The sequence below is a fragment of the Chloroflexota bacterium genome (genome assembly GCA_020161265.1).
Taxonomy (GTDB): Bacteria; Chloroflexota; Chloroflexia; order Chloroflexales; family Herpetosiphonaceae; genus Herpetosiphon.
Genome location: JAIUOC010000003.1, coordinates 173,015 through 288,357, shown reverse-complemented (window position 1 = coordinate 288,357; position 115,343 = coordinate 173,015). Strand labels below are relative to the sequence as shown.

Below are 115,343 nucleotides of genomic sequence, written 5' to 3'. Positions count from 1 at the left end.
ATCCGAGCGTGAAGTTTTGCTCAAGTGCAAGGCATTTTCGCGCAAGTCGGAGTTGGTGCCTTGGCCCGTGGCAGGGATTTTGACCATGCCATCGAAAACGGCATAGGCTTCATCATCGACCACGGTTTTGAAGTTGATTTGGCCTTCGGTATTCAAGCCAATGTGATTGAGCTTGGGCGCAACCAGCAAGTTTTGCTTGCCATTACCATACAACAAGCCATTCCAATTGACGCTTGATCCGTTACCGCTCAAATTGGCTTCCAAGGTGACGTGCTGCACAGCGCTACCAACCACCACGTTTAGCCATTCGGCTTGGGCATCGCGGTTGATGCGAATTTGTTGACTGCCTAACACATAGACATTGCTGTTCAAGGTTTGCACGCTGCTGAAGCCAACTTGGCCACCATCGCCAACCTCAATTTCAGCACCCGTCAAGACCACTGCGCTGCCAGCAAAATCAGCTGAGCTAATTTCTTCGATCACGTTGATCGAGCTATGGCGTTCAGTGACGATTAATGTGCGGGGTGCGACAACCGTGCCAGGATTGCTGAGGTGATAGCGAATTCGCACCAATTCTTCAACCGCAACATCTTTGGCAACGTGGATGAAAATCCCGCCGTTGACCAAAGCATTATTGAGCGCTGAAAATGGATCGCGGCTGGTTTGGACGGCGCTACCAAGCACTCGTTGCACCAATTCGGCATGGCTTTGAATCGCTTCGGCTAAAGGCAGAATCGTCACGCCTTCCGCGCCAGCAAAATCAACTGAAACTTCGGCCTCAGCCAGCGTGTAATCGGCGATATTGAAGCCCTTCAAATTGGTTCGTCGCCAATCTGGTTGCTCAGCGGTTTCGAATGCTTCCCAAGCTTCGCGACGGCGGCTGGTCAGCCAGCTTGGCTCGTTGCGGCTGGCCAGCAAAGCCTCAAATTGTGCCAGATCAAAGGTAGATTGCAAATTAGCTGGCATTGCCGAACACTTCCTCTCGAATGAAATCGTAACCTTTTTCTTCGAGTTCTAAGGCCATGTCGGGGCCGCCTTCGCGCACAATTTGGCCGTTCATCAAAACATGCACATAATCGGGCTTGATGTAGTTGAGCAAGCGTTGGTAGTGGGTAATTACCAACACGCCTAATTCAGGCTTTTCAGCTTTAACTTTGTTGACCCCTTCGGCCACAATCTTCAAAGCGTCGATATCAAGGCCTGAGTCGGTTTCGTCCATGATCGAGATTGAAGGCTGCAACATGGCCATTTGCAAAATTTCAAGGCGTTTCTTTTCACCGCCCGAGAAACCTTCGTTCAAATAGCGGCGGGCAAAGTCAGGAGCCATTTCCAGCATATCCATGCGGGCTTTGATCACTTTGCGATATTCAGCCATTGGAATGGCGGTTGATTTGGGATCAACGCCTTCTTGAGCGCGATGGGCGTTCAAGGCTGCCCGCAAGAAGTTGGCAACAGTTACACCAGCAACCGCCACTGGATATTGGAAGGCCAAGAATAAGCCCAATTTTGAACGATCATTTGGTTCGAGATCAAGCACATCTTGGCCTTTGTACCAAACTTCGCCTTCGGTCACTTCATAGCGTGGGTGACCAGCGAGGGTGTATGCCAAGGTTGACTTGCCTGAGCCATTTGGCCCCATGATGGCGTGAATTTTGCCTTCTTCGATGGTGAGATTAATGCCTTTAAGAATTTCTTTGCCATCGACCGCAACGTGCAAGTTGCGAATGACCAAATTGTTGGCGCTCATGACACTCCTATTCAAGATTGCTATTCAACACAACAGCGTGGCATGCCCCCTGCATCGCCAGCCGCCAAAGAACTTAGTTATGCTTCTCGATCCCAATCTCATCGGCTTTGATCACAAAGTGACAGCCATTATGACCTTCGACCATACGTCGTTGAATTTCAACTTCATGGCCGAGCGCAGTTTCCATCATTTGGCGTTCCATGCTGCACAGGCTATCGTGAGTTTGGGCCACCTCAAAATAAGGGCAGGCATACTCACTCACCACCCATCCACCGCCAGGCGATTCGGCCACATTGATCGACATCCCTTTGCGGTTCATCGTGTAGACGAATTGCATCAAACGCTCACGCAAAGCCACATTGGCGGGATGATCGCCCGTGTAGAGCGTAGCCAAGCGTGTGCCCACCCGACTGAGCAACTGAGCCATACCTTCTGGGCCTTCGGTCGCCAAAATTTCTTCCAGCAACACATTCAAAAGCACATCGTAGCCCTTGGGAAAGAGCGATTGAGCCTTAGCAGTCAGAGTATAGCGGTAGGAAGGGCGGCCTGGTCCTTGGCGAATTTTGGTTGGTGCAATAAGACCTTGATTGGTGAGATGGGTTAGTTGCTCGCGCACCGCAGTTGTGCTCACAGCCAGCGCATCTTCCAATTCCTTGACAGTCGCTGAACCTTTACGCTGAATGTAGCTCAAAATATCGCCGGCGGGCGTTCCTTCTCGGATACCAAACACGGTCATAGATACCTCGCATTATGCCTTTGACCATACCGTCGCATGGTTATTGAGAATGATTATAAATCGATAATCATTTTCTGTCAATAAAATCGGAAAAAACCGCGTTTATTCTAGTATAGTACGATTTTGCGGTAAAAAGCGGCTATTTTAGGCGAATTTTCAAGCCATGCCAATTAAGCCAAGGCCTTTTTTAGCCTAAGCTCGCAGGAAATGCCAAAATGAGCAGTTGATTAAGCGGCTAATAATTCTTGATGCAGGCGTTGTAATTGCGCCAAAGTCCGTTGAGTGCGGGGGTGTTGTTCGCCAAAACGGGCGAGATCGCCTTGCAAACGAACTTCAACCGTTTGGAGATTGCGGCGGCGATTGAGCCAGCGTTGGTAATGGGCTGTGGCTTGGCGATACACCGCTTGAGCTTGGGCCAAAATCGCGTTGCCATACATCGCGCCCAGCAAGCACCACAAATGTTTATCGCTGGCCAAAGGGCGGGCATTGGCTGGATTGGTACGCCAGGCCTTGAGCAAACGAGTATTGGCATTGACCGCACTCCGAATTTGCTCAGCCTCGCTTGATGAATAGCGTTCAGCAAACCATTGCAATACTGCTTCAATTCCAGTTATTGGATGCATCGCAGACCTCCTAGCCAATGTTGGATTTGAGCATAGCAGCAAGTTGTGACAACAACTGTCACAAACTTTTGTCACAATCTCCATTCAGGGGTATAGTTGCGCTCAATCGAAGGTCACTGTTGAAAGGATTATGCTCATGGTTTGGTTGAGGGTCGCCCTAGTTGGGCTGTTGGTAGCGATCGTGCTGGGAAGCATACCCCAAGCCCAAGCTGCTGATCAAGGCTCTACAGAACATATTTTTGGTGAAGGTGAGGGTGATCCAGCAGGTGCATTTCAGGTTCTGCGGCTGCATCCTATCCCAACCTCAATGAATTTTGGCGATGCGGTGCGTGGGGTCGCCAGCGGCGATAGTTGGTTAGTTGGGGTTGGCCAAAAAACCTTTTTTTCGCTTGATGCAGGCAATCATTGGCAGCAACTCGATCCATTGACGCTGTTTCCTACGGCAGCAGGCGGCCTGTGTTGCCAACAAGCCTTTGCCTATGATTATGGCCGTGATCTCTTTATTTGGTTGTTGCAGTATGCACCCGATGCCCAGCGTGGGCTTGTGCGCATTGCCTACACCGATAGTGCTGGCTTGGCCGAACAAGCCTGGGAATGGTACGATGTGCCCGCCACCCAAGGTTTTACTTGGGTTGATCCCCAACTTGAACTCAGCGCTAATCAAATTTGGCTGGCAATGGAACGGCAGCCAATCGGCGGGGCCATTGATAGCACATGGGTCAGCCAGATTCAAACTGATACACTTGAAGACGATTTACCCTTTATTCGAAGTTACTCCTCAAGCACTGAGCGGGCTTGGCACTTGGTGCGGGGTGCTAAAGATATGATGTATTTTGCAACCCACATCAATCAAACTAGCCTGCGGGTTTACGCTTGGGATGAGAACCAGCCAATTCCAACCAGTAGCGATCTCAATGTTGCTGAGTGGACAGCTGGCGCACGCATTTGCCCAACCCCAGATCAGCGCAATTGGTGTAGTGATGATGATGGGCGAATCCGCGCAGGTTGGGTGGCCAAAGGCACTGTTGGTTTTATGTGGAATGCAGTTTCCAGCAATACGATTACCTTTCCCTATATTGATGCGGTGCGAATGTATGAACGTGATCTAAGTTTATTACCATTCAGTTTAGCGCGGCCATTTATTTTCAATGCCCAAAACGGCTTCTCGCTGCCGAGTGTGGCGGTCAATGGGCGTGATGATGTAGCGGTAAGCTTTTATCACAGCAGTACCAAACAATATCCGACGCTTTCGAGCAGCATTTTTGATGATTTTACTGCGCCACCGCCGGGCTGGGCTTATTACAACGTACAAGGGAGCAGCACCACACCAAGTCAACAGCACTGGGTTGGTCAACTCGACACCCAAGTATTCAGCCCAACGAACCTTGGCTGGAGCGTCACTGGTGCGCGTTTGAACGGCTGTGATGAGGCCCGTTGTTTACAACCATTCATTGCGATTTTCAGCCGCGAGCGGGATCGGCCAGCGATTGAGCGCTGGCTCAGCCCGGTGAGCTATGAACTTTTCACCCCATTTGTTCAAATGAACTAAACAACAAAAACCACTGGTTTTTCAACCAGTGGTTTGATTTGGTGCCACCTTCCGGGCTCGAACCGGAGACCCTACAATTTTCAGTCGTATGCTCTACCAACTGAGCTAAAGTGGCATTGGTGGGTGATGAGGGACTCGGCTACAATCCCTCATCTAGAGGAGATAAAACCTACCAGGCAGCAGGCATTTGTGCTACAGCAACCCGTAGCACATCTGGCTCGACCAAGAGATAGCGTTGGGTGGTTTCAATACTACGGTGGCCCATAAGTTCTTGGATATACCGTAAATTTGCACCACTCCGCATTAATTCAGTCGCAAACGTGTGACGCAGCTGGTGAGCACTCAACTCGACACCACGTTCCTTCAACCAGCGCCGAAACATCTTATCGTGATCGCGGGATACTGGAGCACCATCGCTCCGACCAGCAACCGCATACTCTGGATCTTTTATAGCAACACGACTAAGCTCTTTTGCCAATGCTGCATGAATGGGTAGCGAACGTGCTCGCCCGCCCTTTCCATCACGCACAACCAAGACGCGATTATCAAGATCGACATCGCGCCAGCGTAGGTCAATCACTTCCGACATACGCAACCCAGCAAATAACATCAATAAAATAACCCGTCTATTTCGCCGCCATTGCCATCGCTCATGAGTAGCCAAGTCAATCGGCTCTTCTAGGGCTGTCATCAAACGGCGAAGCTGTTGACGCGTCAATGCTTTTGGGGCTGTTTCTGGTAGCTTGGGCCATCGCATTCGCGCAGTCGGATCGTCTGCAATGTACTCTTCCTCGATAGCCCAAAGGCAAAACGAGCGAAGGGCCGTCAACGCACCATGGACGGTGCGAAGGGCCACTTCCTCACAACGGACTTCTTGAAACCTGCGAATGTCGCGTGGCTTCAGATCAACGATATCAAAATCATTCCCAGCGTGAACGAGGAAGCTGCGGAGATGGGCGATATAGCGTTGGATACCCCTTGGGCGTTGCCCACGTGAGCGCATAGAACGCTCATATGCAGGAAGTAGAGAGTGAATCGTAGGCATTAAACGCTCCTCACAAAATGTACACACCCTATATAAGGTGCAACCAATTTTCTCTTTTTGGAGCGCTAGATTACAGGACGATGACAACAACCCGCTACACACGGTAGCAGAAAGGTTGCAACTGTTATGCAATCTCACACTTTATCACCGGAACAACAACAGGATCTGGACGACCTAGTCTTTACCTTACAAATAGCCGAGCGCTCGTTACCAATGAATGCGAATAGCGTCCACGTGGAACGACTGCGCCGCATTCAATTGATGCTGGAATGTCACTTTCTCAATCCCCCCCCACCAGCACCACAACGAGAACCTATCAGCCTTTCCTCTCTCCTTGCGTGAGAGGTTGTTTTTGAGGGATGTATGACAACACAACCTACCTTTTTAGCAGCCCGCATTGCAATCAACGCATTGTTGCAATCAACAATCCCTGGTCAACAGGATTATGGTGAATGGGAAGCTGTTATTCAGAGTCTGATGCAGGCATTCGAAGCTGGTGGTGCAGACGGCGTTCGTGCGGCGCTGGAGACGGCAATCCGCGCCGATCATCGGATTGCTTCGCTCTTAATCGAGAGTGAGCCAACACCGGCGCTCCGCACCATGCCGCCGCTGCCGAACGAACTGACAAAGGTCATTCGACAGCAGGGCAAATGTGGCACATGGCTTGACACCTTCATTGACTATGCCAGCCAAGCTAGTCCAGTCACACCACCTATTTTTCACGAAGCCGCAGGTCTTTTCCTAGCAGCAACTGCGATCGCGCGACGGCTGTATCTCCAAATTGGTGAGACCTTCTACTATCCCAATGTCTATGCTTTGTTCGTTGCACCCCCTGGTCGCTATGCCAAATCGACGGCCATGAAAGTCGTCGAGCGGGTACTGCGGCGTGCGGGCCTTGGCCATTTGCTCTTACCCGACAAGAGCACGCCTCAGTCGCTGCTCCAGCAGTTTTCGACCGTCATTCCTGATAAGCTGGACAGCTACAGTGATTATGACCGTGAACAGTGGCTGCTCGCCCGCGCCCAAGCGGCCCAACGGGCATGGCTGCTCGATGAAGCCGGGTTCTTATTCAGTGACATGAAAAAAGAGTATATGGCCGAGCTGCTCTCGCTCTTACTCAAGCTATTTGATAACCCTGAATACTTGGCCCACGAAACGATCACCCATGGCCGAACAACGATTCGTGATGCCAGTCTCTCGTTCCTTGGCGCAACCACACCAAAGAATATTGAAGATCACCTCCGCAGCGAGAAACTGTGGGATGAAGGCCTATGGAGTCGCTTCGCCATTCTGATGCCAGATGCACCACCTCGTTATGCCGAGTTTCCCGACGAATTGGTGATGCCTGATGACCTCCTTGATGGTCTCAAGGATCTGGATACCCTGTTTCCCAAGCCCGAGGCCGAACTGGTAGACGATGTGCCTGAGGAAAATATCAAGCGCTTTGTGCGGATCTATAACGAACATCCCCCGAGTGCGATCCGACTCGCACCTGGTGTGATGGGATTGTGGAAACGCTATGACAAGGTGCTGCGGTTCGATCTCCCCAACAGCGGACTACCCGACACACTCTATGCCAGTTATGCCCGTTTCCCAGGGCATGCATTGCGCGTGGCCATGATTTTGGCCGCGATGGATTGCCCTGAATTGCCAGTAATCATGCAGCTCGATCACCTCAAACGCGCGATCGCGATTGTCGAGCGCTGGCGCAGCGATTTGCACCGTATTTGGAGCGATGGGATTCAGAGTGAAGAAACTAAGTTGGGCGATAAACTGCTGGACATTCTGAAAGATACCCTTTCAGGGTTGACGGTGCGTGATCTTTGCCGCAGAACCCACCAATCCAAAAAAGAGATTACCGAGGTCTTAGAGGTGTTACGACTTGCAGGCCAGGTTGATGTGCTGGATAGCAAAGCAGCCAATGGCCGATCAATTCAGGTATGGAGGTTCAGCGCATGAGAAGCGACACAACGTCACCGAACTGTCACCGATGGATTGTGACGCTAAAAAGCGCCTCTGAGAGCGGCTTTCTTAAGAAGAGTCACAGAGTCACAGGGGGACATGTCCAATTTAATATGAAACATGCACGCGATCATTAACCAGAGTCCTCAATAACGAGAATCATGTGACACTTGTGACATTGCGACGATTATCAGTTTTATCCCTTTGGAAAGACATAAATCACTACTTTAGACAGCATGACACTTCGGTGACGCTAGTGACGTTTCTTGTGGGAGGTTTCAATGATTGACCATCTTTCCGGCGATGATTTTCTTGCCTTGGTTGGCCAGCGTACTACCCTGCGCAAAGTAGCCGCAACCAATGGTGGTGAATGGGCCGGAGCCTGCCCCTTGTGTGGTGGCAAGGATCGGTTTCGTGTTCAACCACATGGCGATAGCGGTGGCCGCTGGTGGTGTCGTGGTTGTCGCATGGGCCAGCCATGGGCATCGGATATTGATTTTATTTTCCTGCGCGACCATGGCTTCATTCCAACCAAAGATCACCCTGATTGGCCTGTTTTGATTAAAGCGGCTTTTGAAGCACTCGGATTAACCATTACGCGATCAGCTAAGGAATCACGATCGGTTCCTGACCCTGAGCCACCGAGCGCCTGTGAGCCACCAGGCACACAATGGCAACAAATGGGCCTGAGTTTTCTCGGCTATTGCGTGGATATGTTGTGGAAAGATGCCGCTGCTGATTCAACGCCGCTGACCTATCTTCGCCAACGTGGCCTAAGTGATCATACAATCCGCACCGCAGCAATTGGCTATAACCCGAAACCGCTCAACCGTCCATTACACCGGTGGGGACTTGATGACCCGGATAAAGATGGCGTGTGGTTGCCTGCAGGGTATGTTATTCCTTGGTTTTGTGATGGGCAGCTCTGGAAGCTCTCAATTCGCCAAACCAATCCTCGTGATGAAGGCTTTAAGTATGTGACGGTAGCCGGAAGCAGTAATGTTCCCTATGGCATCGATACGCTGCGACCTGGGCAGCCAAGCATCTTTGTTGAAGGACCGATCGATGCCCTTGTGGCCCAACAAGCACTTGGCCAATTTGAACGACGAGGAACTCCACTCGCTGGGGTCGTGGCAGTTGGGACAACCCAAGGCCGTGCATTTCGATGGCTCGTGCAATACAGCTTGTGCCAACCACTCTTTATCGCGACTGATGCCGATGCCGCTGGAGATAAATCAGCTGCATTTTGGCTTGATATCTTCAAAGGCAAAGAAGTCTATCGCATGCGCCCTGACCCACACGATTTTGGAACCATGGTTGCACAGTGTGGCATAGATTTACGCGCGTGGATTGCTACCCATCTTGATCAATGGTGGATGGGTATTACACGAACCGATCTTCAATCAGCAGCATCATAAGGGGGGTTATGAACAAGCCTATTATTGTTCAGATCCGTATCATCGCCGATTCTCAAGAAGATGCCCAAACGGCGGTAACGCAGCTCCAGCAATCAGGCGTTGCTATCCAGTCTGCACGGCAAGGTCGTAAAGGGCAATGGTTAGCCTACGGAACAATTACCTTCCAGCCCAATCACTCTGCACCCCTTAAATTACCAATCGCTGACCAATCACAACAATAAAAAAGCCACCAGTATCTGCAATCAATGCATACACCAGCGGCCTGTGGGAAACCTTACTTAGGAGCATTATATGTCAATTACCGTTCATGGAGCAAATATCGGCCATGGCTTTGTTAAGTACACAATCAATGAGAATGGCGAAGAGCAGACAACTATTTTTCCAGCAATTGTTGCTCCAGCAGCAAGCAATGCAGAGGGAAGTCTCCACGATATTCCAACGGTAGAAGTTCATGGAACACTCTGGTGGACGGGTGAGCACGCATTATTAGCACCCTCGCCCCTCTCTCTTCGCTCACAACAACGACTCTACGACCGCCACATTATTCCAGCGCTTGTTAAAGGAGCACTTCAACGGCTTGGCCAACCAACTGGCGGCGCTTGTGTAACCGGGTTACCAGCAGCTTGGATAGGTGAGCGTGATCTCGCAGTTGCGCTTGCTGGGCGTTTACGTGACGCTGTGCCAAGTGGGTTCTTTCACGGTGCAACCCTCAAAACAGGAATTCGTGTGATTAGCGAGCCACTTGGGGCATTGTATGGCGTGTTACTCGATGAAACAGGGCGCATTCTCAATCTTGGATACGAGACAGGCCGCATTGGAGTCATTGATCTTGGTCATAACACCGTGGATGCCTGCATTGTCCAAGCCTTAAATGTTATTCCCGATAGTGCGATTAGCTTCGAGCTTGGGAGTGCTAATCCACTCCAGCAACTCCAAACGCGAATTAGCGGGCGTTATAACATCGATCTCACACTTCACGATGTTGATCAAGCAGTGCGCAAGGGCTATGTACGGGTAGCCGGCGAAGAACTCGATCTACCAACAGGTTGGGAACGCCCTTGGGAAGCAAATGGTCAGCAAGTTGCCGATGCGATGGTGCGTGCCTGGGGAAGTGGCGGAAAGCTCGATGCCATCATTATCGCAGGCGGTGGAGCTGAGTTGCCAATCCTTGTTCGTGCGCTCCAACAACGCTTTCGACAGGCTATTGTTGCCCCAAATCCACAAACAGCGATCGCACGCGGATACGCCCGCCGTGCGCGGCGCTATGAGGAGCTTGGCCAATGAGTTTTGAAGAACGCCTAACTACGCGAAGTTCCACCTTGCTAAGCAAAACCGTTAGGAGCCTTGGTAATGAATCCGCAGTGCTCCGCGCCCTCATCATTATTGGACTGCATGCCAGTGGCAAAGATATTCGTTTATTCGCTGCCGATATTATGGCAAGCCTTGCCCGAATCAATGATGAAGCAATTCGCAGCAAATTAATGGAATTACTTACTGGAAACGTTGAACAAGCGTTAGCCAATTGTTCAACTTCTGTTGAACAAAACCAGAGCACGCCAGACCCTATAACTGACGACCCCTACCTTGAATATGATGTATGAGGTTTTATGGGATCACCAAATACCGCCAAACAACGAATTGAAGTTATTCGACGGGTGCTAAACGATGTAGCCCAAGGATTAGAAGGAAATCGATTCACGTGGGGATCAGGGCAGCGGGAGCATTGGATTCCCCTTCTTGAACGAGTTGGGATGACCTTGCGCACCAAAACCCAAATTACAAAGATGGGTTATCGGCTTAAACGAGGAGCACAGCCTGTTGGCCGAGCTTACTATGACGCACCATTGCAGCGCTATGCCGATCTTTATCTCATCGAATACCAGTGTGTGACAGTTCAGTCAAACTCTGCCGCTGATGCACAAACAGAATCTCCACCGGATATCAATGAAACCAATACTTAATTAATAAGGATAAAGTGCCGCCGATGCACCACCATCGGCGGCGTGCATCACAGGAGAACACCAAAGTGATGCAGCGCTAGTATACCAAAGGAGAACACGATGACTACCGATGTGTTATTCGATCTACGCCGCCTCGACCCCAGTCGCAAACTCGTAAAGGGGATCGCCTGCACAATTGGTTGGGGCAATAGTATTGTGACCACCGTCTCAACAATGAGCGATTTTCAATATTGGCTCTGGGGCCAACGCGATCTCCGAGGAATCTTTGCAGGGCTTGGGCTAGCCTTCTTTCTCTTTGTGGGACAAATGTACACCTTACGGCGTTCAGGGTGGGGCTACGTAAGCTTTCTGGCTCCCGATGCCATTATTACCGCCTACAAATGGTGTGATTGGCTGTTTTATCAAATCGCATACAAGCTGAGCACAGGCATAACCGCACGATTGATAGCATGGGCGCTAGGATTAGCAATTGGAATTGTCTCTGCTCGGTGGCCCGAGTATTTGGCGTTTGGAGCTACATCAAAGGAGGAGCACGATGGATATTAACTCCCCTTGGCTTTATCCAACAATATTTCTTTTTGCCTGTAGTTTTGTAGGTACATTTCTCTGGTGGCATGCACGAACTCCTCCAGCAAAACGACGACCAGCACTCTCGATACCAGGTCAATCGAGTGGGCAAACAAAACCTGTGACAGTAACACCAATCGCAAAATCATCAACCAAAGGTGTTGTTGCTTCATCTATCGACGATCAGCCATCAATCTATATGTGGCCTGCACTGCTGGAGCTGCTCGGGAAGCGACCACATATTGGGATTGCCGGACCATCACGACAAGGAAAATCGATACTTAGTATGGCTTTGACCTACTTACGTTCGATTGATGGACACCAGCTGGTGATTCTCAACTCGCATGCCCGACCAAATGACTATGGTGGGTTGTCACAAGTTCAGGCGTATGGCGAGATTAACCATGTCATGAAGATACTTCTTGAGGAACTCCAAGCACGCAAGGAAGCTGCTTCAAAAGGGGTAATTGAGTTTGATCCTATTACGATCGTACTCGAAGAAGCACCTGATGTGATGAGTAAGGTGCATGGCGAAGATGGATCATCGGCAAAACCCAAAGTACCAATTGCTCGGCGCTTTGTTGGTGAAATGCTTCGCCAAGCTGCCAAATACCGAATGCATCTTATCGTCGTAACCCAAACCACATTGGTCAATCCGTTAGGAATTGAGGGTGATAGTGAAGCACTCGATAATCTCTTATGGGTAGCAATCGGCGATCGGGCTGTAGAGAAAATGAAAGCATCTTCGTCACTATCATGGCCAGCAGCCGTTGAGTGGAATAGTAAATGGTTTTGGTGTGATCGTGAGCCTGCCTATGCATTGTCACTTCAGCCAATTAATCAGAGTGTTGTATGGCAGTACCCTAGTACCCAAGAGCAAAAAGAGAACAATTCAAGCGTGGGAACCGAGGGAACCAGCGAAACTACCGCGATTGAGGGAACCAGTATCGAGGATATTGTCGCGATTACCAAATTGCTCCTTGAGCAGAAAAGTGGCAACGAAATTATTGACACTTTAGGCGGTAAACGCAAGCGCCGTCAAGAACAAATCCGCCAGATTAAACAACTGATTGAACAATCCGACATCTCATGATTATTTTCATTATCATTGAAAATAATCAAATACTATCGAATATAGGAATTCATCTATTACAAAAACGCCGTTGGCAGATGCGTTATTTGCTAATGGCGTTTCTTTTGCTCGCACCATCTTTTCCCTCGGCGTATATGTTCACATCGTGTTCAAATCGTATTCATTTCGCATTCAGACGGCCTACAAATCGCCAAGCAAAAAATAGCGCATTAGAATCGCCTAAATTGGTCATTTGGTCGTGCCGACATTCTTTAACCGGCTGCGCAGCTACCATTATGATTATGAGGAGATAGTTGTATGGTATTTTCAACACCCATTGGCTTGAATCCCATCGAAATGCAGATCCTCGTGCTCGTTGCTCGGCTTGGCCGATTACTCTCGCGTCACCTACGCACAGCCTGGGGGCATCCGTTTACCGTGACGATTCAAACGGTCAATCGCACGTTGGTCAAACTGGTTGATGCGAAATTACTGACCTACTGCGAACACTTTCAATCGCATGGCTATGATCCGCGTGGTGCAATCGGCTGGACGCGCCATGGCCGCCTATATAGTCTCACGCCGCTCGGCTGGGAGATCGTCAAACAGGCCTTACCCATGCTTGAAGAAGGCAGTGAGCGACTTGCACCCACGATGTTTAATCCGCAGCACCAGGCTGAACATCAAATTGAGTATGCCGAGGTTATCACCAGTTTGATTCAATCGCTACCATATGTGCCTGGTATTGTCGGCATGAGCAGTTATATTGAGATGGACTTAGGCCCAACCGCACGGCCACGCGCTGATGGGATTGTCGTGGTGCGCCGCTGGGCTGATGCGACGAAGCCCGATTGCGAGCGCTCGTCGTTGTATCCGTGGCTTGGGATTGGCCAACAACAGGGGCAGATCGATCAACTTTATGCGATCGAGATTGATCGGGGAACTGAGGAGCTGAGTATTATCACGGGCAAAGCCCACTCCTATGGAGAGTTGTATCGCTCGAAGTATTGGGAAGGTCGCTATCAATGGCCGCTGATTGCCTTTACCGTGCCGAGCGAACGTCGCAAACGGGCAGTGCTCGATGCATGGGAAATCGGCTGGCCCGGGAGCCAATTGCTGATCGCCACGATTGATGATGTGCGTGAGTCAGGTATTCTCACGCCGATCTGGACAGCCCAGTATACAAAACATGGCCAACGCATTCAGCAGCCGCATCGCTTTTTAAGGGCAGGGTGGTTTGAGGCAAAGATATAGAATATTTGTTTCAAAATAGCACTTGACAGGAATAAAAAATAACGCTACCATTGAAATATAGGTTTATCACCTATTCCATTTGACGGATCGTACCGCAAATATTGTGTATGATCACGTCTTTACAATTAGATTTTATATCTAATAAAGCCTGTAAAGATTTAGTGAAAATCTTTGCGGGTTTTTTTGTATCTAAAATCAGAAAAGGAGTCATTATGTAATCTATAAATTACTCACACTTGTAAATTTCGTAATCTAATAAGGAGCCGTATATGACTAGCCACGAACTAAACCTAAGTGTTTAGCTTAAATAATCATCAAAAGGAATTCATATGAAAAAACGATCGAAAAAGTACAAGCAACGGCATGAACCTAAAAGAAGAAAAAACCTTAGTGCTGCAAACACCAAGGTTTTAAAGTCGGATGGTACCACTGCGAAATTTAGTCCTGTCGCAGATCAACAAGGGATTTTCACCAAATCCAATACTACAGTATATCAGCAAAACAAACTTAAGGAGTTTGCTTTGAAGGTTAGTTATAAACTAGCATACTTGTTAATAGAAAGGCAAGTATTGAAAGAGATATCTAAAATCGATCTGCAAAAACACTGGGAAGATCTGGTGGATGTTATGTCAGATTTGATTTAAAAGAGATAGCTAAGCGTAAACGAAATTTACGCTTAGCTATTTATTAGCGTCAATGTTAAACCGTGCATAGCGACAGAATAATAGCTCTTTAGAAATTAATAACGAGGTATCTATGTGGATTCCAAAAACTGAAGCAGAATTGCAACAAGCCATTGACCAAGGTATTGAAGAGTCGGCAACCTTTGATGCGAAACAGCAAATTGCGAGCAAATCTGTAGAGATCGCCAAAGATTTTGCTGCTATGGCGAATGATGGTGGTGTGATTATTTACGGTATTGGCGAAGAGAATGGTCAATTAAAAATCCTTACTCCAATCGATTTAGACGGCGTTCCAGAAAAACTGGCTCAAATAGCAATGTACAGTCTGCAACCACCGCTCAAAATTCATATATCTGCTTTTTCCGCAGAAGCAGATCCGCTGAAGGGATATATCGTTGTGATAATTCCATCATCGCCCTTTGCGCCGCATCAGGTTACGGTTAAACAAGAGAATCGATTTTATGGACGGAGTTCGCGGGGTAACATTCCATTAAACGAAGGTGATATTGCACGTCTCTATCAGCGTCGTCTTGCTGGAGAAACAAGTGCGAGAGAGATCATTAAGGATGCTGTAAAGATACTCGACATTCCTCCTCATCCAGATTATGGAAGAATGTATATTGCTATCAAACCAACCCAAGGATTTACCCAAGTGTTTTCAGGTATTCCTCGTTTTAATGATGCAGATTGGAATAGATCTTTTTATGAACTGGTAGCCAAAGCTCATCAGGCCTACAATTTCAACATAGGTTTTAATCCATCTTTTATTGATGGAGTACAAAATGATAAACGTATCATTGAAGGCTGGAAATTTCGTGCTTATAGAGGTTCTGATCCAGCTAAAAATCATGATATATTAGCCTCTAATATATCAGTCAATGTTCATCATGATGGTTCAATATATATATGCTGTGGGAGAATTTCGGAGAAAGGAGAGGATTGGTTTTTCCTCTTCGAGGCGGGTATAGCTAAAATATTGGTTCAAACTTTATGGATAGCAAATCACTTATATCAACAAGCGGGATATATAGGGAATCTCAATATCGGTTTACGTATCGAAGGAATTCAGGGAAGTAAGGTATTTCGTGGACAAAGCTATGATTCTCCTATAATGGAAAGAGATTCATTTGAAACAATAGCCCAGCATAGTGCTTTAGTTGTACAAAGTAATATTCTTGGAATTGCAGAGGAACTCATCAAACCATTTCTTATTGAAGCAACCCAAGGAACATATAATCCTTTCGAAAAGGATATCACTTTAAAGTCCTAAATTTAAACACGACAGCTACCTTATTGATAAGATAGCTGTCGTGTTTATTTAATCGCGAATAGCAGACTTCGCCACCACCATCTCCAGCAATGGCAGCGGCTCCTCCGAAACGAGCTATACCGCCGCTATATCACAACTTATGTCATATCAAGTTCTCGAGTGCGTAGTAATGAAATCACTGATTGCAAATTTTCAATAATCAGCATTAAATTTATAAATAAACCCGCTTGTTATGAGAATGTATGACTGCTATACATTATAGGGTTTATAGCCCAAAAGATAAGTTTTCTCCTGCTGAATAAGTCTCTGCGCGTTTAAGAACCTCATGAGTTAATGGTAACCGAAGCCGTTCTCCTTGGAGAATAGATTCAACACTCACTAATTGAATTCGATCAAATGGATTACTCATATAGGGATTTTGATACGTTCCTGCGGCTTTTGCTTCATGACTCATTGGTTTTGTAGGTGGTTCAAGAGTAATCAAGATACCCGCCGCAGCATCCTCTCTTGCAATAACACCATGTAAATCGCGAACCATTGATACATTCAAGTTATGACCTGATTTAACAGAAAATACAATAGGTCTCTGATTATTCATCGATTCTTGAACAAAAGCTTTACCATCAATACCATGATCAGCTCCTTTTTTATCATTAATGACTGCTCTATTATTAGAAAATGTAAGAACTGCCCATTTCTCAAACTCTTTACGAGTGCGATCGTCTTTTTTATTCGCTAATGCCCTAGCTCCATCCATGTCTCGCGGCACACCAGAAAGCTGAATATTTGTAACGGACTGTGTTCCAAATGAGTCTTCTAAACGTCGTAAAATTAATCCTATACTTTGATATGTAATATCAATTCCAATCCATTTCCGTTCTAATCGTTGGGCAACATTAATAGTAGTACCACATCCACAATAAGCATCAAAAATACAATCACCTTCATTGCTAAATGTTCCAATAATGCGTTCCAGAAGGCGTTCAGGTTTCTGCGTAGGATATCCTAATCGCTCACTATCTCCTCTATTTAAGGTTTCAATATCTATCCACCAATCTTCAGCAATTTTCCCATCATCAAGAAAATAACGATATACTTTTCCTGATTTTTTATCAGTTTTTTCTTGATATAGTCTCCCATCAGCCGTAGAACGTACTTTCATATGACTGTTTGGTTTGCGGGGAATGATAGCACCTTGTCTATTAAATGTGTGGGTATCATCATTTGACTTTGTATAAAAAAGTATAACATCATGTTTTTCTGCAAATCGTTTGCTTGATTTCCCACCAATTGAATAACACCAAATAATCTCATTCTGAAATTCGCCACCTTGAGAAACAAATATAGTATCAAGAATAAGTTTCAGATAGTGACTTGCCGTAGGATCACAATGGAGAAAGAATGTTCCTGATGGTTTTAATACTCGATGAATTTCTGCGATACGAAGGGTCATATTTACTAAATAGGCAAGCATACTGCCTTTTCTTAGTACCTTTAGGAGTCCATTAATTAATTCTATACACTGTGATGGATATAAACCATGAGTATTATCAAAGATTTGGGCTAACCCGCTATTTGAATGATCATCCCATTTCCAAGTATCGATAAATGCTTGAGCTTGAGCCTTATCTTCTTGGCCAAAATTATTATAGATTTGATTGTAGGTTCTTTTAGAGTTGAATGGAGGATCGATATAACAGAGGTCAACCGTCTCATCGCGAATTTTTCTACGTAGTACGTCAAGATTGTCTCCATAATAAAGTGAATTACTCATAACATCCTCACTTCTTATACTATGGATTATAGTAATTTAAGTTATTATGAAATAATCTTGCATTACCGACTATCCCCTAATGGGTCTACCTATGTACTATTCAAAGATCACCTGTATTGGCATGTGGGAATACAATTAGACTCAATTCATCGAAGGTAATAATAAGACTGCGGGTGAACACCCACAGTCTTGATTTAATATAAAAAATAATCTTTGTTACTTCATACCCACCTTGGCGGTCATCATCTCCAACCATGGCAGCGGCTCCTCCGGCACGAGCTGCACTGCGCCGAGATTGAAGCCATCCACCCGCACTTCGGCCAAGACAAAACCATTCAGGCGATTGGCTACGGCGCTACTGGTGGGCAGCACATCGCGGAACAGGAGCATGTCCCCCGGTCGCGCTTCGGTTGCCGGATAGACCATGCCATCCACCGTTTCCAGCACCGCACAGATCAGGCTGGCAGCGGCTTCGCCTTTGGCCGCATCACTCAGAAACACGCTCGTCCGCTGCATGGCCACGGCGAGCGTTCCGCTGTCAACTGATAGCGCGGTGCGCCGCACCAACCCGCTATTGGCCAACGCTTGGGCATCGGTTTGGATGGGCGTGCGCTGGCGTTGGCCTTGCTCATCCTCATACACCCCATAGCCGCTCGTCCAGCGTCCATCGCTATTGCCGCCTTGGGTATAGCTGCATTGCTCGGTACTCACATACCAGACCCGCCCTGACTGGCGAGGCCGCACGAATAGCACCCCATCCTCATCAACACCCCACACCCATGGGCGATTGCTGGTATCCCCCAGCGGCACCTGCTCACTCAGGATCGTCGCCCACGGCTGATCGTCAGCTACGAGATTCGCGATATCGACGATCGGACTTTGCACTTTGCCATCGCTATTAAAGACCGCCCATGGATTGACGGCCAGTACCTCACTCAAGGCAGACTTGGCCAGTTGATCCAGCGTCACGGTTGGGGTCGTCACGGCTTTCACGCGCACGTTGGTGATGATCAACTCAATATCGCCATCATTGCCATCCCACAGTGGCTCCACCAGATCGCTGCCAAGGTGCGCATTACGAAACACGGCGGTAAAGGTTGTCGCGGTCGTGGCCGTCACCACGACTTCCTCCGGCTCCGCGCCGCCAATCGCCAACTTGGCATTGACCGCGATGCCTGCCATCGTACCGGGCGTGACCGTGCGCGTGCCTGCCGTAATTGCGGCGGTATGGAGATTGGTGGCCGCACGGGTACAAAACAGATTAAAGCCCAAGCGCGAACAGCCAACCCCGCTCAGGAAACTCAGCGTGCCGCTTTGCGTGGTGATTCCGGTCGCGCCCGTGCCAATGCCATCGAGTGTCCAGAGCGAGGAAAGAAAGGTTGTGCCATCATAACGACTCAAGCTGGCTCGCCATCCAGCAGGCGCTTTCAGGGTGTAGCTCGCCTCAATCGTTTGCCACTGCACACTGGCCGCAGCGGGCTGCACAATCGACAACATACCAATGCTGCTGGTCGTGAAGCCATTGCCGCCCGATGGTGCAATCCGCAAGCGCCGCTCGGTTTCAAAGCTGAAGCGTTCGGGCGTGCGACTGGGAATCAGGTCGCTAGTTACGTCCTGCCAATCACCATAGCGGGTGCTGCTCCACCAGCCCGTATGCGGAATATCTTCGAGCGCTTTGACGAGGCCCAAGGCCAGAATCTGGATTGAGACAGCCCCATCTGCGGTACGGGTAATTGTTACATCATCGCCAGCAGCACGGCCCCACCAGATGCGCTTCGAGCAGCGGTTGAAGACTTTGACATAGATAAACGGCAGCGTTTTGAACCAATAGGCTTCCGGCATGGTGCAGGGCATGGTGACACTGAGATCACCACAGCCCTGCTCGGTATAGCGCCACGTGGCAGCAGTCACTCGATCGGAGACATCCAGCATTTGGCTACTCGTCAGATCCTGAATCAGAATTTGGAATTGGGGATCAAGCATTATTGCCTCGCTTACTCTGGCATCCGGTAGGCCCGATAGCGGTCCAGGGTCAGCACATAATTGGTCACCGCGCTGGCCGCATCGACAATCCGCCAGTTGGTGCTATAGGTTCCAATATAGACCGCATCAAGATTGGCATCGGCTCCCGCTGCGGTTTGGGCCGGAACCTGTACGGGCAAGCGGCCACGCGCACCAACAAACTTGCCCGTAATCGCCACCCGTGGGCGATAGGTGGGTTGGAAGTCCAACACAAAGCCAGTCGGGCTGCTATTTAAGGCGAAGGGTTCAAGGATGCGCACGCCATGCTCAGGGCGGGTGGTATCGACGAGGTAGCTGGTTTCAATATCGACCGTCGCGGCGGCGCTGGCGGTCACCCGATAGCGCAAGCGGGTGCTCACGCTATTAATCGCAATCTCGCGGAAGATCACGATTTGCGGGTTGGTCGTGCTGCCACCACTCACGACCTCTTCGGGCGAAACGAGGCTTTGGCCATTCTCCAGATTGTCGAGGATGGCGGCAATCCGCACACTCACGCCAGCGGTGCGCACGGCAATCTTGGTCACCACCGTCTGCCGCCCACTGACACTAAAGCCGCCCGTATGTTGCGGCGTGGTGCTCGTCACGCCAGCACTGAGGGTTCCGCGCAAGACAAAGGTATCGCGAGCTTTTTGGGCCGACTGGTTGTTACTCGCCCACGTGGCATCAGTGCTCCAGCTACTGCCCGCTACCACCTGAATCCCGCCTTGTTTACTCACCAGCAGCGCCGAGAGCGGCATGTTCAAGAAGCCACTACTGGTTGGGGGATAGTTGCCCGCCACGGTTACGCGAGCTGGGGAAGCAATCGCATGCAGGGTTGCGCCAAAGTTCAGGTTCATCACACTACCATTGGCCACACTGGCGGAGGTGACCCGATCATAGTCACTGACCTCGCTCGGCAACCACCAGCCGCCCGACTGAAAGCTGACCGCCACCCCGTTAATCCCGGGCGGAATCGCTTGTAAATCGGTATCAATCAGTCCAGCGGGCACATCAGGCACGGTCGCATCGAGCAAACTGCGCACGAGCGGCGTGCTGCGATTACTACCAAAGGGCTGAAACAGCACCCGTGGCCGCAGGCTGTCATACTGCTCAGGAGCCGTGCGGTAATAAGTCGCAGCGGTCAGAATCCGTCCTAGTTTTTGCAGCCGACTCATGGCATCGGCTGCCGTCGTGCCGACAATATTAATCAGCCACTGGGTTTCCACTGGGCGATCATCGTGGGTGCTGGGAATGGCTCCGCCGCCGAGTACAAAGGTGGCATCGGCTCCCGCGCTGGGGTCGCCAATCGTAAAGGTATCGGTTCCGGCAATCAACGAACAGGTGCGTTGGGTCGTTGGCATCATATCCTCACTTTCGGGGACTGGCTAAACGCTGCCGGACCTGGCTTTGTTGACCCATCCCTTGGTTATTTTGGGCCAGAATCCGGCGTAAGAGCGCTTCAATTTGGGCAAGGGTCAAGCCGCCTGCCTGAATGGCCACGGTGGTTGGCCCCGCTGCGGCAGCAGGTGGGGGATAATCACGCGGGGCTGGCTGGACTAAGGGCGTAGGCGTGACGGTGGGCAGCCGATCGGCACGCGACCGAGTGACCCGTTCGGTTTCACTGAGTTTGAGCAGATAATCAATCCCGCCCGCCTTACGAATCACCTCAGAGCGGGTCGGGTCAACAATAATTTCGCGGGCATGGGCTTGCACTACCATATCGCGGGTCAACCCCATGTCACCCGTGCCAAGGGCGTAGCTGGCTTCCACTTTATCCTGCGTGGTAAACGGCGCATCTTCGCCAGGCGCGGCAGTGCCACTGGGTACTTGGCCAACAGCGCGGGAGGCCGTGCTTGCAGCGCTGGCCACGAGGCCATAGAGTGCAATCGTGGCATCAGCCCACATTTGATGCGCCTGTAATTGCTCGGTTTGTTTATCGAGAATTCCGCGCATGGTGTCGGCAAAGTCATCACGCAGCTTGACCTGTGCCTCGGTATAGTCGGCGTTCTCGCTGGCCAAGGCCTCATCGCGTTCAGCTTTCAGGCTATCGTTGGCGGTTTCCAAGTCGCTCAAGCGCTTGGCCGCAAGGTCGTCCTTAATCTGATCGGCTTTGGCTAACAGCCGTAGCTGCTCTTCCAAATCCGCGCGATCTGCAGCGGTCAAGTCGGCGGTCTCATCGGCCAACTGTTGGCGCAGCTGGCGCATGCGATCGGTGCGTTGCTGATCGGCTTCAATTTCTTCTTCCGCCGCTTTGAGATAGGCATCAGCCTCTTTGGCGCGACCTGCCTGCGCCATCGCTTGGGCTTTATCCCATGCCTCGGTTTGCTTGCGCAGCGCCTCCGCCCGATCGTCTTTGTGCATGCTGGCCACGGATTCAAGGAAATCGGCTTGATCGGCAAACTTCTGGCGATTGAACGACTGCTCCGCCGCCAAGGCTTTGCGGTGATAGTCATCCTCGATGTTGCGCACCGTAGCATAGTGCTCGCGGGTCAGGCGTTCGGCCTTCTCCTGAAAATCCTCCTTGGCTTTGGCAATCTTGGCTTCGGTCTGCTCGGCCTGTTTGATCCGCTGCTCGGCTTCGCGTTGACTGGCGGATTGGCCACGGCTGCCACTCTCACCGCCACCGCCACCACTCCGGCGGGTCGGGGTGCGAGCCGTGCGCACTTTTTCGGCATTGCGGCGATTAAAGTCTCCCGCTTGGCGTTCGGCCTCGCGTTGTCGCGCCGCTGCGCCTGCCGGATTGACCAAATCTTGTGCCCGATCGGCCACGGCATCCTTGTATTGGCGTTGATCACGCGGGTCGATGCCCTCAGCGCGGAGATCATTGCGCGAAGCGGTGGTGTTGCGCGGCAGCTGCGCGGCCCCTTCCATCAGGGCTTTATAGGCGAGTGCATCACCGGCGGTTTGGGCGGCAGCGGCGAGATCATAGAGGCTACTGGTTTCGGCAGCTAATGCGCCAATATGATCATCGGCAGCCAGTCGCGCGTTTTGGGTCAAGAGCGCGAGGGTTTCTTGCTCCATACTGGCTTCGATCGTCGCATCGATTTTGGCGTAGAGACTCTCGGTATGGGCATCGACCGCTGCGGTAAAGTCATCGGTGCTGACCGTGGCTTCGCGGGTGGCACTGGCGACGAGCAGGGTCGCCCCTTCCAAGCGGGTCAGTTCAATTTCATCTTGCACCACCTGTTGCTCAATTGCATCGAGCGCCTGCTGGTAGAGGGTCGCATCAATTGATCCGGCACTGAAGGCAAAGGTCGTGGCCTCGACCGCCCCGCGTGCCCGTTCGCTTTTGTCGGACAAGGTGTCGGCCCGCGTCGCCAGCTCGGCAATCGCGGTGCTGGAGAGTCCGGCAGCCTCAGCTTTGCGCACAAACGCATCGCCTAAGCCCCGCACCCGATCCATGGCGGCTTGCGCGTCCATGCCCGTGTTGAGGAAGGCTTCGGCCAGATGATATTGACCCTCAGTGACCATGCCCTCGGTCGCATCGAGGTCGGTCAAGATTTGGCGATAGGTCGCGAAGCTCTTGCCGGATTGAATTGCGCGGTAATCGACCTCATCGAGCCGCTGCGCAAGGGTGACGTTTTGGCTGGTCAGCCGATCGAGCACATCAATGCCTTCGGCAAAGAAGCCCACGATGTTGCCAGCCAGCACCTTCAGGCTGTTGCCAAAGTTTTGCAAATGGGCTTCGGCACGGGCGATTTTGGCCGCATTCGAATCGACATCCACGCCAACATCGTTGATCATCTGCTGGCCACTCTGCATCACCGCCTGTTGGAAGGCCAGCGCCTTCTCTTGATCGGTCAGCGCCATCACGGTTTTGCCCAGTGACGCGGCATACTCCTGATTGGCCTTGGCCACATCGACCGTGATCCCAAGGTTATCGATGATCATTTTCGAGTTTCGCGCGAGACCCGTGACCAGCGAATCAAACATGAAGTTGATATCTTCGCCGGTCGCTTTGGAGGCGGCCCGCGCAATCTCTAAGAGCTTCGGCACATCCTTGGCCAAGCGATCGCCCGCCAGCAACACCGCCTTATTGGCCCCAATCATCAGATTGGTTTCGCTGATGGTGCCTGCACTGGCCTGCTTCAGCGCTGCCAGATAGGCGGTGCTCGATGTGCCGGATTTGCGGGCAAGGTTGTCGAAGGCTTCCTCAACCCCTTCGATGGCCGCTCCTTCTTTGCCCCACTGCACCACCTTGCGCACCGCCTCCACCCCAACATAGGCTTTGGCCACGCCCATGAGTCCATCGGCAAGACCACCAAGTGAACTTTTGGAGTCAGTCATGGCAGTGTCTTCGCGGCGCATGGCATCGGCGGCACTCAGCGTGCGCTGCTCCAGTTGGCGCATACTGACGCTGGCCTTTTCGATGCTGATCACTTTGCGTTCAATCGCATCACTCGTCGATCGCGCTTGCTGCTGCAATTTGTCGAGTGAGCGCTCCAACGTGGCGATAGTCGTGGCGTTGCTATCGGCTTTGGCCCGCTCCTGCTCCAGTGCGCGGGTGGTTGCCTCGATCGTGCTTTCGAGTTTGGCTTGTTTGCCCGTGAGGTCGGTCACCGACTTGGCTACGAGGTCTTGGGATTGCCCCGCCAAGCGATATTTATCCGCCAGCGTTTGCACGGTCGCGGCGGCACGGGTCGATTGCTCGTTCAGGGACGCAAGCTGGCCACCAGCAGCGGCGAGTTTGCTGGTGGCCTCATCGCGGAGGGAGAGAATCAGTTCAAGCGTTTCTTCCGCCACGGCCCTGCTCCTCGGCTTGCCAGTCGCTTTCGGCATTGGCACGCGCGATTAATTCATCAATAAAACCAGCCGGTTGCTGGCGAATTTGGTCATAGGTCCAGCCAAAGCGCATGGCTAAGGCCACCTCGGCATCGTAGTCACCGATCCGCGTGGCCGCTGCGCCACTTAGCTGGGCGTACCAACCCCAGTAGAGCTGCTCGGCGTGGCTGAAGCTGTGCTGCTGGTGTCGCCCGTTAATGGTGCGGCCTTTGGGTAGATCACCGCCTCGGCATGGGCGACGGCCCGTTGTACCAATGGATCACGCGCATCGAGCGCCGCAATGCTAGTGCGGGTGAGCGGCATAGCATCAAACGATGGGCCTGACCAATCCTCGATTGTGGCTTCGAGCATCAGTAACTGGCGGCGATAGGTCGTGACATACTCACCCTCGATCTGCATCAAGGCATCGGCATAATCGGCGCGTTGGCCATAGGTCAAGCCCGTGCGCATGGTGATCGTGTCCTCGGCATCGGTCAGATCGACGGTGGTGGTTGGAGTAAAACGGCTCATTGGGTCATCCTTTTCACAAGTGAACATCTATCAACGTTGCGCGAAAACCGTGGCTTACACGGTGGCTTTGGTGTTTTGGCACGCGATGCGCAGATCACTGCCAATCGTGGGTTCATAGGCGTGGTCGAGGGTCAGTTTGATCGTGCGAGCGTTCTTCTGTGCGCCCCACGTCATCGCTTTGAGCACCCCATAGCCATCGACTTCGAGATAGCGATAGCTCGGATTCCCCGCCACGGTCTCGATGAACGAGCCGTTATGGCGCACCCGCACCTTACAACGCACGCCGTTGCGCCAGCGGTCGTAATCGGTCAGGTCGTCAAAATAGAGCGTGAGGATGGTTTGGGGCGAACTCACCCCCACATTGACCCGATTCCACGTGCGGTTACCACTCGGGCCACTCGCCGACTTATCCGGTTCCAGCCCTGGTTGAAACGTGTGCTCGACCTGAATCACGCGGAAGGTTGCCGGAGTCGTGCCAATCGCATCGCTCCCTTGGTCAATCCAGCACTCCAGATCACTCGGAATCACTAGATCACCAGCGGTTTGAGCAGGCAACGCAGGCGTAGTGACGGCTTCCATAAATTGAGCAAAGCCATCCAAATCAAGCTTGGTGGCCGCATTGCCCACGACATTGCTGGTCAGTTTGAGGTTGTTCAGCCCGCCAAACGCCGCGCGAAAGGTTTGGACATTGGGATCGCCAAACCACAGCGTCGCGAATTTGGTATTGGCACTGGTCATCACGCGGGTGGCTTCCCACAAGCGCCCCAGCGTTGCCCCCGCTGGAGTCGTTGGCGTGGTGAGCGCTCCGTTGTGCATCATCTGGAGCAGAAACGGGATGAGATCGAGATCAAGGCCGCCGCTGGCTTTCCACTTGGATTGGCGATTAACCACCGCCGAGCGGTAGATCTTGGCCAATGTGCCGCGTGATTCTTCCGGCTCATCGTGGGCAATCTCGGGATCGACTTGACCTTTGGCAGTGACATAGTGGGTCGGTGCACTGGCAGGCGTGCCCGCCGTGGCTTCCCGTGCCATCGCGAAATATTCAAAGGCAATTTGTTGGGCAATGGTCATGCAGCACCTCCTCGGCGGCGCACACTGGTCGCCGTCGGCGTTGGCTCAGGATCAATCGGTGGCTCGGGTTCAGGGTCAGCGGGTGGCTCAGGGTCAGCAGGTGGCTCTGGGTCGCTCGGAATTTCCGGTACTGGCTCGGGTTCGGGTTCGGGCAAGCGTTCCGCCAGATACGCCACACCCGCAGGCGTTGGCTGGTACATGGCCACTGCGGCCACACTGCGCAGCTGCCAATCGGCCATCTGCATACAGTGGGTCGCGGTCAGGTCAGCCAAGGGAATGCCCGGCAAAAAGCCGTCATCGGGCGTGGCCACATAGGTAAAATAGATCATTGCAGGGTAATCCTCGTATACAGATCGAGCGCTCGGTACAGGTTCTTGCCGCCAATCGCCACCCACACCGCTTCCGCCCGTTCGACCGTGGCAATCCCCCGCCGCAAGACAATCCAGTTGCCTAAGCGCCGCCCTTCTGACGAACCGTTGATCGTGGCAGGCAGGTCAAAGACATAGGGCATCACGGCGGCTTCACAGCGATCGCTGCCTGCATCGGCGACCACGAGGCGCGAGAGAATCACGACCTCGCTGATCGCCACGGGCGTGCTGGGGGCATAGGTGACGTGCTCGAGCAAACTGTAGAGCGTCGGGCATTGGCTGATCGTCTTGGGTTCTTCGGCCAACACAGCGACATTCTGGCCACTGGCATTCAGCCGTACCAAGCTCGGTAGCAGGGCGAAACGTCGGTGTAGCTGGTCAATAATGGCCTGATAGGTGATCGTCATGGGCGACCTCGTAACTCGCTCATTAAGTCAGCAGCGGCCAGCTTCAGCAGTAAGGACAGACTGGGCCGTGCCTCGGTCAGGCCGCGCCGCATGAACGGGTTGGCGCGTGTGCCCGGGTGGCGAACCATCCGCGTGCGCACCCAACGGCCACCAATCTGGAACGCCAGCAGCGCCGCACCGCCGCCGATCGTGCGAGCGGCTTCGCGCGAGGTGAATTTGGGCAGAATCACATGCGGCTTCGTGCCGTCGTGAACAAACACGGCATAGGGCGTGCGGTTGTAAATCCGGCCTTTTGCGCCTGTGGTCAGAATCTCATGGCGCGTATTGGCCTTGAGGTGGCCATCCTTGATCGGGGTCGCCTGCTCGATCGCGCTTTTGACCGTCAGCACCACCCGTTGCAGCACCTCGGCCCGCCATGGGGCAGGCACACCGCGTTGGAGCGCCATCGCCACGGTTCTTAGGCTCGCCATGGCGCAACCACACTCTCCAGAATCGCCAGCTGCTGCTTGGTCAGGCCTGCCACCACCCGCGTCGTGCCCTGCCCATGCACGCCAACGCTATCGATCATGCCGCCTGTGGTGCGCGAGCGATAGAGATTAATCGTCAGCTGCAGCGCCACATCGACGACCGCAGGCGGCACGGCCCCATAGCCCCAGATGGCCGTAATCCGATAGAGCGCATGATCCGTCCAGCTCGTGGCCCAATAGCCATCCCACACCGCGTCCGCATGCAGCACCCCGCGTGCATCTTCGAGCCACGCCGTCGCCGCCAGCGGTTCCCATGCGCCGTGCAGCCGTTGCTCAATCAGGCTAATACTGCCAATCGCATGGGCTTCGAGTGTCAAGGTCGGCAGCGGCAATCCGGTGACCACGCGCATCGTGGCCACCGGATTGGGCACAAACTCAAAGGATGGATCACGCAGCAGCACCCGTAAGGCCGAGCGCACAATATCCGAGGCCCGCACCACATAGGGTTCAATGAGGTCAGGATCGGCGGGTGCATCATCTAATTGCGCTTGAACTTCAGCACTACTCACATACAGCATGGCGGCCTATCCTTACTTTGTGGAAGCTTTCTTGGTCTGCTTCCCATCTTCCGCAGCGGCATCATCGCTCGGCGCATCGACCACACGATAAGCTGGATCGGCGGCGAGGCGTTCCGCCAGCTCGCCATCGACTTCCCACGTCACATTGGTTTCGGTATTCAACACCCACATAGAGCACTCCTTCTGCTAGGTCACAGCCCATCCGTGCTAGCTTCGATTGGCGGTCATCACGGCAAAGGCGGTGGGCCGCACGACCTTCGCGCCATAGACATGCAAGCCCTTCACGGCATCGGCAAAGCGCTTTTCCGGGCGATAGCCTTCAACCTTGACGATTTGCTCAGCAAACGAGATCGCCATGGGGTGACCCGCCATAATCTTGTATTTGGCTCCCGCCACGTTGGGCACACTATTCGACTTCAACACGCTAAACCCCGCAGCAGAGCCAATCTGGCCATTGCGCAAGACCTGATCGCTGCTCGCTGAACCAACGCCGACGAAGCGATCATCTTTGAGCAATAAGCCGTGAAACCATGGCGGCACGATCGTCCAGCGCCCTTCCGATGGCACATTGGCCTCATCGAGCAGCGTGCCCAAATCGACCAAGTAATCGTAGGCATTGGCACTGGTGGGCGTGACAGGCGTGGTGTCGTTACCAATCACATTGCCAGCGGCCACGCCCGTATAGAGCGAGGCGATAAAGCCATCGCTGACATCGCGCAGGCCATAACTGGCTTCTTTCATCGCTTCATCCATCACACTGGGCTTTTGTTGGGCGCGATCAATATCGTCAACTTGGAAGTTGAAGTATTTGGCTTGGTTGATCAGCAAGGTCATTTGGGCATCGGTCAAGGTTTCAGGGTCGCCAATGTTGGTATTCTTGGTGTAATTGCCGATCGTGACCGGGCCAATGCTGTTGATCTTGACGGTATCGCCCGCATCGCGAATCTCACCTTCATACTCGCGATTGACCACGCCTGCTTGCCCGTACACATGGGCACGATGCAGATTCGAGAGAATCCGCGCACTCCAGACCACCGGAATGAAATTGTTCAGCGCCATATCGGTTCCTTTCTGACACGCCATGCGTGCTCATGCTTAGCCTTGGCGAGCTAAGTAGGCTTGGATTGCATCCCAATTGGTATTGATTTGTTCGGGAGTCATGCGTTCAATCGCGGCCTTGGTCAGGACTGGTGGCCGCGCCGGATTGGCCGGACTGGTTCCGATTGGCGCAGGCGCAGCCGTTCCACCAGCAGCTGGCTTGGCCAAGTAGGGATAGGTTGTGAGCAAGCTGGCAATCGCGGCATCGAGCGGCTTGGGTTGGCCCTGCTCATCAAACTCCGGCGTAACCAAGCGCCCCAGCAACCCTGCATCGAGGCCATGGGCCGCAGCGGTTTGCTCAATCAGCCGAGCGCCGCGCTCGCTGCGCAACGCCGCCCGATCGGCTTCGAGTTGGGTTTCCAACGTGGCCAACCGCGCATGCAGGTCTGGTGTATCAGCAGCGGGTGGCGGTGCGGCAGGTTGCGGCGCTGGTGAAAGCACGGGCGCTGGTGCGGGACTTGGTGGTGCAGCAGGTGGGGTGGGATCACTACCACTGCCCCCGCCATCATCAGCGTTCAGCAGGCGCTGCGGGATCAGGATTCGAATCATCAGCATCTCCTTTGGATGTCATGGGGTCATGGTCGGGCGGCGTTTCGGCCTGCCGCTGCTCGCGTTCATGGGCGGGGTCATAGCCCAGTTTGGTCAGGATCGTGGCTTCGCTTGCACCAAGCTTGCGATCAATAAGGGCAACATTCCGTTCACTCAATCCATCAGCTGGTAGCATGGAATCCCATACCGCCGTGGTGGTGGTCTCGGGAAAGCCGCCAATCATCAGCAAGCGGCGATTGAGTTCGCTCAGGAAATCGCCATAGAGCATGCGTTTTTGCACGGTCTTTTGCAGCAAGGGGCCATACAGGATTTGCAAGGCTAAGCCGCTCAGGTTGCCGAGATCTTCGACTTTGCCCGTGGCAATCTCCGGTGTTTGGGCCACTTCGTGAATACTGCTCTTGATGCGGCTGTGATGGTCAAGGCTAGCCGCTAACTCGCTTTGCATCTCAACAATGCTCAGGTCGGCATTGGGCGGAATAAAGACCGTGCGGTCGCGTCCATGCTTGAGCTGCGCGGGGTCCATCCCCTTGGCCACGGTCAGCGGCTGGGCATAGAAGCGCACAATCCGTTGTTGGTTGGATAAGGTGAAATCGCCCGCGTTGACCAGGGCAATCAGGTCGGGCGTGATATCGGCCTCACCCCAGTATTCATTCGGCGCGGCGAGGTTTTGGCTATCGACGATCGGCGGAAAGGGATAGGGCCACGGTGCTTCATGCAACGTCTCGAAGGCCTGTTTATCGGGCTGGCTCCGTTGGTCAAGAATGCGCCAGCCGGTATCAGTGCGCTCGATGCGTTGGCGAATGCTGACGAGCACTTCGTGGTTGCCTTGCCATTCATAAGCGCTGTAGTCGATCAGGTAGCATTCCACCCGATCCAGATCGTCCGCCGCCCAGCGCACGGTCACGGTCGCCGGATCGAGAATCACGATGCGCGGCAGCGGCTGCTCGGGATAGATCCGCGCGAAGATGTGGCCGCATAGGCTGCCGTTGATGCCTTGTTTGTAGAGCCACGTCATCTTTTTGGCGGCATTCCAGATGCGATCAAGATACTGGATGCGTGGATCATCGGGTGGGGCATCGGGCACGCTAAACGCCACCTGATCGCCAAACAAGAACGAGACTGAGGTCTGGACAATCAGCTTGATCAGATTGACCCGCACGTTGTCGTTGGGTCGTCCGGCTTCGATCGGCAGCGGGGGCGTATCCTGTTTGCGATAGGCTTCCCACGCCGCGCGAAACTGCTGCAAGCGCTGAAAATCATCAGCCACGCGCTGCCCATGCAGGTGCTGGCTAATGATGCTACTGGTGGCGGTTGGTGGAAACATACCCATTTCTGCTGCTTTCTTACCAAAGACTTGGGCCAAAACTGACGATCGGGGCGGGGGCATAGGCCAAATTGACCGCATCCATGCCATCGGGACTGCGCTTAATCCGTTTCTTGGTGTCGGCTTTTGGCTCGACGACCCGCCGTCCCTGACTATCTTGCTTCCACGTGGGAGCCATCGCTTGGCGACGCAGCTCGCGGCGCGTTTCCGCATCGAGCGCAACGAAGCTCAGGCGTTGCTCCATCGCCCGTTCGGCCACGCTGAACCATAATTCGCTGCGGCGATTGGGATACTTCTCGGGATCGTAGGCCGTGCGTGCCCCACTGACTCCGAGGAAGGTATAGCCGTCGGCGAGATCGACCACGCCGCCGCCGATGCCGTCATCGTCGATTTTGACCGCAATCGCGCGACCATCGACCCCACACCGCCGCCCGTATTCATTGGCCAATTGCTTCAAGCGCCCTGCGGTTTCGACCGTGCTCCAGCCATTGGCCGCTTCGTGATAGAGACTGTGGCCGCCACGGCGCACATGAATCTCGGTAAAGTCATCGCCATACCGCGCCACATCACAGCCCAGCTCGCACGGTTCATCACTGGCTGGCAACAACAGGCTTTCTGCCACCTGAAACGCGCCATCACTCCAGACATTGTTGGTCGCCTGCGATGGCCAACGGCCCAACAACCGCGCTTCGGCGATCGGTCCAGGCCGATACCAGGCATCGCGCCAGTGAATATCCGTGGCGCGTTTTGGCTCTTCGGGACTGAGTGCGCGACACCACTTTTTGAGCAAGGTATCGACACGGCTCAGGCGAATCGCCGAGGGAAACGGCGGCGGCAAGCCTTGCAATTCGGCTAGAATGTTGGGATGCTCGAGCACGCTCATCGAAATGACATGCCAGCCCCCACTCAATTCCTCAGCATAGGCTTGCGAGCTGGTGTCGGTCGGATTGAAAATCGCCAGCCATGCGCCGCCCTCGTTGAACATCGATTCGGCGGTTTCCCAAAACACACTGGCCACCCCCACCGCCTCATCAAAGATGAACAGGGTGTGCGGTGAGTGATGGCCTTGAAACGAATCGCCATCTTTGGCCGTGAAGCCATGGGCGAAATGGTCGGGTGTACTCTCCAAGCGGGGCGACTTGGGGCCAGTAAAGCCCGCGCGGCCACGCCGCTGCATGCGGACTTCCTTCCAAAGCAGGTCACGCACTTGGCGATCGGTCGGGGCGGTCGTCAGCACCAGCCCCGGATCAAAACTGTCGTACCACCAGTTGACTAAGCCGCCCCCAAGGTGGGTTTTGCCAACCTTATGACACGCTTTGACCAACGTGCGATACGGCGGCGTGAGCAACGACCGCGCGATCTGTTCCTGCTTCGTCCACCAAACTTCCCCTAACACCTCGCGCGCATAGGCCACCGGATCATGGGCATAGGGCAACACCGTGCGTTTGCCACCAACGGCAAGGCTAAGATCGGAAAACAGGGAACTCCAGAGCGTGTCGCGCTTGGAGGGTCGCGAGGATGCGTTGTTTGGTCGATTCATCAGCCTCTCCAATCGCCGTCAGCACCGCTTGTTGGAAGCGGCGCACTTCATCAACATCGACCAATAACTTGAGAATGGCCAAACTGGTTTTGATGTGTTCACGCACTTCGCGCAGCGCCGCGACATGCACGGCAATCGGCGTGCGACTGGTGTACTCGCCATCGACTTCGACAATGCCCGCGTCGAGCTTGCTCACCAGATCGAGCGCCCGTTGGTAGTTGTCGCTGAGCGCCGCACGACTATCCCAGAGCGACGAGCCAGCCCGTTCGACGACCGCCGCATGCTGCATGAGCGTTGGCGCGGTCGCCGTCGGCAGTGATTCGAAAAAGCGCTGCACGGTACTGACCGACAAGCCGAAGTCCCGCGCGATCTGGCGTTGGCTCGATCCCGCTTTGGCAGCGGCTAACAGCTGGTTGGCAAGCTCATCGGTAATCGTGCTTTTGCGTCCCATGGCAGCCTCAGGTGATGCGACAATGATTCGAAATGATTCGGTATCGATGGATTAGTGATTCGAAATGGGTGGTGCTGGCAACAAGGCGACCAACCGCACCAGCCGTTGGCGCACAGCCTGCACCTCAGTCGCTAGCGTCTCGACCTGCTGCACCACCGCTTCGAGTTGCGCTCGCGTGACCGTGGCCACCGGACGCTCACCCCGTTTCTTGAGCAACCGATGGGCTTGGTCTTTGCTCAGGCCCGCAATCCGCCCCGCTGCACTTGCATTGCCACTGGCATCGTAGGCCTGCCAAAACAGTGTGATTTGGTCAGCCGGAAGGCGACGTGGCATGCGATCTCCTTGAAAAGTTTGCGGTGGGGCGGGGGAACACAGCCATTCTGCTGCTCTAGCCCCGCCCACGGCGCAGCCGCACCGCCGCTGATCGTCGCCAAAGCGACATTATGGGTGGGTGTGCCACCACTGTTTCAGGCGTTCCACTTCGTCGGTAAACAACCATTCGATGCTGCCGTGGGGCGTAAAGCGTGCACCACTGCGCTCGAAGAGTTGATACTGATGGCCATCAGGATGGCGAAAGAAGGGAGTCAGGGCATAGCCCGGGGCAAACTGCGACGCATGCCACAGACCGCCACTGGTTTGCCATGCCACTTTGAGTTCAAGCGCCACCGGATAAGTTCCAGCTGGTTGGACCGGAGCGATCAGGGCCGCTCGCCAGTCATAGAAGCTGCGATCCGTCCAGTCGGAAGGATCAGGCTTGCGTCCCGCAGGCAAAGCCACAAAGCGATGGGTTTCAATTGCGCCGAGGACAATTGACCAATCGGCCATCAGGCGTTGGCAAAGCCATGCGAGGGCCGCGCGTTGCTCGGGAGTCCATGCCTCGCCAACCGCGTGATGGCATTCGATGCCAATCGAGCGACTATTGATCCAATCGTCCTTGGCCGCTCCCGCATGCCAGGCGCGATAGATCGGCGGCAGAATCTCGGCAATCTGGCCGCGTTGGCCAACCAAATAATGCGCACCCACCCCGCTACTGGCTTCCAAATAGTCGGCCTCGGCTTCAAAGCTGCTACCCCGATTGCCGTTGGTCGTGTGAATCACGGCAGAGCTAGGCTTGATGCCTTTCGGGCGATAATCCCAGCCCGTGCCAACCGGACGGTGATGTTTGCGCCAGCGCCGATCGATCACGAAGGTCATGACGTGGGTGCTCCAAAATGCTTCTGATATTCGGCATGCAACAGGTCAACAAGAAACTTCGGATCAAAGTGCAAGCCCAGCTCGTTCAGATAGCGACTTGCGGCCTCCACACCCTTGGCTTCGATCTGGTGACGCACCCCATCGGGCGTAATGCCATAGCTTTGGGCCACCCGCAGGCCCACCTTGATCGCGCTATAGAGGGTGTCCCGTTCTTCGCGACTGAGCAGCGCGGTGGCTTTATCTTCCAGCGCCCGGGCGATGCGGCGACCGATCCGCGCGGCGACGGCGAGCGCCAGCGGCACCAGCACGGCGAGCAGCAGCTGCACAAGGGTACTCAACAAACTGGCGGAAACAGCGGTGGTCATACGGTCTCTCCTTTTTTGCTGGGGCGTGGCCGCGTGCTCGGATTGGGACTGGGGCGCGGCTGCCGGAAAAAGCCAAACAACTCGGCTAACAACTGGGTATGGACTTCTTGCCCTTCGCGCAGGCGGCTCATTTCGTCCGACACCACCTCCAGCGTGTGCTTCAGCCCCGTCATGGCGGCGGTGTTGTCGATAAAGGCGGTCAAGACCTTGGCTTCGGCTTGGGCTTCGGCCTTGCGGCGTTGGGCCACGAGGTCAGGACGCAGGCGTTCTTTGAGCAACGGCCAGACTTCGCGGTAGAGGAACCACCCCACCAGAAAGAGGCTAGGGCCATACACTTTGAGCAAGTCTCCTTCGGTCATGAGCGGGTTCCTCCAACGGGCATAAAAAAAGCGGCCACCAACCCTCAGGTGAGGGTTGATAGCCGCGTCTCGTAACTACTGACTATCCAAATGATTCGATTGTTCCTGCTATGGCGCTCTAGGCCGCAGCGGATGGACGACGAAGGACTTTGGGCACATCGATGGGGGCAACAATGGGCGCATGATACAGGGTCAGGGCTGCTTCAGTATAGCGATGGCGACTAAAGGTCATTTCGCCTTCGATATACAATGTGCCGCTGCCGCTCAAGAATTTCAGGGCTAGCGCATCAACGCGGGATTCGAACTCATGATTGCTTTCGCCAGGGCGAATCCGATAAGTAAAGCGTGCGCCGCACAGCCGTCGCTGCGGAGATGTGCTGGGTAATGCTGCGTTCGGATCGGGCGGTGTTCCCCACACAAAGTACTTGGTGCCAAATTCCGTTGCATCCGCATCCGGATCGCCATAGATGGTGCGTAGCGTCTCTGGAAGCATATCCCCTCCTCGGTGGGGAAATAAAAAACGCCCCGATGTGTTGCACACATCGTAGGCGGTCATCCGTCCTTACGGTAGCAATACTATACCAGCACCCATGTGCGCTTGTCAAGTATTTCGAGATATAAGTTATGATTTTTCATGATATTTATATAGTGGTACACTAAGCCACATATTTTTTGTATTATATATATAACGTATCACTTCTTGAACAGATGTAGATGGACTTTTATCGTCTATGTCATTTTCTTGATGTATGATATCGCTATCATTTGTAGATGTATATCTCTCTATATATAACTTTATGGAATTACCTCCGTTTTCTTGTAAATTTATAATCATATATGGCATTGCATTTTTATCATTATTATATATAATCATTCTATATGTAATTAAAGGTAATTTATTTTTCACAAAAATATAATTAGCTCTACTATCTGTAATAATTACGTATTCTCTATTATTTAATTTAAATATATCTTCAGAAATTTCATTTGATAGGCTTTTAGCACTCACAAAATTCATATCTTTTATACCCATCCGCGATCCTTCGGAAACAGCATTTTTTAGGTTATGTATAAATTCAGCGGAAAAATCATCGAATTTCTTCTTGATCATAGATGATTTTTCGTTAAAGTCATTTTGCTGTTTCAGAATATTCTCCATTATCAGATTCATCATTTGGTACTCCTTATCCGATATGTTCAGTATATTAGCCATCGTGATTATAATTGATTCTATATTGAAAAGTCTGTTAACAATTATAGCACTCCTCCTATATTAAGCTATCGTTGTATACCATGACAATATTTGTATTTTTTATCACTACCACAAGGGCAAGGATCATTTCTACCAATTTTCTTAATGGGCGTTGTAGGCGGAGGTTTTGTTCCGGGTACAACTGCTAAATCAGCAACCCAAGGCCCTTCATGTGTGATTGGAGGAGGAATAAAAGTGTAGTTAGGAATCATTGTTCCTAAGACCTCATGTGCTATTTGGCGAATAGTAACCCGTTCGATATGAGTAACAGGTTCTTGGTTAGCATTAACAGCAATAAATAGCTGCATTGGGTTTTTTCGTGATAATTCTACATATCTTTCATCAATTGCAGGATCTACATGGGCACCACCATCTTGATCAGCCACATATAGAACAAAATCTCTTCGTGAGAAAGTAAGACCTTTCCTATTATCCATAATAATTTTTGTCCACCATTCATCAAATTTAGTCCAACGACTGCTCCTTAATTTTTGTAGACGAGCTTTATACACTATTCCACCAGGAATAAGTTGTTCAGCTGTTAATCCTTTATATATGGATAGATTACCTTTATAATCATCGGTAGATGTATCATAAAATGATATATTTTTACGACCTAGTTGATCTAATAAACTATGAGAAGTACGGGTGCTATGTAATAGGATTCTAAGTGTTATTGATATTCTTTTAGCTTCACGTTCATCACCATTATCAAAATCTTGACATGATTTTTGAAGGAAATGTAGGTGATCTTCAAGCTGAGATTCTAACTCTTGTCTTGATATGGGTATTTTTACTTGTTTAGCCATTATAAATCCTTTCATCAATTATTTTATTTATCAAATTGTGTAACAACAAATGGCACATGCAATGCATCAGCCGCAGCTTGTTTGGCTCGCTCACCCCGCCGATCGTAGCGGCTCGTGGTGTTGGCATTGCTGTGACCTGCCAGCCGGGCAACCGTCAAGACATCCGTTCCCGCATCCAGTTGATCACTAATAAAGGTTCGTCGAATATCGTGCGGGCTGAAATGCCGCACATTGGCATCCTTGCCACGTCGCTGGCACAAGATATAAATCGCCTGATCACTAAGCCGCTCATACATCTGGCCTGCCACACCACCAGCTTGTAAGCGCCAGAAGAGTGGCCCAGCTTCATCGCCACGCACTGCCAGCCACTCGTCGAGGGCATCACGCGCACCACCCCGCACATATGCCGTCCGCACCTTATTGCCCTTGCCACGAATCGTCAGCATCGCCGTTTCAGGATTGAAGTCGGCCAGATCGAGATTAACGATCTCCGCCCGACGCAAACCGCCAGCGGCATAGGCCAGTGCCAGAATCGCCGCATCACGCCGCCCAACGGGCGATGAATCAGCAGCACACGCGGCAAATAAGGCGCGGAGTTCGGCAGCGGTGAGCGATCGCCCCGCTGCGGCATCGGGTGCGTTCCCTTTGACTGTTTTGAGATCAACCGCTCGCGTGTAGTCCTCACCAGTGATCAGGCCCATGCGCCACGCCATCTTCAGCACCCCGCGTAACGCCGAGAGCATGAGGTTGGCGGTGGATGCTGATTTGCTGCTGGCGAGTTTGGCCCACAAGGCTTGGGTATGTTCAACCCGCAGCTGCGACCACGGAACCACATGCGCATCGGCAAAGCCCATCATTGTTGCCAAACTATGCAGCTGCTTCTCCATGGTGCGTTGGCTATTGGCACTTTGCAGACTAGCGATATAGGCGATAAAGGGGTTGGTGGTTGGTTGAATTGCAGCTGGCGTACTTGCAGCAAGGGTAGTTAATGCGAGTGTAAAATCATTATTCATGCTCGACTCTCCAGCGGTTTGTATAATTCATATTATCATAACCGTTTCGCGCTAAAAAAACATCCGCCAACAGCCTGATTTGGACTGCTGGCGGGTCATCCATCATCGGTCAGTTGATCGCGATAGCCATGCTATTCGTTTCGCGATTGGCTTAGGGTTTCTCAGTATGATCACACCATTCACCATCAGCATCAGTGCTGTTGCAACTCCAAAACTTGTAGGGTTTGCCGCGCCGTGTACCTTGGCGTAATTGCAAGGCGGTTCCATGAACTGGGCACGTTCGTTGGGCCACAGCGCTCGTCGATGCAACTGCCGCCGTTGGTTGGGACGAGTGCGCGGTTGGTGGTTGTGCACCGATCGATTTCAACCGATCAATCACCACCTTCAGTTGTTCCGCCGTCGCGCCCGCAACCGAGGTCGTGCATGGGAATCCATCGATGGTGAAGTGAATTTGGTGATCTACTTTGATGGTTGATGTTGTATCAGACATTGATTTGCTCCTGGGTAATTGAGGTTGAACAAACTCGACAATACCAACTACTATCACTTGGGCTAAATATTTCAGCCCATGCTTCCCTACAAACGCTGCATTTACATGGCCAACCCAATTCCATAGCACGAAGTACTTCAGGATCATAGGTTGGGGATTCAGGCGCTTGTCGTCTTCGCAGTTTGCGAGGACGGTACAGCTTTTTGCGATTCATGCTGGCTCCGCTGCCGGATGAATAACGCTTTGATGGGTTGCCCAATCGCGATGCTTGATCATACGTTTGCACACTGGGCATTGTCTGCGCGTATTCGGGTTGAGTGCTGGCAGTGGCATAAGCGGATGTGATTGAGATTTATGCAAAGCGAGCATGGCAGCCGTGTGGCAAACCGTTGGGCATTGCATACAGTAGTAGCGACCATTCATACACGATGCCCCCACTCGGTAAGTGCTTGCACCACAGGGCCAACATCGCGGAGACTTAGAACAATCCTCTGACCATCACGCCGTAGCACCATACCCCATGTGGTTGGAATAATTTGGATAGGCGTAACGATTTGATGCTCACTCCACGCCAGCTCGGCAGCCACCGTGGCATCATATTCTTGCTCGGCCAATTCATATGCGGCGTTGTCGTCGAGGCCTTCTTCTTCCGCAATGATCGTGGCAAGCTGGAGAATGTGGCTGACCCGACTCAGGCGGTCTCGACGATTGACGGTTTCGGTAGTCATCAGGTATCATCCTTTCGTGACCGAGGCAAGGAGTCCAATCAATACCTCGGTCATCGCTTTGCCCTTTGCTGCTTTGACGAGCAGTGAAGGGTTTAGTATTTAATCTGGCGAACGAGAGCGTGGCGATCGGCGGGAATAGCCGGCGGCGTTGGTGAGGTGGCCAATGCGCGAAATTGCGAGCGAACGGATTGCTCGTGGGACTCGATGCGCTCAGCATCGGCGTAGCGGCCCGCGCGGATCGCTCGTTGCCAGTTGCGACCCAAAATAGCGATGGTTCGGGCGAGGGCATCAATTGGGGTGTTGACGTAGGTAGTTTTTTCAGTGCCAGGTCCGGCAATCATTTCGAATGTTGATGCAGCTGCAACATCAGCCACAACTGTTGCTGATTCTTCAATTTCACTGTTCTCGGTGATAACTTCCCCAGCCAAAGCTACCGTAGCGTCCAAGACGACATCAGCGTCTTCGGGGGTCAAGTCGCTGATGTCAGCGTGTGAGGCACGGCGTAACAGGTCATAGACCAATTCGTTCAAGCGGCTTTCGCCTTCGCTGTAAGAGCTGGCATAGCCGATCGATTCGCCGTTCAAGTAGAGGGCGAAGTCTTTGGTGATGCAGTCGTAGCGGATTTCCTTAGTGTGTGTCATTGTTGTAGCTCCTTATCTTTATAAGCAATATATTACCTTATATGATAATAATGTCAATAGAATAGTATCATAATAAAGCTTATTGACAGATGTTATTCTATACATTAGAATCATAGCATCTCGATAGGGGGTCGCCATGATTCGTAATAATCTGGATGAGATTATGTGGAGACGGAAAATCTCAGTGAAGGATCTGTCCGAACAGACGGGTCTTACCTCCGCCAGAATTTCGAACATCAAGAACAACCCAACAATCAACATTACTACTGAGACAGTAGCAAAGTTGTGCAAAGCGTTGGGTATAACAGTTCAAGACTTGTTGGTTTTTGAAGATTCAGAAGAAGGTTCAGAGTCTAAAATAGAACTAGCCCATCTCGTAACAGTTTAGCAACCTACGAGATGGGCTAGTTCTATTTGTGGTAGTACTGGAGAGCATCGCCAAATACCAACAGTCACTACCACGCAAAGCCAGTTACCCCTTACGAGATAACGCACATTACCAATCTAAATTCCATATATACACGGCCTAATTGGGATGGGTGGTGGGTGGCCGTGTTATTTAAAGCTATTCATAACATCAGAACAAGAAGGTGTTCCTGGTTCGCGAAGTTTCTTCTCAACCAACAACAATTTATCTTGATCTGAGATGTCACCGATACGGGTATAAACATTAGTACTATCAGTTGCTTCTGGGATCATCGTCATCGTATCGCCATCAAATTTCAGAGTACTTTTGAATTGCTGGCGCAATGATGACGGTATAGTTGCTTGATTGGCAAAAGCCGTCTTGATCGTATCGCCCTCTAGTTGGTAGCACATTTCTGGGCCATTCAGGGTAATCATCGATCCATCTGTGACATATACCGTCTCACCATCGATTTGCCATTTACCCAAGATCTTTTGTTGATTCGATTGGCCACATGCTCCAAGCAAAAGAGCAACGAACCCTAATGTGAGCATTTTTCGCATTACACCTTACTCCTGCTCGCTCAAGGATCACATTTCGTCAATTTTCCCATTGTGTTAGCTGACAAGTTTGTGGGCTACCAATCTTGTAATCCCTCGGCTCAGGATCAGCACCATTTATCCAATCATCCGTACATCACTGAACCTTATCGAAAGCAGAACGCTTGGACCTCCACGAGTTCTTGCTTCATAAGAGCCAGGAAGGAATGCTCCTGTTTCAAGATAACTATTGAAGTCTTTTACTATTTGTTCTAATACTGAACGCTTAACAATGTAGTAATCGCTTTTACTAGCATCCTTGAAAGTAATGGAAATGAACATTTCTGCATCGTCACTCATAAAGGAGTCCTTTCAATGAGTAAAATCATAATCCGAGTTGAATATGTGCAACCGCTGGTTATTGATAATAAGATTGACGACAATGTTCGAGTAGCAATGGAATGCGAGTTCCAAAACGGTAATGTTTCCCATTCACTTAATGAAGTGATCAGTGGAATCCAGCAACAGTTGGGAAAAGCCAATCAAGCTCGGGTTCCACAAAATGCTATCCCAAGGGAAAACCCAGATAGTGGCCTTTAGCTTTTACCCTTACAAGTGCAACGAAGGTTCGATGATGAATAGCAATATTGATTGAAGTGAGGAAGGGTAGGCTAGGCATCAAGCGGGGATCTTGCCTCCTGAATGATGCCATCACCCCATAGAACTACTACAGCTAGTTTCTGTAGTAAAAACACAACAACCAGCGATGAAATTCATCACTGGTTGTCTAGATTTGGTGCCACCTTCCGGGCTCGAACCGGAGACCCTACAATTTTCAGTCGTATGCTCTACCAACTGAGCTAAAGTGGCATTGGTGGGTGATGAGGGACTCGAACCCCCGACCTACTCGGTGTAAACGAGACGCTCTACCAACTGAGCTAATCACCCATCTGATTGAATAACGATTTTGGTGCCCAGAGTGGGACTTGAACCCACACGAGATTGCTCCCACTACCCCCTCAAAGTAGCGCGTCTGCCAATTCCGCCACCTGGGCAGGTGGTTTGCAACATTTGGTTTGTGTTGCATTTCGTTATTCAATTGTTTAGTGCCGTGGTATTATAATCAGCTTTAGCTTTCTTGTCAAATTTTATCTTCCCTGCGCCAAATCTGCTCAATCAACGTGCAAAGCTGATTCCATTTCAGGCTTGATTATTGAAGATTTCCATCCATGGCTCGGCTGAGGCAATTGGGATAAAACCAAATTGAGCATACAAACCATGGGCATTTCTAGTTGCTAACAGCCAACGGCGTAAGCCTTGCAAATCAGGGTGAGCCAGCACGGTTTGCACCAACCACTTGCCAAGGCCATGACCACGATGTTCAGCCAAAATATAAACATCATCTAAATAGGCAAAAATCGCGTAATCGGTAATTACTCGTGCCAAGCCTACTTGCTGCTGACCGTGATAAACCCCAAAGCACAACGAATGTTTCACCGAACGAATAATTGTTGCTGGCGCTCGTTCGGCAGCCCAGTAGGTTTGATGCAGCCCGTCAACAATTGCCGCATGATCAAGCCGAGCTGAATCAGTGCTGATCGTATAGTCACCCTTTTGCCATTCCATAATCATGCTCCCAAACAAAAAAACAGCCCCAGTCATAGAACTGAGGCTGTTGCAACATCGATTTTTTAGGGGGCGCAACTTGGTTTGGCGTTCAGCCACGGACTGAAGGTTAAATTAACCCCAACCGCATCGCCGGTGCCAGCACCATTTTGCTCAGGATGATATGGGCCTGAGGCATCGCCCCACCAGTTGTTGCGGGCATCAAAGCCAACATCGCCAGTTAGACCATAGTTTTTGTGACTTTGGAAGCTATTGCCGCTAATCAGAATCCGTGAACCATCTAAGGTTGGGTCAGTTGATTTGATTTGCAGGCCATAGGCTCCGCCGCTAAAGCTATTGCACTGAAACACAGCATTCAATGATTGATTGAATTGCGCTCGAACGTTCGTGCCGCTGCTACCACGGAAACTGTTCTTCTCCAAGACAATTTCAACATCGTCGGCGGTTGCGCTCAAACTCACGCCAGTTGCGCCATCGGTGGCTGTGTTATTAATCACATTGCTGAATAAGCGCAGGCTCTTGCCGCCACGCACTTCGGCACTGATTGGAGCAAAGCCAACCACCCTGCTGCGTTGCATATCAAAGTTACCACCGCTGATATAGATGCGGCCTTTGTTCTCTTCAAAGACGCTATCTTGGATGACCGTATTGCCACCAAGGGCTGAAATCAACACGCCTTCGGAGCCACCACCGCGCATATCAACCCAATTCAAATTAGCCTGACCGCCATTATTAACCACGATTGATTTCCAGAAACTGTTGCCGCTCTTGCGGAAACGGGCCGCATTAGCAGTCAGTGTCCCATCAACTACCAACGATGTATTGGCATCGAGCAATACTTCCACGCCATCATCGATCGTCAAACTTGCACCTTTGGCGATAATCGTATCGCGGCGAATTTTGACTGGGCTTTGAGCCAATGTCCAGCGCGTATTGCCGCGAATCAGATCGTAAGGCAATGGGGTAGGCGTTGGCGTATTGGTTGGGGTCGCGGTTGGCCCTTCGGTTGGGGTGGCGGTTGGAGTTTCAAACGGCTCCTCGGTTGCACTGGGAGTTTCTTCAAATGGATCTTCGGTTGGCTTTGGATCTTCGCCCTCCTCGGTTGGGAAGGGCAATTCATCGGTTGCCACTGGGATATTGGTTGGCGCTGGAGTTGCACTATTTGAACTTGGCGTAGGATAGCCGCCCGAACTCTGGGTTGGCGCAGTCGTGCCACGATTGCCCGTGCTGCCGGTTGGGAATGGTGGAATCGTCGTGCCACCAACTGGCAAGGTTGGAAACGGGTCAACCGTCGAAGTTGGCCCTTGACCAACCGGTGGGGGATACGCACCCTCATTGGTTGGCGTTGCCCGATCAGGCGCTGGCGGCCCGACCACACCCGCCACATCGGTGGGAGTTGGGCGCGTATTGGCAACTTCGGTGCTGGTTGCCAGGGTTGGCGTAATCGAGCCATCAGCTGGGGCTAAAGTTGCCTGAGCCAAACTCGTTGGGCTAGCCGCACCAGAGGGCGATTCGATCGTCGATTGCGAATTGAGACCAAAAATTGCAGCTAAAACAAAGAACGTACCAGCCAACAAGACGGTCTGGTATTGACGAATTTTTTGCATCGCACGACTTGAACGTAGGGCGGTGAGCAACCTTGCTCGTTGAGTTGGTGGGCCACTTGGTGGCAAGTTTTGCATCTCCATAGTGCGGCATGGTAGCACAGCCTGAGCCATCGTGCAATGAAGATTCGCTGAGAAAGAGGGGGGTACTTTTGGCCTAAGTTGCCCGTTGATTATGTCTATGGTACACTCAGACCCTACAAGATTTAACCATCAGTTAAAGCAGCATTGACATGCGGTTTATCTTCTTTATGCAGCATGACATTTCAGAACTGAAGGTTCCCGCGTTGGTTAGCCGTCACAGTTGTTCTGGACGGCGTTTCTACATGAATCGTGGAGGATTCTGTGCAATTTAAGGGTTTACGACTCCTAACAGCGTTAACGATGCTGTTCACGTTGATTGGTACTTCGTTGTCCGCAACATACACCACTCCGACCAGTGCTGTATCAACCTCCCTTGTCATTAGTCAATTCCAAACCGCTGGCGGTACCGCCGATGATGAATTTATCGAAATTCATAATATCAGTGCCAATCCAGTTGATTTGAATGGGCATCGCGTCGTTTATCGTGCTGCTGCTGGTACAACTGATGTTTCAATTGCCAGTTGGACAACCTCGGTTGTGATTCCTGCTGGTGGTTTCTATCTCTTAGGCCGTGCGACCTCATATGATGGCACAGTTACCGCTGATGCAACCTTTGGTAGCGGTATTTCTGGCACAGGCGGCGGCTTCGCGATCCGTAACGGTGATTTGAATACAGGCACAATCATCGATTCAGTTGGCTTTGGTAGTGCTACCAATGCATTTGTTGAAGGCACAGTTGTGGCTGCTCCTAGCGCCAATAATAGTGCTCAACGCAATAATACAAGCTGTACTGATACCGATAATAATGCTGCTGATTTCAGTTTGTTGACCCCTTCAGCTCCGCGTAATAGCAGCAGTCCAGTTGCAACCTGTGGTGGTTCGCCAACCGATAATCCACCAACCGTTGCTAGCACTGTACCAGCCAATGCTGCTAACAATGTGGCTTTGAACGCCAACGTCACACTTACGTTCAGCGAGCCAGTCACCACAACGGGCACTTGGTACACCATCAGCTGTACCAGTGGCACTCGCACCGCCAGCGTTACTGGTGGCCCAACCAGCTATGTGCTTGATCCTAGCAGCGATTTTGCTGCCAGCGATGCTTGTACCGTAACGGTTGTTGCCAGCCAAGTAACCGATCGCGACGGTAGCGTTGATGCGATGGCCCAAGACTATAGCTTCAACTTCAATGTTTCTAGTGGTGTTGCCTGTTCAGGTGGCACGGTTACCCCAATCGGCCAAGTGCAAGGCACTGGCGAAACCACGCCTGCAAATGGTACGGTTGTGACCGTTCAAGGGACGGTGGTAGCCGATTTTGAAGGTGCTCAGCCTGCTTTGCGTGGTTTCTACCTGCAAGATGCTGGCGATAGTAACGATGCAACCTCCGATGGTATTTTTGTATTCAACGGCGGCGCTGATCAAGTTGCGCTTGGTCAAGTCGTGCGCGTAACCGGTACGGCTGGCGAAAATCAAGGCCAAACCCAATTGAGCGGGAGCTTGACGGTTGAGCTTTGTGGCCCAACCAACACGGTTACCCCAACCCAAGTTACTCTGCCATTTGCCTCAACCACCGATGCCGAGCGCTTTGAAGGTATGTTGGTTCAATTCAACCAAAAGCTGGTTGTTTCAGAACACTACTTGTTGGCTCGCTTCGGCCAAGTAACCTTATCGCTCAACGAACGCTTGGCACAACCAACCAACGTGGTTTCACCAGGCGCTCCAGCCTTGGCATTGCAAGCCCAAAATAACTTGCACAAAATCATCCTCGATGATCCATTCAACAACCAGAATGCCGATCCAATTCTGTTTGGTCGTGGTGGCACTGGTTTGAGCGCCGCCAACACCCTTCGCGCTAGCGATAGCATCACTGGCTTGCAAGGTGTGATGACCTACACGTGGGGTGGTAACAGCGCTAGCCCAAACAGTTACCGTGTGCGCGTAACCCAATCGCCAAACTTCGTAGCCGAAAACCAACGCCCAACCTCGCTTGAGCTTGATGGCTCATTACGGGTTGCGGGAATCAACGTGTTGAACTATTTCAACACCTTTGGCAATGGCAACTGTACTGGCGGGGTTGGTGGCTCAGCTACCGATTGTCGTGGTGCTGAAAATAGCGCTGAGTTCTTACGTCAAGCTGATAAAACCGTTGCCGCAATCATCATGACTCAAGCTGATGTGATTGGCTTGATGGAAATTGAAAATGATGGCTTCGGCAGCACCAGCGCAATCCAAGATTTGGTTAATCGCTTGAACACGGCTACCGCGCCAGGTACCTATGCCTTGGTGGATGTCGATACTCGCACTGGCCAAACCAATCCATTGGGGACTGATGCAATTAAGGTTGCTTTACTCTACAAGCCTGGCAAGGTTAGCTTGGCTGGTACAACCGCCGTACTCAATACTGGGGCATTCGGCGATTTCACCACCAGCAGCGGCACAACTGGCCGTAATCGCCCAGCTTTGACCCAATCGTTTACCGAAACCAGCAGCGGCGAAACCTTCACGGTAGTGGTCAACCACTTGAAGTCGAAGGGTAGCGCTTGTACCGATAACGTCAGCCCAGTGCCAAGCGACCCCGATTTGGGCGATGGTCAAGGCAACTGTAACCTGACCCGCAAAACTGCTGCCCAAGAATTAGTGGCTTGGTTGAATACCGACCCAACCAACGTTGATGATAGCGATTATCTGATCATTGGCGACTTGAACTCATACGCCATGGAAGATCCAATCACCGCTATTCGCAACGCTGGCTATGTCAATATTCCCAAAACCTTGCTTGGCGACGAAGCCTACTCATACATTTTCGATGGCCAAACTGGCTCACTCGACCACGCCTTGGCTAGCACGTCGTTGTTCAGCCAAGTTGCCGATGTTCAAGAATTGCACGTCAACGCCGACGAACCTATCGCCTTGGATTACAACACCAATTTCAAGAGCGCTGGGCAAATCGTCAGCTTGTACAATAACGATGCCTATCGTGCTTCCGACCACGATCCAATTGTGGTTGGCTTAGCCTTGGGCGCGACTCCAACCGCCAACTTCAGCACTTCAACCAAAACCGTTAGCAGCACCAGCGTCGAACAAGGTGAGGTCTTCACCTACACCTTGACGATTCGCAACACGGGTGCAGCTGAAGGCAGCTTTAGCTTGAGCGATGTTATCAACAGCAACCTGCAAATTGTCAGTGTTACTGGTGGCTTGACCATCAACGGTCAAACCGTGAGTGCCAATAGCAGCCTCGCGCCAAATAGCAACAAAACCTATACCATCGCTGTGCGCAGCGTGGGCAATTTCGTGGGTAGCGTTGGCAACACCGCTGTGCTCAACAGCAACATTAACTTGACCGCCGATAGCGTGACAGTCAATGCAACGACAACCCCAAGCTTCACTGTGTACATGCCATTAGTCACCAAAAACTAATTTGGCTGAACTCGAAGCGCCCAGCACCAGCAATTGGTGTTGGGCGCTTTTTTGGTTAATCAGCCTAAAGCCGCTAGTCAGGCTTCATTGCATTTTTATAATGAAGCAGATTGAAGTACATTGGAGCAGCAGCCAGCCATGCAGTATACAGACCGTAGCGAGGCAATCAGCGAATATCTCAATCGCTGCCCATTCCACAATACCATCACAATAACGAATCGATTAACGTCCGATGATGATCGGATTATCACAATCCTCAACAATCACACGATCGCGATCGAAATTTATTTGGCAAAATCAAATTATTGCCTCATTAATGCAGGTTTGGGATTCAATGTTGATGATATCTACTGGCCCAATTTCCCTGCAATTGCGGTGCTTGAATATTTAGTTAATGGCAATCTGGTTGAAAAACAGCGCATGCTTGGTTCAACCTGTGTTGGCGTGAGTAGTTATGTGGCAATCAACGCTGACATTATCTACAGTAATCGAACATTCTGCCTGCTTGGCGAGCTGCTGCACGTGTTTACAAAGGCAACGCGCTTCGTTCAATATCCAAAACTTGTGGATTCAAAATCAGCTATAGATCAACCGTTAGCCTAACGCTCAATATGCCAAATTGGGGCTTGCATGTGCTCATTGCAGGTTGTAAGCTAGCAGCACCACAGCGAATCAATTTGGAGAGAGATGCTTGCTTTTTGGCATACCTATCAACGGGTCAAACATGGCAGTTGGAGCTTGGTTTTGGGCTTGGCTTTGGTAGCTTGCTCAATTCCAGGCAATTACTCCTCGGATAATCCACCAACCAGCCCACCAGCCGAACTTCAAATCGCAGCAGGATTCACGATTACCCCGATTATTACGGGCCTCGATCAGCCAACTGGGCTAGCATTTGATCCTCAAGGACGTTTGTATATTGCCCAACGCTCAGGCACTGTGCTAGTCAGCGATGGAACCAACCCACCCCGCGAGTACGAAACTGATTTCAACAAACCATTGAGTTTGCATTGGTATGAGCAGGCGTTGTATGTCGTTGAGCAAGGCCAAATTCAGCGCTTGAGCGACGACAATAGCGATGGAACGGTCGATCAGCAAATGGTTTTATTGAGCGATCTGCCTGATCAAATTGAGGCGGCCACGCTGGTTTCCGATGTTCAAGGTTGGCTCTATCTCGGCGTGGGAACACGCGCCGATCATACGGCAACCGCTGGAATTCAAGAGGGTTATATTCGGCGTTTTCGCGCCGATGGCAGCGAATCGAGCGTGTATGCAACTGGTTTGCGCATGCCCTTTGGCCTAGCTTTCGACCCACAACAACAGCTTTATGCCACCGATAACGGGCGCGAAGGTCTTGGCGACGATCTCCCGCCCGATGAGGTAAATCGAATCACGGCTGGAGCCGATTATGGTTGGCCGCGCTGTTGGGGTCTGCGTCAGCCCGATGCTGATGGCGGCGGTGATGCGGCCAACTGTGCGACCACCAACGAGCCAGTTGCGCTGTTGCCTGCCCATAGCGGTGTAACCGGAATTGTGTTCTATCAGGGCACTGCGTTTCCCGCCAGATATCACGGCGATGCCTTCATTGGCTTATCAGGTTCATGGTATAGCCAAGAATTACGTGGCCATAGCATCGTCCGTATGGATGCCGAAACACAGCAGATTGAACCATTCGCCAGTGGTTTTGGCCGACCTGTTGGTTTCGCGATTAGCCCGCAAGGCCAATTGTTGGTCGCTGATTACGACCGTGGCACAATCGTGATGATTGCTGCTCAACCTTAACCATAGCAAGAAAGTAGCTGGAAGATGGCACATATTATTAGCATTGCCTGTGGCGTGACCCCATGGGCCTTCCGAATTTCAACAACAAGCGCATGGGTATGGGGCAGCCTGCTAGTGGCGGCGACGATTTGGGCCAAAGCAATGGGCTTAATGTTCTACGATTGGTTCGCTGATCGCTCGGCATGGCTTGATGGCTTTCGTTTAACTATTGGCAATCTGCTTGTTATTTGGTTGAGCTATGTCGTTTTCCGCTCACCCGACACGATTTATACCAGCTTCATCGGGATCATTCTTTTGGATTACCTCACCATGAGCTGGATTATCAAGCAACGCGCAGCCAAAGCGATTAATCGTGATCCAATCGGCCAGCTTCAAGTTATTGATCATACACCAAAGATGTATGAATCGCCAACAAAAATCGCCGTGATGATTAACTTGTTTGCGATTGCAGCGACAATTCTTGGTAGTTTACTCTTGTTCTTTGTCAGCGTATTTGTATTGAGCTAAATGAGTGCAAGGAGCAGGTATGCAGCAGCTCGTTCTGGCCTGTGGCTACAATCCATTCGGCTATATGATTTTCTTCTTCATCATGGTCATTCCATTTAGTCTGACTTTAGGTATCAAATGGTTTTTTCTGGCGCAAACGCTACGCGCATCCCACCGTTCGTTATTTCTCCATAGCTTAGGATTAACCTTTATCGTAGGATTGGTGATTGGCTTCGTTTTCATCTCTGCCTATATTTTGCCAACTTCTTTATTTATAATAGAAATCGGGGGGTTCTACTCGTATCAATTTTTTATTTGGGCAATTGTTTGCATTGTTGATACATTCTTGATCGAACGCTGGTCGCTCAAACCCAAAGCTCAAGCAATCAGCCTAACTGACGATCAGAAATTACAGGTTGAAGCAGCAGCGATTAACTATCAGCCATCCTGGGTCGCTTCCCTCCTCTCAAATACATTAATTGCGATCGTCGTTGCCTTATTTTTCCAAATGATCGATTAACTAGTAGTGAGGCCGCCATGCAGCAGATTGTAATTGCCTGTGGCTCTAATCAATTGGGTCAAATTTTTGCCTTAGTTGGGGTATTAGTTCTATTTTTCATGAATTTAGGCATCAAATGGTTTTTTCTGGCAAAAACTCGGCGTTCGGCACGCCGTTCATTGTTTATCGATAGCTTTGGGTTAATGTTTATGACAGGAGTGGTGACGGTCTTTGTTTTCATCGCTGCTTATATTCTGCCAACCTTTTTATTTGTGATCGAAATTGGATTTTTCTATTCCTATCAAATTTTCATTTGGGCAATCGTTTGCGTTGTCGATACATTCTTGATCAATCGCTGGTCGATTAAACCGAATGTCCAAGCAATCAGCCTAACTGATGATCAGCAATTACAGGTTGAAGCTGTGCCTATGAGCTATCAACCTGCGTGGGCCGTCGCGCTCCAATCGAATACATTAATTGTGATCATCGTTGCTTTGTTTTTCCAAATGATCGATTCAATGAACTAGTAATGAGGCGGCTATGCAGCAGATTTTGATTGCCTGTGGAATTAATCCAATCGGTGCACTGATTGAACTAGTATTTTGGATTATCGGAATTATCATGGCCATTTGGTTTGTGGTGGTGTTTAAAGCTTGGGCCTTTCCACGCAGTCAATGGGTCAACCAGCGAGCACCAATGCTTAAAAGTTTTATGCTGTTGATGACTGGAGCGACGGTCATCATCCTCGTTATGACAGGCATATATTTCCTTGCACCTGCGATCTTTAACTATCGCTGGGGATTTGTCCGCCAGTATCACTTAATGCTCCTGTTGGTGATTTGTATTCACGATGCGTTGGTAATGAACTATTGGCTCAATCAAAGCTATGCCCAAACCCTAAGCCTTGATCCAAATCAACAAATGCAGGTCGATCCCGCTCGCAGCCATTGGTATCAACCGTGGGTCATTGCCTTTAGTACCAACCTATTGATCTTTCTCTGTTTGATGCCAGTGTTGCGCTTAACCAATTGAGTATCCAGCAGATTGCTTACGAATTAACCAACCATGCCTCGCCTTGCCCAAGCAAACTGATATCTTGCTGATATTGCTGAGAGTTGCTTGAAAAAGGGAACACAATTGGCCTGCTATCCGTTATGATAGGAACAGCCGAATCGATTTTAGTGTGTGGAGCATGGTATGCGCTGGATACGCTGGTGTTGGCTGCTGTTGCTGATAGCCCTACCGATCAGTGCAGCATCGAGCCAAGAGCAATCAAATGGGCTAGTTTGGCAGGTTGAGCCAGTTTTTGGCACGGTTTATCGCGCTGGTGAGTGGATGGCGTTGCGAGTCAAGGTCAGCAATACTGGCGTTGATCGCATGGTCGAAATTCACATTGGCAACTACAATGTTGAGCTTGATGTGCCAGGTGGCTCACAAAAAGAAACCTTGGTCTATGGCCAATTTGATCAGGCCTTTCGGGTGCCAATGGCCATGTATTTAAATGGTGAGAAGCGCGAAACCGCTACGCTGCAATTACGTTCCACCGACCGCCCAATGGTCGCAACCTTATTAGAACAGCCACTACCCCAATTAACCAAAGTGGTATTAGTTGCCACTGATAGCCAACAATTGCCCGATGTGCAGATTGGCCTTGATATGCTGAGTGGGATCGTGCTCAATCAGCGTTCATGGGGTGAACTAACTCCTGAACAACAGCAAGCGATCAAGCAATGGGTTAATAATGGCGGGGTGTTGGTCGCCGAGCCAAATCTGCTCGAAGATTTACCAGCCGAACTCCAGCCAGCCCAAGCTACTGGCCAGCAAACGATTGCGACCACAACTCTAAGTCAAGTGTTTGGCCAGCCATTTAATCTGCAAAGCTTGGAAGTTGCCCTACTTCAGCCCAACCAACAAGCAGCGACCAGCCTCAAACAAGAGCAAACGCCGCTGCTAGTTAAGCGCTCGGTTGGCCGTGGCTTCGTGATTGCCAGCGCCTTTAATCTTGATCAAGCTGAATTTACGGCGTGGCGGGGCTATGAAAACCTACTGGCCTCGCTCTTTCCTCAGCAACAAGATCTAGGCTGGATGGGTGCTGGTAGCAGTGAAAGTATGTTACGTGATAGTGCTGCACCTGCGTTGCTGAACAATTTGCCAGCGCTCGATTTGCCGCCGCTGCAAACCCTGTTAATTCTTTTGGGAATTTATATTGTTTTGGCGGGGCCAGTTACCTATCTTGTGCTACGGCGGCTTGATCGCATGGCCCTGGCTTGGCTGACGATTCCGGCATTAACCTTAGTTTTTGCCGTGCTAGCCTATGGAATTGGCTCGAAACAACGGGGCACTGATATTTTGGTTCACGATGTGGCCTTGATTTACCCCGATGATCAAGCTAACGCCACAGTTTTGGGCTATGCGGGCATTTTCTCGCCAATACGCGAAGACTATCAAGTCACAATCAACCATGGCGCGTACCCTCGCCCATTGTTGGTTAGCCCCAATATGGGCACTAATGGTGGCATTAACGCCACTAGAGCGCTCTACAGTCATCAGCCAGGCGATGTGCGGAACCTCACGATCAATCAATGGTCGATGGAAATGTTTGCCTATGAACGCGATATCAGCGATGCGCCGCATGTGCAAATTGAAATCAGTATGCAAGGTAAAAAGCTGATTGGTAAAGTCAAAAATACCAGTACCTATACCTTGAGTGATGCGGCCTTTATTATGTTAGGTAACGCTCAAAAGTTTGGCACAATCGAGCCAGGTGTGGAAAAATCGATCGAATTGCAAATTGACAACAATCCCTCGATGTCGGGGGCAAGCTATTTGTTGTTCCAAAAAGAGCTTGATGCAGGCTACCAAACTGAATTTGGCCCGCCGCGCGAGCTTTTGGCCAAAACTCAAGCACTCGATATCGCCCTACCCAATAGCTATGGCAGTGTTGATCGAAATGCTGTGTTTGTAGCGTTTGTCGATTTCAATCAAGCGGTAATCGACTTGCCGGAAAAACGCTTTGCTGCCACCCAACGCAGTCTGCTGATTCAATATCCGCAACTACGCTATAGCCAAAATACGGTCGAACTGACCAATAATTGGTTTAGCTATAGCTTAGAAGACGATCTAGGTATGGGAATGAGTTCGACCTGTACCACCACTGCCCGTGGCGCGGGCACCAGCATCTCGCAAAAAACTGGTATTATCGAACTCAGCCTACCCACGGCATTTAGCTCAATCGAAGCTCAATCGCTACGGCTCTTACCAACGATTGATGGTGGCATGGTCACGCCCAATAAATTAACGTACGAATTGTATAACTGGACAACCAGTCAATGGGATGTCGTTGAATTCAAAAATGGAGCGATTGATCTGACCACCAGCCCCAGCACCTATTTGCAGCAAGGCAACCTGCGCACCCGCTATACCCTCGATCCAACGGTTGATACCACGGCAGGGTTGTGGGGTTGCTTCTCGGTTGGGCCAGTGCTTTCGGGAGTTGTCAAATGAGCGAATTAGCCATCCAAACTGTTGATCTGTTGCGGCGTTATGGCAAATACACTGCTGTCAACAAGCTTAATTTAAATATCACACCTGGCAGCATTTTTGGGTTTCTCGGCCCCAATGGGGCAGGCAAAACCACAACCTTGCGCATGCTAGCAGGCTTGCTTGAGCCCAGCAGCGGTCAGGTGTTTTTGCATGGCCAGCTAATTCAAAAAACCAGCACAGCAGCGGCAATCGTCGGCTATATGCCCGATTTCTTTGGGGTTTACGATGATCTGCGGGTCTGGGAATATCTCGATTTTTATGCCCGCTGCCATGGCATTGAGCCAGCCAAGCGCAAAAGCACGGTCGATGGCCTGCTCGATTTGGTTGATCTCAGCGAAAAGCGCAATGCGTTTGTGCAACATCTGAGCCGTGGCATGCAACAACGTTTATGTTTGGCCCATGCCTTGGTGCACGACCCCAAAATTTTATTGCTCGACGAACCGGCCAGCGGCCTCGACCCTCAAGCGCGGGTTGAGTTGCGCGAATTGCTGCGCACCCTGCGCGATATGGGCAAGACAATCATTCTTAGTTCGCATATTTTGAATGAGCTTGAAGATATTTGTACCGATTTTGGCATTATGGCCCGTGGGCAGTTGCTGGCGCAAGGGTCGCTTGAAACCTTACGGCAACGTAGCCGTCCGGCCCTGCAAATTAAAATGCTCGACGATCTTGAGCGGGCGATGCGCTTGATTGCTGCGCAATCGGGCGTTTTGCGGGTGCTCGAACCAGCCGAAGCCACGCCAATGCTGATCGAAGTGGAATTTGATGGTGACGAGCAGCAAGCGTCACAATTATTGCTCAATCTAGCGCGGGCCGAGCTACCAATTGCCGATTTTCATCGTGAAGACGATTCGCTGGAACGGCTGTTTTTGCAGCTTGTCAACAACCATGGTCTGGAGGAACGAGTATGAGCAATCGTGCAATCAGCCGTCGTTGGAGCTTACAACCCAACCCTATCGTGGTCAAAGAGTTGCGTTCGCGCATGCGCGGTGGCCGAGCGTTTATCTTGCTCACCGGCTTTTTGATGGGCTTAGGCTTGGTTGGCTATGGCTTGTTTTTGCGGGCAACCAGCGGCCAAGCAACGGGCATGCCGATCTTCAGCGCCCAAATTGGCCAAACCTTGTTTGCAGGTTTAGCCTTTATGTTGCTGTTTTTGGTCATTTTAATTGCCCCAGCAGTCACAGTTGGAGCCATCAGCAGCGAGCGCGAACGCCTAACCTATGAAATGTTGATCGCCACAAATCTGCCATCACATCGCTTGCTGTGGGGCAAATTGATCTCAGCGCTTTCGTATATTGCGCTCTTGTTGCTGGCGGCAATTCCACTGGGCAGTATCGTCTTTTTATTTGGTGGAATTACGCTGCGCCATGTGTTACAAGCAGCAGCGATTATTGTGTTAAGCGCGATCACCAGCGCCATGCTTGGCATTTGGGCCTCGGCCATGACTGGTAAAACCGGACGCGCAGCAGTGGTAAGTTACGTGATTATTGGCTTGGTGTTAGGTGGATTTTTGTCCGGAGCTGAAATCTGGACCAATCGCACCAGCGATCCTGTGCCAACTGGCCTCTTAGCCCCCAACCCAATCAGCGCCTTGGCCTCAAGCATTGGCACCTTGTCGGGGCCAAGCAATGGCGGGATGATTACCACCATGCGAGCATTTGAAGCTGTACCAATGGCGGCTGGTGGCGGCGGTTGGTGGCCTGGAATGAATTCGTTTAGTGGTGGCTTAAATTTCCCAGGCTGGCAAACTTTTTCGATTGGAATTTACCCGGTAGCTGATCAATTTGGGCCTGATGGCATGCCAATTATTGCCGAACCACGTTCGGTTTGGCGCACAACATTAATTATTTTGATTATGGCATGTTTGGTGTTCTTCTGGATGGCGCTGCATGCGGTCAAACCACGCCGCCGTTGGTGGCCAACTTGGGGCGATTTGGCGATGCTTTCGGTAACCTCGTTGAGTTTGCTTGGCCTTGGTGCTTGGATTGGCTGGTGGTTTTAGCTAATTAATTATCCAACCACGGTGCAAGCTGGGTTGGCTCGCACCGTGGTTTTTTCATTTAATCAAGCTGAATTTGTAAATGCAAATGCTCATCGGTTGCGAGGCTCAGGGTGGCTACCCGCTGGGCTGAATCATAGTTTGCGCCAGCAAGCGTAGCAGCACTGGCGGCGCTGATGCCATGAATCCGCAGCTGGATATTACGCGGGGCAGGCGTGAAATCACCCTCACGCCAAGAACTACGAATCGTCAGCGTTTGGTGCTCGCGGCTAATTTGATAATTAATCACCGCCGATTGGCCTTGTTGATAAGCGAAACTTAAGCCATCGTCTTCGTATAGGCTAAACGAACCATTGCCAGGATAGCATTCTAAGCTTAGGCTCTCGGCGACTTGGCCCGTGTGTTGACTGCTGGCCGAGCCAAGCGGCAAGATTGTGCCAGCCCGAACGTATAATGGCATGCGCTCAAGCGGTGCTTGCGCCAAGACATGCGTTGGGCCTTCGATCAGTTCGTTCGTCCACCAATCGTACCACTGGCCAGCTGGCAAATAGACATGGCGTTGGGTTTTACCAGGCTGATAGATCGGAGCTGCCAAGAGCGCCGAACCAAGCATTACCTGATCATGCAATTGATAGGTAGCAGGATCATTGGGAAACTCATAGAATAATGGCCGCAGAATTGGCGCACCATCCTGCGAACTTTGCCAAAAGAGCGTGTACAAATAGGGCAATAATTGATAGCGCAACTGCAAATAGTTGCGACAAATTGCCTCGACTTCAGCACCGAATTGCCAGGGCTCATGCGGCGCGGTGTCAGTGTGCGAGTGGCCGCGACAGAAGGGCATCAAAATGCCAAATTGCATCCAGCGAGCAAATAATTCAGGGCTGGCGTTATCAAAAAAGCCGCCAACATCGGTGCCAACAAATGGCACACCCGAAAGTCCCATATTAACTAATTGCGAAATTGCCAGCTCCAAATGTTCCCAGCGCGAGGCATTATCGCCCATCCAGCAAGCGCTCCAGCGTTGAATTCCGGCATAGCCCGAGCGAGTGAGTACAAATGGGCGTTGGTCTGTAACCTCGCGAATGCCAGCATAGGCTGCTTGAGCCATGCCCAAAGCATACAGATTATGCATTTCGGCGTGGGTTGTACGCTCGGCGGCTGGGCCTTGAATTGCCTCAAGCTCAATTGGCTGAGGCGTGCTGCCACCTTGGCTAAATGGCATGGTAAAGACCGTCGGCTCGTTCATATCATTCCAAATGCCACTGATACCAATGTCGATTAGGCGGCGTTGCATAGTTGCCCACCAAGCGCGTACCTCAGGGCGGCTAAAATCAGGGAAGACTGAATCATCGGGCCAAACATAGCCATGAAAAATCTCGCCATTGGCCCGCCGAATAAAACTGTCGTGCTCTAACCCCGATTGATAAACTGCATACTCAGGGTCGATTTTAACGCCAGGATCGACGATATTGACCAAACGAAGCTGTTGTTCAGCTAAATCCTGCACCATTGCCGCCGGATCAGCGAAACGCTCAGGATTCCAGGTAAAATCGCGATAGCCATCCATATGGTCAATATCAAGGTGAATGACATCGCAGGGGAGTTGGCGTTGGCGAAATGCTTGGGCAATTTGGCGAATTTGCTCAGCCGAGTTGTAGCCCCAACGGCTTTGATGGTAGCCTAGCGCCCAGCGTGGTGGCAAGGGAGTTGTGCCAAGCAAACGCCCAAAGCTCTGTAAAACTTCGGCGGGAGTTGGTCCAAAACAAAGGTAATAATCCAACTCGCCGCCATCAACCGTCATGCTCCAAGTTGCAGGGTCTTCTACCCCAAGATCAAAACGGCTATGCCACGTATTATTCAAAAATACCCCATAGGTTAAGCCTTGGCGCAACGCCAGAAAACTAGGAATTGCAATATACAAGGGATCGGTACCAGGCCCATAACGATGCTGATCGGTCGTCCAGTTGGTGCGGGTTAGACCACGCTGGTTGAGCTGGCCTGAGCGTTCGCCAAAACCATAGAAATATTCTTGGGGGTGCAATTGCTTACGGCAAGTGATTGAACTATGTTGTGACGACCAGCTGAATCCTTCAGCATCGCCACCAAACGGCTGATCGGCGCTGCTATAAAAAGCAATGCGACCTGTATTGCGCTCAATTTTCAGCATCAACTTGGCAGTGCGCAGCACCAAACCATGCTCGGTTTCGCTGAGCGTGGTATCAACCGGAGTAAAAGCGTGATCGGGCGTAACCACCGCCCACGAACGGCGCTTGGCAAAACGACCATCAGGAGCCAATCGCACCCGAATAATCGTTTCAGTCAGCATGCTGATGGCGACTTTTGCGCCACCATAATCAAGTATCAAGCTTTGCGCACCGTGATCATACGATTGCAACACACTTAACGATTGCGAAAAAATAGGCATATCACTGTGCTCCTCAAAGGGTTGGCAAGGCCAATTGTTCTCAAAAATAGGACAGGAAATGGAGCATTGCCCCACTTCCTGTAATGGAAGTTTGCTACATTGCTCAAATTGAGCCTACCAGCCACGATTGCCTGTACCTTTGGTGAGGGTGAATTGCCCAGGCAATGGGTTGGAAATCAGCCCAGTTTGGCCTGGATTGACCACCGTTACATTGCTAAACTCGGCATGCCCTTGAGCACTGGTGCTCAACAAAATTCCAGCAGTAGCAGGATTAGTGATGGTAATATTGTGCAGGGTGATCGCCTGAAGTTTGGCCGAACCCTGCAAATGAATGCCAGCATAGGTTGGGCTATCAATCAGCAAATCATTGACGACGACACCTTGCACTACACCCTCAGCAGCGTGCAGTTTGAATGCGCCATGCTCTTGATTCCACATCGATCCACCAGCCCGAATTAATGAATTACGTTCGATTTGGATTGTGCCTGAAAATGGATGCGACTTGAATTGCTGGGCAATCAAAATCCCAGGGTAGGTCACCACATCGGCACAAAGGTTATCTTCGATTTGAATATCTTTACCACCATAGACTGCCAAACAATTAGCTCGCCATGGCAGTTGAATGGTGTTGAAACGAAAAATGTTGTTGGTATTGAGGCCGCCTTCGAAGGCTGGCGACCACGAGGCCAAGGCATCGTCGCCAGTATTGCGAAAATGTGAGTTCTCAACCACTGAGTTGCTGCTGCCGTTGCATAGGTTGACCCCATCGGCAAAGAGGTTGCGAAAACGACTGTTGCGAATCACCAACCCATCGGTAACGTTTTTGTCGCCCTCGCCAACCCACCAGCCAACTTTGGTATGCTCAACCCACACGTTTTCCAACAGCGAATCTTTGCCCGCACCACCGTTGAAGGCATTTTCAGGGTTGGAATCTTGGCGGGTTTGGGTTTCACCAATAATCGCCAAATCGTGAAAGCGACAACGATCACCAGTGCAATAAAACCTAGCCCATGGCCCACGCAACTGCGAATACCACATGCCAGCCCCGCGAATCGTTAGATCGGCGACGGGCATGCCCATGCGCTGGCTGGCTGGCGAAAGCAAATCAAAATTTCCAGCAGGAATCCATAGCCCTTGGCCAGCAGCTTGAGCTTGACCAATACAGGCCTCGAAGGCAGCGCGATCATCACGTTGATCATCGGCAATCGCGCCACAATCGTCGGTTAGCGAGATAAAACTAGCTGGTTGCTTAAGCGCAGGGCCAACCAACTCAAGATCAATCAGATCGATCACATAAAAATCGGCCTGGTCATCAGGATCTTTTTGTAATTTCAAGCGTGAACCAGCGGGAATTTCGCCAACCAAAGCCCGTACTTCATCGAAAAAGGCATGCCCACCACCCGATTCGGGATGATTATCGGTGGCAGTCGCTCCGCCATACACCCACGCAAAGCGCGATGTCAACGGCAATTTTTGGCGAAATACATCATCAATGTACAAACTCAACGTAGCACTAATGCCGCCGCCTTGGGGCGCATCGGGAATTGCGTAGCGCATCACGATTGAATTTGCCGCTGCGGTCGTGGTAATTTGAATATACTGACCAGTTTGTTTCAGTTCAACGCTTTGCCGACCCGATGATTCTGCTGCCAAACTACCAAACTCACGGCTGGGGCCAAGGATTGTGGCCTTGCCTGTGCCATGTTCAGCCTCATATTCTTGCCATGGCACGTTAGCTCCACGTTGGGGTGGCGTAACGCTGGTCGCAGTAATCAGCTGATTGGTTGGGGCTGGCACACCTGCAGTGCTGACTGCGAGGGGCGATTGATCGCCGATGACAGGCCATGATCGCGTGATCAGCACACCAATGATCCCAAGGAGTAGGAGCATCAGCAGGAGCTTTTGTTGGCGCAACCTCGTAAGGATGCTCACATGCGTTCCTCCTCGAACACAGAATCGAGCTTCTTAGAAGCATTACTCAATTGGAAACGCTGACGGGGTTGTTGGATCAATTCTATCCCGCAGCTGTTCAGGAAGATTATGGCTTGACTGTGAGTATAGACAGGCGCTTGGAGATTAGCGTTCAAAGAGCGTTCAAAGATAGAACAACGATAGAGCACAGAACATAGAACATAGAGCATAAAACCAATGGTTTCAACTACGAAAAGCATAAATGTTGATTTTCAGGGTATGGGCTGAAGACTTTTGGCTATCGGGGATGCGTTGGAGCATCAAAAGCCTATAACCTCAGCTTCGTATCCTTTGTGTCCTTCGCGGTTAAAAACTTCCCTATCCCCGACATCCAAACATTAATATTGACAACTCTTTCAGCGATGTGCTATGCTTGAAACGGTTCAATACAGCGACTGCTTACGGCTCGGTTTTGGGCTAGAGTTTGGTGAATTTGCAGTAAAAAGCCGCCAATATCACTACATAAGCCTTATAAAGCCAGCTTAATCAATCAATTATTGAACATTCTGATAGGGGTTATTGAATCGGTTCAAATCCAGCGTTGATGCAGCATCAGGAATGGTTATGGCAGACACGACTTGATGCCTGTGGCTTGGAAAGCCCACTATCAGAAGGACAATGTAGTCTATGAAACTTCGATCATTTCGCGTGTTGTTTGTGTTCAACCTGTTGATCGCGTTGATCTTGACGGCTTGTGGTGGTGAAGCAACCCCTACAACCAGCCCAACCGATGCGCCTGCTGCTGCACCAACCGCAACCACAGCCGCTGAAACTTTAGCTACCGCCACACCTGAAGCGGCTGCCGCTGCAACCGCAACTACCGCAGAAAGCCAACCAACGACTGCTCCTGCTGCTAACACTGCCAGCTTGCCCGCAGTAATCGCCATGCCTGAGCAAATTGCTGGCGGTCGGCCAGTTGAAATCACCGTCGTTGGTATGCCGCCCGAATCGCAGCCAACCACCTTGGCAACCTGGAAAGAGCAAGTTGCTCGATTCCAACAGGTCTACCCAAATGTGACGATTATTGGCAGCGATTATGCCTATGCCCCCGATACCTTCGCTGCCTTGGTTGCTGGCAATCAAGTGCCAACCCTATTTGAAGTCTATTTGACCGATGTGACCAAAGTTGTGGAACAAGAAATTGCCAGTGATTTGACTAGCGTCTTCAGTGCGAGCAAACTTGATGCGTTGTTCAACCCCAATATTTTGGCAATCGCCTCAAAAGATGGCAAAATTTATGGGATTCCACGCTTTGCCTATGCGATGGGTTTGGGCTATAACATCGATATGCTCAAAGCTGCTGGCTTCGATGCCCCGCCAACCAGTTGGGAAGAATTGGCAACCATGGCCAAAACCTTGACCAATCGCGATACCAACGTAGCTGGTTTCTCGTTTATCACTGATGGCGGTAACGCCACTGGCTGGCAAGTAACTACCATGGCCTATACCTTCGGCGCAAAACAGGCCGATTTGGTCAAAACCAACAGTGATGGCACCTACAGTGCCGGCTTTGCTACCGGCGCTCCGGTCGATACCCTGAACTACATCAAAGAATTGCGCTGGAATTACGATGTGTTGCCACGCGAAAACCTCGACTGGGCACGCAATGGCGAAGCTTTGGCAACCGACCGCGCTGCCTTGGTAGTGATGGCAGGCGACCAATTTAATTGGATGCGTACTACCTTCCCTGATGTTGATCTGAATAAATTTGGCTTTGCTCCGTTGCCAGTTGGCCCCAATGCCAAGAGCGTTTCGCTGGTTGGTGGCAACATCGCCATGGTCAACGCAACTGCCGATGACGATCAAAAAGAAGCTGCGGCCTATTTCCGCCTCTGGACGCAATTCGACCCCGCCGAAATTCAAATTGGCTACGATTTGAGCGCCAAAGATCCACAATATGTGATTGGCGCACCAGTCTTGCCTTTGTATGTTGGCGATTATCAAACGGCGCTTGATACGCTACAAGCCAAATATGCCAACCTACCCGTCGAAAACTATCAACTCTTCCGCGATGCCGTAACCTCAGGCAAGGTTGCCTTGGAGCTTGAGCCAGCGATTGCCGGCCAAGAATACTATGGCGCAATGGGCGCGGTTGTCAGCAGCATTCTGACTGATCAAGCAATTGATCCGGCGGCCAATGTGACTGAAGCAGCAACCGTCTTCCAACAAAACGTACTTGATCAACTGAAATAATCAGCTTGCCATGCCTCGCTCTCGGTGCATTGAGAGCGAGGCGTGGTTGCAGCATCGTGAAGGAGTTTTCAATGAAGGTTGCCCAATCAAAGCTGATTGCAGCCAAAAGCACTGGGCGGTTAAGGCCACGCATTCAGTGGCGCAATCAATTTTATGCCTATCTTTTTCTCTTGCCTGCGCTGCTGATTTTCCTCTACTTTACGTGGTATCCAATGGTTACGGCGGTGATGTATAGCTTCCAAAAAGTTAAGCTCAACGGCAATTCAACCTGGATCGGCTTTGATAACTACCAGCGGATGTTTAGCAATCCGCTGTTTTATACTGCTTGGCGCAATGTGTTTCACTTTACAATCTTGAGTTTGTTAATGGGCTTTGTGGTGCCAATTATCATCGCCCTGATGATCAACGAACTACGCCGTTTGGGTGGTTTGTATAGTGTTTTGGCCTATCTACCAACCCTAATTCCAGCCACAGTTGGTTTGCTGGTTTGGCGGCAGCTATACGCGCCAGAGGGTGGTTTTCTCAATAATATCCTCGCCAAATTTGGCATCGCGCCGCAACTCTGGCTGCAAAATCCCGATCTGGTTAAGCCTGCCATGATTGTAATTATGACCTGGGCTGGGGTTGGTGGCACAATCTTGATCTACCTTGCGGCGTTACGTGAAATTCCTCAAGAACTCTATGAGGCGGCACAGCTTGATGGTTTTTCGCTATTTGATCGAATTATGTACATCGCTTTGCCCTTGATTTCCTCGCGCATGTTGATGTTGCTGATGCTACAAGTGATTGCGGTGGTACAGGTTTTCTCCGAGCCATTTTTATTAACCGAAGGAGGCCCTGCCAATAGCACGGTTACGCCTGTGCTTGAAAGCTACCGCATCGCCTTTGCCCGCAACGATTTTGGCCTCGCCTCGGCTTGGAGCGTTTCGCTGTTGGTCGTGCTTTCGCTCTTTTCGGTGGTGTATGTTTGGCTCTCGATGCGTCAACCAACACATGCCGATTAATCAAACCTAGCCAACAAGGAGCATCCTATGAGTTCAAGCATGGGCATTATGTCCGAGGTCGAGTCGCGTTCGCGGCGCGGCACTATCATTCGGGTTGTTTTAGGGATTATGCTGGCGCTATTTAGCTGTGGCTTGCTCTTCCCATTTATTTTTACCTTCACCGCTGGATTGAAAACCAGCAGCGAAATTTACCAGCCAGGCCTGAATTTGTGGCCTGATGTGGCCCACTGGGAGAATTATCGCGAGGCATGGACTCGTTTCAATATGCCGCGCATGTTTCTCAACACCTTTGCCGTGACCTTGGGTGGAGTGGTTGGTCAACTGACAGTCTGCTCGATGGCGGCCTATAGCCTTTCACGGCTCAAGCCAATTGGCCAAAAAGTGATCATGACAATGTTGTTTGTGAGTATGGCGATTCCAGCGATTGCCTATATCATTCCGTTGTATACCACCTTGGTCAAATTGCCCTTGCTCAATATCAGTTTGTTGAACAGCTACTGGGGTTTGTGGTTGCCTTATGCCGCCAATGCCTTCACGATTATCGTGCTCAAAAACTTCTTCGAGCAAATTCCCCAAGATATTTATGATGCGGCGATGGTCGATGGCGCTTCACCAATTAGGATTTTTTGGAGCATTACCTTGCCACTGGCCCGACCAATTCTGCTGACCTTGGCAGTGTTGACCTTCATTAGCCTCTGGAAAGATTTCTTGTTACCATTGTTGGTGTTACGCGATGCCAAATTGCAACCAGTGACGGTACGCCTGTTCGCCTTGGTCAAGGATTTTCCCAAGAATTTGCAAATGGCGGCCTCGTTCACCGCGATGGTACCACCGTTGATCGCGGCGCTGTTGCTGCAACGCTTTATCAAAGGTGGCTTGACAATTGGCGGTAGCAAAGGCTAGTGCTAGAAAGCGTTTATGTCGAATCTTAAACAACTTGCCGAAATAACTGAACTGCCGATGTTAACGGTCTATCAGGCGCTCGATGGAGTGGCTCACATCACGCCAGCAGTCCGTGAACAAGTGTATGCGGCGGCGGCCAAGCTCAACTATAGCCTCAACATTACGATTCGCGATGTTGCGGCGCTGGCGGGGGTTTCGATTGGAACGGTTTCCCATGTGCTCAATGGCAGTACCCGCACCAAATCAACCACCCGCCAACGGGTTATGCAAGCAATCACCGAGCTGAATTATCGACCCAACAGCATTGCGCGTGGCCTGAAATCCAACCATACACGCTTGATTGGCTATGGTTGGCATAAAACCGAAGATCCCAGCCGCCCCAATGCCCTGCTTGATCGCTTTTTATATGAGATGGCGCAGGCTGCTGAGGCATGGGGCTACCATATTTTGACCTTTGCCCAGCCGCACCCTGCCAGCACCAAACCCTATGCCGAGCTGATGCAAATTGGGCGAATCGATGGCTTGGTGCTGAGCGACATTAGCTATAACGATCCACGAATTAACTATCTGCTCAAAACCGATTTGCCGTTTGTGAGCTTTGGCCGCGCCAACAGCGATTGGAATTTTCCAGCGGTCGATGTTGATAGCAAACTCGGCATGAAATTGGCGGTTGAGCACTTAATTGCTCGGGGCCATGAGCAAATTGGCTTATTGTGCTGGCCCGAAGGCATGCGCATCGGCGATGAGCGCTTACAAGGCTATTATGCAGCCTTCGAGGCAGCTGGATTAACCATCGATCACCGCAGCATTCGGCATATTCCCAATGCGGTCGATGCAGCCTTTGCGGCCACCCAAGAACTGCTCAATCAACAGCCACGCATCACGGCTCTGGCTTGCGCCAACGATGTGATGGCCTTTGGAGCCAAGCGCTATCTTGATTTGGCAGGCTTGCAAGTTGGGGTAGATTTAGCCTTGACAGGCTATGATGATTCGCCGATTGCTGAACTGCTGGAACTAACCTCGGTGCGCCAGCCAATTGATATGGTCGCAGCCAAAGTGATTGAGCTATTAATTGGTGAGATTGAAGCTACGCCGATCGCCCGCCAACAGATTGTGCTTGAGCCAACCCTAATTGTACGAGCCAGCAGCCGCAAACAGCGTTAAACACCAACCCCGCGCCAAAAGGCACGGGGTTGGTGCATTTAAGAAAAGACCAAGGTTAAGGAGTTGGGGTTGGTTGTTGCAAGGTGGGCGAAATGCCCGAAGTTGCGGTAGCCAACGGTGCGTTGGTAATTGGCGCTAAAGTTGTGGTTGGTTGGGTTGTTGGCATCATCGACGGAACCGCCACCACAATTTGATTGGGTGTTGCCGTCGTATCGGGGAATAACAAACTGACTGGGGGCAATTTAAAAATATACAGCACCCCAACCAAAGCCGCTAAAACCACCAACGAACCTAAAATACCCCAACCTGATAAACCACCACTTGCTGGTTTGGCCACAGTTGGCGCAGGCCGAGCAGGGCTAGCATGAGCCGCCGCCATTGTCGGATTCAAACGACCCGAAGCAGTAATTGGTACATGCTGTTGGGTTTCGTCATCGCGCATGCCAGCCACAGGCATTGGCGCAGTGCCGGTTGGCCCAACTGGCAATTCAAATTCCTCAGTGATTGGGTCGGCGCTGCGTAATGGCCCAGTCAACGGCTGATTCAATAATGTTTCCAGTAATGGATCATTATCGGCAATCACCTCAAGTTCATCGACTTGCACCAACAACGCGGTGATATTATCGTAACCACCGACTCCATTCGCCAGATCGATCAAGCGGGGCACAATTTGCTCAAATGGCAGCGTATTGATGGTTTTTAAGATGGTTGCTTCATCGACGAAGCCATGCAGACCATCGGACGAGATCAAAAAGCGATCGCCAGCCTGAACTGGCTCCCGAAACACATCAACTTGGACCTCGCGTTGATGCCCAACCGCGCGGGTGATGATGTTTTTGATCTTCGATTGTGATGCTTGTTCGCGAGTCATCAAGCCAGCCCGAACTTGCTCCTCAACAAACGAGTGATCCACGGTTATTTGGCGCATTGCATTATTGCGAATCAAGTATGCGCGGCTATCGCCAACATTCGCCAGAAACGCCACATTTTTGAAGATCAGCAAGGCCACCGAAGTGGTTCCCATATTGCCACGGCCACGATCGAAGACAGCCTGATTGGCACTCACGATAGCAGTAGTGAGGGCTTTGGGAATATCGCTTTGAACAACGTTCGGAAATGTTGCCAACATGGTTTGCACAGCCGTTTGACTGGCAACTTCGCCAGCTAAATGACCGCCCATGCCATCGCAAACAACAAAAAGTTGGATTCCGTTTGGTAGCGGGTCGCCCACGCCATAGGCATCTTGGTTAACTTCGCGTGAACGCCCAATGTCGGTTTGTGCGCTGTGGCGTAGCTTCATCGATACTCCTGTCAATCCCGGGACGATTTACATCGTGAGTGTATCGGCGCGAGTATAGCATAGGCCGTACTATGCAGCAACAATACAATCGGCTGTTAGCTCAATTTTGGCTTATTTTTGTTATTGTATTGATCATCTGGGTGAATGTCTATAGGCAGAAAGCCCAAAATGCCCTGTGCTATAATTGCCCAATTAAAAGATCCGCATGAAAGGTATTGGTTTTTCCTATGGCATTTGCAATCGGGATTGATCTCGGGGGCACGCATTTACGTGCGGCCTTAGTTGACCGAGATGGTGAAATTCTTGCTCATGAACGGATTCGCACCGAAGCGCATGAAGGTGCTGAAGCAGTTGTTGGTCGGATTACTCAATTAATTAACGCCATGATCGCTGCGGCGAATGGTGCACCAATTGTCGGCGCTGGCATCGCCGCACCTGGCCCACTCAACCCCTTTACTGGTACGGTTATTACCATGCCCAACTTGCCAGGTTGGGAGAACTTCCCCATCCGCGATCGGATCGCCGCCCAAGTTCCGTTTCCAGTCGTGCTCGGCAATGATGCCAATTTGGCTGCTGTCGGCGAGTGGTTGTTCGGCGGTGGCCGTGGCATGCAAAATATGATTTACGTCACAATCAGCACAGGTGTTGGTGGTGGAGTGATTTGCGATGGTCGGTTGCTGCTTGGTCACAATGGCTTTGCCGCCGAAGTTGGCCACATGGTGCTCGACCCACACGGCTTTGCCCCTGCCACCGCAACCCCAGCTGGCTCGTGGGAAGCCCTCGCATCAGGCACATTTTTGGCCTACCACGCTGCCGAAGCGATGCGAGCAGGCACTGCCACCGTGCTTAATCAATTAACCACCCCCAATGCCGTCACCACCCATCATTTAGATCTGGCGGCGCAACAAGGCGATGAGTTGGCAATTCGCTTAATCGAAAATGCTGGCTTTTGGTGTGGGATTGCTTTCGTTAATTTGCTGCATATGTTCAGCCCTGAGGCGATTTTCGTGGGCGGCGGGGTTTCTAACTTAGGCGATCGGTTGCTCAACCCAGCTCGCGCCGAAATTACCAAACGTGCCTTGCCTGGCTATCGCAATGTGCCAATTCATCAAACCAAGATGGGCGATAACCTAGGGGTGCTTGGCGCTGCTGCCTATGCATTTAGCTCAATCGAACAAGCCTAATTTTAGCATCAAGCCGCTCAGTTCCAAAGCCTCCTGACAACGCGCCTTTGGGTCTTGGCGGCTTGCCGTTTTTAGCACAAAGGATGCCTGCATGTCGTCAAGGATTCGCCGCAGTGAAATGACCTGCCCTGCCCATAGCCTCGCCATGATCACCAAAGCCGCCGCCTCTGAGGCCGATGAAGTGATTATCGATTTAGAAGATGCTTGCGCCGTTTCGCAGAAAGTTGCCGCCCGCGCTACGGTCATTCAAGCCTTGCAAAGCTTAGATTTTGGCCAGAAAATTGTGGCAGTTCGCCCAAATGCGGTGCAAACTCATTATCACTATCGCGATGTCGTTGAAATTGTCGAGGCGGCTGGCGCTAAAATTGATGTTTTGGTGATTCCCAAAATTGAAAGTGCCGACGATGTGCGCTTCGTTGATCGGTTGCTCAGCCAAATCGAGGCCAATATTGGCTTGCAGGTTGGCACAATTAAGCTCGAAGTATTAATTGAAGGCACTCGCGCCTTGCAAGCGGTTGAGCAGATTGCCAACGCCTCGCCCCGTTTGGAAAGCTTGATTTTTGGTTTGGCGGATTATGCAGGTGATTTGGGAGCACGCTCGACAGATGATCAATGGAGCATGTTCGCTTACCCCAAACACAAAATGTTGGTAGCGGCCAAAGCGGCTGGCTTAGAGGCGATCGATAATGTGACCTTTGCCTTCCGCGATGCCGAGGCCTGCCAACGCGATGCAGAACGCGCCGCTGCCATGGGTTTCGATGGCAAATGGGCGATTCATCCGGCGCAAGTGCCGATCATCAACCAAGCCTTTTTGCCCAGCCCTGCCGAAATTGCCGAAGCTCAACGCCTGATCAACGCCTACCAAGCTGCTGATCAACAGGCAGGCTTAGGGGCAATTGCGATTGATGATCAGATGATCGATGCAGCAAGCTTGCGGGTTCATGCCAAAAAATTAGCTATGGCGCAACGGGCAGGGTTAATCGCCATTCAGCCTTAGCTCAATCAATTTCGTGCCTCATGATATACTGTCAACAGATTGACATTGCAAGCCCTCACACAATAGGACATAAAGGACACAATGGCTGAACAGACGCACATTCGCAACTTTAGCATTATCGCCCACGTCGATCATGGCAAAACCACGCTTTCGGATCGCTTGTTGGAAGTGACCCAAACGCTTTCTTCACGCGAGATGCGGGCACAAACCCTCGATGCCATGGATTTGGAACGCGAAAAGGGCATCACAATTAAGATGCACCCCGTCCGGCTAGAATATACCGCCAAGGATGGTCAACAATATGCCTTGCATATGATCGACTGCCCAGGCCACGTTGACTTTAGCTACGAAGTTTCACGCTCGTTGCAAGCCTGTGAAGGCGCATTGTTGATCGTTGATGCTTCCCAAGGGATCGAGGCCCAAACCTTGGCCAACGTCTACTTGGCACTCGAAAACAACCTCGAAATTATTCCAATCTTAAATAAAATCGACTTGCCTGGCGCTGAAGTCGAGCGGGTTTCCGAAGAAGTCGAGCATGTGCTGGGCTTGCCACGCGAAGAGATTATTTTGGCTTCGGGAAAGGAAGGCACAGGCGTGCCCGAAATTCTTGAAGCAATTGTTGCCCGTATTCCACCACCCAAAGGTACCAACGAAGCGCCTGCTCGCGCCTTGATTTTCGATTCGCAATACAACGCCTACAAAGGCGTAATTGCCTATATTCGGGTCGTCGATGGTACGATTCGCGCTGGCGATAAATTGCGCTTGATGGGGACCGAAGTGCTGACCGAGGCCATGGAAATTGGCTTCTTCCGACCAGGCATGGTTGCAGGCCAATCACTCAGCGCTGGCGAAGTCGGTTATATCGCAACTGGCTTGAAATCGGTGCGCGATTGCCAAGTTGGCGATACGATTACCTTGGTCGAGAATCCGGCGGCTGCACCGCTTGCGCCTTACGAGCCAGCCAAACCAATGGTGTTTGCTGGTTTGTATCCCGTCGATTCAGGCGATTACACCTTGCTGCGCGATGCACTCGAAAAATTGCGTTTGAATGATGCGGCGCTTTCGTTTGAGCCAGAAACTTCGGCTGCGTTAGGTTTTGGCTTCCGCGCGGGCTTCTTAGGCTTGTTGCACATGGAAATTGTCCAAGAGCGGCTCGAACGTGAATACAACATCGATCTGTTGGTCACAGCGCCAAGCGTGGAATACCAAGTGCTGACCAATGCTGGCGAAATTTTGATCATCGATAATCCCTCGGAATTGCCCGATGTTGGCCAAATCAGCCAGATCGAAGAGCCGATGATGTCGATTAGCATTATCGTGCCAACTCGCTACATTGGCGTGGTTATGGAGCTAGTTACAGGCAAACGCGGTATTTTCCAAAGCATGGATTATCTCGATAAAGAGCGGGTCGTGCTGAAATACGAAATTCCACTTTCAGAAATTGTGGTCGATTTCTATGATTCGCTGAAATCGCGTACCCAAGGCTATGCTTCGTTGGATTATCATCTGAGCAGCTATCGCGCCTCGGATTTGGTCAAGCTTGACGTGTTGGTCAATGGCACAGCAGTTGATGCACTTTCGATGATCACCCACCGCGACAATGCCTATCGCCAAGGCCGCCAATTGGTCGAAAAGCTGCAAAAGCTGATTCCACGCCAAATGTTTGAAGTACCAATTCAGGCAGCGGTTGGCTCACGGGTCATCGCTCGCGAAACCATTCGGGCCATGCGCAAAGACGTGTTGTCGAAATGTTATGGTGGCGACATCACCCGTAAGCGCAAGCTCTTGGAAAAACAAAAAGAGGGCAAGAAGCGCATGAAGATGGTTGGTAACGTCGAGATTCCACAAGATGCCTTTATGGCGGTCTTGAAGCTCGACAGCTAAAGTCGTTCCCTTATGACCTTTTCCTTGCAAGGGTAGGTTTTTAGCTAAATATTGGACATATTCATTCCTGATCACCACCCTTCCGTCCCGCCTCAAGGCGGGAGACGCAGGGGGCTTTAATCCCCCTGCACCCCCTCAAGGGCAATTAGTGATGGGCAGAAACCCACTGATGAACCATAGGATCATTGGTTTGTAATAGAACGGGATGAATAAAAAGCCTCTCGCCCATTGCGGTGGACGAGGGGCTTTGCTTTTAACGAACTCCAGCCATGGCAAAGGGTAAAAAGCTAAAATACTGGGTTTGGGCAATCATGCCAGCCTCAAATGCCCCAATATCGCAACGCACGGTTTGATCGTTATTGCCATCGACAGGCCGTGGATAGAGCCGTTGATCAACTAAGCCACATTCGGCAGGCCCAGCATCAAGCGCCGGACTAGCAGCGGTCAAATTAAAACTGCGTGAACTGCCACCATGCAGCGCAAACTCACCAAGCAAGGGGTCAAGATTAAGCAGATCGCTGGCTTGCGGATTGAGCAATTGACATTGGCTGGTTGGTTGTTCCAATAAATTGTGGCCATGGCTAGTCAGGTTACCAAGACAATCATTGGCAGTTTGGCTGGGTGTGTGCCAATTATTGGCGATCATGCTATTGCTCAATGCCAATGTGCCGCTGATTGAAACGCCAGCCCCACCAATACCCCCAATAAAACGATTGGTATTTGAAACCACGGTCGAATTAGTCAACGTTAAGACCGAGGTAACTCCACGCTGATCCAAGGCTCCGCCCAAACCACGGCTATCGTTGAAGGCCAGCGTGCTGGTATCGAGTAGCATTGTTCCGGCTTGTTGGCTAATCGCTGCCCCTGAGGCATGGCAGGTTTCACGCAGCCGATTGACTCCATTACTACGATTGGCGCTAAACTCGCTGCGATAAATTTCGCTATTGCCGTGGCTTTGCAGCAATGCGCCGCCTTGATCGGCATAATTTTCAATAAAACGTGAATCGCTGATCAACACGCGCCCAGCATTAGCGACTGCGCCACCACTAGCGCAATAAAAATTACCAACCCCACCATTTTGTCCAAACAGGCTGTTGATAATTTCGGCCTCAGCCCCTTGATTAATTTTGACCGCGCGTGGCTGATTTTGCTGAAATTCGCTAGCTTCGATCAGGGTCATGCCTTTGATTGTATCGACTGCCGCGCCTTGCTCACCTTGACCAATTGCCAAACGAATCTGGCTCTGGCTGAGGGTTAAATTGCCGCCATCGTTAGCTATCGCCATACCTGTGCCCGCCGTATCGGCCTCAAAAATTGTATGAGCAATGTTGACAGTGCTTTGTTTGATGTAGAGACCGCCGCCAATGCCAACCCCACCCATAAAAATGGTGCGCACCTCGTTATCGTTGAAAAAGCTGTTTTGAATGTTGAGCGTGCCCGCCAAACTGGCCACCCCACCACCATAATTGGCGAGACCATATAAAATTGGCGAGGTAATAATGCCATTGTGAATCACACGAACATGATTGAGGGTTAAATTACCATCGCGTTGAAAAATACCATGCCCATAGTAGGTTGCTGTATCATCATTATTCAAAATATAGCCATTGCGAACTTCCACATGCTCTAAGGTCAATCGGCCTTCGTGCAGATCCAACACGCGATCAGTCACGTTGCCATCGATGATTGTGGTCGCTGAACTCACTCCCGTAATTTGTACCGATCCGCGCAGATCCAAATCGCCAGTTAGGCCTTGATCGTCGTCACGGCCAGTTTGGGTTAACCGATAGACTCCAGCGGGCAGCAAAATCTGATCAGCGCCATCGCCAGCAGTACAGGCATCCACCGCTTGATCGCTGGTCGCCGCTAAAATTGCCTCGCGTAGTGAACAGGTTTGGTTGCTGGGGTTAGTATCATCAACCGTCGTGGTAACTTGAATCTGATTGGTTGGAATAAGACTGCTTGTGTGAGCTTGGGCAGAATACCAACCACTGCCTACTAGAAATGCTAGTAAACTCCAACGAAAAGACCTCATTGTGGTTCCTCCAGGTGCAACAACACTATCTGGCTATTGTAAAAGTCCACCTGAGGCTGTCAAGCATGCTAGTGTGCAGGTGATGTTAGGTCAGAAATTATTAAATGCCGAATTTCTAAGCCTTGATTTTGATGATTAAGTATACCATTATGAACAATTCCACGGGGCGAAACTTGGGCATATTGGTTATCGAGCCATAGAATCAAACCCAAATCGCTGGTTGGCGCGTTGGCGGTTTGGAGCACTAATTGCTGATCAAGCCAAAATTCCACCCGATCAGCGTACCAGTCGATTTGATACTGCTGCCACGTATTCCAACTGAGTTTGATTGGCTGGCTGCGCACGCCCAAGGCCAGTTGCAACAATGGCAAGCAACAGCGTTGGCGTAACCACGTGTTTTGGCTCAGCACCAAGGCCAAGGGAGCGAGCGTTAACAAGCTCAAACACCAGCCCAAGCGCGGTACAAAGCTCATTGCTAGCCAACCATTGCTCACGCCGTTGGCAGTTAATTCAAGTTGGCTGGCGGCGCTCGCATAAAAAAACCACAAGGCTTGGGGTAGGCGCAAACGCCGCAGGCCTGTGCCAGCCGGATCATTCCACCAACCAAAGCCTGCCGTACCCACAAAATCCTGAGGATCGCCTAAAAATCGCGCTTCGAGCTGCAAACGTACTGGAGCATGCCAGCCCAAACCGTTTTCAACATAATCATCCAATTGCGCATCGCTATAAACCATGCGATCATGCTGATGCAGGGTGAGCCGCACGCCAGCCTCAATCGGCTGAATTTCGGCCCGATTGGGTGTCCAGGCATGCCAGCGCCGCCCCCAGAACGAGCGAAAAGCCATTAGGAGACTCCTATGTCGCAAGCCTTGTTAATTTTTGATGGAACCTGCGATTTTTGCACACGCGCCGCCCGTTGGATCAAACACCTCGATCGTCAACAACGAATTCGGATTGAGCCATTTCAAAAACCTGGCGTGCCCGAATCGGTTGGCTTGACCTACGCTCAATGTGAGCAGGCGGCATGGCTGCAAACCAGCGATGGTAAATTATGGCGTGGGGCAGGTGCGGTTAATGCAGCCCTGAGCATCGCCACGGGCAAGCGTTTGGCCTTAGGCTTTTATCAACTTTGGGGTATTCGCCACATTCAGGATAGCGTCTACAAGTTGGTGGTCAAATATCGCCATCGCATCCCAGGCGATACACCCCATTGCCAACAATTTCCTGCCGATTGCCCGAAATTAGGCTGAGCCAAGTTGTTCGAGCAGCCATTCGAGCGCCCGTTTAGCCGAAGCTTGTTTGTTGCCCAAACGATCGTAGGGCCAAATATGCTGCTCGACCAAGCCTTGATTGGGCAAGTACAAACCCAAATAGACTAAGCCGACTGGCTTTTCAGGGCTACCGCCGCCTGGGCCAGCAATGCCAGTCGTGCTTAGTCCAACCGTCGCGCCGAGTGCTTGAGCCGTTCCTTGCGCCATGGCCAAGGCAGTTTCAGCACTCACCGCGCCAACGGTCGCCAAAGTTGATGTTGGCACCTGCAGCAACGTTTCCTTCGCGCTATTGGCATAGGCAATAATGCCGCCCAAATAGACAACTGAGCTACCAGCAATATTGGTCAGCCAATCGCCCACCAAGCCGCCAGTACACGATTCAGCGGTCGCCAGCGTCCATTGGCGTTGCGCAAGGGCGGAAATCACAGCTTGGGCTAAGGCTTGCGACATCGCTTTATCCTGCCCGCTGTTTGCCGAGTAACCGAAATGCCGTAAAGCCCAAATAAATAATGAAGCCAATAATTAAGAGCTTGAAAAGACCCTTAAACAGCATGCCAACAAACAACAAGGCCAGAATAGCCAAAATAATTTGCACCAGTGTACGATTCATCGTTAGTTCCTTCTATGATAAGCCAATATCCCACGTGGCGGCGATTTCTTCTTTGGTAAACGAGCGAAAAGCCAAAACGGTTGAGGTGCGCACAATGCCTTTGAGGCTGCCAATTTGGTCGGGCACAGTTTTGGCGAGCTGATCATAATCGGCCAAGCGCACAATCGCGATAATATCCCATTCGCCAGTGACCGAATAGACTTCAGCCACACCTTCAATCGCGGTTAATCCCGCCGCTACGCCGTTGGCAGCGCTTGGTTCAGTTTGAATATGCACAAATGCGGTGATCATCGCTAGTTCCTCGCCATAGCATGCAAAAAATTCAGTTTATTTTAACACACTCGCTAAGCAACTTAGGGCAGCAGGCGTAGGCGCTGAATCGTGACGGTTTGCTGCTCAGCACCCGCCACAACCGGATCAAGCCGCAGCATGCCGATTGGGCCTTGCCAAGTTGGGATTTGGCTAAGATCAAGGGTGTAGGTATGCAGCGCTCCATCACCAATCACATCCCATGAGATCGAATGATCTTCGGTTGCACCCTCGCCTGGAGCCATCCAATACAGTTGGCCATGTTGATTTGGCAAGGTGCTGGCCATAGTAATTTCTAGGCTACGCCATTGACTGCTCGCCAGATTAATCCGTGGGCTAAGCAAATGTGGGTCTTGCTGTGGGATAAATGTCCAGCCAGCGCCCCAAGTGCTAGCAGTAATAAAATTCTCGCGCCAGCCCAAACTCCAATTCTGCCAGTGCCAATCAGGCAAGCCTTGAGGAATCGGGTCGAGCTTAAGATAACGCGCATGGGTCAGGGTAATTGGCTGGGATTGGGCTAAAAATGGGGCAAAACATGCGGCAACTGCTGATTGCTCTAGCCCATAGCGTTCGAGCAAAATTGGGCTAGGCTCGACTGCCTGTTGATCAAGCCAAACCGTATAGCCAGCACTGGTGGTATCGACGATTTTAGCGCTAATTTCCAAGCAACCATGCTGCCAATCGCCAGGGCTAACGCTGAGTGGTAAGCTGTTTGGGCGCTCAAATTCATATTCGGCATACAAAGCTTGCAAGCCATTCGGCACGAAATAAAAATCGTTGGACGTACCAGTTTTGGCCAATTCAGTAACAATTTGGCGATCTTGATCGTTGGCCGCAGCGCCATTGGCATAAATTTGCCAGCCATTGCTAAGACTCATTCCAACTAAGGCCAAACTTAGGGCGGGCTGCCACCAACGGCGCTGCGGCAGCTTGATCGTATGTAAACTAAGCGTGATCAATAAAGCCCACGGCGGCAAGCAAGCAATCCAAAATTCAATATTATCTGGCTCCCACCAGCCAAAAAAGAGGCTATAGGTAATGAGCCAAGTTGCGGCCAACACCACTAACATTCGTGATTGTCGCCACATCAAACGCCAACGCCAAGCGATCAGGCCAAGGCTGGCCAGTAACACCGCGCCACCTAACCAACCATGGATGGTATGTTGCCAGCCATTAAGCAAATTGGCAAACGTATTGGCATTGGTTGTGCCCCACAAACCAGTATTGGCATATTCAAACAGCCACTGTTGCACTTGTGGCCATGTGCGGAAGCCACTCAAGCCAAACATCACGATGGCATAGCTGCCACCAACCACCAGCAGCCCAACCATGGCATACTGCAAAAATGCCTGCCAGCGTTGTTGCCAAGCGGTAGTGCCCCACGCAGCGCTCAGCCAAACCGCCAGCACCGGCACAAGCCAAAGGACATTGGTTTGATGAAAAAGGATTGCCGCGCTATGGGCTAGCCCAAGCCAGCGCCAATTGCTCAGTGTTTTGGGAGCTTCGGCGAGTCGAATCAATAAACCAGTGGCAATAATTAAAAACAAACCCGCCAAGGTATAGACCTCGACTTCAACTGCGTAATACCACCAAGCGTAGGCTCCGCCAACCAGCACACTGCCGCTGGTTGCCAGCCAAGGCTGGTTGGTCAAACGCTGAAGCAAACGCCACCAAATGATCACGCCGCTGGCTCCAGCTAATACATTCAACATTTGCAACGGCCCAAACGCCATACCTCGATAGCCTAAACCTTGGCTGAGCCAATAAACAATCTCACCAAGCGGCCCATACAACAAATGATGGGGATGAAACGATTCACGCCATGGCTTGGCTTGCACCGCCGTCGCGTAGGAGTAGGCATCGAAGGTATGAATTTGGGTGAGCGTCAGGCTATAAAGCCCAATTAAGCTCAGCCACGCTAAACCAAGCTTTAATCGAGAATGTTGCTGCATGTGGCTTCCAAAAAGCGAGCTAAAACAATGACACAGCCTGTTGTACAGACTGTGTCATAGTACCATTGAATAGGTGATAGGTTATTTAGTTGTCCACGGCAGATAGGTTTTTTGCTGTGGTGGCGTTACCACAACTATGCCTTGCATACTGCCATGCAAGCTACAAACATAGCTGAAGGTACCAACTTGATCGAAGGTTACTGCATAATCTTGGTTCTGGCTGAGGTTGTCTGAATCCCAAATGAACGGTGTTTGGCTACGAGTCGTGGTGTGGGTTGAAGCATCAAGGTTACGCCACAAGACGCTCGTTCCCAAGGTAACCGTAATTGGGCTAGGGCTAAACCGGAAGTTTTGAATATTGACGGTTTGAGTGGTCGCGAAATCAAAATCTTGGATGACGGTCTGATTGAGAACCACCGTGACCGTTGCCACTTGGGTTTCCAAGGCCATAAATTCGCTAGAAATCGTATAGGTTCCCGGGGCTAAGGCTAAGTTATAATCGCCGTTAGCGTTGGTTTCGGTGGTGAAGTTACCGGGGTTGGCGGTAATGCTAACACCAGCGCGAGCAGTGCCATTGAGCGTTGCATGACCGCTAACAGTACCAGTCACATCGCCAAATTCAAAGTTTTCGGTGGCAACTTGGCCTTTGACAATTGTTACTTGGCGAGTAATCGGTGTTTCATTTGGCACAGTGACGGTTGCGCTGTAAAGGCCTGCTGGCAAGCTAGTGCTATAGACACCAGTGGTTTTGCCAAATTCAACCACGCCAACGCTATTTTCCAAGCGAATTGTCGCTGAGGTTGCTGCCGTGCCATTAACCGTGATGCTGCCTTGCAAGGTTGGAGCAATCGCATTCAGGGCATTGACATAGCCATGACCAAAGGTATTGTTTGGAATGCTTGTGCCAGCAACGCCACCACAAGTTTGGGTTGAAGGCGCAGCAGTAGCGGTTTCTTGCAAGATCGCGCGAGTCAGATCAACTTGGCCCTGCAGTTCTGGGCGAGCCGACCACAACAAGGCTACAACCCCAACCACATGCGGGCTAGCCATACTCGTGCCCGAACTTGAACCATAGTCACTATCACTGCCATTGATGGCCGAACGCACAGATGAGCCAGGCGCAGCAATATCAGGGCCAATCCGGCTGGCACCATTATTGGTAGCTGGGCCACGGCTGCTAAACCCAGAAATTGCCCCAGTTGAGGTATGTGAGCCAACCACAAAGCTTTCAGGATAGATCGCGACTGGCGTGGTGATAGTGGCACAACTGCTACCATCGTTCCCTGCCGAGGCGACAAACATAATCCCTGCATTGGTCACATTTTGAACTGAGGTTTGAATGCCATCAGAAGGAGTATTGGTACAGCCTTCTGATGCTAGACAGCCCCATGAGTTGTTGATAACGTGGGGTGCTTTGCTGGGGTCACCTTGAGCACTCGTACCAGCAGCAGGGAATGGAGCCAGCATCCAGTCGATACAGCGAATGTAGGTTGCAGGCGTACCGTTGCCAGCATCCATATTACGGCAGGCGATCCATTTTGCGCCAGGCGCAACCCCAATTTGTTCACCTGTGCCGTTATCGCCAACCACCGTACCAACCGTGTGAGTTCCGTGCGAGTGATCATCACAAGGTGCGTTAATCGCAATCCCACAGGGGTTAGTTCCGCCTAATGAGGTACGAATACCGTCGTACCAGTTGTAATCGTGGCTGGCAGTTGTACCATCCCAACCGCGATACTTATTTTTCAAAGCAGCGTGAGTCCAGCGCACCCCAGTATCTTCGCCAGCAATCACAATCCCTTGGCCAGTAATGCCTTTAGCCCACACTTCGGGCGCTTTGACATAGTTAACCCCCCAGGTCGTGGTATTGACTGCTTGGGGTGCTGGATTGGTTTCGGCAGCTGGTTTTTCGACCGTGACCACAATTGAATCTTCGATCAATTGCTTGACGCTGGCTTGTTCGGCCAGCCATTGGGCACTGGCTAAATCAAGCGTCGCATACAAGGCGTTAACCGAGAGAAAACCCTCGGATTGAATCCCGCGGTTGCTGAGTTCAGCGAGCAACGGGGTTTGATCGCGTTGGGCTTGTTGGCGAAGAGCAGCAACGACCGCAGCGCCTTTGGCCTCTTTGCTTGCCAAACGATCAGCAAAGTTGGTATCAACTTGGGCTTGCAAAAGCACCAGCGTTGGTACTTGTTGGCCAGCATTCAGCTTTGCCAGCAGGGCTGAATCGGCTTTGCTTGCGAGACGGTCGGGAGTGTTGGCGGAGGCGCTTGGCAGACAAAAGCCTGCTAACACCATTAGGAGGATGAATGGTTTGATCAGACGCATAGGCTCCCCACACAGGTAAAAGATATTAAGGTTGAAGGCAAGTATAGCAAACTTTTGGGCATGGTAAAATAGCATGATGCTGATAGATTGCCCAATACGCTGAATGGAAGTTTATGGAAGATTTTTTGCGCCGAGCAGCGGCGGATTTACATATTGGGGTTGAACAAACCAGCCCAACCACTTGGACACTAACTATTCCTGGTAGTTTGGCGCGAGTTTTTGGTAAAGAAACGGTTTTGGTAACAACCGATAAGCAGGTGGCGGCGCTCGACCCTGATCTTCAATTACTTTCGCCCAACTCATCGTTGACCTTGCGTTTAGCCGAACAACTGCGCTCACGTGGGCGGCCAACTCATCGCGCTCGCTTGGAATGGTATCCCGATCAAGCGGCATTGCTGGCCGATGTGCAGGAAGCTCAATTAATTCAAGGCCCAAACTTGCAACTGAGCGGGTTGCAACAGCACATTGTGTTGCGAATTACCTTTCGTATTCGCTTTGAACGCGAGGTGATTGAGGAAAAAATGGTGGCCTGTTGTGTCGATTATGAAACTGGCCAGGTTTGGCCAACCATCACCGACATTACCAATTTACGCGATCAGCTCACGCCGTTGCCCTCGACTGGCTTGACCGATGAGCATGTGAATGTGGCCTTGCACCATGCCCGCCGCTGGCTTGAGCGCTTGCTCTACCCCCAAAAAGCCCTGCACGAAGCCCAACTGGCCCAATTGCTAGCAGTTGAAAAAGCGCGGATCAATGCCTTCTACGATGCGCTCGAAGAAGATTCGGGCCTAGCGCTCGGAGCCAAAGAGGGCGAATCGAACAAGCAATATGCCCTCGAAGAAGAGCGTAAACGCCTACTCGACGAGCAAGAATATCGCTATGCCTTGTCGTTGGCTGCCGAAACTGTCAGCGTAGCCACAATTCAAACGCCAGTGCTGCATATTGGCAGCAAACACCAACCGCATTTGATTGCGATCTCGCCCTTATTTGAGCCAATGATTCAATTGCCCCATTGCCAAACCTGTGGCCGCCAAGCCAGTTTGGTGGCGCATAAAGAACAACTGGTTTGCAATGTTTGCCACCAGGTGCTGGCCCAATAAGTTTTTCACAGCCCCAACCCCTCTCTGACATGCGAAGAGAGGGGCCACCCATGCCCAATTGCTTAATAAAGGTTAATCAAGAATAGGACTTAAGGCGCTTGCAAGGGCTTACAAACAAAACTATGATACTAGCCAAGCATAGATCCTTTGGTTCTCAGCCTTCTACCCCTTCTATGCAAATCAGTTGTTGTAGCCAACCAGATTGGCATGGTACTGAGCGTTGCAGAAGTAAAGGGGAAGTATGCGTTACACCCAGCCCTATCTTGAATCATTGCGCCCAATTGGCGACCCTGCTGCCGATAACTTGATTGAACAATTGGCAATTAATGGCGATTTAGTGCGGGTCAGCCAAGTGTTACGTCAAATCACCAAAAACGATCAGCCCTTGCCTCGCGATTTACCCCCCATTCTGTTCGATTGGCTCGAACACCATTGCAGCCCCCCTGGTTCAATCGATTGGCAACGGATCAATAATGGCGCAGCATTTTTTGCTCGCTATGGCATGGCGATCACGGTCGTACTCTCAACGGCAGCTTTGGTTGGTTGTTATGCAGCTCAAAAAGGGGTCAAAGTGCTGACCCAAACCCAACGCTTGCAGGCCGAACCCTATCGCCGAGTTACTGAATCGGGCCATTTTGTGATGACGGTGTTACAACCGCAGGCGCTCCAAAGCAATGGGGCTGGCTTGCAGGTAATTCAAAAAGTGCGCCTAATGCACGCCGCTGTGCGTTATCAAATTGCTCACGCTGGCCAATGGCAGAGCGCCGAGCTTGGTGTACCGATTTGCCAAGAAGATATGCTGGGCACGCTGATGGTGTTTTCGTATGGCGTTATTTGGGGCTTGGAGCAACTGGGCTATCGCCTAGCCGCACAAGCTGCCGAAGATTTTTTGTATACTTGGTGTGTGATTGGCGAATTGATTGGGGTTGATCCGGCCAGCTTACCACGCTCGATGGCTGAAGCCGAAGATCTGGCCTATAGCATCTCCAATCGTCAGCATGGCCCGTCTGATGAGGGGCGCGAATTGACCCAAGCGCTGCTAGCAATGCACACTGGGCTTTTACCAGGCCGCTTTTTCGATGGCATGGTTCCAGCATTAATTCATCATCTCGCAGGTGATGAGGTTGCTCGCTGGATGGGCGTGCCGCAAACCCGTTGGAAATATGCGGTACGCTATCTCAAAACCCTCAATAGTGCCATGCGTAGCATCACCCAACGCTTTCCAGCTATCGATGAGCAATTTGATCGACTGACCTTCTTGCTGCTCCAACGTTGGACTGGCGCAATCCATCGTGGCGAACTTAGCGAAACTCTCAGCGAACGCGTGGCCTAATTTTCAACCAAGCCCCAGCCAATGCTACACTGAGACCGATCTGGCTTCGCCACGATTGGTCTTTTTTCGTCCTTGACACAATTCAGTTTACAGTGTAAATTTATTTATAGATTTACACTGTAAATCTATAGAGGTTTTGAAATGGCGCGGACTCGTAATCAAGCACTCAACGATGAAACGATCGTTCAAATTAAGCAAGCAGCCCGCCAACTGATGGCGCAACATGGCACAGCTGGCTTATCAATTCGTGGGATTGCCAAAGTTCTATCGGTTAGCCCACCAGCCCTGTACCACTATTTTGCTAATTTGGAAGACCTGATTACAACCTTGATTGCCGATAGTTTTAATAGTTTGGCCGATACCTTGGATGCTGTTGGGCTTAAATCGCGTACAAAAACCAAGGCTGGGCGTTTGTTGACAGTATTTGAGGCCTATCGCCAATGGGCCTTTGACCATCCGATCGACTTCCAATTGATCTATGGCAATCCAATTCCTGGCTATAACGCGCCGCGCGAAATTACGGTGCCAGCGGTGGTTCGCACCTTTATCACGCCAGTTCGCTTGGCCGATCTCGCGATCAAAGCCGGTGAATCAAGCCTCAACGATTTTCGGATTCCAGCATTTTGTGCTGAGCATATGAACGCCATGATTGCCGAACATGGCTATCCTGTGTCGTTAGAGTCGATGTACCTGATTATGACCCTTTGGACACAAATTCATGGCCTAATTATGTTGGAATTGTATGGACACCTTAGCTCGAATGTTGGCAATGCCGACGCTTTCTATCGCCATCGTGTGATCGAAATGCTGCATACGTTTGGTTTTGACGATCTAACTTAATTCAATTTGGCCAGCACAATCAATAAGCCTTGGCAACGAGGCTTAGGTTGCTGTTGCCAAAATTTAGCAAGGAAGCATTATGACAAGTGAATTACACGTTATTTTTGGCACAGGCCCAATCGGTAAGGCAACCGCTCGCTGTTTGGTCAGTGCCGGCAAACAGGTGCGGATGATCAATCGTTCAGGCAAGGCCAGCCATCTGCCAGAGAGCGTTGAAGTCTTAGCTGGCGATATATATGATCAACACTTTGTAGCCCAACAAGCGCAGGCCGCCACCAGCGTTTACCAATGTGCCCAACCAGCCTACTACGAATGGACCAGCAAATTTCCGGCGATGCAAGCAGCGGTGATCGAGGGGGTGGCCCAAAGCAAGGCCAAATTGGTGGTGATGGAAAATTTATATGGCTATGGGCGTAGCAACGGCCAACCAATGACTGAAACCACACCATTTGCCGCCCATACCCGCAAGGGCAAATTACGAGCGCAATTGAGCGAGCAACTATTTGCCGCCCATCGGGAGGGCAAAATTCGCGCAACCAGCGTGCGGGCCTCCAATTTCTATGGCCCCGAATATCAATTAATGGGCGATCAGGTGGTTAAGCCAGCCTTGCAAGGCAAAAAAGTTAATTTGCTGGGCAAAGCCGATGTTCTGCACAGCTTTAGTTATGTCAATGATATTGGGGCAAGCTTGGCAATCCTTGGCACTGATGAGCGTGGTTTAGGCCGACCGTGGCATGCCCCCAGCCCTGCCGCATTAACTCAACAGGAGTTTGTAGCAATTTTGGCCAAAGTTTTGGGCAAACCTGTTGGCTATCGCACCGTCAATACCGCCATGGTTTGGCTGCTTGGGCGCTTTATCAAAGAATTGGCCGAAACCGTTGAGATGCTGTACGAGTGGCAAGCACCCTTCGTTATGGATAGCAGCGCATTTACCAAAACCTTTGGGCTTGAAGCAACCCCAATCGAACAGGGAATCAAAGCCATGGCCGATTGGTTTCGCAATTAACGTTCAGCAGGCAGCGCAATCAGATCAAAAGGTTGCGCTGCATTGCAAAGCCTTGGCCAATAATTGCTTATATTCAGTTCGCGGAATTTCATAGGCTCCAAAGGTTGCTAGATGCGGCGTGATAAATTGGGTGTCAAGGAGTTGAAAACCACCAGCCCGCAAGCGTTCGACCAAGGCCACCAAAGCCACTTTACTGGCATCGCGGGCTTTGCTCCACATACTTTCACCAGCAAATAAGCCCGCCAAACCCACCCCATACAACCCACCAACCATTTCGCCATCCTGCCAAGCCTCGACACTATGGGCCAAACCACCAGCATGCAATTGACTATAGATCTCAATAAATTCTTGGCTGATCCAAGTTTCATCGCGTTCAGCACAGGCCTGCATCGTTTCGCGAAAGGCGGTATCAAAACGAATTTCAAAGGTTTGGCGGCGAATTGTGCGCTGCAAGGAATTGGCTACATGAAAACGTTCGTCAATTGGAATGATCGCCCGTGGATCAGGATCATACCAATAGATCTGCCCATCCTCATCCATCGGAAAGATCCCTTGGGCATAGCCATAAATTAATAATTGTGGTGAGAGTCGCTTGGTCATGCTATCATGTCTCCAAAAAGTGAGGTCAACCAACCAATGAATACACGACGGGATGTCGCAACCGCCGAACCACAAACAACAACTGATGTCGAGCTAGATTTTATCACGCTCAGCGATGAGGAACTGGAAAAGCCCTATCGGGTTATTTTGCAAAACGATGATATCACGCCCATGGAAGTGGTCGTGTGGGTTTTGGAAAAAGTCTTTGAACAATCGTTTGAACAAGCCAAAAGGATAATGATCGAAGCCCATGTCAAAGGCCATGCCTTGGTCACAATTTTGCCCTTCAAAGAGGCTAGTGCCCGCGTTTACAGCGCCCAAAGCCGCGCCCGCGATATGGGATTTCCGCTGGTGCTTTTTTTGGAGCCAGATTTTTAACCAAGGGGTCAGGGGTCAGGGATTAGGTGATTGGAAGCAACTCTGACTATTTGATGAGGTTTCAATCAACTTACCTCTGACCCCTAATCGCTGGCAACTCCCATTCATCCTTCATAATTCATCCCTCATCCTTGTTTTAAATGTCATAGCATTTGTCACGGCCACGGTGTATGCTAGCCTTAGCATCGCAGTGGAGGACACCATGATTATTCCTTGGATCTATTACGTTCAGGCCGATGAGCAATTATTGGTTGAGAGTCTTAGTCGCCGCTGGACGGTCAACGGGCCACGCCGTTACACTGCCCGACCGTTCGAGCGCATCACGCGGCGCAGTGGGTTGGTGCTTGGGCCAACCGAATATGTCTATGTCACTGATTCGCTGACAGGCCAAGAACGCCTTGAGCGCGGTCCCCAACTGTTCTTTCCAACTGCCTACGAAGAAATCGGCACAACCCAACAAGCACTCCCGCTCAAGAAAAATCAATATGTACGAATTTTAGATCGCAGCACGGGGCAGTTGCGAGTTGAGCGCGGCGAACAAAGCATTTATCTCCAGCCCAACGAAAGCCAAATTGGCAATATCGAGGCTGGCTATAATATCGATGAACATCACGCGGTATTAGTCCGTAGCACCACCGACGGCCAATTAAACCTGATTACCACGCCCCAAGTGTTTATCCCCACTGCCGAACAAGAGGTGATTGAGCATCGTCAACGAATTTTGCTCGAAAATCATGAAGTTGTGGTGATTAAGGATCGTGATGGGCGCTATCAGTTTCGGCGTGGTAGCCAACGCGATCGTTCATTCTTCCTCGAACCCTACACCGATTTGGTAACCTTTCGCTGGTCGTCGGGCTTGCACAAAGATAAACGTAATTTGATCATTACTCATTTAGATATTCGGCCAAAATTTATGTGGTATGCCTTCGAGGCCCGCACCCAAGATAATGTCGAAATTATGATCGATATTACATTTTTCTGGCAGTTGGCCGATGTTGAGGCCATGATTGTCAGCACCGATGATGCACCAGGCGATATTTGCGCTCATGCTCGTAGTGCAATTATCCAAGCAGTTTCACAAACTAGTCTTGAACGCTTTTTGGCCAATTTCAACAGCATCGTGCGTGATGCGGTGATTGTGCCCGAAGATGGTTTTTATGCTGAACGTGGCGTGAAATTACATTCAGTCGAAGTGCGCTCAATTACCTGCAAAGATGCCAACACCCAGCGCGTACTCCAAGAAATTATTCAAGAAACCACCAATCGGCTCAATCGCTTGCAAAAACAAGAGAGCGAAAACGAAATCAAGGTCAAACAGCTCGAAGGCGAAATCGTCGCTCAAGAAACTCGTAGCCGTTTGCTTGAATTGCAACGCCGCATCGCCCAAGCCGAAGCTGAAACCCAAGGTCTAGCCGAAGCCGAACGGGTTCATGCCTTTATCCAAGGGCTGGGAGCCGAATTGCCAATCAGCGAAAAACTAGCAATTTTCAATATTTTGCGTCGCCAAGAAGCGATTGCCAGCCTAAGCCAAGGCAAAGCGCAGTTGTATCTCACGCCTGCTGATATCAATCTAAACCTAGAACATAGAAGTTGAGGCGTTAATACAGAAACATAGAGCATTTGTAGGATTCAGGGGCCTGCGATCAGGGGTCAGGTCATGGTTGGGCGAGATCATACACAGATGATCCCTAGCCCCTGAATCCTGCCCCCTTGCCCTTCGTGTCCTTCGCGTTCTTCGTGGTTTCATTCCGCATGCACTTCGTGGCTCAAAAATCCTGCCAACATCCATTACACTATAGCCATTGTTTTGAGCAAGGAGGCTTGAACGCTATGATGAAGGCAGGATTTTTTCGCCAACACGGTGGGCTAGAAGTTTTAGAATATGGTGAGCTAGCAGAGCCAGTAGCTGGGCCAGATGAAGTTTTGGTGCGAATACGCGCCGCTGCCCTAAACCACCTTGATCTGTTTGTGCGCGAGGGCTTGCCTGGCCTAACCTTGAGCATGCCGCATATCGGTGGCTGCGATATTGCTGGCGAAATTGCGGCAATCGGCGAGGGCGTAACTGGTTGGAGCGAAGGCCAGCACGTGGTCGTCAATCCCAATATTTGGTGTGGCACATGCGAATATTGCATTGCTGGCGAAGAAACCTTATGCGATCGCTATGGGGTAATCGGCGAGCACCAAACTGGTGGCTTGGCTCAATATATCGTTGTGCCAGCCCGCAATCTCTATGCCATTCCTGATGATTATTCGTTTGAGCAAGCTGCCGCTGTGCCATTGGTTTGGATGACCGCTTGGCGAGCATTGATTGGGCAAGCTCAGTTACGGGCAGGCCAAAGTGTGCTGATTTTGGGGGCTGGTGGCGGCGTGGCTAGTGCTGCAATTCAAATTGCCCGTTATGCCGGAGCAACGGTCTATGCTGCCTCGCGTTCGCCCGAAAAACTAGCGCGGGCCAAAACATTAGGGGCCGATTACGTGGTACGATCAGATGGCGATTGGGGCCGCGATATTTGGAAACAAACCAACAAACGTGGAGTTGACGTAGTATTGGAGAATGTGGGTGCAGCTACATGGGAAAGCTCGTTGCGCAGTGTCGCCAAAGGTGGCACAGTGGTAACCTATGGCGCAACTACAGGCCCAATCGTCAATATCGATATTCGTAAACTTTTTTGGCGACAATTTAACCTGATTGGTTCGACCATGGCCAATAATCGTGAATTTAACACGATTATGCGCTTAGTATTTTGGGAACGTCGTTTTCAACCATTAATTGACAAGGTGTTTCCACTGAGCGAAATTCAAGCAGCCCAACGCTATCTTGAATCAGCCGAGCAATTTGGCAAAGTCGTGATCGCAATACCCTAGAATACAGCCAAACCCAAGCAAACGAGCAAGGGGTCAAGGCTTGGAGCAATTAATTCATGGCAATCACAATCGAACATGTTCGCGTTTTAGAAGGCCCAAACATCTATTACCCTCAAGCTGGGGTTGCTGCAACCTTGCAAGTTAGCCACGATCTGCGCGATGAAATCGGGCGGCAGATCAAAACCTGGGCCCAAGCAGTTGGTTTGATCATCGGCTATTTACGCATGAAAATCGAGCCAGTTGATGATCAATGGCAATTAAGTTTGAGTTTTACCTGCAATCATCCCCAGCTTGGCGCAGCCATTTTGCAGCATGCCGTCGAAGATATCCTAGCCGCCGAACGCCAAGACGAAGATTGGAATCACGACGATGCCTTGTTTGATCTGCGTCGCCAACGCATGCGGATCGATCCGGTGCTGCCGTTGTTGCAATTACGGGCCGAAGCTCAAGGGCGGGTGCTACCAGTGATCGCGGTTGGCGATGGTATGTTGCAAATCGGCACAGGCAGCGGTGGTTGGCAGTTCGACCCTGCTCAACTCAGCCTTGGCTTTGCTATTAACCCGCCATGGGAGCAGATTCGCAGTGTGCCATTAATTGCGATTGGGGGAGTTGGAGCCGAAGTAGCAGCAGCCCAGATTGCCCAAGGGTTAACTGCGGCTGGCTGGCAACAGGTAGTGCATATTGCCAAAGGCGATTTTGCTAGCGTGCGCCAAGCATTTCTCCAGCCCAACGCCGAGTTGTTTGTGGTTGCCTTGGATCATCTTGATGCGGTCGAACGTGGTTTAGCCTTTAATCGCTGTAGTATTGGGGTGGTGCTGGGCATTAACAATTTGCCTGAAGCCCAAGCCTTGGCAGCGGGGTTGCCAGCCCTAACCGCCGACGAATTGGGCAACACCGTTTTACTTGCCGACGATCAACGTACTGCTGGATTGGCGCGGCGCACGGCGGCCCCAGTTGTGCAACTACAACGCACCCACGAACCAGCTAGCATTCAACAACCCTTATTGGCCTTAGTCGTCAATCAATTGCAACAATTGCTCGACGCTGGAGCATTTGATTAACGCGATTAAGCTAGGTTCAGTAGCAATAGGCTATGGGCTATGGGCTATTGGAATGTTGTTTTTGATCCACGAAGGGCACGAAGCTCACGAAGCTGAGGCTCTTGGCTATTGACGTTTGGCTAGCGGAACCAATGTTAGGATTTTAACCACGCTCCGCTAGCCTATAGCCTCACCCTTTGCTCCGCCGCGTTAAATTTCATCCCTCATCCCTCATCCCTCATCCCTCATCCCTCATCCCTCATCCCTCATCCCTCATCCCTCATCCCTCATCCCTCATCCCTCATCCCTCATCCCTCATCCCTCATCCCTCATCCCTTATATGTTCTATGCTCTATGTTCTATGCTCTATGGTATGATGGCGCAAATCGATAGCTGAGAGCCAGCCCCCGTTTTGGAGTGCAAGGAGGCATTGCAATGCTACGTGGCCTGATGATGGACTATCCGCTGACCGTTGATCGGTTGCTCGACCACGCTTATAAGCTCTACCCCCACAAACGCGTGACAACTAAGCAACCTGATGGCTCACTCCACCGCTATTCGTTCGCTGATCTCTACCACCGTGTGAAGCGCTTAGGCAATGTGCTACACAAACTTGGCATCAACCAAGGTGATCGCGTTGGCACGTTTGCTTGGAACAATTACCAACATCTTGAGCTTTACTATGCAATTCCTTGTGCTGGTGCGGTCTGCCATACCTTGAATATTCGGCTTTCAACTGAGCAACTGGCCTATATCATCAATCATGCCGAAGATAAGGTGATTTTTGTTGATGCAACCTTGCTGCCGTTGTTCTCCAAGCTTGCCGATAATATTCCTGCCGTCGAAACCATCGTTTTGATCAATGCCCAACCTGGGATCGAAACACCCTTCCCGAATGTGTTGCATTACGAAGATTTGATGGCCCAAGTCGAGGCTGAATTCGACTGGCCGGTAACTGACGAGCGCCAAGCCATGGGCTTGTGCTATACCAGCGGCACAACCGGCAATCCCAAAGGCGTGTTATATAGCCATCGTTCGCTCTATTTGCACACGATGGGCGAAAATCAAGCCACGGCCTTGGCCTTTACTCCCGATGATATTGTGATGCCGGTTGTGCCTCAGTTTCATGCGATGGCGTGGGGCTTGCCCTACTCGGCCATGTTCGCTGGCGCAGATTTGGTAATGCCTGGCTTGCACTTGAATCCAGTGGCCTTGGCCGATTTGATTGCTGACGAAAAAATTACCTTCCCTGCTGGTGTGCCGACCATTTGGACGGCGATGTATCAAGAATTACGGGCCAATCCTCGTGATTTTTCGCATGTGCGCTGTTTGGCCGTTGGCGGTGCAGCCATGCCACGCGGCTTGATCGAAGCCTACGAACGCGATTTCGGCGTACCAGTGCTGCATGCTTGGGGCATGACCGAGCTTTCGCCCTTGGGCACAATTTCCAGCCTACAACCGCAACATCGCCAACTAAGCGACCATGAACGCTGGGATTTACGCGCCAAACAGGGTTATCCAATCGGCGGAGTCGAATTGCGGATCGTCAATGATGCTGGTGAGGAATTGCCGTGGGATGGTACAACGGTCGGCGAGTTGCAGGCGCGTGGCCCATGGGTTACCGCTGGTTATTACAAAGTTGAGCCGACCGCTGAGCATTTTACCGCCGATGGTTGGTTTCGCACGGGCGACGTAGCCACGATCAACCACGAAGGCTATTTGGGCATTACCGATCGCACCAAAGATTTGGTCAAGAGCGGCGGCGAATGGATCTCATCGGTTGAGCTGGAAAACACCTTGATGGGCCATGCCAAAGTGACTGAAGCGGCGGTGATTGCGATTCCCGATGAGCGTTGGAGCGAGCGCCCGTTGGCCTGTGTGGTGCTGACCAAAGATGCAGGCGAGGTTGAACCAAGCGAACTCTTGGAGTACCTTGAGCCGTTGGTGGCTAAATTCTGGCTACCTGAACGAGTTGTATTTCTGAGCGAAATTCCTAAAACCAGTGTGGGTAAATTTGATAAAAAAGTGCTGCGAGCACGTTATGCCAACGGCGAATTAGGCTAATTAAACAAAAACAGGGCGGATGCAACATCCGCCCTGTTGATCTATTGGTTGGGGTTTAACAGACTGTTTCCCCAAAACATGCTTCGAGGAGGCTACGAACTTGGGTTTGATGTTGCTGCCACCAGCCACGCCCACCCAGCACTTCGACAACCGTAATAACCTCGTTTAGTTGATAACAGGTAGCCTCAATTCCATCCGAGCGCACAATCGAGATGCTATGCTCATCGGTATTAGGCGAAATTTTGATTGTATATGTTTGAGTTTCAATTACCATGCTCATTTGTTTACTACTACCCTTTCGTGAGTGCTATTCACCTTTACTCCCCTGATGGTTGGAAACGTTTTCTCAACCAGAAGGACTATGGTTTTAGAGTACAATTTCAAGTTAACCAACTAATTTACCCAATGTGCTTTCGTTGTAAGTAGAACGTTTTGATAATGGCCAACGTTCCTAGAAAATATGCTTTATGCTACTTTTTAACATTGCGCTAACAGTAGTTACTGGTTGGTCTAGGCTAACGTCAACCATTCCAAGGATAAATCTATGCCGCACTTTCCCAATTATTTTCTTGGGGCAGATCAACCACTGCCTCGCACATTGCAGGCACTTGGCACAATGTTGGCAACGGTGAGAGCTTTCGGTATGAGATTGCCAACACGCTAGCGACGATTTGCCCCCAAGCATAATGGTTAGCTTGCCAACGATCGCTATCACCTCGATCAAAGCAAGCAAATATCGATCCATGGCTATGTATATATGAGTAGGAATTTTAGGCTACTAATGAGGGGGATTTAGGGTGAGGAGCCAAATTTGATCCACCAAGGGCACAAAGAGGCACGAAGGTAAGGTTAGGGGCTAAGGGTCAGGGGTCAGAGATCATCATTAACACAGAGGATCAGAGCACGTTGGCTATAGGCTATCGGATCATTTGCAATTTCAACCAATCTTCCAATAGCCCATAGCCTATAGCCATATCCTCTTCGCGGTTAATAATGTATGTTCTATGCTCTATGCTCTATGTTCTGTTTATTGCCCCAAAATCAAAGCAAACATCAATGGTGCAACAATTGAAGCATCGGATTCGACAATAAATTTAGGCGTGGTTGGTTCTAATTTGCCCCAGGTGATTTTTTCGTTGGGCACTGCGCCTGAATAAGAGCCGTAGCTGGTCGTTGAGTCACTGATTTGGCAAAAATAGCCCCACACTGGCACGTTGCCCATTTGCATATCTTGGTGCAACATTGGCACAACACAAATTGGGAAGTCGCCAGCAATGCCGCCGCCAATTTGATAGAAGCCAATTGAATGAGTTTTGCTGATTTCGATATACCATTCGGCCAAATAGGCCATATATTCGATCCCAGTCCGCACAGTGTGAATATTCTTGATTTCGCCTTGGATACAGTGAGCTGCATACATATTGCCAGTCGTTGAATCTTCCCAGCCTGGCACGATGATTGGCAGGTTTTTCTCCATCGCGGCGTACATCCACGAATCTTTAATATCGATTTGGAAATATTCTTCTAAAACGCCTTTGCGCAAAATTCGATAGAGAAATTCGTGGGGGAAATAGCGCTCGCCTGCTGCATCAGCCGCTGTCCATTCATCGACCAAGGCGCGTTCCAAGCGGCGCATGGCTTCTTCTTCGGGAATACAGGTGTCGGTGACCCGATTCATATGGCGAGCCAACAGTGCAGCTTCATCATCGGGCGTTAAATCGCGATAATGCGGCACCCGTTCGTAGTAATCGTGAGCCACTAAGTTGAATAAATCTTCTTCGAGGTTGGCTCCGGTACACGAAATAATTTGCACTTTATCTTGGCGAATCATTTCGGCCAACGAGATTCCCAATTCGGCGGTGCTCATCGCGCCAGCAAGGGTAATCATCATTTTGCCGTTGTTTTCAAGGTGGCGCACATAGGCATCGCTGGCATCGATCATGGCTGCCGCGTTGAAGTGGCGAAAGTTATGGCGCAAAAAATCGCTAATAGGAGTCGTGCTCACAAGCTACCTCTTTTGTTGATAAAGCAAATCTTAAGGCGCTAGATCAAGCCAGCGCCGCCGTCTATTGTACCGCAGGCTGAGGCTTATTGCGCTAAAACTAAGGCAATCCGTTTGCGATCTGGGTCGATTGATTGAATGCTAACATCAACAATATCGCCAACACTCAGACTCAGGCCACGGGGAATTTGCGAACGGTGCAATAAGCCATCGTGCTTAACCCCCAAATCGATAAATGCGCCCCAATCGACGACATTGCGCACCGTGCCTTTGAGCTGCATGCCTGGCTGCAAATCTTCAAACGCCAGCACATCGCTGCGCAAAATTGGTGCTGGCACATCCTCGCGTGGGTCGCGGCCTGGCCGTAGCAGTTGATCAATAATATCGCTCAGGGTTGGTACGCCTGTGCCCAATTCCGCCGCAAGGCTATGCAATGGCTGATTTTTCAAATCTTCCAAGCGTTTGATCCGTTCGTTGCGGCCTGTTTTGGCGTTAATATTCAGCTTGGCCAGCAAATTACGGGTAACCGTATAACTTTCGGGGTGAATCGCACTGGCATCCAAAGCTTCATCGCCATCGCGAATCCGCAAAAATCCAGCGGCTTGTTCAAAGGCTTTTGGCCCAAGCCCTTTGACCTTTTTGAGTGCTTGGCGTGAACGAAATGGGCCATTTTCCTCGCGATGGCTGACAATTTGAGCCGAAAGTTTGGGGCCAATCCCCGCAACATAGCGTAAAAGTGCAGGCGAGGCGGTGTTGACATCAACCCCAACATTATTAACTGCGCTCTCAACCACCCCATCAAGCGCATTGCCCAAGGCCGATTGATCAACATCATGTTGATACATGCCCACGCCAATTGCTTTTGGCTCGATTTTGACCAACTCGGCCAAAGGGTCTTGCACCCGCCGCGCAATCGAAACCGCGCCGCGCAAGCTGACATCGAGATCAGGCAATTCGCTACGGGCAAGGCTGCTGGCGCTATAAACACTGGCTCCAGCTTCGCTGACAATCAAATAGTGCAAGCCAGTTTGGTGGCGAATCACATCGGCGACTAATTGCTCAGTTTCGCGCGAGGCTGTGCCATTGCCAATCGCAATCAAACTAACGGTATAGCGTTTGATCAACGTTTGCAATTCTTGAAAAGCCCGTTCACGCGCTGCCGCGCCGCTATGGGGATAAATTGTGGCAGTCGTGAGCACATTGCCAGTTTGGCCGATAATCGCTACTTTGCAACCAGTGCGGTAGCCTGGATCAAGCCCGAGCACCACATTGTTGGCGATTGGTGCTTGCAACAACAACGAATGCACATTCTTGGCAAAGACGGTGATCGCATGGCTTTCGGCTTGCTCAGTCAGGGCGCGGCGCACATCGCGCTCGATGGCTGGCAAGAGCAAACGCTCAGCACCATCGTGAATTGCCAAACGCAGTTGCTCGGCCCAGGCTGAACGCTGATCAAGCGGAAAATATTTGGCAACTACATCAAACCAATCACGTTGATCCATCTGAATTTTGAAGCGCAAAATATGTTCGGTTTCGCCGCGATTGAGCGCAAGCACTTGGTAGGGCTTGAGGCGGCTGGCCGTGCTCTCAAATTGATAGTAGGTTTGATATACGCCCTTGCTATCCTCGGCATCGGCGATTAACTCGCTGCGAACTACGCCCCAACGCAAAGCCCGTTCGCGAGTTTGACGGCGCACCTCAGGATGATCGCTGATCTGCTCGGCCACAATATCGCGTGCTCCCGCCAAGGCCTCTTCAATGCTGGTAACCTGTTCGTTGAGAAACTGGCGAGCGGTGGCATCAATCGGGTCATTCGGCTGCATTTGGATAATGTCAGCCAAGCCTTCGAGGCCACGTTCGCGGGCAATGCTGGCGCGGGTACGCCGTTTGGGCTTGAAAGGCGCATACAAATCTTCGAGGGTGGTTTTATCAGTAGCGGCGGCCAAGGCTTGAGCTAATTCATCGCTCAAATTGCCTTGCTCGCGCAGAGCACTCAAAATTGCCTCGCGCCGTTCATCAAGCTCGCGTAAACGGGCAATTTGGCTTTGGATGCTGCGTAATTGTTCCTCATCCAAGCCACCAGTTTGCTCTTTGCGATAGCGGGCGACGAACGGCAAAGTATTGCCTGCATCGAATAATTGAATCGCAGCGGTAACTTGCTCGGCACGCACCGTCAAGCTTTTGGCAATTAAATAGGCATAATCCATGGAAATTCTCAATCTAGCTAAACTAAACGAATGTTTTAACCACGAAGAGCACGAAGAACACGAAGTGGGGATTGATCGTTCTATTCGATTTTAGTGGCAATTCAAACATTCAACGATTTTAATTCGTGTACTTGGGATTCCTTGTGGTTAAATTTCATCCCTCATCCCTCATCCTTCATCCTTCTCCCGATCCCCAACCCCCAACAACCGATCCCCAATTAATCCTATTCAGGGTTGAGTTGTGGGCGAACGAAGGGATTGCTGAATGTTACGCCCCAAATATTGCTGAGCGCTTGGCCTTCGACCGTAATCTGCACCTGTTGCACACTGCTGAACGAAGTTAATGCCAATACTAAGGCATCAACTGCCGCACGCGGATTGCTGGTTTGGCTGAATTCAGCGCTAAGATCAAGCTGGGCAACCCCATCAACAATCACCAAACGTCGCACTTGGCTGGTGCTCGGAATGGCACTACTAACAACATGACTATAGCGGCCAGCGCCGCGAATAAGTTCATCAACGGTAGCACGGGCCTCAGTTTTGGTGCTTGGCACAAGCCGCATCACCCGCACCCAACGGCCACTACTTTGCTGAAAATATAACGGCAAGAACGAAGTTGTGTTAAACTGACCACTTAAACCCTGCGGATTATCGGGGTTGACATTGGGACGATAGCGCAAGCCACCCAAATTCTGGCCTTGGACTTGAATTTGCACCTGCGTAATCTCTGGTTGCTCAGTCAAGGCCAACACAATTGAACGCAAGCCTAAATCTTCTAGGCTTGAATTGCCAAACGTCGGGATACGGTTAAAATTAGCGCTAGCAATACCGTTGTTCAAGCGTAGCCCAAGTAATTGAGTATCGCTGGGCAACAAACTACGCAAATCGCTACGTGCACCTTGAATTAACTGTTGGATTGCGGCAGTCCGTGGCTGACGAGTTGCGGCAATCTGGCGCGAGACTGGCACTAACACTTGGCCAGTGCTATCGGCAAAAAACAAGGTTAATTGATTAACCTCGCGACCGCCAGTTTCCTCCGTCGGCTGAGCAGTTGGCTCAGGGATCGGTTCAGGCGTTGGCTCGACAGTCGGCTCAACTGTCGGTTCGACGGTTGGCTCAATGGTTGGTTCAACGGTTGGCTCAACTGTCGGTTCGACGGTTGGCTCAATGGTTGGCACGGCAGTTGTGGCAATTGGCGATAAGGTTGGCTCGAAGGTTGGCAGATCGGTGGCAAACGGAATGCTAGGAGTAGCAGAGGCTACAATCACATCTTCAGTTGGCGGTACAATAATAAAGGTTGGCGATGCAAGAATCACCTGAGTGGTTGCAGAAGCCGATGGCGTAGCAGAGACCGAGGGAGTAACGGTAGTGGTTTGAGCAATAACTTCGGCTGTTTGAGTTTGACGAACCGCTGCTGTGGCAAAGGCATTTGGCGATGGTGAGACCGTTAATGTTGGGCTATCGGATGTTGGCTGAAGCACTTGCGAGGTAGCGCTAGGGATGGCTGGAGTATCGGGGTTGCTAAATAAAACAACGCCGCTAATCGCATAGGCCACAATAATTAAGCCAAGTAGGCCCACCAAGGTGGCATAAATGCGGCGATCGCGGGTTGATAAACCAGCCAGCCAGCCGCGCCAACCACCCACCGCAACTGGCGTAGGCGTGCTGACAACCTGCGCAATCGGCAGATCTTCACCTGCATATAATGGGCAACGCACATGGTTGCTGCTTAGGCAAAACGAGGCTTGGGGCACTGGGATGTCGTGAGCCTCTCCGGTCATGTAGCAGCGGTGCTCCGGCGTAGGACTCGCGAAACGAATCGCACGATTTTGTTTAAGGCCCACATATGGGCAGTGATGCACTGGTTCCACGACGTTCCTCGTTCAAGCTCAACAAAGGCTTCTGACCGCCATTATACTCTACCAACCCTTGCCACAGAAACAGCGCTTGATTGCAGAAAGGTAACACATGCGGGTTCTGGTTCTTGCTGATATTCATGCTAACTTAGCCGCACTGGAAGCTGTTCTTGGAGCAGCAGGCGAGGTCGATTCGGTTTGGTGTTTGGGTGATACGGTTGGTTATGGGCCTCAACCAAATGAATGTGTTGCGCTCATGCGTGAACGCCAGCAAGCGATGTTGGTCGGCAATCACGACCTTGGTTGCCTTGGCACTATTCCCTTGACCAATTTTAATCGTGATGCGCGGATTGCCAACGAATGGAATGGCTTGCAATTAACCGAGGAGCATCGCGAGTTTTTGCTGAGCCTCAGCCCGATGCAACAGGTTAATGATATGGTTACCTTGGCACACGGTAGCCCACGCGACCCGGTTTGGGAATATTTACTCGATACCGTGGGAGCAACCTATTCGTTTGATCATTTTAGCACACCGATTTGCTTTGTGGGCCATACTCATCAGCCAGTAATTTTTACTGCTGATATGCTTGGCGATCATTGCACTGCGACGATTCCGACTGATCAATTGGTGCTCAAGCTGCAACCCGATAAACGCTATATCATCAATGCTGGTGGGGTTGGTCAACCCCGCGATGGCGATGCTCGCTCTGGTTGGGCAATTTATGACGATGAGCAACAAACGGTCAGCTTCCATCGCACAACTTACAATATTCGGCGTACCCAAACCTTGATGCTTGAACATGGCTTGCCCAATATTTTGGCAGCCCGTTTGAGTTTTGGCATGTAGCTATTTGCCCACACTTGGCAAAAAGATATTGGTAATCGGAGTCCAACTGCGGGTTTCAGCGAGCGCATTCGTGCCATTCCAGCCACCAATGCTATAAATATCCCGAGCGTTTGAAAGCACGAGGTGTTCGCTGACAGCATGGCCGGTGCGCAAATCGGTTGCATTCCAGATATTGTTTTGCAATACCAAAATAGCTTGGTCGCCCTCAGCTCCACCCACCAAATAGATCTGATTGGTGATATAAACCGCGCCAGCGTCAATCCGTGGGGCTGGCAGATCGGTTAATTTTTGCCATGTGCCAGTTTGCAAACGCCAGGTTCCAAGGCTGGGGCCAGTTGAGGTTTGGCCGCCGATCAATACAACATCGCCGCCACTTTGGGCGATAGCTGCATCACGCAAGGCCAATGGTATGGCTGGGCCTTGGCTCCAGCTTTGGGTATCAGGGCTATAAATAAAGCTGGTATCGGCGATGATCCCCTCGTTCTCGCCGCCAAACACATAAACTTTGCCATCGATCGCGGCAATCATGGCATTGGCGCGTGGGGCAGGCATGGCTGGGCCTGTTTGCCAACGATTTTGGGCTAGGTCAAAAATCTCTAAAATATTGCTAGCAGCACCATTTTTATCGCGGCCACCTGCTACATAAATTTGGCCAGCAATCTGCACTGCACCACTAGAGGCCACCGCCGTTGGTTTGGTCGCCAACTCACGCCACGCCCCCGTCGCCAAATTCAATTGACGAGTATGCGCCACCACGCCAGTATCAGTGTTGCCGCCAATTACAATCAAACTATCGGCTAGAAAAACCCCGGCATGTTGGTAGGTTGGCTCTGGCAGCGCGGTCAGTGGTTGCCACACATTGCTCACAAGCGTTGTCGCAGGCTGGGTAGTTGGCGTGATGTTGCCGCGCACGACAAACCAGCCAATTGCCACAACCGCTACAATCAGCCCAAATAGCACACCCAAAATCGCCAAAGCATAGGCTCGGGGAATTGTAATTTGATTGGTTGGTTGGGTGATCACTGGGGTAATCGGATCGGGCACTGAGGTTGTGATCGGCTGCGTTGTGCTGGGAAGCTGCATTGGTTCAGGCGCGATTGGCTCATCAATTGGAATACTGACGAGCGGCTCGCTCTCAGGAATGCTCTCAGGCTCAGGCACTGGATTTGGGGTATTCAAAACCTCGATCAGGCCGCGCCGTACAGCCTCAAGTGTCGCCTCAGCCCGTGATAACACCCCCAGCTTGGCGTAGATATTGCGAATATGCACTTTGACTGTATTGGGGCTGATGACCAGCGTATTGGCAATTTCGTTATTGCTTGCCCCCAGCGCGAGCTGGCGCAAGACCTCGATTTCACGCTCGCTGAGTGGTGATTGATCAGACATATTCCTCAATTCCTGAGCCAATTCTCCATCCATTGCATGGTAGCTGAACGCCGCAGCAAAGTCAAAGGTTTAATCAACAATCAGGGGTGGAATGCGGCCTAGGCTCATTCCTACCCCTGATTAAATGACGTGCCAGCGTTATTTGGTTGGCTGTTGGTCTGAATCGGTTAGCGCTTCGGTTTGATCATCATCAGGTTGCTCAGCGTCATCAAATTCATCATCAACTTGATCATCATCAGCCTGATCGTCGTCAAATTCATCACTATCATCGTCATCAGTATCTTCATCATCGTCATCGTCATCAGCTCCGCCCAAACCAAGCGATTGTTTGGTCATCAGCAAGGCGGTGCGGCCACGCAGCATCAAATCGTCAAACTTCGATGGTTCTTTTTCTTCGCGTGGCAACACTGAGATAAAATGATTGAACAGGTAGCTATTTTCACGCACAAACTGATTCAGATCAGCTTCAGGATTGCGCAATTGCCAATCTTCCAAGCTAACTGCCAAGAATTCACTAAGTTTCTCTACCGTGTCGGGCGTGGTTTGAGCCGCTGCGCCAGCAATGTAGTATTCTTCGCCAACTGGCACAAGGTGGGCAAAAATCAGCTCATTTTCTTCCAAGCGCTTGGCGGCAGCATGGTCACGCAAGGTAAAGGTTTCTTTGGTCAAAACCTCTTGAATCAACGCGCCTTTGCCCTTGATAATTTCTGTAATCAGATAAGGGCGCAAGCGAATGCCAGCCCAAGTTGGTAATAAATTCAGTTCATGTTCGTCAAGCTCAAGCTCAGCTGGCGGATTAGCGGCGATCCGTTCGACCAAGGTTGAGCCATCGTCGCCACTTTGGGCATCGAAGGCCAGCCAAGTCAAAAAGCGCTCTGAGCCACGATCTTCCAGCTCATCAAGCTCGCTCATATCGGCGGCAGTGTAGCGCCCGCCCCAATATTGCTCAAACAGAGTAGGCGTGCTAGGAGCTAATTCTTCGCTTTGGGTGGCCTCGATCAATTTAGGAAACAACCGATCTTGGGCACGGCGTAATAAGCGTAACTGGTCTTCCTGGGCACGGTCAGCTGCTTCATGACATTGCTTATATTTTTTGCCACTGCCACATGGGCATGGGTCGTTGCGGCCTACTTTTGCCATGGAACTACTCCTAGATTATGCTGCTGAGGGCATGCTAAAGATAAAGGTACTGCCTTTGCCAGGCGTGCTATCAACCCAAATTCGGCCACCATGAGCCTCAATCACCTGTTTGCAATAGGCTAGGCCAACCCCGCCGATGCGTTGTTCGCCAACCTGCTTGCTGAAGCGATCAAAAATGCGGCCTGCTAGTTCAACCGGAATACTTGGGCCTTGGTCGGCGATCCGTACTTGGGCATTGCCGCCCGTGTTGCTGACTTGCACCCGCACCGTGCTATACGCTGGGCTGCGACGCAAAGCATTATCAAGCAAGTGGCTCATCACCCGCCGCATCTTATCGGCATCGAAGGCGAGGCCACCACTATCAGCGCCATACTCCAACACCAAGTTGATTGCCCGTTGTTGGGCTTGCGGTGTTGATTGGGCGATGCTGCCTTCGATCAATGGGCGCAATGGGTTAGCCAAACGATGCAGGCTGTTGGGGTCGCCATGCAAACGGCTCATTTCCATCAGGGTATTGGTTAGCTCAACCAAGCGCGAGGTTGTGCGGCGAGCGGTCGATAAAACCCGCTCATTGCCATCGCCCAAATCGCCAGCCAACAAGGTATCTTGGGCTGCCAACACCGAATTCAGCGGATCATGCATATCTTGCACGAGGAAATCGAGCAATTGCGAACGCATTTCTTCAACTTCTAATTCGGTGGTTTTATCGTGGAAAACCCCAACATAGCCCAACACACTGCCTGCGCTACTGCGAATTGGCACTTGGTTGAGACCAATCACGGGTTTGCGTGTGCCTTGTTGTTGCTCAAAAACCACGCGTTGGCGTTCGCCTTCACGTTCGTTGCTGATCACCCGCAAACGGCCTGTGTTTTCTTGGCTCCACTGGTTGAGCGCTTGGCCTTCGAGTGTGCCGCCAAACGCTTCATTCAACAATTGGCGGGCAGCAGCATTGGCCTGCAAAATGATGCCATTGCTATCGGCCAACACCACGCCATCGCTCGCTGCGCCCAGCACTGCCGCCAGCCGATCGCGCTCTTGCACCAACATTTGGGCAGCGCGTTCGACCCGCTCTTGCTCTTCGCCAAGTTGCTTGTTGAGTTGGGTGGTTGATTCATGACCGACAGTTTGCTGGCGATCGAACGCTCGGAGCGCTGCGCTACAAACCAAGGCAAAAATGCTGATCACGAGCACAAAGGCACTGAGCAAGCTCCATTGAATTAACTGGTTGGTGCTTGGTTCGGCGGCGGCAAAATAGGCGGCGGCCCATAAACTCGCTAAACTAACAACCGTAACAATAGCAGTGTGCAAGGGGCGCAAGGTCAGCGCGGCACACAAAACCGGCAGGGCAGCGCTAATAATCGCCAATTCGCGTTGTTCAGGGAAGACCATGGTTGCGCCCAAAGCAATGCTGAGCGTGCCAACGATTAAGGCCCAACCACTCAAGGGCAAGCGCCGACGCAGGCCAGCAATTAGGCCAACCAAGGCGGCCAGTGCGCCAACTCCGCCGGCAATCGCCCCGATCAGCATCGTTTGCGGGCCAAAATTAAGTCCGCTCCACGCTGCCAGCCCTGCACCAAGCGCCAACACCACCAAGGCAATTGGCAACAACAACCGACTTAAGGGCGAACGTGGGATAGTTATTGCAGCTGTTTGACTAGGCTGCTCAGTAATTGCGACGCTTTCAGTCATGAGCCAATCCTCAATCCATCTAAGCTAGGGCTGCCCAATTATACTACGGTGTGACGTTATAGCTGTAATTGGCTGCTTCGGTTGTACCTTGAGTTGTGGCATTAACCACCAAAACCGCTCGCCGATTGGCCGGAATCAGCCAACGCGCCTGGCCATTATCGGTTGGAATTGAGACAACTTCAGCAACTCCAGCTTGATCATAGAGCACCGCCGTGAGCACCCAACGCTGTGCCAATTGATTACGAACTGGCACAAAACCAGCCCCAACCCATTCAGCCGTTACCCCATCGATTGTCAGATCGCTCAAGGCTAAACCAGCAGCATTATACGCTTCATCGTTGATAACCCAAAATCGCAATTGAATTTGTTGGCCCGCCCATGGCCCAAGATCAACGCTTTCTGCTTGCCAGGTGGCTTGTTGGCCTGTCCAGCCAGCCCCAATATTTAAGCCAACCGGATTGGCTCCAGTGCTGGCTTGGGTCGCAATTGCTTGCCATGTTTGGCCGTTATCTTGCGAGAGGCTGAGATAGGCATAATCATAATCTTGCTCTAAATCAAACCACCGTTGATAGCTTAGGCTGCTGCCCGTGCTGGGCACTTGAATTGCTGTGGTGAGCGTGCTGACCCGCGCATCACCGCGACCGCTCCACCATGTGGCGCTACTTGTCACATCGGCGGCGAAAATAGGCACTGTGTTGTTGCCCTGCCATTCGAGCGTGCGTTCGCTGCTAGAGCTATCAAAGGCCAAATAATCGCTACCAAATTGCTGAATGCTCAGGTTTTGCTCACTGCCCTGAGCTGGCTCTGGCAACACAGTGCGGGGTAGATCATAGCCATAACGGCCATCAGCCATATTTGGATCATTCACCAAATTGGCAACCGCCCATGCCGCAAACAGCTGATCAAAGCTGGTTAAATCAGGGTAGCGGGTAGCCATCAAACTGGTAATGCTGGTCAAATTATCGCCAGCATCAGCTGCCGCCAAGGTTCCCATCGGCAAGCCGTCGAGTTGCTGATCAAGGTAACCGAGGAACAGCTGAGCCGCGCCATAATGTTTGAGCGCGGTGCCAGGGCTGCTGGCCCATGCATTGAGTTGGGTATCCGGTGAGGCCAGAAAATCGAGTGCCAAGCTATCGTTGCCATAGCCTGAACGATCTTCGCTCAACATCGAAGCGCCTTCGTTGAGCCAAGTGGCGGGGTGGCTTAGCACATTCCGATGTAACAGATGCTGCATTTCGTGAATTAACGTGGCGACATAGCCAAAATCGCTGGGTGGCATGGCCGCAGCGTTAATCACCAACATTTCGCGTTCGTTGGAATATGGATTGATCGCTTGGGGCAATTCGTTATCGCTGGCGTAATAGCCGCCCGCCCCACTGACCGCAGCATTCAAGACCGTTACGGGCACTTGGGGCCAAGCTTGTTGGGGATACCATTTGGCTAGTAAGGGCCAACCAACCTGTTCGAATTGCTGAGCAGCATTAATCAGCGCTTGTTGCTCAACCGGCAAATCATCGGCGACATAAATTAATAAGTGGGTGGTGCTGAGTTGAAGGGTGGCACTGATATTGCGCTGTTGATTGCTGGTTAAATCGGTAACCCAAAAGCTGCGGCGCTCGTATGGTGGGGGCATTTCCAAACGCAATGGTTGAGGTTTTTCGCTAATCAAGCGCCAATCAACGGCAAGTTGGGCTAAATCGCGCTCAAGCCCTTGTTGGCTGGCTCGTTCCACCGCCGCTTCGTCGGCAATTATTGGGATGCTTGTGGCCAATGCTTGAGTCGGGCTGAGAGTTTGAGCTGGAGTTGGCAAGCTTGGTTGAATTGGAATTTGGGTGCTGGTTGCCGGTGCGGTTGCGCTACAACCCACCAACATCCAGAGCAAAAGGCAGATTCGCCAGCGACACATACCATTATCCTTATCGCAATTTTGCTATCAGGATAGCACAGAACCTTGGTAGACATGGCATATATTGCCATCTATAATCGCAGTATCCTCCGTTAGCCAGTTTATTGAAGGAGCGAAGCCCATGAAACAGTGGATGAGTCGGATGTTGTTGGGCGTATTAGCAATTGCCTTGAGCGGTTGTGTTGCCTCACAAGTCGAAACCACAATCAGCGGTGATGGCAGTGGCACGAATACGTTTAAAGTAGGTATGGATGCCGAAACAATGGCCATGATGTCAAGCATGGGTGGCACCGAGGGCGAAGATCCCTTTAAAAAAACTAAAGATGATGTTTCAGGTTATCCAGCTGAGTGGAGTGCAACCACCAGCGATTGGAAAGAAAAACTTGGTGAAACTGAGTTCCAAGGCGTACAGGTCAACATGAAATTTGCTAATCTTGCAACCTTGAACGAGCAGTTGAACCAATTTTTGACTGACTCAGGTAGCAGCGATAGCCCAACTGGTCAAGCACTATCGAATCTTAAAGTAACCGATGATGGCGAAACCTTCACCGTATCAGGCAATGCAGTGGCCACCGATTTGGCTGCTGCTGCCGAGAGCGAAAGCTCTGGCATGCCTGGCATGGGCGATTCGTTGAAAAAGGCCGTGATCGTTTGGCAAGTAACTTTGCCTGGTGAAGTGAGCAGCGTTGAGCCAGCCGAAATTGCAACCGTCAATGGCAGCACGGTTACTTGGAAAATTCCGGTTGATAAAACTGCCACCTATACCCTCAAAGCAGTTTCAACCAAGAGTGGCGGCGGTGCTGGCGGCAGTAATTTGCCATTGATCCTTGGTGGCGTTGGCTTGTTGGTAGTCTTGGCTGGCGTAGGATTCTTCGTGATGAGCCGCCGCAAAGCTGCTCCAGTTGCCGCTGGCTATCAACAATATGGCGGTCAAACCTACGACCCCAATGCCCAACAAAATCAACAACAAGGTTATTACGATCCAAACAACGACCCTAACCGCAAACAATAATTCAATTTGAAACCTTTTGAGCCAACACTCCGTCTTTACGGCGGAGTGTTGGCGTTTTAGCTAGCAAAATTGCGGTACGATGATAGTGAGCGATTTTTGATCAACGGAGGCTACTGTATGCGTTATTGGTTGTTGCTTCTCGGGCTAGTGTTGTTGAGTGGTTGTGTGAGTCAGCAACAACAAACTGAATTTAATGCCGATGCCAGTGGTGTTTATGAAATCCGACTAGGGTTTTCGCAACAATTTCTCGATTTTGCCGAAATGGGCGGGAGTGGCTCAAGCACCGATGTGCTCGATGATGCGCTCAGCGAATTAGGCTCGATCGCCGATTTGTTGCCTGCTGAATGGCAAGCCAGCAACGAAAATTGGACCAGTGAAGATGGTCAATATCGGGGCACATTAATTCGCATGCAATTTCGCGATCTGGCGATGCTCAAAGATCAATTGACCAGCAGCGAATTAAACGAACTTTATAGTTTGGTGCGATTTGAGGATGTGGCAATCGAGCAAAATGGCAATGAAGTTTTGCTCAAGGCAACGGTCAAAAATGGTGAAAATTCAATGTTGGGCAGCCAAGAATCAGGCGAGCTGTTTGGCTCAGGCTTGGTTGCTAGCCCCACCACCAGCTGGACAATTCGCTTCCCCGAATCGATTAGCAGTTGGAACGAGCGCGAAATTGCCACGCTCAACGAGCAGCAAACCAGCATCACCTATGATTTCCCCTATCCTTTGAGCCGCGATTATCAGCTTGAAATTGTGGGGACGTTGAGCGCTGGCGTGCCGCAATGGGCTTTGTGGGGCGTTGGCGGTTTAATTGGGGTTGGGTTAATCTTGGTCGGCACCGGCTTTATTTTGAGTCGGCGCAAAACCAGCACCCAGCCTTATGATTTGGTGCCTGCTGGCCCAAGCAGCGGTTACCCAACCTACCAACCCGGCAGCCAAACCACTCCCTTAGCAACACCTAGCTATCAACCCAAGCCTGAAAACTACCAACCAAATGATCAGGTTGCCGCCTATCAGCCTAAACCTGAAAGCTACCAACCAAGCGATAGCGTTTCGCCGTATGCACCAAAACAAGCGCCAACCACCTCAGTCCAAGCCAGCAATAGCTACGAGCAGCCAACCACATTTGGTTCAGCACCGAGCGAATTTGGTGGCCGCACGCCAACTCGTTCGCTGGGAAGTTGGCAAGATCCCAACGATGAACCTCAGAGTCGATAAGGCGCATGCGGCGCTGCATTCGGTTTATTCAGCGTTTGAATTTGATTAATCGCTGCTAGCGGCCCGATAATCACCAATTGATCGCCGCTGCTCAAGCGTTCATCGCCGCGTGGGCGTAAATCTTCGCCATTGCGCCCACGCCGATAAAGCACCGAAATATCGTGCTGATTTTCAACCGTCTGGATCAAGCGTCCATCAAAAATGCCATCGCGGGCTACCGTAATTTCCACCGTCGAGAGCAACTTGCCTGCCACATACAAAGCATTGGTAATGCCACGACCCAAAGCCGCAGCGGCCAAGGTTGGGGCGGCCAGTGCCGAGGTGCTAAATGCGGTCTGAATATGAAAGGCTGAGCTAAGTTTGCTGGCCAATGAATCGTTAAAAACCCGCATCACAATATGAATATCAGGGTGTAACTCACGGGCGGTCAAGGCAATATCAAGGTTGGTCAAATCATCGCCAGTAACTACGGTAAGCGAGGTGGCATGGCGCAAGCCTGCTTCGTGGAGCAACTCTGGCTGACGAGCATCACCAATAATCACTGGCACATGTTGGCCCATGACCAATTCGTGAAACGGCCCATCGTTATGAGCATCAATCACCACTACATCGCAGCCGCTGGCCAGCAATTGCCCAACCACCCGATAGCCAATTTTGCCCAAACCACAGACGATAATATGATCACGATAGGTTGATGCTAACGCCATTTGCCAAGCCTCCCGCCGATTGCGTTTATCGAACAGCAAAATACCCATATTGAGCGCACCTCGCGCCAGCAAAATAATATTCAAGGCTGGCGCGAGATAAAACAACACTTGCAGCCACCATGGCTCTGGTAGTGGCACGGGGTTGAGCGTCATTTGGCTAAATGCTTGATACAGCGCTTGGTTAAAAGCCAAAACTGGGCGCGTGCCTGCCCAAATTGCCAGGGTAAAACCCAACCACAACAAGAGCCATAAGCCCAGCCAAATCCCCGAATCGCGAAACACAATCCAACCATCGCGCAACGAGGCCGCGATCAGTCTTCGCCAACGCGCTTTGCGACTAGGGGTTTTGGCTGGTTTCATGCTTGATACATTGCCTCGCTCGCTCCCTCACGCAGTTGTTGATCAGCCTGTTGAATTGTGCTAGCTGTGCCAATCAAGGTTAATTGATCAGCTGCTTGCAATTGGGTTTGGCCATCGGGCACAAATAAGTTGCCCGCCCGCCGAATTGCCACAATCAGGACATTACTTGGCAAATTAAGCTGCTTCAACGGCTTGCCCACAACCCGCGGATTGGATACTTCAACTTCGTAAATACTTTGGTCGGCTTGATGACTTAAGAGCATGCTCATGGCTGATGGGCCTTGAACCAATTGGGTCAAAGCATCAACCGATGCTTGTAAGGGATTCAAAACCGTAATACCAAGATCGCGCAAAACACTGCTGGTACTCTCATTTTCAGCCCGAGCCACAATTGTTGCAACCTTGAAATGCGAACGCACCACTTGACTCACCAACAGATTGAGTTTATCACTCGGGGTCAAGGCTACAACCGCTTTGGCCCGTTCAACGCCAGCTTTACGCAATACCTGCAGATCAGTCGCATCGCCAGTGATTGTGCTAATACCATGGTGGCGCACCCGATCGATCAACTGCTGATCGGTATCGATCACGACTACATCGTGATGTTGGCTATGCAGTTGGCGGGCAAACAGCTGGCCCAAATCATTCGCGCCAATAACTAAAGTGGTCATCGGTTCAACTCCTAACAAACGGGCAAACAATGGGGTGGTGAAGCTTTGCAACACAACTGTGCCAATCACGGTCATAAAGACCAAGCCAATCAACAAATTGCCCCCAGCAAATCCGGCTTCTTCCAATGAGATCGCGGCAAAAGTGGCGACCGAAGCGGCGACAACTCCGCGTGGGCAAACCGCAGCAATAAAGGCTCGTTCGCGCCAGGTTAAGGTTGAGCCAAGCGTCGAAGCAAAGACACACAGTGGCCGCACCACCACAATCATCAATACAACCGCCAACACACCCCACCAGCCAAGCGCTGCCAAATCGGCAAATTTCAAACGAGCTGCCAGCAAGATAAAAATAATCGTAATTGCCAGCATGGTTAAGTCGCCCTTGAACAGAACAACTTCTTCTTCGTGAGGAAAATCAATATTGCCAACCACAATCCCCGAAACTGCTGCTGCCGCAATGCCAGCTTCATGCGAAATCGCTTCAGCAATAATAAAGATCGCGATTGCGCCACCCAACGCGCTCAAACGCGTCGTTTCAGCATTGAGTTTCGAGCCGATAAAGCGCAATGCATAGGCCAAACCAATGCCGCCAACCAAGCCAATCAACGAGCCAATCAGCAAGCGTTCGGCCCAATCGAAGGCTCCACTAATCGTTGTGCCGCTGGTAAGCAAAACATCGAGCACGACTACCGCCAAAATTGCCCCAACCGCATCAACCAATACGCCTTCAGCCTGTAACAACACTTTTAAGCGTTCTTTGGCATTGCTACGTCGCATCAAGGGCGTGATCACGGTTGGCCCAGTCACGCTCATTAATGCTCCAAACAAGGTGGCCAGTGGCCATGATAAGCCGGCCACAAAATGCGCTACCAAGGTTGCACTGCCCCATGTCACCAAGGCTCCAACGCTCATCAACATTTGCAATGGGTAGGATAAACGGCGCAAATCGTTGATATCGAGCACCAAACCACCTTCAAACACAATAATCGCCACAAACAGCGGAATCAACACCCGCAGCCCAACCCCTAAAGCCGATGGATCAACCAAACCAAAAACTTCGGGGCCAACCAGCACTCCCACCAACAGCAACAATACAATCGATGGGATGCCAATCCGTTCGGCCAGCACGAAGGTGGCGATCCCAAAACAAATCACCATCCCCGCCATCAACAACAAACTATGTGCATCCATACAACTCCTTTCTGTGCGCCTTGCCACATTGACACAAACCTAAGCTATGGTATGCTATTATTGTTAGGTTTGTCGTTTAACTTAGTTAACAAAAGGACCCAAACCATGGCGCGGATTTACGAAAACATTACCCAACTTATCGGCAACACGCCGCTGGTGCGCTTGGGCAAGGTTAATACCACGGGGGCGACGGTATTAGCTAAGCTTGAGTTCTTCAACCCAGCCAGCAGCGTCAAAGATCGGATTGGCTTGGCGATGATCGAGGCAGCGGAGGCCGCCGGTCTGATCAATCCAAACGATACCACGATTATCGAGCCAACCAGTGGCAATACCGGAATTGGCCTAGCGTTTGTGGCTGCCGCGAAAGGCTACCGCATTGTGCTGACCATGCCTGAAACCATGAGCTTGGAACGGCGCAAATTGCTCAAAGGCTTTGGAGCCGAATTAGTTTTAACGCCAGGCTCCGAAGGCATGCCCGGGGCAATTCGCCGCGCCGAAGAATTGGCCGCCGAAAATCCAGGCAGTTTTATTCCCCAACAATTCAAAAATAAAGCAAACCCAGCAATTCACCAGCGCACTACCGCCGAAGAAATTTGGAACGATACCGATGGTGCTGTCGATATTTTGGTGGCTGGGGTTGGCACTGGTGGCACAATCACCGGGGTTGCCTCGGTGCTCAAAGAACGCAAGCCAGGCTTTAAGGCAATTGCGGTCGAGCCAACTGCCTCGCCAGTACTTTCTGGGGGCAAAATGGGGCCACACAAAATCCAAGGAATCGGCGCTGGTTTTGTGCCCGATGTGCTTGATACCAGCGTAATCGATGAAATTATTCAAGTTACCAACGAACATGCTTTTGAATGGGCACGCAAATTGGCTCACGAAGAAGGCTTGATGGTGGGAATTAGCTCAGGGGCCGCCGCATGGGCCGCCTTGCAAGTAGCAGCCCGCCCCGAAAATGCTGGCAAAACGATTGTCTTTATTGTGCCAAGCAACGGCGAACGCTACCTGAGCACGCCATTGTTTGATGCTGAATAATCCGTAGGGGTCAGGGGCTAGTTGTCAGGGGTCAGAGCGCATGAGGCTATAGGCTTTAGGCGATGGGCTATCGGAGAGTCGTTGAAATACCATAATACTTTCCCTATAGCCAACAGCCTATAGCCCAATATCTCATATCCTTTGCAGTTCCAAACTGATCCCTAGCCCCTGACAACTGATCCCTAAAAATTCAACACCCTCAGCACCGAACCATGCTGAGGGTGTTGGATTTTTAGCAATTCGTGCAACTAGGCGGCTGGCGGAGGAGCTTCGTCGCCGTCGATGCCCAATTTATCTTTGGCAGCTTCATACACATCGCTGGCTTTATCGCCGACGACTTCGGCAACATCACTAATTTTTTCGGCAGCTTGTTCGGCTAGATCGCCCGCTTTTTCAGCGGCATCGCCGATAAATTCACCAACCGACTCGGCGACATCCTTGGCTTTATCAACCAAATTTTCGAAAAACCCTGGTTCATTATCAGTCATGGGGTTTCCTCCGAAATGCCACGTGGTATCTACCACGATCGCTTGCTTAGCTCTATTGTAGTAGATTCAGGCCAACTTACAAGTAGCAATTTGGTTCCATTCTGCTCAGATCGAGCTAGCTTTGGCCTGCTGTTCGCCCAACGATGGTTGGTTTGGCACACGCGGCAAGCTCAACGAGATAACGGCTGTGATTGCGCTCAGTAAGGCCGCTGCCCATAAACAGCCCGCCAACCCATAGCTTTGATACAGCAGCCCTGAGAGAATTGTGCCAAGCAGGCGGCCCAAGGCGTTGGCCATATAGTAAAACCCCACATTCAAAGCCACATCGGCTTGGTCGGTGTAGGCTAAAATCAGGTAGGAATGGACCGCCGAATTCAGTGCAAAAATAAAGCCAAAGCCAATTAAGCCGACCACAACCACAACTGCCGATTGTTGGTTGATTTGTACAACACTGGCAATCGCGGCCATAATCAGCATCAACAAGCCAGCCAAAATTGTTGCCGCCCAGCCGTTGGGCGTGGTTTGCCAGCGGCGGGTTATCTGTGGCGCAAGCGCTTGAATCAGGCCATAGCCAATCACCCATAAGGCCAAATAACCGCCAGCCTGCCAAAACGACCAACCAAGCACTTCACTCAGAAAAACTGGCAAGCCAACCACAAACCAAACATCCCGCGCTGCAAATAAAAAACAGCGGGCCGCCGAAAGCAGATTGATCGCGCGGCTTTTGGCAAAGAGTTGCTGCCACTTCGGCTTGGCTTTGCTACGCCCCAAATCGTGTTGCAAAAAGATCCAGGTGCCAATGGCTGCCACGGCAATCAAACTCGCAAGCGCGGCGAAGGCACTGCGAAAGCCAATTGTGCTCAGCAATAGGCTGCCCAAGAAAAAGCCCACGCCTTTGAGCGCATTTTTCGAGCCAGTCAAAATGGCTACCCATTTGAATAAGGTTGATTGAGCATCTTGAGCCACCAACATTTTGATGCTGCTCTTGGCGCTCATTTTGGTCAGATCTTTGGCGATACCTGAGCCAGCTTGTGCCAACATCACATATGGCACGCTGAGCCAAGCACTGGGCACAACCATCATGCCCAAAGCGATAACTTGTAACACCAAGCCAGCATGTAAGGTGCGATTCAGGCCAAAGCGTGCGCCCAGCCAGCCACCAAACAAATTGGTAATCACCCCAAATACTTCATAGAAAATAAAGAGCGCCGCCACCGCCAAGGCACTATAGCCAAGTTGATGAAAATGAAACAGTACCAACATGCGCAACGCGCCGTCGGTCAAGGTAAACGCCCAATAGGCGGCGGTAACAATCGCATACTCTTTGAATTGTTGCTGCATGGTTGGCTCCTAGCCCGCCTGAAGTTGGGCGACCTTAGCGGCTAGCTCCAACATTCGATTCACATAGCCAATTTCGTTATCGTACCAAGCCATAATTTTCAATTGGGTTTGGTTGGTAACCGTCGTGAGCGCTGCATCAATAATCGCCGAACGTGGATCGCCCTTGTAATCAACTGAAACTAAGGGGCGTTCTTCATAGCCCAAAATGCCTTTGAGCACTCCACGACTGGCCTCAGCCAAAGCCCGATTAACCTCTTTGCTCGTGGTTGGTCGGGTCAATTCAAAGACACAATCGGTCAGCGAGGCATTCAACAAAGGTACGCGAATCGCCACGCCATCCAAACGACCCGCCAATTCTGGAAAGATCATGCCAATTGCGCTGGCTGAGCCTGTGCTGGTAGGAATCAGCGATTGGCTGGCGGCGCGGGCGCGGCGTAAATCTTTGTGCGGCGCATCGATCAAATTTTGGGTGTTGGTCATGTCGTGAATTGTGGTGATCATGCCATGCTTAATGCCAAACTGTTCATGCACAACTTTGACAATTGGCGCTAAACAATTGGTGGTGCACGAGGCGGCAGTTAATAAACGATGCTGCTGCGGATCATAAAGCTGATCATTAACGCCCATCACAATGTTGAGTGCACCCTGTTTTACGGGCGCTGCAACGATCACAGTTTTGACTCCAGCCGCAAAATAGCCTGCTAGTTGTTCGGGGCTACGAAATTTGCCTGAGCATTCCAGCACCAGATCAACCTCATGGCTAGCCCAATCGGTTGCTTCAATTGCCGCATGATTACTATAACTCAGGCGTTGTTGATCGATGATCAGGGCTTGGGCTTCGGCCTGCACAGCTTGGCTCCAGCGGCCATGAACTGAATCAAAAGCCAGCAAATGGGCAGCGGTTGCAGCATCGCCCTTAAGTTCGTTGATATGTACCCATTCAAATCCTGGGCGATTCCAACCAGCCCGTAATGCGAGCCGCCCCATGCGCCCAAAGCCATTAATACCGATTCGTAAGGCCATTATTTGCTCCCTTCGCGTTGTTGACGTTCGATTGTGGTCAGCAAAAAACGAATACGGGTCATCAGTTGCTGGGCGGTGGTTTCAATTGCGGCGGCTTGAGCCAGCTCGCTGGTTTCACGCAACGGGTCGGCAAAACTCCAGTGCATGCTGGTGGGATGTCCAGCCAGCGTTGGGCATTGTTCACGCGCACGATCGCAGACCGTAATCACATAATCGAAATCTTGCTCAAGGTAGGGCTGGAGTTCCTTGGAATACAGGCCAGCACTGGCAATCTTTTTTTCGGCCAAGGTTGCCAAAACCAAAGGATGCACCTCAGCAGGTTGGGTTCCGGCGCTCACAACATCGAGCATGGAGCCGCCAAGATGGCGGGTAATTGCCTCGGCTAATTGCGAGCGAGCACTGTTGTGGGTACACAAATACAAAATCCGCACTGGTTTGCTAAGTTGATAGGCTTGGCTAGTTGATTTACCAGCAAATGGATCAAGATCAGGGTGGAGCGCTTGAGCACTCGCTTGATAGGCCGTTTGCAAGGTAGGCAAATCGAGATGGTAATAGACATCACGACCATCGGCTTCGCTACGCCGTTCGATCACCAAGGCTGCTTCACGGAGTAGTCGCAAATGATAGGAAACCACATTCATCGGCGCTTGCAAGGCCGTCACACATTCATGTACCCGATAATCGCTATGGACTAAAAGTTGTAACAAACGCCAACGCAGATCGTGCGCTAGCAATTTGAGCACAGCAGGTGGTTCAAGCCCAAGGCTTTGCATAACAATACTCCAAATCAAAATGCTTCAAATTATTTTGAAGTATATTTGAAGCGTTATAAAAAAGCAAGTTTGCATTGTGATCCACGAAGCGCACGAAGGATTGAAACCACGCAGAACGCGAAGATCGCGAAGGATTATTATTTTAGCCACGAATTGCACGGATTGCACGAATTATGCTTCTCGTCCCCAATGTGTATACTACCTTCCCTCAGCATTGGCTGGCCCTTCTTTTGCCTTTTGCCTTTTGCCTTTTGCCTTTTACTTTCTGCCTTTTGCCTTTCCTATGCTACTCTGTGGCATGCGAATTGCCGCAGCGTTTGGCGAAAAACAGCTAGCAGAGGAACTCTATGCTCGATTGGATTCAACCATATTTACCACCTGTCAATAGCATTTCTTACTATATCTTGCGGGGCACACTGACATTTTTGCTAGTGGCAGTCGCCGCCCGCGCGATTAGCATTATCATTCGACGGGCCTTTCTTTCGAATGCCCAATTGCTCCGCCATAACCTCAGCGAACGCCGCCGTAAAACTTTGCGCTCCTTGGTTTCGTCGCTGACCAATGGCTTGGCGATTTTGATCTCGCTGTTTTTGATTATGGGCATGTTTATTCAGCCAAGTGCCTTATTTACCTTTTTGGGCTTGTTTAGTGCGGGCTTGGGGTTTAGTGCGCGGCCTTATGTCAGCGATTTTCTGGGCGGAATTACGCTGCTGTTTGAAGATCAATTTGCCTTGGGCGATAAAGTGGAGATTGGCGATCGCCAAGTGGTGGGGTGTGTTGAACGAATTAGTTTGCGCATGACCTATATTCGCGGCGAGTCGGGCGAACTGTGGCTGGTGCCCAATGGCGATATTCGCACCATTCGCAATTTTACCCGTGGCAAATGGTCGCCAGCCAGCATCAAATTGACCGTGCCAACCACCAAACTTGATGAAACCATGATCGTGCTACACCAAATTATCAGCGATCCAGGTGATGATGTGATTGAAACACCCGAAATCATCAGCGAAGATGGCGAAATTGGTGCAGTCACGACCACGATTACATTAAAAGTTAAGGCGCGTTACAGTATGGCTCCGGCAGTGCGTGAGCGTTTGATCACTCAACTTCAAGCGGCGTTAACTGAGCACCATGTGTTGGCTGCGGATGAAAATCGGGAATAGCATCGCCAGTTAAGGCATCGTAGGAAACTGCATCGGCAGGCTCACGCAACAGCGATTTGACCCGTGGCCAAAAACCACGGAAAAACTCCGAGCGGCGATAGCGTTGCAAATCACGGCCTGATTCCCAAGTACTCCAGGTTGCAAAGGCGGTTGGGTCGCCAGTTTCACGTAAAAGCGATAAGGCCAAACAGCCTTCTTGATGGCGAATTGTTGGCTCACATTCAGCATAAAATGCGAGAAATTCTGCTACATGTTCGGGTGCAAATTTTAACCGAACTAAGCGCACAACCATTGGCGTAGCTCCTTATTGGGAATTGACACAAAAAGAGGTGGCCGTAACCACAACGCTATCTTAGCATGCTTAGCCCGCATCCAATGCAAAAACTGCACCATCGTAGGCGATCAAAACTTCGCCCTTAAAAATTGTGGCAACTCGTGCCAGCACCTCAGCTTCGGGGGCGGTATTGATCGGGCTGTAGTGGGTCAGAATCAGGCGTTGCACCCCAGCATTTTGGGCGGTGGTAGCGGCTTGCTCAGGCGTTGAGTGGGTATCGAAGGGCGTTGAAACAGTACATTCATGAATTAAGGTATGCGCATGATCGCTTAATTCAACCAGTGCCGTGCATGGCCCACTATCAGCGCCATAAACCAAACTGCTTTGGCCTGATTGATCGATCCGCAAGGCGAGGGTCGGGCGGCTATGGTAGGTTGGGGCTGTAGTGAGTGTCGCACCGAGATCGAACGGTAATTCAACCTTGCCACCAGCATCATCGAGGGTTTGAAATTGAGGCTTAATTGCATGAATGCCTAAATCGGCGGCTTGCACAACCGCCTCAGCTGTAGCAATCGTGCGCGAATTACCAAACACGAGCAATTCACTGTTGTGTTGCGCCAGCCACAAATGCAGCAACAAACTGGGCAAG

At 51.1% G+C, this 115,343-nt stretch carries 109 protein-coding genes and 4 tRNA genes (2 of these 113 running past the window's edge); 46 read left to right on the top strand and 67 right to left on the bottom strand.

The window, feature by feature from the left end:
* The 4 genes from sufD to LCH85_08535 all read right to left on the bottom strand — a co-directional run.
* Nucleotides 1-966, bottom strand: the 5' portion of a protein-coding gene (gene sufD, locus LCH85_08550) for a Fe-S cluster assembly protein SufD (GenBank protein ID MCA0352033.1). 225 nt of this gene lie to the left of the window's left edge; the window shows 966 of its 1,191 coding nt (coding positions 1-966); it begins with the start codon at nt 964-966; the stop codon falls past the left edge of the window.
* Nucleotides 956-1,747 carry a Fe-S cluster assembly ATPase SufC gene (gene sufC / locus LCH85_08545; protein MCA0352032.1) on the bottom strand — a complete coding sequence of 264 codons (792 nt, stop codon included), beginning with the start codon at nt 1,745-1,747 and terminating at the stop codon, nt 956-958. The genes sufD and sufC overlap by 11 nt, the downstream gene beginning before the upstream one ends.
* Nucleotides 1,748-1,820: 73 nt before the next feature.
* A complete protein-coding gene (locus tag LCH85_08540; GenBank protein ID MCA0352031.1) occupies nt 1,821-2,483 on the bottom strand; it encodes a DeoR family transcriptional regulator in 663 nt (220 codons plus the stop codon).
* 227 nt (nt 2,484-2,710) lie between these two features.
* A complete protein-coding gene (locus LCH85_08535; GenBank protein MCA0352030.1) occupies nt 2,711-3,106 on the bottom strand; it encodes a hypothetical protein in 396 nt (131 codons plus the stop codon).
* Between the two features lie 136 nt (nt 3,107-3,242).
* Between LCH85_08535 and LCH85_08530 the strand changes: the two genes are divergently transcribed.
* Nucleotides 3,243-4,655, top strand: coding sequence for a hypothetical protein (locus LCH85_08530; protein MCA0352029.1), 1,413 nt, complete (start codon nt 3,243-3,245; stop codon nt 4,653-4,655).
* 39 nt (nt 4,656-4,694) lie between these two features.
* Here LCH85_08530 and LCH85_08525 read toward each other — a convergent pair.
* Nucleotides 4,695-4,770: transfer RNA gene (locus LCH85_08525), tRNA-Phe, on the bottom strand.
* Nucleotides 4,771-4,824: 54 nt separating this feature from the next.
* A complete protein-coding gene (locus LCH85_08520; protein MCA0352028.1) occupies nt 4,825-5,700 on the bottom strand; it encodes a tyrosine-type recombinase/integrase in 876 nt (291 codons plus the stop codon).
* Nucleotides 5,701-6,063: 363 nt separating this feature from the next.
* Between LCH85_08520 and LCH85_08515 the strand changes: the two genes are divergently transcribed.
* The 11 genes from LCH85_08515 to LCH85_08465 all read left to right on the top strand — a co-directional run bounded on the left by LCH85_08515 (nt 6,064) and on the right by LCH85_08465 (nt 15,887).
* Nucleotides 6,064-7,659 carry a DUF3987 domain-containing protein gene (locus LCH85_08515; protein ID MCA0352027.1) on the top strand — a complete coding sequence of 532 codons (1,596 nt, stop codon included), beginning with the start codon at nt 6,064-6,066 and terminating at the stop codon, nt 7,657-7,659.
* A gap of 284 nt (nt 7,660-7,943) precedes the next feature.
* Nucleotides 7,944-9,080, top strand: coding sequence for a toprim domain-containing protein (locus tag LCH85_08510; protein MCA0352026.1), 1,137 nt, complete (start codon nt 7,944-7,946; stop codon nt 9,078-9,080).
* 8 nt (nt 9,081-9,088) lie between these two features.
* Nucleotides 9,089-9,301, top strand: a complete 213-nt coding sequence (locus LCH85_08505; GenBank protein ID MCA0352025.1) for a hypothetical protein — start codon at nt 9,089-9,091, stop codon at nt 9,299-9,301.
* Between the two features lie 70 nt (nt 9,302-9,371).
* Nucleotides 9,372-10,364: a ParM/StbA family protein gene (locus LCH85_08500; protein ID MCA0352024.1), complete on the top strand. Its 993-nt coding sequence runs from the start codon at nt 9,372-9,374 to the stop codon at nt 10,362-10,364.
* A complete protein-coding gene (locus tag LCH85_08495) occupies nt 10,361-10,681 on the top strand; it encodes a hypothetical protein (GenBank protein MCA0352023.1) in 321 nt (106 codons plus the stop codon). The genes LCH85_08500 and LCH85_08495 overlap by 4 nt, the downstream gene beginning before the upstream one ends.
* Nucleotides 10,682-10,687: 6 nt before the next feature.
* Nucleotides 10,688-11,041, top strand: coding sequence for a hypothetical protein (locus tag LCH85_08490; GenBank protein MCA0352022.1), 354 nt, complete (start codon nt 10,688-10,690; stop codon nt 11,039-11,041).
* 99 nt (nt 11,042-11,140) lie between these two features.
* A complete protein-coding gene (locus LCH85_08485) occupies nt 11,141-11,587 on the top strand; it encodes a hypothetical protein (protein MCA0352021.1) in 447 nt (148 codons plus the stop codon).
* A complete protein-coding gene (locus LCH85_08480; GenBank protein ID MCA0352020.1) occupies nt 11,577-12,701 on the top strand; it encodes a hypothetical protein in 1,125 nt (374 codons plus the stop codon). The genes LCH85_08485 and LCH85_08480 overlap by 11 nt, the downstream gene beginning before the upstream one ends.
* Before the next feature lie 297 nt (nt 12,702-12,998).
* The gene (locus LCH85_08475) at nt 12,999-13,934 is read left to right on the top strand and encodes a replication-relaxation family protein (protein ID MCA0352019.1); all 936 of its coding nucleotides are present in this window, start codon (nt 12,999-13,001) and stop codon (nt 13,932-13,934) included.
* Between the two features lie 329 nt (nt 13,935-14,263).
* On the top strand, nt 14,264-14,578 hold the full coding sequence (locus LCH85_08470) for a hypothetical protein (GenBank protein MCA0352018.1): 315 nt from the start codon (nt 14,264-14,266) through the stop codon (nt 14,576-14,578).
* 112 nt (nt 14,579-14,690) lie between these two features.
* Entirely contained in the window at nt 14,691-15,887 is a 1,197-nt protein-coding gene (locus LCH85_08465) for an ATP-binding protein (GenBank protein ID MCA0352017.1), read from the top strand.
* 265 nt (nt 15,888-16,152) lie between these two features.
* Here LCH85_08465 and LCH85_08460 read toward each other — a convergent pair whose 3' ends face one another.
* The 27 genes from LCH85_08460 to LCH85_08330 all read right to left on the bottom strand — a co-directional run bounded on the left by LCH85_08460 (nt 16,153) and on the right by LCH85_08330 (nt 39,658).
* Nucleotides 16,153-17,661, bottom strand: a complete 1,509-nt coding sequence (locus tag LCH85_08460) for a restriction endonuclease (protein MCA0352016.1) — start codon at nt 17,659-17,661, stop codon at nt 16,153-16,155.
* A 216-nt stretch (nt 17,662-17,877) separates the two neighbouring features.
* Nucleotides 17,878-19,644 carry a hypothetical protein gene (locus LCH85_08455; GenBank protein ID MCA0352015.1) on the bottom strand — a complete coding sequence of 589 codons (1,767 nt, stop codon included), beginning with the start codon at nt 19,642-19,644 and terminating at the stop codon, nt 17,878-17,880.
* A gap of 11 nt (nt 19,645-19,655) precedes the next feature.
* Nucleotides 19,656-21,026, bottom strand: coding sequence for a hypothetical protein (locus LCH85_08450; protein ID MCA0352014.1), 1,371 nt, complete (start codon nt 21,024-21,026; stop codon nt 19,656-19,658).
* A 4-nt stretch (nt 21,027-21,030) separates the two neighbouring features.
* Nucleotides 21,031-24,405 carry a hypothetical protein gene (locus LCH85_08445; GenBank protein MCA0352013.1) on the bottom strand — a complete coding sequence of 1,125 codons (3,375 nt, stop codon included), beginning with the start codon at nt 24,403-24,405 and terminating at the stop codon, nt 21,031-21,033.
* A gap of 165 nt (nt 24,406-24,570) precedes the next feature.
* Nucleotides 24,571-24,954, bottom strand: a complete 384-nt coding sequence (locus tag LCH85_08440) for a hypothetical protein (protein ID MCA0352012.1) — start codon at nt 24,952-24,954, stop codon at nt 24,571-24,573.
* A gap of 54 nt (nt 24,955-25,008) precedes the next feature.
* Nucleotides 25,009-26,025 (bottom strand): hypothetical protein, encoded by a 1,017-nt coding sequence (locus LCH85_08435; protein ID MCA0352011.1) that lies wholly within the window; start codon nt 26,023-26,025, stop codon nt 25,009-25,011.
* Nucleotides 26,022-26,354 carry a hypothetical protein gene (locus LCH85_08430; protein ID MCA0352010.1) on the bottom strand — a complete coding sequence of 111 codons (333 nt, stop codon included), beginning with the start codon at nt 26,352-26,354 and terminating at the stop codon, nt 26,022-26,024. The genes LCH85_08435 and LCH85_08430 overlap by 4 nt, the downstream gene beginning before the upstream one ends.
* Nucleotides 26,351-26,737, bottom strand: a complete 387-nt coding sequence (locus LCH85_08425; GenBank protein ID MCA0352009.1) for a hypothetical protein — start codon at nt 26,735-26,737, stop codon at nt 26,351-26,353. Before LCH85_08425 ends, LCH85_08430 begins: the two co-directional genes overlap by 4 nt.
* A gap of 59 nt (nt 26,738-26,796) precedes the next feature.
* Entirely contained in the window at nt 26,797-27,246 is a 450-nt protein-coding gene (locus LCH85_08420) for a hypothetical protein (protein ID MCA0352008.1), read from the bottom strand.
* A gap of 11 nt (nt 27,247-27,257) precedes the next feature.
* A complete protein-coding gene (locus tag LCH85_08415; protein ID MCA0352007.1) occupies nt 27,258-27,845 on the bottom strand; it encodes a hypothetical protein in 588 nt (195 codons plus the stop codon).
* 12 nt (nt 27,846-27,857) lie between these two features.
* Complete coding sequence (locus tag LCH85_08410) at nt 27,858-28,016, bottom strand: hypothetical protein (protein MCA0352006.1); 159 nt, start codon at nt 28,014-28,016, stop codon at nt 27,858-27,860.
* Between the two features lie 36 nt (nt 28,017-28,052).
* Nucleotides 28,053-28,904 (bottom strand): P22 coat protein - protein 5 domain protein, encoded by an 852-nt coding sequence (locus LCH85_08405; GenBank protein ID MCA0352005.1) that lies wholly within the window; start codon nt 28,902-28,904, stop codon nt 28,053-28,055.
* Nucleotides 28,905-28,940: 36 nt separating this feature from the next.
* Entirely contained in the window at nt 28,941-29,492 is a 552-nt protein-coding gene (locus LCH85_08400; protein MCA0352004.1) for a hypothetical protein, read from the bottom strand.
* Nucleotides 29,452-30,822, bottom strand: a complete 1,371-nt coding sequence (locus LCH85_08395; protein MCA0352003.1) for a phage portal protein — start codon at nt 30,820-30,822, stop codon at nt 29,452-29,454. Before LCH85_08395 ends, LCH85_08400 begins: the two co-directional genes overlap by 41 nt.
* Nucleotides 30,823-30,835: 13 nt before the next feature.
* Nucleotides 30,836-32,356 (bottom strand): hypothetical protein, encoded by a 1,521-nt coding sequence (locus LCH85_08390; GenBank protein ID MCA0352002.1) that lies wholly within the window; start codon nt 32,354-32,356, stop codon nt 30,836-30,838.
* A complete protein-coding gene (locus LCH85_08385; GenBank protein MCA0352001.1) occupies nt 32,280-32,807 on the bottom strand; it encodes a helix-turn-helix domain-containing protein in 528 nt (175 codons plus the stop codon). Before LCH85_08385 ends, LCH85_08390 begins: the two co-directional genes overlap by 77 nt.
* Nucleotides 32,808-32,858: 51 nt before the next feature.
* Entirely contained in the window at nt 32,859-33,140 is a 282-nt protein-coding gene (locus tag LCH85_08380; protein MCA0352000.1) for a hypothetical protein, read from the bottom strand.
* Nucleotides 33,141-33,248: 108 nt separating this feature from the next.
* Nucleotides 33,249-34,001, bottom strand: a complete 753-nt coding sequence (locus LCH85_08375) for an N-acetylmuramoyl-L-alanine amidase (GenBank protein ID MCA0351999.1) — start codon at nt 33,999-34,001, stop codon at nt 33,249-33,251.
* Nucleotides 33,998-34,366 (bottom strand): hypothetical protein, encoded by a 369-nt coding sequence (locus tag LCH85_08370; GenBank protein ID MCA0351998.1) that lies wholly within the window; start codon nt 34,364-34,366, stop codon nt 33,998-34,000. Before LCH85_08370 ends, LCH85_08375 begins: the two co-directional genes overlap by 4 nt.
* On the bottom strand, nt 34,363-34,725 hold the full coding sequence (locus tag LCH85_08365) for a hypothetical protein (GenBank protein MCA0351997.1): 363 nt from the start codon (nt 34,723-34,725) through the stop codon (nt 34,363-34,365). The genes LCH85_08370 and LCH85_08365 overlap by 4 nt, the downstream gene beginning before the upstream one ends.
* Nucleotides 34,726-34,843: 118 nt before the next feature.
* Complete coding sequence (locus LCH85_08360; protein MCA0351996.1) at nt 34,844-35,218, bottom strand: hypothetical protein; 375 nt, start codon at nt 35,216-35,218, stop codon at nt 34,844-34,846.
* Nucleotides 35,219-35,347: 129 nt separating this feature from the next.
* Nucleotides 35,348-35,899: a hypothetical protein gene (locus LCH85_08355; GenBank protein MCA0351995.1), complete on the bottom strand. Its 552-nt coding sequence runs from the start codon at nt 35,897-35,899 to the stop codon at nt 35,348-35,350.
* Nucleotides 35,900-36,003: 104 nt separating this feature from the next.
* Complete coding sequence (locus tag LCH85_08350) at nt 36,004-36,786, bottom strand: SEC-C domain-containing protein (protein ID MCA0351994.1); 783 nt, start codon at nt 36,784-36,786, stop codon at nt 36,004-36,006.
* Between the two features lie 23 nt (nt 36,787-36,809).
* Nucleotides 36,810-37,799 carry a tyrosine-type recombinase/integrase gene (locus LCH85_08345; GenBank protein MCA0351993.1) on the bottom strand — a complete coding sequence of 330 codons (990 nt, stop codon included), beginning with the start codon at nt 37,797-37,799 and terminating at the stop codon, nt 36,810-36,812.
* Between the two features lie 151 nt (nt 37,800-37,950).
* Nucleotides 37,951-38,289, bottom strand: a complete 339-nt coding sequence (locus tag LCH85_08340) for a hypothetical protein (protein ID MCA0351992.1) — start codon at nt 38,287-38,289, stop codon at nt 37,951-37,953.
* Nucleotides 38,290-38,708: 419 nt separating this feature from the next.
* Nucleotides 38,709-39,017 carry a hypothetical protein gene (locus tag LCH85_08335; protein ID MCA0351991.1) on the bottom strand — a complete coding sequence of 103 codons (309 nt, stop codon included), beginning with the start codon at nt 39,015-39,017 and terminating at the stop codon, nt 38,709-38,711.
* Nucleotides 39,018-39,109: 92 nt separating this feature from the next.
* On the bottom strand, nt 39,110-39,658 hold the full coding sequence (locus tag LCH85_08330) for a hypothetical protein (protein MCA0351990.1): 549 nt from the start codon (nt 39,656-39,658) through the stop codon (nt 39,110-39,112).
* Nucleotides 39,659-39,794: 136 nt separating this feature from the next.
* Between LCH85_08330 and LCH85_08325 the strand changes: the two genes are divergently transcribed.
* Nucleotides 39,795-40,046 (top strand): helix-turn-helix transcriptional regulator, encoded by a 252-nt coding sequence (locus LCH85_08325; GenBank protein ID MCA0351989.1) that lies wholly within the window; start codon nt 39,795-39,797, stop codon nt 40,044-40,046.
* Nucleotides 40,047-40,213: 167 nt separating this feature from the next.
* On the opposite strand, the gene LCH85_08320 is transcribed toward LCH85_08325, so the two are convergent.
* A complete protein-coding gene (locus tag LCH85_08320; protein ID MCA0351988.1) occupies nt 40,214-40,627 on the bottom strand; it encodes a hypothetical protein in 414 nt (137 codons plus the stop codon).
* A gap of 114 nt (nt 40,628-40,741) precedes the next feature.
* Nucleotides 40,742-40,963, bottom strand: coding sequence for a hypothetical protein (locus LCH85_08315; protein MCA0351987.1), 222 nt, complete (start codon nt 40,961-40,963; stop codon nt 40,742-40,744).
* A gap of 15 nt (nt 40,964-40,978) precedes the next feature.
* On the opposite strand from LCH85_08315, the gene LCH85_08310 reads away from it, so the two are divergent.
* Nucleotides 40,979-41,203 (top strand): hypothetical protein, encoded by a 225-nt coding sequence (locus LCH85_08310; GenBank protein MCA0351986.1) that lies wholly within the window; start codon nt 40,979-40,981, stop codon nt 41,201-41,203.
* A 194-nt stretch (nt 41,204-41,397) separates the two neighbouring features.
* Here the strand turns inward: LCH85_08310 and LCH85_08305 are convergent.
* From LCH85_08305 to LCH85_08285, 5 genes are all read right to left on the bottom strand, one after another.
* Nucleotides 41,398-41,473: transfer RNA gene (locus LCH85_08305), tRNA-Phe, on the bottom strand.
* A gap of 2 nt (nt 41,474-41,475) precedes the next feature.
* Nucleotides 41,476-41,551, bottom strand: a tRNA-Val gene (locus LCH85_08300).
* Nucleotides 41,552-41,571: 20 nt separating this feature from the next.
* Nucleotides 41,572-41,658, bottom strand: a tRNA-Leu gene (locus LCH85_08295).
* A gap of 145 nt (nt 41,659-41,803) precedes the next feature.
* Nucleotides 41,804-42,229: a GNAT family N-acetyltransferase gene (locus tag LCH85_08290; GenBank protein ID MCA0351985.1), complete on the bottom strand. Its 426-nt coding sequence runs from the start codon at nt 42,227-42,229 to the stop codon at nt 41,804-41,806.
* Between the two features lie 65 nt (nt 42,230-42,294).
* Nucleotides 42,295-43,911, bottom strand: coding sequence for a hypothetical protein (locus tag LCH85_08285; protein MCA0351984.1), 1,617 nt, complete (start codon nt 43,909-43,911; stop codon nt 42,295-42,297).
* Between the two features lie 267 nt (nt 43,912-44,178).
* Here LCH85_08285 and LCH85_08280 point away from each other — a divergent pair, with 267 nt between their 5' ends.
* The 10 genes from LCH85_08280 (at nt 44,179) to LCH85_08235 (ending at nt 55,646) form a co-directional block, all read left to right on the top strand.
* Nucleotides 44,179-47,337, top strand: coding sequence for an ExeM/NucH family extracellular endonuclease (locus tag LCH85_08280; GenBank protein ID MCA0351983.1), 3,159 nt, complete (start codon nt 44,179-44,181; stop codon nt 47,335-47,337).
* A gap of 288 nt (nt 47,338-47,625) precedes the next feature.
* Nucleotides 47,626-47,940, top strand: a complete 315-nt coding sequence (locus LCH85_08275; GenBank protein MCA0351982.1) for a hypothetical protein — start codon at nt 47,626-47,628, stop codon at nt 47,938-47,940.
* A gap of 84 nt (nt 47,941-48,024) precedes the next feature.
* Entirely contained in the window at nt 48,025-49,116 is a 1,092-nt protein-coding gene (locus tag LCH85_08270) for a PQQ-dependent sugar dehydrogenase (protein ID MCA0351981.1), read from the top strand.
* 24 nt (nt 49,117-49,140) lie between these two features.
* Nucleotides 49,141-49,623 (top strand): hypothetical protein, encoded by a 483-nt coding sequence (locus LCH85_08265; protein MCA0351980.1) that lies wholly within the window; start codon nt 49,141-49,143, stop codon nt 49,621-49,623.
* A gap of 19 nt (nt 49,624-49,642) precedes the next feature.
* The gene (locus LCH85_08260) at nt 49,643-50,122 is read left to right on the top strand and encodes a hypothetical protein (protein MCA0351979.1); all 480 of its coding nucleotides are present in this window, start codon (nt 49,643-49,645) and stop codon (nt 50,120-50,122) included.
* Nucleotides 50,123-50,139: 17 nt separating this feature from the next.
* Nucleotides 50,140-50,628, top strand: a complete 489-nt coding sequence (locus tag LCH85_08255) for a hypothetical protein (protein ID MCA0351978.1) — start codon at nt 50,140-50,142, stop codon at nt 50,626-50,628.
* Nucleotides 50,629-50,641: 13 nt separating this feature from the next.
* Nucleotides 50,642-51,133, top strand: coding sequence for a hypothetical protein (locus tag LCH85_08250; GenBank protein MCA0351977.1), 492 nt, complete (start codon nt 50,642-50,644; stop codon nt 51,131-51,133).
* A 165-nt stretch (nt 51,134-51,298) separates the two neighbouring features.
* Entirely contained in the window at nt 51,299-53,605 is a 2,307-nt protein-coding gene (locus LCH85_08245) for a hypothetical protein (protein ID MCA0351976.1), read from the top strand.
* The gene (locus LCH85_08240; GenBank protein MCA0351975.1) at nt 53,602-54,555 is read left to right on the top strand and encodes an ABC transporter ATP-binding protein; all 954 of its coding nucleotides are present in this window, start codon (nt 53,602-53,604) and stop codon (nt 54,553-54,555) included. The genes LCH85_08245 and LCH85_08240 overlap by 4 nt, the downstream gene beginning before the upstream one ends.
* A complete protein-coding gene (locus LCH85_08235) occupies nt 54,552-55,646 on the top strand; it encodes an ABC transporter permease (protein ID MCA0351974.1) in 1,095 nt (364 codons plus the stop codon). Before LCH85_08240 ends, LCH85_08235 begins: the two co-directional genes overlap by 4 nt.
* 58 nt (nt 55,647-55,704) lie before the next feature.
* Here LCH85_08235 and LCH85_08230 read toward each other — a convergent pair whose 3' ends face one another.
* A complete protein-coding gene (locus tag LCH85_08230; GenBank protein ID MCA0351973.1) occupies nt 55,705-58,071 on the bottom strand; it encodes a glycoside hydrolase family 31 protein in 2,367 nt (788 codons plus the stop codon).
* Between the two features lie 114 nt (nt 58,072-58,185).
* Nucleotides 58,186-60,003 (bottom strand): right-handed parallel beta-helix repeat-containing protein, encoded by a 1,818-nt coding sequence (locus tag LCH85_08225; GenBank protein ID MCA0351972.1) that lies wholly within the window; start codon nt 60,001-60,003, stop codon nt 58,186-58,188.
* 666 nt (nt 60,004-60,669) lie between these two features.
* On the opposite strand from LCH85_08225, the gene LCH85_08220 reads away from it, so the two are divergent.
* From LCH85_08220 to LCH85_08205, 4 genes are all read left to right on the top strand, one after another.
* On the top strand, nt 60,670-62,235 hold the full coding sequence (locus LCH85_08220; GenBank protein ID MCA0351971.1) for an extracellular solute-binding protein: 1,566 nt from the start codon (nt 60,670-60,672) through the stop codon (nt 62,233-62,235).
* A 71-nt stretch (nt 62,236-62,306) separates the two neighbouring features.
* Nucleotides 62,307-63,239 carry a sugar ABC transporter permease gene (locus LCH85_08215; GenBank protein ID MCA0351970.1) on the top strand — a complete coding sequence of 311 codons (933 nt, stop codon included), beginning with the start codon at nt 62,307-62,309 and terminating at the stop codon, nt 63,237-63,239.
* Nucleotides 63,240-63,266: 27 nt separating this feature from the next.
* Nucleotides 63,267-64,142 (top strand): carbohydrate ABC transporter permease, encoded by an 876-nt coding sequence (locus tag LCH85_08210; GenBank protein ID MCA0351969.1) that lies wholly within the window; start codon nt 63,267-63,269, stop codon nt 64,140-64,142.
* 15 nt (nt 64,143-64,157) lie between these two features.
* Nucleotides 64,158-65,306: a LacI family DNA-binding transcriptional regulator gene (locus LCH85_08205; protein MCA0351968.1), complete on the top strand. Its 1,149-nt coding sequence runs from the start codon at nt 64,158-64,160 to the stop codon at nt 65,304-65,306.
* Nucleotides 65,307-65,361: 55 nt separating this feature from the next.
* Here the strand turns inward: LCH85_08205 and LCH85_08200 are convergent, their stop codons facing one another.
* The gene (locus LCH85_08200) at nt 65,362-66,606 is read right to left on the bottom strand and encodes a Stp1/IreP family PP2C-type Ser/Thr phosphatase (GenBank protein ID MCA0351967.1); all 1,245 of its coding nucleotides are present in this window, start codon (nt 66,604-66,606) and stop codon (nt 65,362-65,364) included.
* 227 nt (nt 66,607-66,833) lie between these two features.
* Between LCH85_08200 and LCH85_08195 the strand changes: the two genes are divergently transcribed.
* The 3 genes from LCH85_08195 (at nt 66,834) to lepA (ending at nt 70,671) form a co-directional block, all read left to right on the top strand.
* Entirely contained in the window at nt 66,834-67,790 is a 957-nt protein-coding gene (locus LCH85_08195; protein ID MCA0351966.1) for an ROK family protein, read from the top strand.
* 91 nt (nt 67,791-67,881) lie between these two features.
* A complete protein-coding gene (locus LCH85_08190) occupies nt 67,882-68,787 on the top strand; it encodes a CoA ester lyase (protein ID MCA0351965.1) in 906 nt (301 codons plus the stop codon).
* Nucleotides 68,788-68,868: 81 nt separating this feature from the next.
* Complete coding sequence (gene lepA / locus LCH85_08185; GenBank protein MCA0351964.1) at nt 68,869-70,671, top strand: translation elongation factor 4; 1,803 nt, start codon at nt 68,869-68,871, stop codon at nt 70,669-70,671.
* A 253-nt stretch (nt 70,672-70,924) separates the two neighbouring features.
* On the opposite strand, the gene LCH85_08180 is transcribed toward lepA, so the two are convergent.
* Nucleotides 70,925-72,706, bottom strand: a complete 1,782-nt coding sequence (locus LCH85_08180) for a CSLREA domain-containing protein (GenBank protein ID MCA0351963.1) — start codon at nt 72,704-72,706, stop codon at nt 70,925-70,927.
* Nucleotides 72,707-72,774: 68 nt separating this feature from the next.
* Nucleotides 72,775-73,551: a hypothetical protein gene (locus LCH85_08175; protein MCA0351962.1), complete on the bottom strand. Its 777-nt coding sequence runs from the start codon at nt 73,549-73,551 to the stop codon at nt 72,775-72,777.
* Between the two features lie 12 nt (nt 73,552-73,563).
* Here LCH85_08175 and LCH85_08170 point away from each other — a divergent pair, with 12 nt between their 5' ends.
* Nucleotides 73,564-73,956 (top strand): DUF393 domain-containing protein, encoded by a 393-nt coding sequence (locus tag LCH85_08170; GenBank protein ID MCA0351961.1) that lies wholly within the window; start codon nt 73,564-73,566, stop codon nt 73,954-73,956.
* Here the strand turns inward: LCH85_08170 and LCH85_08165 are convergent.
* From LCH85_08165 to LCH85_08145, 5 genes are all read right to left on the bottom strand, one after another.
* Nucleotides 73,948-74,427 (bottom strand): CinA family protein, encoded by a 480-nt coding sequence (locus LCH85_08165; protein ID MCA0351960.1) that lies wholly within the window; start codon nt 74,425-74,427, stop codon nt 73,948-73,950. The genes LCH85_08170 and LCH85_08165 overlap by 9 nt on opposite strands.
* Nucleotides 74,428-74,431: 4 nt before the next feature.
* Nucleotides 74,432-74,587 carry a hypothetical protein gene (locus LCH85_08160; protein ID MCA0351959.1) on the bottom strand — a complete coding sequence of 52 codons (156 nt, stop codon included), beginning with the start codon at nt 74,585-74,587 and terminating at the stop codon, nt 74,432-74,434.
* 12 nt (nt 74,588-74,599) lie between these two features.
* Entirely contained in the window at nt 74,600-74,878 is a 279-nt protein-coding gene (locus LCH85_08155) for an Lrp/AsnC ligand binding domain-containing protein (GenBank protein ID MCA0351958.1), read from the bottom strand.
* 62 nt (nt 74,879-74,940) lie between these two features.
* Complete coding sequence (locus LCH85_08150; GenBank protein MCA0351957.1) at nt 74,941-76,848, bottom strand: DUF2723 domain-containing protein; 1,908 nt, start codon at nt 76,846-76,848, stop codon at nt 74,941-74,943.
* 81 nt (nt 76,849-76,929) lie between these two features.
* Nucleotides 76,930-79,179: a S8 family serine peptidase gene (locus tag LCH85_08145; GenBank protein MCA0351956.1), complete on the bottom strand. Its 2,250-nt coding sequence runs from the start codon at nt 79,177-79,179 to the stop codon at nt 76,930-76,932.
* 113 nt (nt 79,180-79,292) lie between these two features.
* On the opposite strand from LCH85_08145, the gene LCH85_08140 reads away from it, so the two are divergent.
* From LCH85_08140 to LCH85_08125, 4 genes are all read left to right on the top strand, one after another.
* Entirely contained in the window at nt 79,293-80,279 is a 987-nt protein-coding gene (locus LCH85_08140; protein MCA0351955.1) for a hypothetical protein, read from the top strand.
* Nucleotides 80,280-80,520: 241 nt separating this feature from the next.
* Entirely contained in the window at nt 80,521-81,612 is a 1,092-nt protein-coding gene (locus LCH85_08135) for a DUF2236 domain-containing protein (GenBank protein ID MCA0351954.1), read from the top strand.
* A gap of 141 nt (nt 81,613-81,753) precedes the next feature.
* Nucleotides 81,754-82,452: a TetR/AcrR family transcriptional regulator gene (locus tag LCH85_08130; GenBank protein ID MCA0351953.1), complete on the top strand. Its 699-nt coding sequence runs from the start codon at nt 81,754-81,756 to the stop codon at nt 82,450-82,452.
* 79 nt (nt 82,453-82,531) lie between these two features.
* Nucleotides 82,532-83,458 (top strand): NAD-dependent epimerase/dehydratase family protein, encoded by a 927-nt coding sequence (locus tag LCH85_08125; GenBank protein MCA0351952.1) that lies wholly within the window; start codon nt 82,532-82,534, stop codon nt 83,456-83,458.
* A 24-nt stretch (nt 83,459-83,482) separates the two neighbouring features.
* On the opposite strand, the gene aat is transcribed toward LCH85_08125, so the two are convergent.
* Complete coding sequence (gene aat / locus LCH85_08120; GenBank protein ID MCA0351951.1) at nt 83,483-84,058, bottom strand: leucyl/phenylalanyl-tRNA--protein transferase; 576 nt, start codon at nt 84,056-84,058, stop codon at nt 83,483-83,485.
* A gap of 36 nt (nt 84,059-84,094) precedes the next feature.
* Between aat and LCH85_08115 the strand changes: the two genes are divergently transcribed.
* The 5 genes from LCH85_08115 (at nt 84,095) to LCH85_08095 (ending at nt 90,405) form a co-directional block, all read left to right on the top strand.
* The gene (locus LCH85_08115; protein MCA0351950.1) at nt 84,095-84,436 is read left to right on the top strand and encodes an ATP-dependent Clp protease adaptor ClpS; all 342 of its coding nucleotides are present in this window, start codon (nt 84,095-84,097) and stop codon (nt 84,434-84,436) included.
* 202 nt (nt 84,437-84,638) lie between these two features.
* Entirely contained in the window at nt 84,639-86,030 is a 1,392-nt protein-coding gene (locus LCH85_08110; protein MCA0351949.1) for a hypothetical protein, read from the top strand.
* A 236-nt stretch (nt 86,031-86,266) separates the two neighbouring features.
* Entirely contained in the window at nt 86,267-87,301 is a 1,035-nt protein-coding gene (locus tag LCH85_08105; GenBank protein ID MCA0351948.1) for a zinc-binding dehydrogenase, read from the top strand.
* Between the two features lie 56 nt (nt 87,302-87,357).
* Nucleotides 87,358-88,362: a DUF4938 domain-containing protein gene (locus LCH85_08100; GenBank protein MCA0351947.1), complete on the top strand. Its 1,005-nt coding sequence runs from the start codon at nt 87,358-87,360 to the stop codon at nt 88,360-88,362.
* A 414-nt stretch (nt 88,363-88,776) separates the two neighbouring features.
* Nucleotides 88,777-90,405 (top strand): long-chain fatty acid--CoA ligase, encoded by a 1,629-nt coding sequence (locus LCH85_08095; protein MCA0351946.1) that lies wholly within the window; start codon nt 88,777-88,779, stop codon nt 90,403-90,405.
* 55 nt (nt 90,406-90,460) lie between these two features.
* Here LCH85_08095 and LCH85_08090 read toward each other — a convergent pair whose 3' ends face one another.
* From LCH85_08090 to LCH85_08075, 4 genes are all read right to left on the bottom strand, one after another.
* The gene (locus LCH85_08090; GenBank protein MCA0351945.1) at nt 90,461-90,685 is read right to left on the bottom strand and encodes a hypothetical protein; all 225 of its coding nucleotides are present in this window, start codon (nt 90,683-90,685) and stop codon (nt 90,461-90,463) included.
* A 747-nt stretch (nt 90,686-91,432) separates the two neighbouring features.
* Nucleotides 91,433-92,410 (bottom strand): deoxyhypusine synthase family protein, encoded by a 978-nt coding sequence (locus tag LCH85_08085; GenBank protein ID MCA0351944.1) that lies wholly within the window; start codon nt 92,408-92,410, stop codon nt 91,433-91,435.
* A gap of 83 nt (nt 92,411-92,493) precedes the next feature.
* Nucleotides 92,494-94,614 (bottom strand): RNA-binding transcriptional accessory protein, encoded by a 2,121-nt coding sequence (locus tag LCH85_08080; protein MCA0351943.1) that lies wholly within the window; start codon nt 94,612-94,614, stop codon nt 92,494-92,496.
* 224 nt (nt 94,615-94,838) lie between these two features.
* Nucleotides 94,839-96,395 (bottom strand): GerMN domain-containing protein, encoded by a 1,557-nt coding sequence (locus LCH85_08075; GenBank protein ID MCA0351942.1) that lies wholly within the window; start codon nt 96,393-96,395, stop codon nt 94,839-94,841.
* Nucleotides 96,396-96,582: 187 nt separating this feature from the next.
* On the opposite strand from LCH85_08075, the gene LCH85_08070 reads away from it, so the two are divergent.
* Nucleotides 96,583-97,317, top strand: a complete 735-nt coding sequence (locus LCH85_08070) for a metallophosphatase family protein (protein MCA0351941.1) — start codon at nt 96,583-96,585, stop codon at nt 97,315-97,317.
* Here LCH85_08070 and LCH85_08065 read toward each other — a convergent pair whose 3' ends face one another.
* From LCH85_08065 to LCH85_08050, 4 genes are all read right to left on the bottom strand, one after another.
* Entirely contained in the window at nt 97,318-98,703 is a 1,386-nt protein-coding gene (locus LCH85_08065) for a LuxR C-terminal-related transcriptional regulator (protein MCA0351940.1), read from the bottom strand.
* Nucleotides 98,704-98,841: 138 nt separating this feature from the next.
* Nucleotides 98,842-99,843 (bottom strand): SEC-C domain-containing protein, encoded by a 1,002-nt coding sequence (locus LCH85_08060; protein ID MCA0351939.1) that lies wholly within the window; start codon nt 99,841-99,843, stop codon nt 98,842-98,844.
* 15 nt (nt 99,844-99,858) lie between these two features.
* Entirely contained in the window at nt 99,859-101,532 is a 1,674-nt protein-coding gene (locus LCH85_08055) for a PAS domain-containing protein (GenBank protein MCA0351938.1), read from the bottom strand.
* A gap of 43 nt (nt 101,533-101,575) precedes the next feature.
* Nucleotides 101,576-103,438 (bottom strand): immune inhibitor A, encoded by a 1,863-nt coding sequence (locus tag LCH85_08050; protein MCA0351937.1) that lies wholly within the window; start codon nt 103,436-103,438, stop codon nt 101,576-101,578.
* Nucleotides 103,439-103,559: 121 nt separating this feature from the next.
* Here LCH85_08050 and LCH85_08045 point away from each other — a divergent pair, with 121 nt between their 5' ends.
* Both LCH85_08045 and LCH85_08040 read left to right on the top strand, forming a co-directional pair.
* Nucleotides 103,560-104,450, top strand: coding sequence for a hypothetical protein (locus LCH85_08045; protein MCA0351936.1), 891 nt, complete (start codon nt 103,560-103,562; stop codon nt 104,448-104,450).
* Nucleotides 104,451-104,567: 117 nt separating this feature from the next.
* Nucleotides 104,568-105,671, top strand: a complete 1,104-nt coding sequence (locus tag LCH85_08040) for a hypothetical protein (GenBank protein ID MCA0351935.1) — start codon at nt 104,568-104,570, stop codon at nt 105,669-105,671.
* On the opposite strand, the gene LCH85_08035 is transcribed toward LCH85_08040, so the two are convergent.
* Entirely contained in the window at nt 105,659-106,738 is a 1,080-nt protein-coding gene (locus LCH85_08035; protein MCA0351934.1) for a TrkA family potassium uptake protein, read from the bottom strand. The genes LCH85_08040 and LCH85_08035 overlap by 13 nt on opposite strands.
* Nucleotides 106,735-108,597: a cation:proton antiporter gene (locus LCH85_08030; GenBank protein MCA0351933.1), complete on the bottom strand. Its 1,863-nt coding sequence runs from the start codon at nt 108,595-108,597 to the stop codon at nt 106,735-106,737. The genes LCH85_08035 and LCH85_08030 overlap by 4 nt, the downstream gene beginning before the upstream one ends.
* Before the next feature lie 105 nt (nt 108,598-108,702).
* Between LCH85_08030 and cysK the strand changes: the two genes are divergently transcribed.
* Nucleotides 108,703-109,632 carry a cysteine synthase A gene (gene cysK / locus LCH85_08025; protein ID MCA0351932.1) on the top strand — a complete coding sequence of 310 codons (930 nt, stop codon included), beginning with the start codon at nt 108,703-108,705 and terminating at the stop codon, nt 109,630-109,632.
* Nucleotides 109,633-109,880: 248 nt separating this feature from the next.
* On the opposite strand, the gene LCH85_08020 is transcribed toward cysK, so the two are convergent.
* From LCH85_08020 to LCH85_08005, 4 genes are all read right to left on the bottom strand, one after another.
* Complete coding sequence (locus tag LCH85_08020) at nt 109,881-110,120, bottom strand: YtxH domain-containing protein (GenBank protein MCA0351931.1); 240 nt, start codon at nt 110,118-110,120, stop codon at nt 109,881-109,883.
* Nucleotides 110,121-110,225: 105 nt separating this feature from the next.
* The gene (arsJ, locus tag LCH85_08015; GenBank protein MCA0351930.1) at nt 110,226-111,461 is read right to left on the bottom strand and encodes an organoarsenical effux MFS transporter ArsJ; all 1,236 of its coding nucleotides are present in this window, start codon (nt 111,459-111,461) and stop codon (nt 110,226-110,228) included.
* A 9-nt stretch (nt 111,462-111,470) separates the two neighbouring features.
* Complete coding sequence (locus LCH85_08010) at nt 111,471-112,484, bottom strand: ArsJ-associated glyceraldehyde-3-phosphate dehydrogenase (GenBank protein MCA0351929.1); 1,014 nt, start codon at nt 112,482-112,484, stop codon at nt 111,471-111,473.
* Nucleotides 112,484-113,257 (bottom strand): ArsR family transcriptional regulator, encoded by a 774-nt coding sequence (locus tag LCH85_08005; protein MCA0351928.1) that lies wholly within the window; start codon nt 113,255-113,257, stop codon nt 112,484-112,486. The genes LCH85_08010 and LCH85_08005 overlap by 1 nt, the downstream gene beginning before the upstream one ends.
* 347 nt (nt 113,258-113,604) lie before the next feature.
* Here LCH85_08005 and LCH85_08000 point away from each other — a divergent pair, with 347 nt between their 5' ends.
* A complete protein-coding gene (locus LCH85_08000; GenBank protein MCA0351927.1) occupies nt 113,605-114,420 on the top strand; it encodes a mechanosensitive ion channel family protein in 816 nt (271 codons plus the stop codon).
* Here the strand turns inward: LCH85_08000 and LCH85_07995 are convergent.
* Together LCH85_07995 and LCH85_07990 are read right to left on the bottom strand one after the other, a co-directional pair.
* A complete protein-coding gene (locus tag LCH85_07995; protein MCA0351926.1) occupies nt 114,356-114,712 on the bottom strand; it encodes an antibiotic biosynthesis monooxygenase in 357 nt (118 codons plus the stop codon). The two genes, LCH85_08000 and LCH85_07995, sit on opposite strands and share 65 nt — an antisense overlap.
* 69 nt (nt 114,713-114,781) lie before the next feature.
* On the bottom strand, nt 114,782-115,343 hold the 3' portion of the coding sequence (locus LCH85_07990) for an MBL fold metallo-hydrolase (GenBank protein MCA0351925.1). It continues 206 nt past the right edge of the window; 562 of the gene's 768 nt are visible here — the last part of the coding sequence; its start codon lies beyond the right edge, outside the window; its stop codon occupies nt 114,782-114,784.

Bases quoted from the DNA above. Each gene is read 5' to 3' on its own strand.
- sufC (MCA0352032.1), bottom strand. From the start codon at position 1,747: ATGAGCGCCAACAATTTGGTCATTCGCAACTTGCACGTTGCGGTCGAT.
- LCH85_08540 (MCA0352031.1), bottom strand. From the start codon at position 2,483: ATGACCGTGTTTGGTATCCGAGAAGGAACGCCCGCCGGCGATATTTTG.
- LCH85_08535 (MCA0352030.1), bottom strand. From the start codon at position 3,106: ATGCATCCAATAACTGGAATTGAAGCAGTATTGCAATGGTTTGCTGAA.
- LCH85_08530 (MCA0352029.1), top strand. From the start codon at position 3,243: ATGGTTTGGTTGAGGGTCGCCCTAGTTGGGCTGTTGGTAGCGATCGTG.
- LCH85_08520 (MCA0352028.1), bottom strand. From the start codon at position 5,700: ATGCCTACGATTCACTCTCTACTTCCTGCATATGAGCGTTCTATGCGC.
- LCH85_08515 (MCA0352027.1), top strand. From the start codon at position 6,064: ATGACAACACAACCTACCTTTTTAGCAGCCCGCATTGCAATCAACGCA.
- LCH85_08510 (MCA0352026.1), top strand. From the start codon at position 7,944: ATGATTGACCATCTTTCCGGCGATGATTTTCTTGCCTTGGTTGGCCAG.
- LCH85_08505 (MCA0352025.1), top strand. From the start codon at position 9,089: ATGAACAAGCCTATTATTGTTCAGATCCGTATCATCGCCGATTCTCAA.
- LCH85_08500 (MCA0352024.1), top strand. From the start codon at position 9,372: ATGTCAATTACCGTTCATGGAGCAAATATCGGCCATGGCTTTGTTAAG.
- LCH85_08495 (MCA0352023.1), top strand. From the start codon at position 10,361: ATGAGTTTTGAAGAACGCCTAACTACGCGAAGTTCCACCTTGCTAAGC.
- LCH85_08490 (MCA0352022.1), top strand. From the start codon at position 10,688: ATGGGATCACCAAATACCGCCAAACAACGAATTGAAGTTATTCGACGG.
- LCH85_08485 (MCA0352021.1), top strand. From the start codon at position 11,141: ATGACTACCGATGTGTTATTCGATCTACGCCGCCTCGACCCCAGTCGC.
- LCH85_08480 (MCA0352020.1), top strand. From the start codon at position 11,577: ATGGATATTAACTCCCCTTGGCTTTATCCAACAATATTTCTTTTTGCC.
- LCH85_08475 (MCA0352019.1), top strand. From the start codon at position 12,999: ATGGTATTTTCAACACCCATTGGCTTGAATCCCATCGAAATGCAGATC.
- LCH85_08470 (MCA0352018.1), top strand. From the start codon at position 14,264: ATGAAAAAACGATCGAAAAAGTACAAGCAACGGCATGAACCTAAAAGA.
- LCH85_08465 (MCA0352017.1), top strand. From the start codon at position 14,691: ATGTGGATTCCAAAAACTGAAGCAGAATTGCAACAAGCCATTGACCAA.
- LCH85_08460 (MCA0352016.1), bottom strand. From the start codon at position 17,661: ATGAGTAATTCACTTTATTATGGAGACAATCTTGACGTACTACGTAGA.
- LCH85_08455 (MCA0352015.1), bottom strand. From the start codon at position 19,644: ATGCTTGATCCCCAATTCCAAATTCTGATTCAGGATCTGACGAGTAGC.
- LCH85_08450 (MCA0352014.1), bottom strand. From the start codon at position 21,026: ATGATGCCAACGACCCAACGCACCTGTTCGTTGATTGCCGGAACCGAT.
- LCH85_08440 (MCA0352012.1), bottom strand. From the start codon at position 24,954: ATGAGCCGTTTTACTCCAACCACCACCGTCGATCTGACCGATGCCGAG.
- LCH85_08435 (MCA0352011.1), bottom strand. From the start codon at position 26,025: ATGACCATTGCCCAACAAATTGCCTTTGAATATTTCGCGATGGCACGG.
- LCH85_08430 (MCA0352010.1), bottom strand. From the start codon at position 26,354: ATGATCTATTTTACCTATGTGGCCACGCCCGATGACGGCTTTTTGCCG.
- LCH85_08420 (MCA0352008.1), bottom strand. From the start codon at position 27,246: ATGGCGCTCCAACGCGGTGTGCCTGCCCCATGGCGGGCCGAGGTGCTG.
- LCH85_08415 (MCA0352007.1), bottom strand. From the start codon at position 27,845: ATGCTGTATGTGAGTAGTGCTGAAGTTCAAGCGCAATTAGATGATGCA.
- LCH85_08410 (MCA0352006.1), bottom strand. From the start codon at position 28,016: ATGTGGGTGTTGAATACCGAAACCAATGTGACGTGGGAAGTCGATGGC.
- LCH85_08405 (MCA0352005.1), bottom strand. From the start codon at position 28,904: ATGGCGCTGAACAATTTCATTCCGGTGGTCTGGAGTGCGCGGATTCTC.
- LCH85_08400 (MCA0352004.1), bottom strand. From the start codon at position 29,492: ATGATTCGAATCCTGATCCCGCAGCGCCTGCTGAACGCTGATGATGGC.
- LCH85_08395 (MCA0352003.1), bottom strand. From the start codon at position 30,822: ATGGGTATGTTTCCACCAACCGCCACCAGTAGCATCATTAGCCAGCAC.
- LCH85_08390 (MCA0352002.1), bottom strand. From the start codon at position 32,356: ATGAATCGACCAAACAACGCATCCTCGCGACCCTCCAAGCGCGACACG.
- LCH85_08385 (MCA0352001.1), bottom strand. From the start codon at position 32,807: ATGGGACGCAAAAGCACGATTACCGATGAGCTTGCCAACCAGCTGTTA.
- LCH85_08380 (MCA0352000.1), bottom strand. From the start codon at position 33,140: ATGCCACGTCGCCTTCCGGCTGACCAAATCACACTGTTTTGGCAGGCC.
- LCH85_08375 (MCA0351999.1), bottom strand. From the start codon at position 34,001: ATGACCTTCGTGATCGATCGGCGCTGGCGCAAACATCACCGTCCGGTT.
- LCH85_08370 (MCA0351998.1), bottom strand. From the start codon at position 34,366: ATGACCACCGCTGTTTCCGCCAGTTTGTTGAGTACCCTTGTGCAGCTG.
- LCH85_08365 (MCA0351997.1), bottom strand. From the start codon at position 34,725: ATGACCGAAGGAGACTTGCTCAAAGTGTATGGCCCTAGCCTCTTTCTG.
- LCH85_08360 (MCA0351996.1), bottom strand. From the start codon at position 35,218: ATGCTTCCAGAGACGCTACGCACCATCTATGGCGATCCGGATGCGGAT.
- LCH85_08355 (MCA0351995.1), bottom strand. From the start codon at position 35,899: ATGATGAATCTGATAATGGAGAATATTCTGAAACAGCAAAATGACTTT.
- LCH85_08350 (MCA0351994.1), bottom strand. From the start codon at position 36,786: ATGGCTAAACAAGTAAAAATACCCATATCAAGACAAGAGTTAGAATCT.
- LCH85_08345 (MCA0351993.1), bottom strand. From the start codon at position 37,799: ATGAATAATGATTTTACACTCGCATTAACTACCCTTGCTGCAAGTACG.
- LCH85_08340 (MCA0351992.1), bottom strand. From the start codon at position 38,289: ATGTCTGATACAACATCAACCATCAAAGTAGATCACCAAATTCACTTC.
- LCH85_08335 (MCA0351991.1), bottom strand. From the start codon at position 39,017: ATGACTACCGAAACCGTCAATCGTCGAGACCGCCTGAGTCGGGTCAGC.
- LCH85_08330 (MCA0351990.1), bottom strand. From the start codon at position 39,658: ATGACACACACTAAGGAAATCCGCTACGACTGCATCACCAAAGACTTC.
- LCH85_08325 (MCA0351989.1), top strand. From the start codon at position 39,795: ATGATTCGTAATAATCTGGATGAGATTATGTGGAGACGGAAAATCTCA.
- LCH85_08320 (MCA0351988.1), bottom strand. From the start codon at position 40,627: ATGCGAAAAATGCTCACATTAGGGTTCGTTGCTCTTTTGCTTGGAGCA.
- LCH85_08315 (MCA0351987.1), bottom strand. From the start codon at position 40,963: ATGAGTGACGATGCAGAAATGTTCATTTCCATTACTTTCAAGGATGCT.
- LCH85_08310 (MCA0351986.1), top strand. From the start codon at position 40,979: ATGAGTAAAATCATAATCCGAGTTGAATATGTGCAACCGCTGGTTATT.
- LCH85_08290 (MCA0351985.1), bottom strand. From the start codon at position 42,229: ATGGAATGGCAAAAGGGTGACTATACGATCAGCACTGATTCAGCTCGG.
- LCH85_08285 (MCA0351984.1), bottom strand. From the start codon at position 43,911: ATGCAAAACTTGCCACCAAGTGGCCCACCAACTCAACGAGCAAGGTTG.
- LCH85_08270 (MCA0351981.1), top strand. From the start codon at position 48,025: ATGCTTGCTTTTTGGCATACCTATCAACGGGTCAAACATGGCAGTTGG.
- LCH85_08265 (MCA0351980.1), top strand. From the start codon at position 49,141: ATGGCACATATTATTAGCATTGCCTGTGGCGTGACCCCATGGGCCTTC.
- LCH85_08260 (MCA0351979.1), top strand. From the start codon at position 49,643: ATGCAGCAGCTCGTTCTGGCCTGTGGCTACAATCCATTCGGCTATATG.
- LCH85_08255 (MCA0351978.1), top strand. From the start codon at position 50,140: ATGCAGCAGATTGTAATTGCCTGTGGCTCTAATCAATTGGGTCAAATT.
- LCH85_08250 (MCA0351977.1), top strand. From the start codon at position 50,642: ATGCAGCAGATTTTGATTGCCTGTGGAATTAATCCAATCGGTGCACTG.
- LCH85_08245 (MCA0351976.1), top strand. From the start codon at position 51,299: ATGCGCTGGATACGCTGGTGTTGGCTGCTGTTGCTGATAGCCCTACCG.
- LCH85_08240 (MCA0351975.1), top strand. From the start codon at position 53,602: ATGAGCGAATTAGCCATCCAAACTGTTGATCTGTTGCGGCGTTATGGC.
- LCH85_08235 (MCA0351974.1), top strand. From the start codon at position 54,552: ATGAGCAATCGTGCAATCAGCCGTCGTTGGAGCTTACAACCCAACCCT.
- LCH85_08230 (MCA0351973.1), bottom strand. From the start codon at position 58,071: ATGCCTATTTTTTCGCAATCGTTAAGTGTGTTGCAATCGTATGATCAC.
- LCH85_08220 (MCA0351971.1), top strand. From the start codon at position 60,670: ATGAAACTTCGATCATTTCGCGTGTTGTTTGTGTTCAACCTGTTGATC.
- LCH85_08215 (MCA0351970.1), top strand. From the start codon at position 62,307: ATGAAGGTTGCCCAATCAAAGCTGATTGCAGCCAAAAGCACTGGGCGG.
- LCH85_08210 (MCA0351969.1), top strand. From the start codon at position 63,267: ATGAGTTCAAGCATGGGCATTATGTCCGAGGTCGAGTCGCGTTCGCGG.
- LCH85_08205 (MCA0351968.1), top strand. From the start codon at position 64,158: ATGTCGAATCTTAAACAACTTGCCGAAATAACTGAACTGCCGATGTTA.
- LCH85_08200 (MCA0351967.1), bottom strand. From the start codon at position 66,606: ATGAAGCTACGCCACAGCGCACAAACCGACATTGGGCGTTCACGCGAA.
- LCH85_08195 (MCA0351966.1), top strand. From the start codon at position 66,834: ATGGCATTTGCAATCGGGATTGATCTCGGGGGCACGCATTTACGTGCG.
- LCH85_08190 (MCA0351965.1), top strand. From the start codon at position 67,882: ATGTCGTCAAGGATTCGCCGCAGTGAAATGACCTGCCCTGCCCATAGC.
- lepA (MCA0351964.1), top strand. From the start codon at position 68,869: ATGGCTGAACAGACGCACATTCGCAACTTTAGCATTATCGCCCACGTC.
- LCH85_08180 (MCA0351963.1), bottom strand. From the start codon at position 72,706: ATGAGGTCTTTTCGTTGGAGTTTACTAGCATTTCTAGTAGGCAGTGGT.
- LCH85_08175 (MCA0351962.1), bottom strand. From the start codon at position 73,551: ATGGCTTTTCGCTCGTTCTGGGGGCGGCGCTGGCATGCCTGGACACCC.
- LCH85_08170 (MCA0351961.1), top strand. From the start codon at position 73,564: ATGTCGCAAGCCTTGTTAATTTTTGATGGAACCTGCGATTTTTGCACA.
- LCH85_08165 (MCA0351960.1), bottom strand. From the start codon at position 74,427: ATGTCGCAAGCCTTAGCCCAAGCTGTGATTTCCGCCCTTGCGCAACGC.
- LCH85_08160 (MCA0351959.1), bottom strand. From the start codon at position 74,587: ATGAATCGTACACTGGTGCAAATTATTTTGGCTATTCTGGCCTTGTTG.
- LCH85_08155 (MCA0351958.1), bottom strand. From the start codon at position 74,878: ATGATCACCGCATTTGTGCATATTCAAACTGAACCAAGCGCTGCCAAC.
- LCH85_08150 (MCA0351957.1), bottom strand. From the start codon at position 76,848: ATGCAGCAACATTCTCGATTAAAGCTTGGTTTAGCGTGGCTGAGCTTA.
- LCH85_08145 (MCA0351956.1), bottom strand. From the start codon at position 79,179: ATGCGTCTGATCAAACCATTCATCCTCCTAATGGTGTTAGCAGGCTTT.
- LCH85_08140 (MCA0351955.1), top strand. From the start codon at position 79,293: ATGGAAGATTTTTTGCGCCGAGCAGCGGCGGATTTACATATTGGGGTT.
- LCH85_08135 (MCA0351954.1), top strand. From the start codon at position 80,521: ATGCGTTACACCCAGCCCTATCTTGAATCATTGCGCCCAATTGGCGAC.
- LCH85_08130 (MCA0351953.1), top strand. From the start codon at position 81,754: ATGGCGCGGACTCGTAATCAAGCACTCAACGATGAAACGATCGTTCAA.
- LCH85_08125 (MCA0351952.1), top strand. From the start codon at position 82,532: ATGACAAGTGAATTACACGTTATTTTTGGCACAGGCCCAATCGGTAAG.
- aat (MCA0351951.1), bottom strand. From the start codon at position 84,058: ATGACCAAGCGACTCTCACCACAATTATTAATTTATGGCTATGCCCAA.
- LCH85_08115 (MCA0351950.1), top strand. From the start codon at position 84,095: ATGAATACACGACGGGATGTCGCAACCGCCGAACCACAAACAACAACT.
- LCH85_08110 (MCA0351949.1), top strand. From the start codon at position 84,639: ATGATTATTCCTTGGATCTATTACGTTCAGGCCGATGAGCAATTATTG.
- LCH85_08105 (MCA0351948.1), top strand. From the start codon at position 86,267: ATGATGAAGGCAGGATTTTTTCGCCAACACGGTGGGCTAGAAGTTTTA.
- LCH85_08100 (MCA0351947.1), top strand. From the start codon at position 87,358: ATGGCAATCACAATCGAACATGTTCGCGTTTTAGAAGGCCCAAACATC.
- LCH85_08095 (MCA0351946.1), top strand. From the start codon at position 88,777: ATGCTACGTGGCCTGATGATGGACTATCCGCTGACCGTTGATCGGTTG.
- LCH85_08090 (MCA0351945.1), bottom strand. From the start codon at position 90,685: ATGAGCATGGTAATTGAAACTCAAACATATACAATCAAAATTTCGCCT.
- LCH85_08080 (MCA0351943.1), bottom strand. From the start codon at position 94,614: ATGGATTATGCCTATTTAATTGCCAAAAGCTTGACGGTGCGTGCCGAG.
- LCH85_08075 (MCA0351942.1), bottom strand. From the start codon at position 96,395: ATGACCGGAGAGGCTCACGACATCCCAGTGCCCCAAGCCTCGTTTTGC.
- LCH85_08070 (MCA0351941.1), top strand. From the start codon at position 96,583: ATGCGGGTTCTGGTTCTTGCTGATATTCATGCTAACTTAGCCGCACTG.
- LCH85_08065 (MCA0351940.1), bottom strand. From the start codon at position 98,703: ATGTCTGATCAATCACCACTCAGCGAGCGTGAAATCGAGGTCTTGCGC.
- LCH85_08060 (MCA0351939.1), bottom strand. From the start codon at position 99,843: ATGGCAAAAGTAGGCCGCAACGACCCATGCCCATGTGGCAGTGGCAAA.
- LCH85_08055 (MCA0351938.1), bottom strand. From the start codon at position 101,532: ATGACTGAAAGCGTCGCAATTACTGAGCAGCCTAGTCAAACAGCTGCA.
- LCH85_08050 (MCA0351937.1), bottom strand. From the start codon at position 103,438: ATGTGTCGCTGGCGAATCTGCCTTTTGCTCTGGATGTTGGTGGGTTGT.
- LCH85_08045 (MCA0351936.1), top strand. From the start codon at position 103,560: ATGAAACAGTGGATGAGTCGGATGTTGTTGGGCGTATTAGCAATTGCC.
- LCH85_08040 (MCA0351935.1), top strand. From the start codon at position 104,568: ATGCGTTATTGGTTGTTGCTTCTCGGGCTAGTGTTGTTGAGTGGTTGT.
- LCH85_08035 (MCA0351934.1), bottom strand. From the start codon at position 106,738: ATGAAACCAGCCAAAACCCCTAGTCGCAAAGCGCGTTGGCGAAGACTG.
- LCH85_08030 (MCA0351933.1), bottom strand. From the start codon at position 108,597: ATGGATGCACATAGTTTGTTGTTGATGGCGGGGATGGTGATTTGTTTT.
- cysK (MCA0351932.1), top strand. From the start codon at position 108,703: ATGGCGCGGATTTACGAAAACATTACCCAACTTATCGGCAACACGCCG.
- LCH85_08020 (MCA0351931.1), bottom strand. From the start codon at position 110,120: ATGACTGATAATGAACCAGGGTTTTTCGAAAATTTGGTTGATAAAGCC.
- arsJ (MCA0351930.1), bottom strand. From the start codon at position 111,461: ATGCAGCAACAATTCAAAGAGTATGCGATTGTTACCGCCGCCTATTGG.
- LCH85_08010 (MCA0351929.1), bottom strand. From the start codon at position 112,484: ATGGCCTTACGAATCGGTATTAATGGCTTTGGGCGCATGGGGCGGCTC.
- LCH85_08005 (MCA0351928.1), bottom strand. From the start codon at position 113,257: ATGCAAAGCCTTGGGCTTGAACCACCTGCTGTGCTCAAATTGCTAGCG.
- LCH85_08000 (MCA0351927.1), top strand. From the start codon at position 113,605: ATGCTCGATTGGATTCAACCATATTTACCACCTGTCAATAGCATTTCT.
- LCH85_07995 (MCA0351926.1), bottom strand. From the start codon at position 114,712: ATGGTTGTGCGCTTAGTTCGGTTAAAATTTGCACCCGAACATGTAGCA.